This is a genomic window from Actinoallomurus iriomotensis (genome assembly GCF_030269445.1).
GTDB classification, from domain to species: domain Bacteria; phylum Actinomycetota; class Actinomycetes; order Streptosporangiales; family Streptosporangiaceae; genus Actinoallomurus; species Actinoallomurus iriomotensis.
Genome location: NZ_BSTJ01000012.1, coordinates 113707 through 227323 on the forward strand (window position 1 = coordinate 113707; position 113617 = coordinate 227323).

Here is a 113617-nt window from a genome sequence, read left to right on the forward strand (position 1 = left end):
CCTGCGGCTCGACTGGATGATGTGGTTCGCCGCCCTCTCCATCGGTTACGCCGAGCCGTGGTTCCCCCGGTTCGTCGTGAACCTGCTGGCGAACGACCGGGCGACACTGCGGCTGCTCCGGCACAACCCGTTCCCCGACGCCCCGCCCGCCTGCGTACGCGCCCGCCTGTTCCGGTACCGCTTCACGACCCGTGGTGAACGCCGCCGGACCGGAGCCTGGTGGCACCGGGAACCGGTCGCGGAGTACTGCCCGCCGATCCGGCGGAGCGGAGTGAACCGCCGGTGAGTCCTCGCGGCGTCGTAGTCTTACAGCAACGGAGACCGTCACCACCGTGAGTGTCACGAAGACGGGGGTACGGCGTTCGCGGCGCGGGTGGCCGCTTACTGGGTCATCCGCGGCTGACGGGAGGACGGATCGGTGACCGGGCAGCGTCGGAGGCGGTTGTGGGAGTCCATCGCCGACCGGGTCGTGACACCCGATCACTCCGGCTGGGCCCAGGCGATCTGCGCGGTGTCCGTGGCGACGCTGGCCACCGTGGAGGCCTCGGCGCTCACGCTGCGCGCGAAGCCACGGGTGCAGGAGGTGCTGGCCTCGAGCGACGGGTGGTCCGCGAAGCTCGAGGAGACGCAGTACACCCTGGGGGAGGGGCCCGGAATCCAGGCGTTCGTCGACGGCGGCCCGGTGCTGGTCGATGACCTGGCGGCCGAGCACGCGCGGTGGCCGGTGTTCGCCGAGGCGGCCCTGAGACTGGACGCCATGGCGGTGTTCGCCTTTCCGCTCCAGGTGGGCGCCATCCGGATCGGCACCCTGAACCTCTATCGGCGCCGGCCCGGACGGCTGTCGGCCGACGATCTCGCCGACTCCGCGGTGCTGGTCGACCTGGCCACCACCGCGCTGCTGGAACACTTCGACGCGACCGAGCACGCCGCACTGGACTGGACGCGCCCGATCGGTTCCTACCAGGACATCAACGTCGCCACCGGCATGATCGCCGGTCGGCTGCGCATCAGCCTCGACGACGCGTTCGCCCGGCTGCGCGGCCATGCCTTCGCCGACGACCGTTCGGTCCTCAAGGTGGCTCGCGACGTGGTCGAACGCCGGATCGGTCTTGATCGTTTCGCGGAGCCGTGAGCGCCCGGTCCCGGGCGCACCTCGATCGGACGCGTATGCTCGGGTATGTGCCTGAGCAGCATGACTTCTTCACCGACGCGCTCGCCGAGATCACCGGCCTCCTGGTCTCCGGGGAGCGCGGCGAGGCCGTGCTGCAGCTGATCGACGAGGCCTCCATGCGGGTCCTGGGTGTGGCGGCGGTCGGGATGTTGGTGATCGATCCGCGCGGTGGCATCGAAGTGGTGGCGGCGTCGGACGAGCAGGCTCGATTCGTGGAACTGCTGCAGTCACAGGTCGACGAAGGTCCCTGCCGGGACTGCATTCATGCCAACGAAGTGATCAACGTTCCGGATCTGGCGAGCGCGCGGAACCGCTGGCCGACGTTCGCACCGGCCGCGCTCGCGGCCGGCTTCCGGGCCGTTCACGCCCTGCCGCTCCGGCTGGGCGGCCGGTCGGTCGGCGGGCTGAACCTCCTGCACACCGGCGAACTCTGGCTCACCGAGCTCCAACAGCGACTCGCCCAGACCTTCGCGGATCTGGCGGTGCTGGGTCTGTCCCAGGAGCGCGACGCCGCACGGCGGATGGAACGCCTGGCTGAGGAGACGCTGGGCGCACTCAACGACCGCGCGATGATGGGCCAGGCCGTCGGCCTCGTGGCCGGCACCCTGGACATCCGCCCGGAACAGGCCAGGATGATGATCGGTCTCTATGCCCGCCGTAACGCGCGGTCCGCGCGCGACCTGGCCCAGGCCGTGATCGACGGCCGCCTGGATCTCGCGGACCTGACGGTGGCGGCGTCGGAGACGAGCTGACGGCCGATCAGATCTGGTCGGCGATGTGGGGTGCCTCGGTCAGCACCGCGGCCAGGCGCGCCAGCTTGATGTTGTGGTCCTGTGAGGTACGGCTGAGCACCTCGAAGGCCTCGTCCGCCGTGAGCCCGCGGCGTGCCATCAGGATGCCGGTGGCCTGACCGATGACGGTGCGGCTCTCCACCGCTTGGCGCAGGTGGAGGGCGGTGGTCTCGGCGTCGGCGAGGGTCCGGCGGGTGTGGACCAGCGCGAGGGCCAGCGAGGCATGAGTGGCCAGCAGGAACGCGAGGTCGCGGGCGCCGTCGTCGAACGCGTTCGTCCGCGCGGAATAGGCGTTGAGGGCGCCGGTCGACCAGTCGGTCTCGGGAACCGGCAGCAGCGCCGTGGACAGCACGGACCGGTAGCCGTGAGCGGTCGCGTCGGCGGCGAAGACGGGCCACGCGGTCTCCCCGCGCAGATCGTTGTTGAGGGAGTACGCGGGACCGGCCGGGTCGGCGGCGTCGACGCACGGGCCGGTTCCGCTCCGGTACTGCGACTGGTCGAGCTCGATGGCCTCATGGCCCGTGCCGACCGGTGTCGCCGCGGTGCCGTCCTCGTCGCGGATCGTGATGCTGACCAGATCCGTACCGGGGATCACGTGCCGGGCGGCGATGACGACGCGCCTGAGCACGTCCTTGACCGTTCCTGCGGCCAGTAGCAATCGCGTGAGCTCGTCGAGGGCGGGGAGCGGCTGCGGCGAATCGACCGATCGGGTCATGCCGTGTTCCTTCCCTGACTGGCATCGGTGGGTCACCGTTCCGCGGGAGCCGAACTACACGGAGAGCGCAGACGATCGAATCGTCCGACCAGCCAGTCCCGAATGCTACGCGCCTGACACGACACCGCGGCGCGACCTAGGAAATGACCAGCTGGCCGACCTTGTTGGCGGTGAGCTCGGCGAACCAGATCGACCCGGCCTGTTCGTTGTTGATGTCGCAGGGGCTCGACAGCGACGACGGGGTCGGGTAGGTCGCGATCCGGTGCGTCGCCGGGTCGAAGCTCGCCATGCGGTTCCCCAGCCCGACGCTGCCCGCGAAGTTCAGGGGGAAGTACAGCTTCCCGTCGCTGCCGGTGACGATCGGGCCGGGAATCGGGAGAGGGTTGCCGATGCTGACGCCGTTCAGCAGCCCGCTGAGCAGCCCGTCCACCCCGAGAAGCGGATATTCGGTGATCTTGCCCGTGGCGGGGTCGATGCGGGCCAGCTTCATCGCCAGTTCCTCGGTGACCCAGATGGCGCCGTCGGGACCGGTTGTGACGCCGAGGGGGAACGACAGGGGCGTCGGCATCGTGTAGGAGGTGACCTCCTTGGTGTCGACGTCGATGGAGTAGACCTTGTTCTCCAGCGGCATGTCGGTGACCATGGTGCGGCCCGGACCGGGCTTGATGATCCCGAACAGCGCCTGCTCCGCGCCGAGGGCCGTGGGCAGCTGGTACCGGGTCATCTCGTGGGTCGTCATGTCGATGCGGCCCACCGAGTTCAGCCCGCCGAGCGTGAACCACATCGCGTTGTCCGGGCCCTTGCTGATGTCGTTCGCCAGGCCCAGGCCGACATGAAGGGGAAGGTCCAGCGCCTTCACACTGAGCGCGTTCGCCCAGGGGAGGGGGAGCTCGCGCATGGCACCGGAGTCGGGGTCGACGCGGAGCAGGCTGTTGCCCGTGACCTCGGTGGACCAGATCGCCCCGTCCTGGCCGACCTCCTCCCCGCCCGGCACGGACAGCGGCATCGGCGTGTTGAACTCGGTGAACCGGCCGGTCTCGGGGTCCATGCGGGCGAACTGGCCGGCGAGGTACTGCTCGACCCACAGCCGGCCCTTGAGGTCGAACTCCACCTCGCAGGCGCCCGAGAGCGGTCCCGTCGGCAGTGGGCCGTACTCGACCACGTGAGGTTCGGCGGCTCGTGCCCCGGCCGTGGGCGAGAGGATCGCGGCACCGGCGATGACGGCACAGCCGAGCACGTTACGCAGCCGGCGTGTGGTCCTCCGCAGGGATGCGCGCGGACGCGTGACGAGGTGTGGCATGACTGCTTCCGTTCTTGTCTAGCGCCCGGCGACGTGGGCGGGGGTGAAGGAGACGGGGAGAGCCATCAGGCCGCGCATCTGCATGGACGGCCGCCAGACGAGGTCCTCGGGTCGACCCTCGAGGATCACGTCCGGGAGCCGGTCCATGAGAACCTCGACGGCCGCCTGCGCCATGACCTCGGCGAGTTCCGGCGCCGGATGCGGGCACCTGTGCTCACCGTGGGCGAACGCCATGTGGGCGTGGTTGCCGCCGGGGCCGGCGTGCGGGTCCGGCCGGATCGCCGGATCGGAGTTCGCCCCCGCGAGGCCGAGGACGAGCCCGTCGCCCGCACGGATGTACCGCCCGCCGAGTTCGGTGTCGCGTGTCGCCCATCGACCGAGGCTGTTCTGCCCGGGGGTGTCCTCCCACAACACCTCGTTCAGCGCCTGCCCGACACTGCGGCGTCCGCCCGCCAGCGTCAGCGCGAACCGGTCGTCGGTGAGCATCAGCCGCAGGGTGTTGCCGATCCAGTTGGCCATGGCGTCCTGGCCCGCGGTCAGGGTGATGATGAGGTCGTGGGTGAGCTCCTCATCGGTCAGGTTCGACGGGTGGGCCAGCATGCGTGAAGGGATGTCGGGACCGGGGCTCTCGCGCTTGGTCTGCAACAGCCGCATCATCGTGGCGGCGAACCGCCCGTACGCCTCGACGGAGCCGTTCATCGCCTCGACCACGTCGCGGGCCAGGTCCGGCGCCTCGTCCTCCGGCAGGCCGAACATCCAGGCCGCGACGAGCACCGGCAGCGGGCGAGCGAACTGCGTCATCAGGTCGGCCTCGCCGCTGCCGACGAAGGCGTCGATCAGGCCGTCGGCGATCCGCTCACACTGGAACCGCAGCTCGAACTGGTCGATCTCGGAAAGAGCGCTCCTGATCGCCGAGGCGTGCCGTTCGTGTTCGGCTCCGTCGGTGAACAGCACCGACGGCTGGTAGGCGATGAACGCCATCAGGGGCCAGTCGGGCGGGACCCGATCCCAGACGTTCCAGCGGCGGCAGTCACGGCTGAAGAGCTTCGGGTCGCTCAGGACCTGGTGGAGCTGCCGATAACCGATCACCAGCCAGGCGGGGATGTCGCCCTCGAGCATGACCGGCACGACCGGGCCGTGCTCCAGCCGCATCTCCCGGTACAGCTCGACCGGGCTGGTCTGGTAGCGCGGGCCGTACAGGGGGACGGCGTCGTGGTGGTCCGGGTAACCCGGCGGTGGGGAGCCGGCCGTCCGCTGCGTATCGGTCATGAGGTCTCTCTCTGGTTCATCGCGCGTTCTCCGTGGCGGCGGACAGCGCGAAAAGGTGGTCGACCAGTGCGATCAGCACGGCCTTGCTGGAGTCACGCCGGCGCGCGTCACATTCGATCAACGGGATGCGGTCGGACAGATCGAGGGCGGCCCGTACCTGATCGAGTGTGTACGCCGGTCCGCCGAAGTCGTTGCGCGCGACGATGAAGGGCGTCCCCTGATGTTCGAGACGGTCGACGGCGTACCAGGAGTCCTCCAGGCGGCGGGTGTCCACGAGGACGACCGCGCCCAGAGCACCCGAGAACAGGCGGTCCCAGAGAAACCAGAACCGCTCCTGCCCGGGCGCGCCGAAGAGGTAGAGGACCATCTGGTCGTTCAGGCTGATCCGGCCGAAGTCGAACGCGACCGTGGTCGTCGTCTTGTCGCGCACGTCGGACGTGTCGTCGACTCCGACGCCGGCTCGCGTCATCATCTCCTCGGTGCTCAGCGGGCGGATCTCGCTGACCGACCGGACCATGGTCGTCTTGCCCACGCCGAAACCGCCGACGATCACGATCTTCAACCCGTTGCTGGCCGTCTTGGCCAGCGGCGTGACGACGGCCTGATCAGAGCTTTTGTAGGCCAATGAGCACCTGCTTCAGGATTTCCAGATCGGGTAGCTGCGACCGGCGGAGGGCCGGCAGTGGACTGCGAGCGGTGACGTGGCCGGTGTCGAGCAGATCGATCAGGAGGATCTTCACGATGGTGACGGGCAGCCCGAGCTCCGCGGAGATCTCCACGACCGAGAGCGGGCCGGCGCAGATCTCCAGGATCCTGGCGTGTTCGGACTGCATCCCCGGCTCGGGACCGGACTCGGTCACGATCAGCGTGACGATGTCGAGCGGGCTCTCGTCCACGCGGCTGCGCCCGCCGGTCACGGTGTACAGCCGGTCCGGCTCCTCGCCGTTCAGGCGTGGGCTCATCGCGGTCTGCCGCCCGGCCGGCGGGGTGCGGCGACCAGATGCTCACCGAGCTGCTCGACCAGCTCGTCCATGTTGTGACCGATGATGCCGACGTCGGCTTCGTCGCTCGCGATGACGGCGAGATGGGCTCCTTCTCCGGCCTCCACGATGAACAGCAGGCCGCCGTGGAATTCGGTCATGGACTGCCGCACGCCGCCGCTGCCGTCACCGAACTCGGCCGACGCCCCATGGGCGAGGCTCTGGATCCCCGACGCGATGGCGGCCAGTTGGTCGGCCTGATCCAGGGTCAGTCCGGACGTGTGGCACAGCTTCAACCCGTCGCTCGACAGCACCAGGGCGTGGCGCGCCTCGGGTGTCCGCGTGAGCAGGTTCTCCAGCAGCCAGTCGAGCTCGCGGTCTGCGGTTCTCATAGGACTGTGGGCGATGATCCGGTGACTTCCGACCGGGCGTCGCCCTGCCTCCAATCAGTTGTGTGGCCGGCCCGGGCCGTCAGTGGGAACCGCGGTCGTCGGTGCGGTCCGGGGAGTCCGTGGAGTCCGGCGAAGACGCCGCCGCCTTACCGCGGGTCGCCTGCCGGAAGGCACTGAAGCGCGTTCCGGCGTCGGCGACCTGCCGCGTGGTGCCGGGCTTCGGCGCGGTCCGCTTCGCGGAGGTGGACTGCGAGAGGGTCTGGCCACGCCGGCGTCGAGGCAGTGAAGGCGTGCCGTCCGTTCTGGACTCGGTGTCCTGCCCCGAGACCTCCGCCTTGACGGGCGCGGCCTTGACGGGCGCGGCCTCCTGTACGGGCCGGGAGACGGTGGTGCGGTGCCGCCCGGTGCCGCGCGCCGTGACGGCCGGGCGTGTGCCGGTGGTGACCTCGCGTGACACCCGCGTGGTGAGCTGCTGCGGAATCAGGACCACGGCTCCGGTTCCACCGCGTGACGAGGGCCGGAAGGAGACGGTCAGGCCGTGCTTTCGGGCCAGGCAGCCCACCACCGCCAGCCCCAGCCGGGTGCCCGAGAGCGTCGTCAGGTCGAGAGGCTCGAAGGAGACCGCTCGCTTCGCTCGTTCGAGTGCGGCGGGGGTCATCGCGAGGCCGGCGTCCTCGATCGTGACGATGACGCCCGCGTGCACTTCCTCCACGTACACGTGCACCTGGTCGGACGGGGGCGAGAAGCTGGTGGCGTTGTCCATGAGCTCGGCGAGCGCGTGCATGACGCCTTCGGCGGCGTACCCGGCGACCGCGACGGTGCTGGTCGAGTGCACGCGCACCCGCTGGTACGCGCTGATGCGACCGACCGCGCCCCGCAGAATGCTCTCCATGACGATCGGCTTGGTCCAGCGCCGGCCCGAGCGGGCGCCGGTGAGCACGGCGATGCTGTCGGCGAGCCGGCCCGCCTGGGCGGTGCTGTGGTCCAGTTTCAACAGGTCGCCGAGGACGTCCTCGCCGTAGCGGTCCTCCATCTCACGCAGGTCGGCGAGCATGCTGGTCGCCAGCGCCTGAACCCGGCCCGCGGCGTTCGCGCAGGCCGCCATCGCGGCGTCCCGCATCCGCTCTCCCCGGCCGATCTCCTGGGCGGCGGTACGGAGCAGGCGTCGTGGCGCGCCGTCCGCCGGGTGGGCGATCTCCGCCAGAGCGGTGTCGGCCGACGCGCCCTCACGCAGCCGCTGCACCATCGCGGGCAGGGTCTCGTCGGCCAGGCGGGTGACGTCGGCCCCCATCATCTGGATGCGCCCACGCAACGCGCGTGCGTGGTAGAGGAAATAGGCCGCGACCGCGACGGCGACGCAGACCGCGATCGCCGCCGGCCCGGTGAACGTGACCACGGCGGTCCGGTACGCGGGCTGGGCGGCGGCGGTCGCCGCGAAACACCCGCCACCGGTCGCGATCAACGCGACGAGCAGGACGAGCACCGCCCGATCCATCGGCTGGAGTTCCGCTCGATGGCGGACTGGAAGGGGGGCTGACATCGATCAAATCCTCATCGGCTGGAAAAGACGGAGGAGCCATGGAGCCCCGAGACCGGACTCACGACACGGCGGACCGCCGCCGCACACGAGGATGCCGTGGCGCGAGCCTCACCCCATGCCGGCTCTGGGCGGTAAGTCCACGTGTCGATCACGGGGAGGAACACTAATGGTTCAGTGGCCGCCGCGTAACAAGAAGTGACATGTCCAGAAATGACGCAAACGCGGCGTGGCATTCCCGCCGCCGAACGCGCTGGCGGGGAGCCGCACCCGAGCACGCCGGACGGTGAGTCAGGAGCCTCCGGAGGCGGCGGCTCGCATTCCGCGGATGACCGCGCGAAGGGCGGGGAAGACCGGGCCCAGCGGTTCCGCGAGCCGGTCGATCCGCTGCCTGCGGGCGCGCCTGCCGGTCGTGGCGGCCGCTGGGAGGCCCGCGGCGTCGGCCAGGGCGAGGAGCGCCGCGTCCGCCGGGTCCGGGTGTTCCTCACGCAGCGCGCGGCGTACGTCGTTGGTGATCTGCAGGACCGGCTGGAGGTCGGGCACGGTGATCCTCGCCCGGCGGAGGCCGAGGCGATGCCGGACGGTGATCAGGCCGTCCGCGCTCAGCTGGTCGCTGACGGCCCGTTCGACGGATCGGTGCCCGGCGCGCACCCAGTGCTTCCAGCTCCGCCCTGGCGCGGCCTCGATCTCGGCCAGCGCCGCACGCAGTACGGGGTCGTCGCAGCCGCCGGTGCGTTCGGCCAGTACCGTGCCGTCGCGGTCGGCGATGTGGCCGCGGAGCAGGAGTTCGATGAGGATGGCGGCGCGCAGGGCGTACCGGAGTTCGAAGCGGTGGGTGATCCGCTGCCGACGGGTGTCGTAGGCGAGCAGGTACAGCCGCCGCGGGAGCGTGGCCGAGCCGTTCACGATCGTGCGGCTCTTGCGCGGACGGGTTCGGCCGGCGGTACGCCGTCGAGGCGACGGCCGAGCAGGACGAGCAGGACGATCATGGCGACGCCGATCACCGTCAGGCCGGCGGTGTCCGGCACGGTATGGGTGTTCGCCACGACGCCGAACACGGTGTGCGCGATGAGCGCACCGGAGATCGCGGCCAGCCGGTGCCGGCTCGTCCAGTCCGCGGCGGCCGTCCAGCGCCACAGCGCGAGACCTGCGCCCACCGCCAGGGCGGCCGCGGCGAGCATCGGAACCAGCACCCAGGCGCCGTGCGTGAACGCCGGATGCCGCGCCCCCGCGAACGGATACAGCAGGCCGATGAACCCGAGCGCGGCGACCGCGCTCACCACGCCGGCGACGGCGGGCCGCGGCACCGCGACGGCGGCCCGTACGCGGGCGGCGCGCCGGGGGAGGACGCGCAGGGCGACGACGCTCAGCACGACCACCAGCACGACGATCACGATCAGCGCGGCACCCGGCAGGACGTAACCGGGGTCCTCGGACGGCGGTACCGACACGCGCAGCAGCGCGACGCCGAGCACGGCGACGATCCCGGTGATGACGAGACCGCCCCGGCGCAGGTACGGCGTGGACCCGAGCGTGGGGAACACCAGCTCGACCAGTGCGATCGGGATGAGGACGCTGAACACCACGTGGTACGGCAGATTGAGTTCGGTGTAGGCCGTGTTGACCCCCAGGAGTCGCGGCGCCCAGCCCGCCGCGCCGTACAGGTGGGGGCTGGTCAGGCTCTGCAGTGCCAGCCCCTCCTCGATGAGCCCGTACACCAGGCCCATCAGCAGGATGCTGCCCCGGCCACCGCCGGTCCGGCGGACCAGCTCGCGGATCAGCAGCACGCCGGCGCCGTAGATCGGCAGGTACAGCAGGACCAGCCAGAGCATCTTCACCTTGACGGTGCCGAGCGTGAGTTCGGCGGCGACCGGGGCGATGAGCACCAGGGTGAACGCGGCCCGGCGCGCGCCGCGCGGGCGGGGCCGTTTCGGGCCGCGCGGGAAGCCGGTACGCATCCGCCTGCGGTTCACGGCGACGACCAGCGCGACGAGGAGCAGGAGCTGCGCGCCCTGGATCACGCGCAGCCACGGAGGGTACGCCCCCGTGAGGATCAGGTACGCGACGGCGACCAGGCCGACCAGCGACACCACGCGGACCCGCAGGTACGCGGCGCGGACGCCCTGGCGCAGCCGGCGGCCCACCCAGAGGTAGACCACCGCGACCAGGAGGATCGGGATGGGCCGCGTCCACAGGGTCAGCGCCAGCTTGTCCCTGGTCTTCGCCGGGTCCGGGCCGGGGTGCCGGGCGAGCTGGTAGTCCAGGATGCCGTGCCGGAACAGCAGGGTGAGCCCCGCGAACACGATGCTGAGCGCGAGGTTGGCGAACAGCAGGATGAGTACGAGGCGTACCGCTCGTGCGTGCGGCCGCCCGGTCGGCGGATTGCCCGATGGCGTCATGCCGTCGACGGTAGGAAAAGAGCCGGTTCCTCCGCCTCGGTCCGCCGTCTGGTCTTGCGGGTACGACGTCAGACGGAGGGGCGGGGGCGTACCAGTCCGAGGTCGTAGGCGGCCACCACCGCGTGCACGCGGTCGGGGACGTTCAGCTTACGCAGGATCGCCGACACGTGGGTCTTGACGGTCGCCTCGGTCACCACCAGCCGCCGGGCGATCTCGGCGTTCGACGCGGCCCGCGCCACCAGGGTGAGGACCTCCAGCTCACGGTCGGTGAGTTCGGCCAGCTCGGCGGGGCGCACCACCTGGTCGTCGGCGAGGGTCGGCACGAAGCGGTCGAGGAGGCGACGGGTGACGGTGGGGGCGAGCAGCGCCTCGCCGCTCGCGACCACGCGGATCGCGTCGGCCAGTTCGTTCGGGCGTACGTCCTTGAGCAAAAATCCGCTGGCGCCCGCGCGCAGCGCCGCGTACATCGGCTCGTCGAGGTCGAACGTGGTCAGGATGATGACCTTCGGCGGGTGCTCGGCCGCCGTCAGCCGCCGCGTCGCCTCGATCCCGTTGGTGCCCGGCATCCGGACGTCCATCAGCACCACGTCGGGCCGCAGCCGTTCGGCGAGCCGTACGGCCTCCTCGCCGTCCCCGGCCTCGCCGACCACTTCCAGGTCGTCGCGGGTGTCGATGATCATGCAGAACCCGGCGCGTACGAGATCCTGATCGTCGGCGACCAGCACGCGGATCGTCATGCGGGCTCCTCCAGCGGAAGGCGGGCGCAGACCCGGAACCCGCCGGCCGGCGCCGGTCCGGCCTCGACCGACCCGCCGAGCAGTGCCGCGCGCTCGCGCATGCCGGCGATGCCGTGCCCGCCGCCGAGGTCGGCGAACCTGCCGCCGCCCTTCCCGTCGTCGTGGATCTCCACCGTCAACTCTCCGTCCGCGACCCCGATGTTCACCCGCGCGGTACGAGCACGGGCGTGCCGTACGACGTTGGTGAGGGATTCCTGCACGATCCGGTACGCCGACCGTTCGACGCCCGGCGCGAGGGTCACGTCGTCCAGGCCCTCCTGCCGGATCACCACCTCCAGGCCGGCGGCGGCCAGGGGCCGGGCCAGCGCGGGCAGGTCGGCCAGCACGGGCTGCGGCTCACCCGCCGCCTCCGCGTCGAACGGTCCCGCCTCATCCAGAGTACGGACCGTACGCAGGAAGCGGCGCAGCTCGGCCAGGGCCTGCCGGCCCGAGCCCTCCAGGTCGCGTATCGCCTGCCGGGCGCGGTCCGGGCTGACGTCGAACACGTCGTCCGCCGCCGAGGCCTGGACCACCATCACCGACACCGTGTGGGCCAGGACGTCATGCAGCTCGCGGGCGATGCGGGCCCGCTCTTCGAGGATCGCGCGCGCCGCCTCGGCCTGACGGCGGGCCGACCGCGCCCGGCCCAGCGCACCCCAGGTCCACGCGAGCAGCGTCGCGGCCAGCCACAGCAACGCGTCGCTCCAGCGGCCGGTGACCAGGGCGATGGCGCCGGACAGCGCGATGACGACGGCCAGTATCCACACCGAGGCGCGCGCCGGGCGCAGCCACGCGAACGTGGACACCACCACCAGCGCGACCCCCGGGCCGATCGCCGGATACATCAGCTGGATCCCGGCCCCCGCGCACAGCACCGCCGCGGTCACCACGGCCGGGCGGGAGCCCATCCACCAGATCCCGCCCGCCTGCACGACCGCCAGCCCCGCGAGCACCAGCCGCCCGGCGTCGGGGGACAGACCACGCGGCGTGAGGAAGAACAGCGGACACAGCACCGCCAGCGCGCACACCACCAGCAGCCCGCGCCGCCGGGGCGGCAACCACGCCTCGAACCGGTCCGGCACAACCACAGACCGTATCAGTGCGGCGACCCGCCGCACTCTCCGCCCGAAGCCGCAGCCGCAGACTGGTTGTTTTCGGGCAGACGCGCCGGTGGCCTCATGGCGATGCTCATGCGGGGGCAACGGGTACGGCCGGGCGTACACCTCGTGAGCGCGTACACCTGCAACCAGCTGTTCACCATCCACGGCACGGTGATGCTGCCCCTAGGCACCTTCACAGGGCGGGTGCCAGGCGCCGCTTGGCCGCGGAGCCGACGTGGTGGCGGGTCACCGTGGCGATCTCATGCCAGAACGGTCGGGCGGTCAGGTACGTGCCGAGCACGGACAGAACGCCCAGGCTGACGTCCACGCTGAGCCGCCCCTGCTTCGCCCAGTAGACGTCCCGCAGGTCCAGCAGCAGGGCGAACTCATCGGTGATCAACGCGGTGCCCGCGCCGTACGCGGCGGCGACCGCGGGGTGTCCCACGGCCCGTTCGTCACCGCGAACCGCGATCAGGCCGACGCCCGCGAGCGTGGCGATGCCGAGGTTGTAGTGGTGCAGATGCTGGCCGCCCGTCGAGATGTTCCCCCAGGGCAGCCACCCGCCCCGGATGCCGTGGGTGATCAACCGTACGGCGCCCCAGGTGGTGCCGAAGGAGATCCACATCGCCAGGAGAGACCGCTTCGTGGGGGTGAGGTGCTGATCCGCCGACTCGCGCCAGCGCTCGACGAGGGGTGGCCGGCGCCGGCCCGGTTCCGCGCCTGGGTCCGGGGCGCGCTGCGATGACTGGGTCTTTGTTCCCATGGTCACCTCCCACCTGCCGGTCCGCAGGCCTGCCGCGCCTGCTCACCGCTCCTACTACTCCGATGGTAGACACGCGGTGGCGACGAGGGCGCTGCCGGGCGGTGGGACGTCCGGCCGCATCGAAGCCGACCTCGACGAACGCCGCGCTCGCCTACATCCACTCCTTCACCGCCTGATGTGACGCGGTGGTGCGCCGGATGACTCAGCCGGTCGGCGCTTTCTGGGCGTTGCCCTTCGCCTTGCCCTTCGGTGTGTTGCCGGGGTGCGGTTTGTTCTTCTGAGCCTGTGTCGGCTGCGAATGGGCATGCGCGGGCCGTGGGGTCGATCGCTTCGCGGTCCGGCGTACGAACCTCTTCGGGCCTTCGTGGGTCAGGAACGTCTTGGACGTGTCCGGCGTCCTGGCGTGGTGGGACCGTTTGTCTTCCGGCGAGCGGGCGAGGTGGTGCGCGGTGGCGGCCATGGCGACGCCGCCGGTGAGGAGGAGTAGGAGTCCGATCAGGGCCGCTTTGACGCTGATCAGGGCGGGGACCCGTCGTCTGCGCCGTCCCCGGCGGTCGGCGCGGGCCGCGCGATACGCGGCGAGGGCCGCCTGTTCGCCCTCGGCCCGTACCGTTTCCGGAAGGGCTGAGGCGGCGGCGAGCAGCCGGGCGAGGCGGGGTGGGCCGGTGGGTTCTCCGCGGATCATTCGTTCGGCGGTGTCGAGATCGAGGCCGGGATCGTTCATCGCGGGAGCTCCAGGTCATGGATGAGCTGCTCGAGGCGGCGCAGTCCGCGGTGGGCGGCGGTGCGTACGGCGCCGGGGCGTTTGCCGAGGATCTTGGCGACGGCCTTGGCGTCCAGGCCGACGACGACGCGCAGGATGATGATCTCCGCCTGGTCGTGGGGCAGGCGCGCGATGAACGCGAGGGCGGCCTCGGTGGACAGTGAGTCCAGGGCCGTCGTCTCGGTGTCCTCGGGTGCGGTCTGTTCGGGGAGCTCGTCGACGGGGGTCTGCGACACGGGGCGGCGCTTGCGGTGGCGGAGGTGGTCGAGCGCGCGGTGGCGCGCGATGGTCGCGGTCCAGCCACGGAAGCCGTTGATGTCACCGTCGAAGGTGGCGAGGTCACGTGCGATGTGGAGCCATGCCTCGGAGGTGACGTCTTCGGCGTCGTCGCCGACCAGCGTCCGTACGTAGCGCAGCAGCCGGGGGTGGATCTGCCGGTACAGGACGCGGAACGCGTCTTCGTCCCCGTCGAGGGCGGCCCGCAGGACGGTGTCGGCCCCCTGCGCGCCGGTTGCATGGGAAGGCATGTGTGCGCCGGATGTGCGTCTGGGCGGGACGTGGGGCCTCATCCGGTGATCGAGCACTGGATGAGGCTCCACGTCGGGGTTGTCAGGGCTCAGCCGACGTAGGCGAGGCCGTCGAGGGCGATCGTGGGCCGTCCTGAGGTGCCGGCGACCTTGATCTTGATGGTGTGGCGGGTGCTGGTGCTCCAGGTCCTGGTCCACTGGATCTGCCGGTAGAGGCTGGAGGACGCCCGGGTGTCGACGGTGGCCGCGTAGGCGCCGTCGACGTAGACGTAGAGCTTCCCGGAGCTCGTCGTGCGCTTGTCGATGAGGCCGACCGAGCGGGCGGTGACGGTCCAGGAGGCGGTCGCTCCCTTGGCGCTGGAGTACAGGCCGCTGCCGCCGAGGTAATGGCTGTTGGCGGTCGTCTTCCACGTTCCCGTACGGCTGGAGGAGCCGTCGGACCGGAGCGCGGCCGTACGCTTCACCGCGCTGGTGGCGGTGTTGCCGGCCGCGTCGGCGGCGGTCAGCGACCAGGTGGTGGAGGCCGACGGCTTGGCGTAGGCGGACCAGCTCGTGGTCGTCGTGCCGAACGTCGCGGCCGACGGGGACGTGGCCTTGACCGACTGAAGCAGCCGGTCGTCGGTGACCTTCCACTTGAGGCTGACGGGGAGCTTGGTCGTGCTGACGGTGCCGGTCCGTACGGACAGCGCGGCCGGGCTGCCGAAGGTGGGCTTGGCCGTGTCGGCGACGACCGGGAAGGCCGGGGATTTCGTGGTCGTGCCGTCCATGTTGTCGGCGACCAGCTGCAGCTGGTGGGTTCCGGCGCGCAGCGTGGTGGTGACGGAGAGGGCGGTGGCGGCGGGTTCGGCGATCGTGGTGCCGTTGTCGAGCAGGTGGTAGCCGGATACGGCGCCGGGACGCCAGCCGAGGGTGACCGTGCCCTTGGTGTAGTAGGTGGTGTTCACCTTCGTCGCGCCGGTGAGCGAGGCGGCGGACAGGTCGGCGGGTGTCGTCCACTGGGCCGCGGCGGTCCGGATGGCGCCGAGCCTGGCGTACAGCAGTGATCCGGGGCATGCGGTGCTGTTGGCGTCGCGGTGCCCGGAGATCGTCTTGAAGGTGACCGCGGACTCGTACGGGAAGTTGCCGTCCTTGACGCCTTCGGTGAGCGTCGTGGCGCCGGTCGGGTCGCCGCCGCTGAGGCCGAGTTTCCACGCGGCGACCTTGGCCACGGTGTCGAGGGCGGCCTGCGGCGGGGCCACGTCGGTGAAGGTGCCCAGGACGGCCACACCGGCCGAGTCGGTGTTGAACCCGTAGGCGTGCGCGCCGATCACCGGCCGGTCGACTCCGCCCGAACGGCCCTCGAACAGGGTGCCGCACCTGTCGACGAGGAAGTTGTAACCGATGTCGTTCCAGCCGTTGGTCTTCACGTGGTAAAGGAAGATCGAGCGGACCACTGCGGCCGAGTCGGCGCAGGAGTAGTCGTTGCCGGTGTCCGTGTGATGGACGAAGACGGCCTTCACTTTCTGCCCGTAGGCGTTCGGTGTCGGGACCAGCGACTCGTCGGCGCCCCAGGCCGCGCGGGCGACGATGTCGGGGCGGGGTGCGGTGCTCGTCGTCGGGGCCGGCGAGGCGGAGTCCGAGGGCGTGGGCGAGCCGGTGGGGCTCGCCGATGACGGCGTCGCGGTGGGAGAGTCCGCCGGCGACGTGGTCGGGCTGTCCGTGGGGGTCGCGACGGGGGAGTCAGCCGGCGCGGACGGGTCGGGACTCGTCACGTCGGCGGCCAGGGCGACCCGTGCGGCCTGATGGCCGGCGGCGTGGACGGGCCGGCGTCGTCTGCTGCCGGGATCGATCAGCACGGCACGCAGCCCCGGCGGCAGGGCGCGGTGCCCGGTCACGCGTACGTCGACGCCGTTGGAGGGGCCGGTCCACAGCGGTGCCGTGGCGCCCTGCCGCGAGTGCTCACCGCGGGTGCCGTCGGGTAGGTCGTCGCCCTGGACGGCGACCGGTCGCCAGGCGGACCACGCACCGGTCGCGACACTGCGCGTGCGCACCTTGACGGTGCCGCTCACCCGAGCGTCCGGCCTGTTCCAGGCCACACCGACCATGCTGAACACCGGCGTCGACTGCGCCGGAGCGCCGGCCGAGGTGCCGGTGGTACGGAGCTTGATGGTGTGCACCCGCCCATCGATCGCACCGACCGCCGCCGCGGCGGGCCGTCGCGACGCCGTACCGTTCCACACGACGGCCGCACCGGCGCCCGCCGCACCGAGAACGACCGTGACGATGATCGCTGTGCGTCTTCGCACGCGAACCTTCATTGAGCCTCCAGGACGAGATCGCAGCAAGAACTACAAGCGCCGCGGAGGCGGACCGCGTTACCGGCGGGCGAGGAGACGGCCGGCACCGTGGCGAGACGAGCCCGATCACGCTGGTGTCGTGTGCCGCCGTGCGCGTCGCCAGGCCGAGGAGGTGAGGAGCCGTAGGCCGTTGAGGCCGACGATGACGGTCGATCCCTCGTGGCCCGCCACGCCGAGCGGGAGCGGCAGGTGCCCGGCCAGATCCCAGATGACCAGGCCCGTGATGAAGGCCGCGGCGATGATCAGGTTCTGGGTCACCAGCCGCCGGGCGCGGCGCGACAGGGCGACGACCGCTGGGATCGTCGTCAGTTCGTCGCGAACGACGACGGCGTCCGCGGTCTCCAGGGCCAGGTCCGAACCGGCTCGGCCCATGGCGACGCCGACATGGGCGGCGGCGAGTGCGGGGGCGTCGTTGACGCCGTCGCCGACGACCAGCACCTTGCGGCCCGCTCGCTCCAGGTCCTTCACCACGCCGACCTTGTCCGCCGGCAGCAGGCCGGCGCGTACCTCGGTGATGCCGGCGTCGGCGGCGAGCCGGTCGGCCGCGCGTGGATTGTCCCCGGTGACCAGCTTCGGGGCCGTCCCGGTCAGCGCCGTCAGGGCGTTGACCGTGCGTGCGGCCTCGGCGCGCAGCCGATCCGCGAAGCCGATCACTCCGACCGGGCGTTCATCCAGAAGGACCACCACGGCGGTACGGCCGTCGGCCTCCAATCGCGTCGCCACGGCCGCGACCGGGTGCGCGGCGTCGTCGCCGAGCAGACGGGCCGGGCTGCCGACCGCGACCGTACGGCCGTCCAGGTGGGCGGTGACTCCCGCGCCGGGAGTGGAGGCGAAGTGCTCGGCCGCCGGGACGGGGAGCCCGCGGTCGCGGGCCGCCTCGACGACGGCGCGGGCCAGCGGGTGTTCACTGGGGCGCTCGGCCGCGGCCGCCATCGCCAGCAACTCGTCCTCGCTCAGCCCGCCGGCGGGCATGGGGCGGATGTCGCTGACCCGCGGGGTGCCCTCGGTCAGGGTGCCGGTCTTGTCCAGGGCGACGACGTCCACCTGTCCGAGCCGTTCCATGACCACGGCGGACTTGACCAGCACACCATGGCGGCCGGCGTTGGCGATGGCCGACAGGAGGGGCGGCATGGTCGCCAGCACCACGGCACAGGGGGACGCCACGATCATGAAGGTCATCGCGCGGAGCAGGGTCGGTTGAAGGGCCGTGCCGAAGACCAGCGGTAGCGCGAAGAGCAGTACGGTGGCGGCGACCATGCCGACGGAGTAGCGCTGTTCCACCTTCTCGATGAACAGCTGCGTCGGCGCCTTGGTCTCGGACGCTTCGGCGACCATCGCCACGATCCGCGCGATCACCGTGTCCGACGGATCCCGCTCGACCTTCACGACCAGCGCACCCGTGCCGTTCAGGGTGCCGGCGAACACCTCGTCCCCGCACTGCTTCGCCACCGGCAGCGGTTCGCCGGTGATGGTCGCCTGGTCGACCTCGCTCATGCCCTCCAGCACCCGGCCGTCGGCGCCGACGCGTTCGCCAGGGCGTATCAGGATGGTGTCGCCGACGGCGAGCCGATCGGTGGGCACCGTCTCTTCGCTGCCGTCATCGCCCCGCCGCGTCGCGGTGGTGGGCGCCAGATCGAGCAGCCCGCGCACCGAATCGGCGGTCCGCGCGGTGGCGATCGCCTCCAAGGCGCCCGACGTGGCGAAGATGACGATCAGCAGCGCGCCGTCCAGCACCTGACCGATCACCGCCGCTCCCAGCGCGGCGATCACCATCAGCAGATCCACGTCGAGCGTCCTGTCGCGCAGTGCCCGCGACCCCGCCAGCCCCGGCTCCCAGCCGCCGGCCGCGTAGCACAGCGCGAACAGCGGCCCCCACGTCCAGGCGGACAGCCCCCACAGGTAGAACGGCAACGCGAGCAGGAACAACGCCAAAGCCGCCGCCGCCCAACGCGCCTCGCTCAGGGCGAAGATCCTCGTACGGCGTGTCGGCGCCGCCGCATCACCGGTGGTGCCCGCAGGGGCATCAAGGGTCAGGGAGGGAGGCATCGGCAGTCCTTCGTCAGCGCCACCGGACGTCGTTCGTCTCCTCCACCGTACAGGAACACATGAACAACTCTTCATGTGCTCATGGCCGCCCGGCGTAGGATGAGGCAATGGGTCACGGAGCCGCGCCGGCCGCCAACGATGTTCCGCGTACGCGTCTGGATCAGGCCAGTGCCGTCAAGGTGGCCACCACGCTCCAGGCGCTGGCCACTCCTTCGCGGCTGCTGATACTCGCCCGGCTCCGCGACGGCTCACTCGCGGCCACGGAACTGGCCGCCGAGGTGGGCATGGAGCAATCCGCCTGCTCCCACCAACTCCGCCTGCTGCGCAACCTTGGTCTCGTCGTCGGTGAGCGCCGCGGCCGTTCCGTGGTTTATTCGCTGTACGACGACCATGTCGCCGAACTGCTGGACCAGGCGCTGTACCACGTGGAGCACCTGCGAATCGGTCTCCCCGACGCTTCTGTGAGGCCGGGCGGCGAAGCGGCGGCCCGCTAGCGCCGTGCGTCGGGGCGGTGTACGGGTCCGTGCGACTCGTCGCAGTGTTCTGCCGCCATCTCGCCCGCGTTCGTGATCGACGGCAGAGAGTCGGGTACGTGGTCGACCTGAAGCGTCGTGTGAGTGATCTTGTATTCCGCGGCCAGCACGCTTTCGAGGTCGGCGCGTACGGCGTGGCAGTCCTCGCCCGGGGCGACCAGGACGTGCGCCGAGGCGGCGGCCATGCCCGAGGTGATCTGCCATATGTGCAGGTCGTGTATCTGGGACACGTTGGGGCGGTCGGCCAGGACCTGTCCGACCGCCTCGGGTGACAGCCCGGCGGGGGCGGCCTCCAGGAAGATGCGTCCGGATTCGTGTACCAGCCCGACCCCGGCCTTGAGCATCAGGGCCACGACGATGAGTGAGGCGATGGCGTCCGCACGGGCGAAGCCGGTGAGCACCATGATCAGGCCGGCCACCGCGGTGGCGATGAAGGCGTACAGATCGGTGAGTATGTGCTGGAAGGCGCCTTCGACGTTGAGGCTGGACCGGTTGGCCTTGCTGATCAACCAGGTGGCGGCGACGTTGATGACGATGCCGACCAGCGCGGTGCCCAGCACCAACCCGCCGGTGACCTCGGGCGGCGAGACGAGCCGGCGGATCGCCTCATATCCGAGCCACACCGACAGCACCAGCAACGACAGCCCGTTCGCCTGGGCCGAGAGGATCTCCGCGCGCTGGAGGCCATAGGTGTAGCCGCCCCGGGGTGGTTTGGCGGCGAGCCGCATGGCCACCAGCGCCAGCACGATCGAGGCCGCGTCGGTCAGCATGTGGGCGGCATCGGAGATCAATGCCAGCGAACTCGCCAGGATGCCGACGACGACCTCGCCGGCCATGAACGCGACGATCAGCGAGAGCGCGCCGGTGAGATGGCGCTTGTCGGCATCCGCGCTCACGCCGTGGGAATGGCCCGCATGGCCACCGCCTTCTCCGTGGCCGTCTTCGTCCTTGTGATCGTGGGCGCTACTCATGAGCATTCTCCGGGGGAGGGGAGGCATGTTCGGGATGAGCGGCGGCGGGCGCATGCCCGATGTGGGTGAGCGCCACATCCAGCAGCATCCGCACGTGCGCGTCGGCGAGCCGGTAGTAGGCCATCCGCCCCGCCCGGCGTACGTAGACGACCCGGTGCGCGCGTAGCAGCCGCAGATGATGAGAGACCGCCGACTCGCTCGCGCCGGAAACCGCGGCGAGGTCGCACACGCACATTTCGCCCTCGAGCAGGGCGACCAGCAAGCGGAGCCGCGCAGGATCGGCGAGGAGACCGAAGATGTCGGCCAGTTCTGCGACGTCGTTCTCGGCGGGCATCGCCGCGGCGACGATGGCCACCCGGTCGCGGTCGACGATGCGCACGCTGCAGTCGCCCAGGCCCAGCACACTGTTCGATGCGACATCTGCACCATCGTTCATATGTTGCACCGTACCGCCTGCATCCCGAGTCGGCGGGGTAACCGGACGGAGTCGGGAACCAGGACGGCGCCTCGCCGGTTCCTCGCAGGTCATCCGCGCTGGCAGACTGCCGGTCATGAACGCGCCGTCGTCGGCCGCCGCTGACCGGGCCCGTCTCGTGCGCCGTGGGTTCGCACTGGAGTTCCTCACGCTCGGCTGGAACGTGGCCGGCGTGGCGGTCCTGGCCGTCACGGCCATCGCCGCCCGCTCGGTGGCCCTGGCCGGTTTCGGGCTGGATTCCCTGATCGAGATCGGTGCCTCGACGGTGGTGGTGTGGGAACTGTCGGGCACCGGCGAGCTCCGGCGGCGCCGGGCCCTGCGCGCGATGGCGGTCGCGTTCATCGCACTGGCGATCTACCTGCTGATCCAGTCCAGCTGGGCCCTGGTGTCCGGGCACCGAGCCGCGCACAGCCCGGGCGGGATCGCCTGGACCGCCATCACCGCCGCCGTCATGGCCGCCCTCGCCGCCGGCAAGGCCCGCACCGGCGCCGCCCTCGGCAACCCGGTCCTGTCCGCCGAGGGTCGCGTCACGTTCGTCGATGCCGTCCTGGCCGCCGCGGTCTTGACCGGCCTGGCTCTCAACGCCGCGGTCGGCTGGTGGTGGGCCGACCCCCTCGCCGGTTACGTCCTGGTGTTCTACGCGGCCCGGGAAGCCCGCACCATCCTCACCGACCCGCACTGAGGGACAACACGATGATCTGGCACATGCTCCTCGCGGTCGCCGCCGGGCTCGCCGTGCTGTGGCTCGCCGTCATCGCGGCCTTGTGGGCCGCCAACGGGCGCCTGGGGCCGACCCTGCCGCGTGAGGCGCTGCGGATGCTGCCCGATCTGGTCCGCCTGCTCAAACGCCTGGCCGGCGACCCGGCCCTGCCCCGTGGCGTACGCGTCCGGCTGTGGCTGCTGCTGGCCTACCTGCTGAACCCGATCGACCTGGTGCCCGATTTCATCCCGATCATCGGGTACGCCGACGACGTCATCGTCGTCGCGCTGGCGTTGCGCTCGGTCATCCGCCACGTCGGCCCGCAGGTGATCCAGGCCCATTGGCCCGGCACCGAGGACGGGCTCGCCGCTGTTCTCCGCATCGCCGGCGTCACCCGCCCGTACGCGACCGAACCTCCTGGAGCCAAGAGCCCGCGCCGAAGAAGCCGGTGAGCGCGAAAGTCTCGGCGATCAAGGATCGCTGGGCGAATGGGTCGTGGGCGGGGACAGCTCATGGGGGACAGGTCTCCTACGCGTTATAGGAGATGTAGAACCGATCCGCTCAGCAGAAGAGCGGGATCGCGTCGGCCCAGGCGGCACAGACCACCACCGGGATGATGATCGAGAGTGCGATCGCCGTTCCGCTCAGGAGGTGGGCGTACGTTCCATGAGGTGGATTGCCGCCTTCGAGGCGGGCCAGACGCTGCGCGAGTACGGACCGGTCGGCCGGGCCGGCGGCGAGCCCGCCGGCGGGACACGGGGCGATGGCGAGTTTCCGCAGGGCGGCGGCGACGACGTCCGGCCCGGTGTTCCGGGCCGCCTCATCGTCGGCGGCCATCTCGGCCAGGGGAGGCAGCCGGTCTCGTGCCGCACGGAAGCTGGGCAGCCAGGCGAGCGCCGCGCCGGCCGCGTCGATGAGCGTAAGGATCAGGTGATGGCGCTTGTCGAGGTGGGCGCGTTCGTGGCTGAGGACGGCCTGCAGTTCGGCCGCGTCGAGACGGTGGAGCGCGCCACTGCTCATGACGATCTGCCGGTCACGTTCGGGTAGGCAGTACACGACGGGCATCGGATGGTCGATGAGGCGGACGTCGGGGAAATCGCGTGACGGGTGGGTCACGAAGCCGAGCGCCTCGCGGTGGTGCCGACGTTGCGCGATGGTGCGGCGGTAGCGTCTGGCCGCGACCAGGGTGAGGCCGAGCGCCGCGGCCAGAGGGAGGACGCTGATCAGGTAGGTCGTGTCACTGCTGGGATGTTTGTGGTGCTTCAAGTAGTTCAGCAGCCACTCGATCACGTGATGGCCCAGACCGGCTCTGCCGAACAGCGCGGTGGCGACGAGCCCGGTCAGCGCGGCGAGCGTTCCGGCCAGTACGCCGAGCCATGCCGCGATCGCCGTGCCCGGCAGCCGGAGCGGCCAGCGGCCGCGCGCCAGCACCGGACCGGCGGCGCCTCCGAGCAGGAGGGCGATCGCCGCCAGTGCGGCGATGGAGATCATGGTTCGTCGTCTCCTGCCGATGACGGGCCCGGACGCGAGCGTTGGGCCAGTTCGAGCAGCAGCCGGTGGGCGTCCTGCGGGTCGATCGTCTCGGCGAACCGCGCCAGCGCCGGCCCTCGATCGCTCACTCCGGCCAGCGCCTCGACCATCACCTCGGCGACGTGTTCCCCACGGCTCCGCGTCGGTGCGTAACGGTAGGCGTTACGGTCCAGGGTCCGGACGAGGAATCCCTTGTGGACCAGCCGATCGGCGACGGTCTGCACCGTGGTGTACGCCGAGGGCCTGGTCGCCTCGGCGTTGATCCGTTCCATCAGGACGCGGACGACCAAGGGCTCGCCGGCGTCCCAGAGCGCCTCCATGATCGCGCGTTCGAGCGGGCCCGCGATCGCCATCGGCAACCCCCTGTCCCGGTACACGAAACGCCAGCAAGCTTGGCATCTTTTCCCAGCTGAGGCGGGGTCGGCTCGGGTGACATCGCAGTCACCGGCCGCCCCAGGAGAGCTATCCGTACGGTCATGGTTACTACATGAAGTAGGAGGGCAACTCTCCGTGTGCAAACACAGGTTCAGCCGACGGCAATGAGCCGACCGGCGGCGACCTGACGAAGGGCCGGTGAGACGGACATGCCCGAGAACCACGCGGGACACGCCCACGATGGGCACGATCATCCCCACCCGCACGGCGGTACGGCGCCGGTTCTGCGCCTGCCCGCGGGCGGCAGGCCGCTGACGCCCGCTGAGGTGCGCAACAAGGTCTTCGCCACCGTACGGGTCCGCGAAGGCTACGACATGGCTCAGGTGGACGAGTTCCTCGACCTGGTCGAGGCCACCCTCGACCAGGTGCTGCGCGAGAACGCGGAACTCCGGACCCGTCCGGCGCCGTCACCTGCGAGTGACGGCGCACCGCGGCTCACCCGGCACGCCGCCGAACGTACGGTCACCATGGCCAGGCAACAGGCCGAGGAGATCATCGCCGACGCGCGCGAGCGTGCCGAGGCGGCCCAGCGCGAAGCCCTCACCTACGGCGGTCGCATCAGAGAAGGACTACAGGACCAGATCCGCCAGCTGCGCGCACTGCTCATCGAGCTCGAGAAGAAGACCACCCTCATCACCGACCTCGGACCGCCCTCCGGCCGTCCGGCGCCGAACACGCGCCTCGGCGACGTCTCGTAACACGCACCCTTCCCGAGCTGTCCCGCCGTCCCGTCCATCGCGCCGTGCCTGGTCCCCCCGCGGCCGGCTTCATGAGGAGGTGTCACCGGTGTACCTGCCGCAGGGAATCGAGGCGATCAACGTCGTCGAGCACGGCCGAGGTCCCGGGTTCGGGGCCTGGATCGCGGTCGGGCTCGTATCGGTGTCCAGCCTCGCGGGGGCGTGGCTGGCCCGGCGCAACTCCACACGCGTGGTCGTGTGGCTGGCGATCGCCTCGGCGACGATGCTGGTGATCGCGATGACCGACCTTCTGCCGGATGCGTGGAGGGAGGCGTCGGAGACGGGTGTGCCGTGGTGGGCGATCGGCATCGCCGCCGCGGTCGGCTTCGCCGTGATCACCTACTTCACGCGCAAAGGATGCGGCTGTGAGGCGGACTCGGACAAGGCGGCGGGCCGGCACGCGCCGGGCCGTCACCGCCGCCTGAAACAGGCGGTCGACACGGCGTTGTTCAGCGGGATGGGTACGGCGGCGGCGCTGACCACGCACCGGGCGATCGAGGGCGCGACTCTGGCGCTCACCGCCTCCGTCGTGGTCGTCATCGCGCTCATGGTGCACTCGGCGAGCGAGGGCCTGGCACTCGCGGCGCTACTGGACATGGCCAAGCAGCGCCTCGCGCCCTGGCTGGTGGTGGCGTGCGCGGCGCCCGCCGTCGGGGTGATCGCCGCGACGATCCATCCGCTGCCGGGCAAGGTCGTGCCGCTTCTGCTCAGCATGATCTCGGGAGTGCTGACCCGCACGGCGATCGTGGGGCTGAAGCTCGCCGCGAGCAGACAGGCCAGCGGGCGCCTGTCGAGAAGGCAGGTGACGATCGCCGGTCTCGGCGCGCTCACCATCGGTGCGCTCATCGTGGCGGCTCACACGAGCGAGGACGCGCATCCGGCGCGAACGCGCACGCGGCCGGTGCGCCTGGCTCCATCGCCGGCGCAGAGCCCGTCGCGGACCCCGCCGCCTGGTGCTCCAAAGCGGGGCCGGCCGGAGGACCTGCCGCGACCGCGGTCGCTCATACCAGGGCAGACCTGGTATCCGGCGGAGCCGGCACGCCGAGGGCCCCGCAATGGGACACGACCGGCTGACCGGACGGCCACGGAGCCGGCCCGCGAAAGGGGTACATCGGCTCATGGCGCCACCACGACCTGACGGATCGCACCACGTGTCCGCGATCGAGTCACCAGGTGCGGATGACCGCTGTTCGCACGCTGCTGCCGAGCGCCCGGCGCCCGACCCGAACTGGCTGCGGGCCGCCCGGCAGGCCAGAACGCTCTCCTGGATCAGCCTGGCCTGGATGACGATCGAAGGTGCGGTAGGGCTCTTCGCGGGCATCGTCTGCGGGCTCGGCCGGAACTTCCGGCGCCGGCGAGACCACACTCCTGCGCTGCCTGAACTTCCTCGAGAAGCCCGACACCGGAACCATCACCATCCACGACCGGACCGTGGACTCCTCCGTGAGCGGCGGACGCCGCCACGATCGGCTCATCCGCGACATACGGCCGCGCACCGCCATGATCTTCCAGCACTATTCGCGCAAACGCACAAATGAGCATGATCGGTAGAGTTGCGCGCATGACGATCGGGATCCGGTACGCAACACGGTCAGATGTCGGGATGCTTCGCGACGGAAACGAGGATTCGGCGTACGCGGGCCCCCACGTCCTGGCCGTCGCCGACGGCATGGGAGGCCACAACGCCGGCGAGGTCGCCAGCGCCGCCGTGATCGAGGAACTACGCGCCCTGGACACCGACGTACCCCAGGACCGGCTCCTCTCGATGCTGGAGCAGGCGGTCCGCCGGGCCAACCAGAAGGTGCATGACCTGGTCGAGGCCGACTCGTCGCTGCAGGGGATGGGGACGACGCTGACCGCGATGCTGTGGTCGGGATCCCGGCTCGCCCTTGTCCAGATCGGCGACTCGCGGGCCTATCTCGTACGCGATGACGTCCTCTACCAGATCACCCACGACCAGACGCTCGTGCAGACGCTGCTGGACGACGGGAAGATCAGTCAGGACCAGGTGGCCACGCACCCCTACCGGTCGATGCTGCTTCAGGCCCTGGACGGCCGAGCCGAGCTCACCCCTGATCTTCAGCTTCACAGCGCGCTGGTCGGTGACCGGTACCTGCTGTGCTCCGACGGCCTGTGGGACGTCGTCGGCCCGGAAGCCATCCACAAGATCCTCACCTCCGTGACCGACCCCGAACATGCCGTCGGCAACCTCACCGACGCCGCCAACGCCGGCGGTGGCCCCGACAACATCACCTGCGTCATCGCCGACGTCATCGATCTCGACGAGCACGAGAGCCACTGATCGCGCTGACTTTCGGAACTTTTTGGTCTGACGGCGTATCTACACCACCAGTAAGGCCCTGCCCCCCGAAGAGGAGCCGTTCCGGATGGTGCGCCGCGTTCGTGTGCTGTTGGTGTCTGCGTTGTTGCTGGTGACGGGCTCGGTGATGGTGGCCGGGCCGGCGTCGGCCGTCATCGGCGGCTCAAAGAGCACGTACGGCCCATGGGCGGTGCGCATGCTCGTCGACGGCGAACCGGTGTGCACCGGGACGGCGGTCACGAAGCAGTGGGTCATCAGCGCTTCGCACTGCTTCTTCGAGCAGGGGCAGGCGGTCGCCGACAAGCGGATCTCGTTCCGGGTCGGCGACCTCGACATGCGCAAGGGCACCACCGTCCGCCCGGTGGGCAAGCGGGCGGGGAACGCGCGCGCCGACATGATGCTCATCAAGGTCTCGCCCATGAAGGTCCGCCCGGTGCGCCTGGCCAAGGCCCATGTCCACCCCGGTGAGATCGTGCGGCAGTACGGGTGGGGCGCCACCTGCACCGAGGATGAGAACACCTGCCAGTCGCCCGTGCTCAAGCAGTCGACGCTGCGGGTCGTACGGTCGGACGCCCGCCGCTGCGAGGGCTACGCAGAACCGGGCGGCACGGACTTCTGCATGGAGAAGGTGTCCGGGATCCCCGCCGGCGGCGACTCTGGAGCCCCGGTGATGAGCATCGGCGCCCACGGCAAGGAGACCCTGCTCGGCGTCTTCTACGGCTCCGACCGAGAGAAGATGGCCGGGGCCGGGGAGATCGCCCAGCAACTCGCCTGGATCCACAAGGTCACGAAGCGATAGGGGCGGCTGCTGCGTAAGCAGGACTTCGTCAGCGGCAGGGCCGGCCGGCGTCGTGAGGGTGTCGTGCGCCTCGAGGCACCGGTGCCGGCCCGCCCACCCTGAGCCCCCGTGATCAGTCGCAGTGCGACCAATAGTCGTACCACGCGGACGCCGTCGCCCCGCTCGGCAGGGCGGTCGAGCCGCCCCAGATGATGCACATTCCCGGGGCGTCGATTTTCACCGGACCGGCGTAGTAGGAGTACTTCTTGTCGTCGACCACGGCCTTGAAGTCGCTTTCTCTCTCAACGAAGGCCTGCACCTCGGTGGGGGTCCCCACATAAGCGGTCTTCCAGGTGACCACGCAGTCGGTGCTGCCGTTGTACATCAGGTAAACGGTGCCATAGCTGCTCAGGGCATGCTGGTCGATGACGTGGTAGCTGCCGCCGCCGCACGCGGCGATCGGTGATGACGCGGCGTTCGCCGGGCTGCTCGCGAACACCGAACCGGCGAGCATCGCCGCCGTGGTAAGTGTGAGCGCTGCCTTCTGTTTGAACTTGCGCACTGGCTTCCTCGATTTCTCTCATGCTCCTCCCGCCGGCCAGCGGAAGGAGCACGTATTTCCTGCGGGGGTCAGATATAAACGAGGGTCGAGTACTTCTTCCCGCCCTTGATGCCGACTTCCGCGTACAGGGTCACGTATCCACTCCTGGCCACGGTGACCGGGCCGGCGTAATACCGGTAGTTCCCGCGGTCCCGGTCGCTGCCGCTGTCGCTCTCCAGGAAGACATCAAGCCAGTTCGTCTTGCCGGCGTACGTGCTCGTCGGCCGGGTGACGGCGCACATTCGCGTGGGCGAGTGCGCATAGGACTTCTGATACCAGTACGTGTAACCGACGGTGACCCTCGCGCCGCCTCCGTAGGGAACGTTGACCGCGGCCTTCGAACGGTACGTGTATCCCGAGCAGGGAGCGCTGGCCGCGTTGGCGCCTGACGCCACGGATATGAGGGCGCCTGTGGCGATGCCGGCGGCGGCCAGCATCGCGGCCGCCTTAGTGCGGAACTTCACGATCTCGATTCTCCCGTCACTTTCGGACGAACGACCGTCTCTTCGGACAAAGCCGAATAGTACTCAGATCAACGGGAGCAGCTTTAAATTCTGAGTTTCAAGTCAGGGTGACCTATGTCACGGGAACACCTGATGTCCCGTCAACGGGACAGAGGGAAAGTTCGGCGCGCTATTTCCCGGTTATGGTTCGGCGGTGAGGGCGCGGAGAATCGCTGCAATCAATTAGTCAGGAATAGTAAGTTCGGCGGTCATCGGTCGGGTGCGAAGTTCGGCGTGTCGTCTTCGCGTCGGCCTTCGTGGGGCGTGAGCGTGCGGCCCCAGAGCACGCCGGTCCAACGAGCAGCGGCATCGACCAGCAAGCGGGCGCCTTCGCCAAGACGTTCGCCGGCTGAGGACCGCCAGCACGTTACGAATGGTGTCGGTTCGCGGCGTCGGTGAGGTATCCGCGCACGCGTTCCCGGGCCCGATCGGACACGTGGGGGCCGTGAGTGAAGGCGGCTACCTGGTAGTTGAGTTCGCCCAGCACGTGCGCGGTCTGTTGGTTGAGGGCGATGTCCTGGCAGAACGCCTTGATGCCCCAGCTCATCTTGCGGACGTTCCAGATCGAGTCGCCGGTGATGAGCACGCCTGTCGTCTCGTGCAACAGCGCGACATGACCCATGGTGTGGCCGGGAGTGTGCACCACCCGAAGGCCGCCGGCGATCGGCAAGACGTGATCGTCAGAGAACTCCTCGCCGACGACGATGGCCGGGAATCCGTTGCCGCCTTTTCCCAGACGGTTCATGAACCGGCCACCGGCCGTGGCCGAGTCGCGTGGTGGCGCCTGACCGGCCCGGGCCCACTGCGCGTCGGACTCATGAATGGCCACCGAAGCGCCGGTGACCATGGCCATCTTCGCGGCACCGCCCGCATGGTCGCCGTGGGCGTGGGTCAGCACGATTCGCGTCACGTCCTCGGCGGCCTTCCCCATCGCCGCCAGCCCGGCGAGCGTGCGCTTGGTAGCTCCCTTGGTGCCGGTGTCGACCAGGCTGACCTGACCGTCGTCGTCGACGAGTGCGTAGATGTTGACGAAGTCGAACGGTGCGGCTGGGATACGCCATACGTTCGGCGCGATTTCGTGAGCGGCCGGCTTGGCCATGTCTTCTCCTTGGGTTTGAGTGGTGCTTGCGTCTGCCTCCGCATCAAGGCGGGTGGCCCTGGGCAGGCGCGTGGATCAGGAGCGGCGGAAGTCGGCGTCGAGGGCGTTGACCAGCCGGTCGAAGGTGACGTCCAGGGATTCGGGAAGTCCGAAGGCGCCTTCGGCCTCCAGGGAGGAGATGCCGTGGCAGGCGATCCGCAGCATCCGGATCGCGTGGATCAGGTCCGCCCTTTCCAGGTCGTACCCCTGGAGTGCGGCCTGGATGATGCCGATCGCCTGGTCGCTGACCTCGGTGTGCTCGACGTCGCCGGGGGCAGGGGCCCGGACACTGGCTATGTATCGGCCTGGATAGGCCGTGGCGTAGTCGCGGTACGCGGCGGCGAGCGCCCGCAGCGCGTGCCGCCCGGACAGACCCGCTACCGCTGCGGCCATTGCCCGGGTCATCTCCCGTACCGCCAGCACGGCGATGTCCCGCTTGACCGAATTGAGTCCCTCGATGTGCTTGTAGAGACCGGGTAGGGAGACTCCGCACCGTTTGGCGACCGCTGCGAGGGTGAGTTGCTCCAGGCCGACCTCGTCGGCGACGGTCGCCGCCTCACGGACGATCTTCTCTTGGGTGAGCCCGACACGCGGCACGGGTCACCGCTCCCTACGGCCGAGCACGATGCCGGTGCCGGTGACGAACAAGAGCAGGAGAGGTCCGGATACGTACGCCAGCGTTGCCACGCTCGGGATCAGCAGCAGGTAGCCGACGCCGGAGGCCACGATGGCGGCGGCGAGGGCGACCCCGGTGAAGCGCAGCCAGCGGGGCAGCAGGCCCGTGGAGACGGCGGCCACGGCCATCGCGGCAAGCGTGCACATCTTGATGCCGTCGAGCCGGTTCACCCCGTCGAACAGCAGGTGAGCTGTGCCTGGCGACGAGGTGCCGGCCAACGTGACGCCCAACACGAACTGGATGAACGAGATCAGTGCCGCCACGACGCCGGCGATTGCCACCCCGGCCGACCCGCCCCGACCGGCCTGCCGGCCCGCGGCCCTGGCCCTGGCCAGCGCCAGCGACACGACGGCCAGGCCCGCGGCGGGAAGGCCTTCGGTGAACAGGAACTGCGCGGACACCGCCGCGCTGTGCCCGGCGAACGCCGAGACGACCGCGGTGCCGCCGGAGTCGACCTCCGGACTGGGCGCACCGACCGACAACCCGGCGATCCACGACAGGGTGTAGGCGATTCCCGTGATGGCGGGAGTGGTGATGAGGCCGCTGCGACGCGGCGCGATGGTGGTGGTGGACACAGCCCGGCCTCCGTTGGTTAATCCGACTAACCTGAAGTTAATGGGACTAACAAGATTTTGCAAGAGGCGGACGTGCGGTCGAGTGGCCGGCAGCCGCTCGCCGATCGGTCACGCGAGACCGATCGCCCTCTTACGCTTTGTCGGGGGGGAGGTCCCCTCGCTCACCCTCCGCGTTGAGAAGACGGGTCAGGTAGTCGAGGTCCTGCTGAAGTAGAGCGACCGCGCCGAGCGGAGTCGGTGCGTCCGGGGCGCGCCCGGCCTCTCGAGCCACCATTGCCACCGCGTTCTCCGCGATCTGTTCGGCCACCGGTTCGGCCGGGTGAGCCGGAGACGGATGGAACCACCACGCCACCCAGTTGCACATGCCGATGATCGACAGGGCGGTGATGCGTGCGTCGACGGGACGGAAGCGGCCGGCCGTGATCCCCTCCTCGATGACACTCGTGATCTCCCTGAGGACCGCCCGACGGCCCTGGAGGTGCTTCTTCGCGATTTCCGGAGGGAGCGCCTGGTCGCTGCGATCGAGCGTACGGAACTGCGCCGGCTGCTCGGCGCGGCGCAGGACCAGGGCGCGGACGAGCATGCGCAGCTTCTCCGTCGAGTCCAGATCGGTGCGTCGTCGGACTTCCCGCAGGGAGTTCGCCGCGCTCTCCGTCGTCGCCTCGACCATTGCCACGAGCAACTCTTCCTTGCTCTTGACATAGTTGTAGAGGTTGGGGCGGCTCAGCCCGACCGCGTCCGCGACATCCTGCAGGGTGGTCCCGTCGTAGCCGCGTTCAGCGAAGATGCGCATGGCCTGGTCGACGATCTCGCTCATGAGAAGCTTGCGTCGGGGCGCTGCGGCTCGACGGGACTCCGGGCGGCCACCGGACCGTCCCTGCGCCTTGGAGTCCTCCGCGGTCACTACCCACTCCTCGGCTGTAAGCCTGGCGCGCCAGTCGTCAGGTGCACCGTTCCTGCCCGGTCAGCCGGTCATCATATTCGTCGGCGGCGGTTGCCCGCGCTGCGCACTCCCACGCGAAGGCCAGCTGCCGGAGGTGGAGGGCGCGGGAGAGCCGATGGTGGTCGAGGTTGTGACCGGCGCCCGCCTGAAGGCCGGCCTCTACCCACGGGGCGGACGTGAAGTACCCGGCGAACGTCGCCACGCGACTCGAGTCGACGACCCACAGGCCGTCGTATTCGGCGAGCGTGTACTGCACGGGAACGACGACCTTGGAGGCGAGCTCTGCCAGGTTCGCAGGCCAGTCCCCGACGATTTCGAGCATCTCCTCAAGAGGGATGGGCTCCACCGAAGCCTTCGCCGCTTCCACGACCTCGACGTCGACGGTCCCCGCCGGGCCGTAGAGGAGCGCGCGTCGTTGTTCGGGCGGCAGCTCCACCGGTCCGTTCGTCGGGATGGCGCGCCAGGCGCTGATGATGTGCGCGGGAGACCGATCACCCACACCGTGTAGTGAGATGCCCAGCAGCGGCCAGTGCGGCCGACGTGCGGCGACATGCACTGCTATGGCCGAGCCGATGGAGTGGGAGAGCAGGACCACTCCCGGGCGCCCCTCGCCGTGGTCGGTCCACAGCGCGCCGATCGCGGCGTCCAGGACCTCGGCGCTGTCGGCGAAGGTCGCCCTCCCGCGGGGAAGCGAGTCGCTCCCGCCATAGCCGGGACGGTCGAGCGCGAACACGGGAAATCCCGTCGCCTCGCCGAGGTCGAGCAGGGAGTGACCGGGTACGTCGAAGTACCCGGAGCCGTACCCCCCGCCATGAAGGGCCACGATCAGCGGAGACCCCGCGGCGTCGCCGCCGGCCGCGAGGCCGGCAATTTTCCGGCCGTCAACGGAGAGATCGATCAGCGTCGTGGTCATGTGCCGCCGCCCTTTCGCGGTCGAACGCGCCCTGTCGCCCGTCCGAGCGAAACCCGCATCCGGCCCGCAGAGACCAAGCCGGTACCGTCTGACAGTTTCGTCACGATACTGACGCACTGGTCCTGTCGCGTCAACCAGGCCCGCTCCAGGCTGGGCCTCCGCGCTCTATCGATACTTCACCGTCAGAATATTGACGGTAGAGACAGTCTCGCTCTACGCTCGCCGTCACCGAGTTCGTCGCGAGAGGAGTACGCAGATGCCATCCCCGGGACAAGACCTGCTTGCGCATACGGTGCGGGGTGTCGACCACGCGGCGTTTCCTACCTTCGATCCGCAGGCCACCATCACCTTCTACCGGGACGTCCTTGGCTTCCCGGTCGTCCACGCGACATGCGCACTCGGGTGGGGCCCCGGGGACCACCCGGACTTCATCCACTTCTTCTTCGACATCGGCGGCGGCGACCGGCTGGCGTTCTTCTACTACTTCGGAGTCGAGCCCTACCGCGACACCGGGATCCCCGACCTGCTCCACCGCGCCCGGCACCTCGCGATCCACGTCGACACCGAGGAGGATCTGCTGGAGTACCGGCGCCGGCTGGACGCGAGCGACTGGCCGTGCGAGTTGCAGGTCCGGCACGAGGCGGTCGAGTCGATCTACGTCACCGATCCCAACGGATACCTGATGGAGATCGCCCGTCCGCTGCGGGCGATCACCGCCGAGGACGACATCGACGCCAACCTGAGCGTCGACGCGCTCATGGAGGTGACAGCGGAGCCCGATCCCTCCCTGGAGAAGTTCTTCGCGCGGAAGGCGAAGCTGATCTCGGAGCGCTACGCGGGTGAGCCGGAGTCGGTGACGTTCGTATGACCACGCTGTTCGTCCTCAGCGTCGACGACTTCCGTCCGCTGGCCGAGGTCGCCGGTAAGGACCCGGACGTGACCGTCCGGCGGCGCGGCCCCTACCTCGAGGTCGTCGCACCCGGTTCGATCCGCATCGACCGCGATGCCGCGGGGTGTCGCAACGCCGTCTGGTACAGCGCGGTCGCCGCGGTCAAGGACGGCCGGGTGAGCCGCTGGGACAAGTCGGAACTGGTGGTCGAGCCCACAGGAGCCGAGGGATGAGCCCGCCGGCGGTGGACCGGCTCGGGGCGGGCCGGGACGTCCGAAGGGCGGAGGCGCCGCCCGGCGTCACGGTGAGCACGCACCGGCTCACGACCTTCGACGGCACCGAGATCGAGGGAGTGCTGTACTCCCTCGACGGCGCGGCGACGGCGGTCGCCGTCATGCACCCGCGCCAATCGGTGACCCACCATCCGATGATCCCGCTGCTCCTGCGAAGCGGCGTCTCGGTCTGGACCCAGGGCTCCCGCTCGCCCAACAACGACCTCGCCCTGGTCCACGAGCAGGCGTTGCTGGACGCGGCCGCAGGCCATGTGTTCCTCCGGGACACCGGGTTCGACACGGTGCTGACCTTCGGCCACTCCGGCGGCGGAACGCTGTCGGCCTTCTACATCGAGCAGGCGTCCCTGGAACCGGGGCTGCGGCTGGACGTGACACCGGCCGGCCGGCCGATCCCGCTGGCGGGCGCGCAGATGCCCGTGCCGGACGGTGCGATCTTCCTAGCGCCGCATCCGGGCCAGGGACAGGTGCTGCTGCACTGCATCGACCCGTCCGTCATGGACGAGTCGGACCCGATGTCGGTGGATTCCGCGCTGGACATGTACTCGCCGGGGAACGGGTTCGCCGAGCCGCCGCAGCCGAGCCGCTACAGCGTCGACTTCCTCCGCGCGTACCGTAGGGCCCAGCGGGATCGGATCGCCCGGATCGACGCCCGCGCCGTCGAACTCGCCGCCGAGACCTCGAAGGCCCGGGCCCGGTTCGCCCGCACCGGGGATCCCGCCGACCGGCGGACCGGCCTCGCCCCGAGAGTCATCACCACCTACCGCACCGACGCCGACCCCTGCTACGTCGACCTGTCGATCGATCCGAACGACCGGCACTACGGCTCGTTGTTCGGCCGCCGCCCGGATCTGACCAACTACGGCCTGGTGGGTTTCGGCCGGCTGACCACTCCCGATGCGTGGTTGTCGACCTGGTCGGCGAACCACACCAACGCGGACTTCGTGCGGTGCGCGGCCGGAGTGCGGCTGCCGACCCTCTACCTGGAGTTCAGCGGCGACCAAGCCGCGCTCCCCACCGCCAGTGCCCGGATGTTCGAGGCGCTGGCCGGCGAAGACAAGATTCGCGGCGTCGTCCGGGGCCAGCACTTCGGCCAGCCCATCGCGGAGGGCGAACCCACCGGATACGCCGCCGCCGCCGTCCACATCGACCGCTGGCTGGACGGCCGATTCGCCACCGCACCACCACGGAGGACCAGGTGACGGAAACGCGCTCCATCGGAGTCGTCTACGACAGCGGATACGGCCATACCGCCGCGCAGGCCAGAGCGGTGGGGGAAGGCGCCGGTTCGGTCCCGGACATCGACGTCGCGCTGTACTTCGCCGAGGAGGTCGCCACCGATCCCCATCAGCTCGACCACTGCGATGCGCTGATCTTCGGCACCCCGACCTACATGGGCAGCGGTTCGGCGGTGTTCAAGGCGTTCATGGAGGCCAGTTCGAAGATCTGGCTGGCCCAGGGGTGGAAGGGCAAGCTCGCCGCGGGGTTCACCAACTCCAGCGGTCACTCCGGGGACAAGCTCAGCACCCTCACCCAGCTCTGGCTCTTCGCCATGCAGCACGGGATGGTCTGGGTCGGGCTCGGCCTGCTGGACGGCAACGGACGCAGTACGGGGTCCGACTCCGCGCTGAACCGGCTCGGCGCCTACGCCGGGGCCATGGCGCAGTCGAACTCGGACCAGGGTCTGGAAGGCATGCGGGACAGCGACCTGCGAACGGCGGCCGCACTGGGCGAGCGCGTCGCCCACCACGTCGTGTCGTGGCAGGGAGGTGGACAGTGACATCCGGAAAGCCCATGAGAATTCTGGTGGTCGGCGCCGGGCCTGCAGGACTCTTCTTCTCGATCATCGCCAAACGAGCGATCCCCACGGCCACGATCCACATCAGGGAGCGAAACCCGCACGGTGTGACGTACGGCTGGGGCGTGGCGTTCAGCGAGAGCGCGGCCGACGCGCTCCGGCCCGCCGCACCGGATGTGATCGACGCGCTCACCGCCGAGACCCGCCACGATCGGATGGTCGTCAGCCTGGACGGTGTCGGCGTGCCGGTCAAGGTCGGCCGCAGCCACCTCAACGCCCGCTGGTCGCTCCTGGCCATACTGGAGGAGTTCGCCCTCAAGGCCGGGGTGAGGATCGAGCACGACCGCGACGCGGCAGTGACCGAAAACGACATGGCGGCCTGGGATCTCGTGATCGGCGCCGACGGCGTCAACAGCCAGACCCGCGAGCGCTTCGCCGAGCACTTCCTGCCCAGCGTCGAGCTGGGCAGCAACTGGCTGGCCTGGTACGGCACTCCGAAACCGTACCCGCCGTCGATCATCCTCCAGAACAGCGAGTACGGAGTCCTCATGGTCCATGCCTCCCGGTTCTCGGCCGAGATGAGCAACTTCACCGTCGAAGTCGGCCAGGAGACGTTCGACCGGCTCGGGTTCGCCGGCATGACCGAGGACGAGTCGCGCGAGCTGTGCGAGCGGCTCTTCTCCGACTCGCTGGACGGCGCGCCGCTGCGGAGCGACCACTCGCCGTGGTTCCAGACCAAGTTCATCAGTTGCGCGCGATGGACCCACCGCAACCTCGTGCTGATCGGGGACGCCCTGCACACCGTCCACCCGTCGATCGGATCCGGCACCCGGTTCGCGATGCGTGACGCCGTCTACCTGACGCATGCGCTGGACAGCGCGAACTGGGACGTCGAGGTGGGACTCAAGGAGTTCCAGCGGGTGCGCAAGCCCGTCGCCGACGCCTTCCAGACCGCCGCCAAGCGCAGCATCGCCTGGTACGAGGGGCTCCCGTCGCGCACCATCACCCATCCGACGAAGTTCGCGCTCGAGTACCTGATGCGCACAGGACGCGTCTCCTACCGGGACTTCCGGCGGGAGAACCGCGAGGTCATCCTCGGCTACGAGCGTGACCTGCGTTGACCACGCCCGGCAGCACAGGGGAGAGAGACGCGATGACGCTCGCACACGACACCACCGGCAAACTCGTCCTCTACCAGGCCGACGAGGAGGCCCGCTACGTCCGCGAAGGACTGTGGGAATCACCCACCATCGCCCAGCACCTGCACATCGCGGCCCAGACACACGGCGACCGGGATGCCCTGATCTGCGGTGACGTCCGGCTGACCTTCGCGGAGCTGGACCGCATCAGCGACCGACGCGCCGCAGGCCTTCATCGGCTCGGGCTGGAGCCCGGCGGCGCGGTTCTGCTGCAGGTGCACAACACCGCCAACACCGTGATCGCCTGGTACGCGCTGCTCAAAGCGGGCCTCGTGCCCGTATGCACGCTGCCGCTGCACCGCGGGCACGAGATCGGGGAGATCGCGCGCCAGACCCGTCCGGTCGCGCACCTCGTCGCCGCCCGCGACCCTCGCTTCGACCTCGTCGGATTCGCCTTCCAACAGGCCGAGGCGGCCGGTGTGGAGCGCACCGTCCTGGTCTCCGACGGCCCGGCCGACGACCCCCGAGCCGTCGAGCTGGACGGACTCGGCGACGACATCGACGACGCCGAGGCCCGCGGGATCGTCGAGGCCGTCCAGGCCGGACTCGGCATGCAGTCGCTCGCGGTGTTCCAGCTCTCCGGTGGCACCACTGGTGTGCCGAAGGTGATCCCCTGCCTCCAGGCTCCCTACTGGCACTACGGTGCGAGCCTCGCCCGCGCGATGGGATGGGGGCCTGGCGACCGCGTCGCGTTCATGATGCCGATCGTGCACAACGCGGGCATCATCATCGGCCTGCAGGGCCCGCACAGCGTGGGGGCGACTCTCGTGCTCGGAGTTCCCGACGCGTCAGCCGCGCTCGACCTCGTCGTCCGGAACGGAGCGACGGACGTCCTCCTGGGGCCGTTCGCCTTCGAGCTGGCCCTGGACCCGGGCTTGGCCGCCGCCACCACGCTGCGGCGGGTGCTGTTCAGCGGCAAGAAGGTGCCCAGCCGGTACATGGCGATGCTGGACGCGCGCGGGATCTGGGGCGGGCAGATCTTCGGGATGAGCGAGGGACTGTGCCTCACCACCCCGCTCGACTTCCCGCTCGACGCCCGCACGGCGAGCGTCGGGATACCGATCTCGCCCGCGGACGAGATCCGGCTGTACGAGCCCGGGACCGAAAAGGAGGTGGCGCCCGGCGAGGTGGGCGAACTCTGTGTCCGGGGCCCGTACACCTTGCACGGCTACTACGACGCGACCGAACACAACCGGCGAGCCTTCACCGCGGACGGCTTCTACCGCAGCGGTGACCTCATGGCGGAGCGGACGATCGCCGGCGTCCGCTGCTACACCGTCGAGGGCCGTATCAAAAATATGATCAGCCGCGGTGGCGAGAAGATCAACACCGAGGAGGTCGAGCTCCTCCTCGGCTCCCACGACGCGATCGCCGAGGCCGCCCTGGTGGCGATGCCCGACGCCCGGCTGGGCGAACGGGCCTGCGCCTTCGTCGTGACCCGGGACGGATCGGCGATCGATCTCGCCGAGGTCCGCGCCCACTTCGACCGCCTCCAGGTCGCGAAGTACAAGTGGCCGGAGCGGCTGGTCGTGCTCCCGGAGATGCCGCGGGTCAGCCAGGTCGGAAAGATCGACCGCCGCCGCCTGCGGGAGATCGCCGAGACGCTCCGAGCCGAGCCGAGATAGCACCCACCGGGCGCCGCATCCGACGACGCGCACGCCCGCCGTCGACCACCCGTACGCCTCGCCCACGACGGACGGGCCCCGCGCGCAGCGGACAGCCCGTCGAGCCGACCGCCGCCACACTCGCCGCCGTCAGTGCAGAGGAAGGAGCCGTCATGACAACCGATCCCGCCTTCGATCACCTCGACGGAACCCTGCCCGCCCATGAGGTCCACCGTGCCCGCACCGAAATGCGGGAAGCGTGCCCGGTCGTGCACAGCGACCGGCATGGCGGATTCGACTACCTGACCCGCTACGACAACGTCCGCACGGCGCTGACGGACACCGGGTCGTTCTCCTCGGCCGACGGTGTGCACATCCCGCCCAGTGAGTTGCTGCCACCGATCCCCGCTCTGGAGTTCGATGAGCCCGAACACTCCGAGTGGCGCGCGGTCCTGAACGGCCCACTGGCACCGCGCGCCGTACGGGCGTTCGAACCGGTCATCACCGAGGTCGTCGACCTTCTGATCGACGACTTCGCGACCGCCGGCAAGGCCGACCTGGTGGACCGCCTCACGGAGCCACTGCCCGCGATCGTCATCGGGCGAATGATCGGCCTCGACCAGACCGAGGCGGTACGCGCCCGCGGCGTCGCGGCGGCGCTGTTCGCCGCCACGGGTTCCGGGGAGTTCCCGGCACGGTTCGCGGAGTTCTCGGACCACACCCGGCGCTGGTTGGCCGATCGCCGTGAGAACCCTCGCGACGACATGCTCACCGAGATGGCGAGCGGCGTCGTCAACGGCAAGGAGATCGGTGAAGCGGGCGCCACCGGGCTGCTGCTCGCCTACATCCTCGGTGGCCACCACTCGACGGGCTCGGCCCTCGGCGGTCTCATCCGGCACGTGCTGACCGTGCCCGGCCTGCGAGACGACCTCATCGCCGACCGGCGCGGGCTGCCACGGGTGATCGAGGAGAGCCTGCGGCTGACCACACCACTGCAGCTGTTCGCACGCACGCTCCGGTGCCCGATCCAGGTCGACGGCCACGAACTCTCCGAGGGCGGCCGAGTACTCCTCGACCTCGCGGCCGCCAACCGGGATCCGCGGGAATTCACGGACCCGGAGGAATTCGATCCACGCCGGACCCGAAACCGGCACGTCAGCTTCGGAGCCGGACCCCACGTCTGCCAAGGTCAGCACCTCGCCCGAGCCGAACTCCGGATCACCCTCACCCGCCTTCTCGACCGGTTGCCCGACCTGCGCCTCGACGGGGAGCCGGTCGAAAGCGGACTGGTCGGCGGATCCCTGATGACCCACTTCGCTCTCCCCGTGGCCTTCACCCCGGAGAACGCCGCATGAACGGTCCCCGCGAGTTCCGGCTCGCCGTCGGCAGGCGAACGACCGTCGCGCTCGGCGTGGTCGAGTTCGAGCTGCGCCCGGTCGACGGCGACGAACTGCCGTCCTGGCGTCCGGGCGCTCACATCGACGTCGTGACCGGAGCCGGAATCGTCCGCCAGTACTCGCTGTGCGGTGACCCTGCCGATCGCACCGGCTACCGGATCGCCGTTCTGCGGCAGGCCGACAGCCGGGGCGGATCGGCATGGCTGCACGAGCGACTCCGCGAGGGCGACGAGGTCCTCGTCAGCGGCCCGCGCAACCACTTCCCGCTGGAAACGGGCCCCGGCTACGTGTTCCTGGCGGGCGGGATCGGGCTCACGCCACTGCTGCCCATGATCCGCCGGGTGGCCGCGGACGGGGCGGACTGGACGCTGCACTACGGTGGCCGAACTCGAGCGTCCATGGCCTACGTCGACGACCTTCAGGCCATCGACGCGAGCCGAGTGCTCCTGTTCCCCTCCGACGAGTGCGGCCTGATCGATCTCGACTCCGCGCTCGACAACGTGGACCGGGAGGCGTACGTCTACTGTTGCGGTCCCGAGCCGCTGATCCGCGCGGCCGAGACCGTGTGCGCACGTCGCGGCATGCGCCTGCGAACGGAACGTTTCTCGCCGAAGGACATCGACTCCTCGTCCACGGATTCACCGTTCACGGTGCGGATCGCCTCCACCGGCGCCGATCTGGCGGTGCCGGCGGACCGTTCCATCGTCGACGTGCTGATCGAGGCAGGCATCGACATCCTCACCTCGTGTGAGGAAGGCACCTGCGGCACCTGCGAGACGGCCGTCCTCGACGGTCGCCCGGACCACCGTGACTCAGTACTGACCGAGGAGGAGCAGGCGGCGGGGGACCGGATCCTGCCCTGCGTCTCGCGGTCCCGCACACCCCAGCTCGTACTCGACCTTTGACCGGCTCATCCGCCTTCCCCGATCCGCGGGTTCGGGGTCCAAGCCCCGGGCGGAGCCGCTGCGATTTCGGATTAGAGATTCCGGTACGGCCTGCTGAAGAATCCGACCGAGAAGGCCGCCGACACGCCCAGCCCGGCGACGATTATCACGACCTCCGGGTCGGCCGTGCCCAGGACGGTCCCGGCGAGTAGCGCGGAGGCAGGGTAGGCGAGACCGGCACAGGTGACCAGCAGGCTCATGACTCTGCCCAGCGCTCGGGCAGGCACTGCCTGCTGGAGCATCGTCATGTAGAAGACGTTCACCATGGCTTGCAAGGACGCGGCGGTGAACAGCGCCGCGGTCGCCACCACCAGCGAGGAGCCCACCGGGATAACCATCAGAGCGAGTCCCTCGGCGATGCCGAGGCAGAGCGCGATCAGCCCGCGACGGCGCAGGCGAAGGAGTGCCGGGCCCAGCAGTGCTCCGATGACCGAGCCGCCACCGAAGCCGGTCATCATGATCCCGAACCCGAGGGCTCCGCGGCCCAGCGGCTCCTGGGCGAAGCTCGGCAGCGCGACCTCGATCAAGCCGACAGCGGCGAGGTTGAACACGAGCGTGGTCAGCAGGTTCATCCTTACCAGGGGAGAGCTGGACGCATACCGCAGCACCGATCGCCAAGTCCGCAGCCGGTCGCTGTCTTGGACGCCGTCGTCGGCGTGCTGCGCCGCCGTTTCATCGGCTGTTTCGACCGCCGGCCTGGACGGGCGGATCGCCATTAGGGTCAGGCTGGATACGAGGAAGGTAATCGCGTCGATCAGCAGACCCACACCGCTCTTGAGCGACCCGACGAGCGTTCCACCTAGCCCGGGCCCGGTGATCCTCGACGTGCTCCGCATGATCTGGATCAGGGAGTTGCCCGGAGCGAGCGACTCGGGACGTACGATCTGCGGCAATACGGAGAACGAGGCCGGCATGAAAATCCCGCCGAGGATGCCGAACGGGACCGCAACCGTGATCAGGGCCCAAAGAGGGATGCGACCATCGGCGGCGAGCACGACGAAACCGAGCACGACGAGGGCACGGAGCGCGTCCGCGGCGAGCATCACCGGCCGGGCGCCCAGGCGGTCGGCAAGCGCTCCGCCGACCGGGAAGAAGGCCAGCCTGGCCGCTCCGTAGCAGGCCAGCACCACGCCGAGGTTCGCGGGGCCGCCACCCTGGTTGAGTATGACGAACGGCAGTGTGACGAGATAGATGCCGTCGCCGACCTGGGAGAGCAGCTGGCCGATGAGGTACAGCGCGAAGCGTCGTTCCCGCAGCGGAGCCAGCAAGCGGACGGCAGGCTCTCCGGAGGTCACGGCCGTGTCCGCGACACGGCGTAGGCCCGTCATCACGCGCGCCTAGCCTTGGAGGCGGACGTCCAGGAGGTATCTGCGTCTTCGCCTGCGTCGGCGCGCGAGCGGCAGCGGCGCGAAATGTCCGGACAGTGGCGGCACCTTCTCACCAGGTGACGGGCAATGTGTGGATGCCGTAGAGGAGCGCGCCATCCTTGAAGGACAGTTCCTCGACGGGGGCGGCGAGCCGGAGGCCGGGAACCCGGGCGAACAGAGTGTTGAACACGATCTCGAGTTCGACACGGGCCAGGTTCTGGGCGATGCACCGGTGGATGCCGTGGCCGAAGGCCAGCTGATGCCGCGCGTCGCGGTCGAAGTCGAGTTTCTCTGGCTGGGGGAAGACACTGTCATCCCAGTTGGCCGCCGCGGTGGACACCACAACACCGTCGCCCTTCTTGATCACCATGTCGCCGACCTCGATGTCGGCCAGCGCCACTCGCTGCCCACTCGGGTCGGTGATGCTGGTGTGGCGCAGGATCTCCTCCACCGCGCCCGGGGTGCGGGTCGGGTCGGCCCGGATCTTGGCAAGCTGCTCGGGGTTCTCGAGCAACAGCACGGTGCCGAGTGAGATCACGTTGGCCGTGGTCTCGTGCCCGGCGCTCAGGAGCGACAGGCACAACGCGGCGATGTCCTCCTGTTGGAGGACGCGCTTCTCCTGGTTCTTGGCGATGAGCCGGCCGACCAGGTGGTCACCCGGCGCGGCACCCGGCTCCTCGGCCTCCTTCGCCTTCGTCGCCACGAAATCGCTGAGGTAGCCCCGAAGCTTGGCGCCCCACTCCCAGCGTTCGTTCGAGCTGCTGTGCCGGCTGGCCATCACCTTGCTGACCGAATGGAAGAGCTCGCGATCGTCGTAGGGGACGCCGAGGAATTCACAGATGACCTGCGAGGTGACCGGGCGGCAGAAAGCTTCCACCAGGTCGGCCGGCCTGTCGCCGTTCAGCATGATCGTGATGTGATCGTCCACGATTTTCTGCACGCGGGGCCGCAGTTCCTGCGTGCGTTTGTGGGTGAACTCGGGGATCACCATCCGGCTCAGCACGGTGTGCTCCGGCGGGTCCAGGCTCGAGAGGGACGCGTTGACGTCTTCCCTCAATTTTCGGGATAGCGGGAGGTAGAAAGGAAAATTAGGGTGTAGCCGGTTCGATGTGACATTCCGGTTGGCGAGGAATTGGCGGACGTGCTCATAGCGCGTGATCAACCAGGCGGTCCGCCCGCTAGGCAGAGTGATCTTTGTGAGCGGTGCCCCGGCGCGCAGTTCAGCGTACTGGTCCGGCGGACGCATCGGGCAGGACCGTGGCATGGGCAATGATCGCGGACGGGCGTCGTCCGTGGGCGGGTCGACCATTTCGGAACTCTCCCCTGCTACCGGGCGCACATGTTGCCGACCGATGCGTCGGCTACGTCGACATCAGATTCAATCTCAATGAACGTGCTAAATATGCAGGGTGTCACTGTCTCGCTCCCCGGAGGCTTCGGGAATCGTGCAGGACGGGTCCGAGAGCCCCTTCAGCTGGCGGTACCCCATGCCGCAACAGTCGCCCGTGATGTCCTCGTCGAGCGCGTCGACTGGATGAGGAAGGTCGGTGGGCTCGACATGTGACAGATCAATGGGGTCGACGTCATCGTCTATCCACATCAGACCACCGTAAGTGATCAGATCCAGATGTGCATAGGCCTTGTAGGGAACGCGGGACAAGCTTTGGTTGTGTTGTCCGAAACCTAGATGGAGACCGCAACGGCGCTCGTTGATATGAGAGTTCGCGGTGATGTACTCATCGATACCATGATTGGTGCCGAGCCCGAACTCGCCGACATTACGACCATTCGGGCTGTCCAAACAGAGCTGGAACATCTCTTGGAGCTTCGCGTTGTCACAGGTGAGATCACGAGCCTTTCCGGCCTCGATCTCGACTCGAACCGGGTTGTCGGCCAGCTTCGCGTTCAGGTCGCTGATGATATTGGCGTTGTACGCGCCGTCGGCGACCAGGACTCCTTCGACACTGACCGGGTAAGTGGCGATCTCCCCCGCGGGGAGGATGGTGAAGCCACCAGGGCGCCACACACCTCGGTTGCTGAGCCACTGGTACTTCTCGCTGTCGAGTTCAACGGTGATGTCGGTTCCGCTCGAGGTCGTCACACGTACCCGCCTGGCGCCGTTGACCCGGTGGAGCAACGTGGCATTGAGCCTCGACAACTCCATAGGACTGACATTGAGCGCCTTGGTGAAGAAATCAGTGGACGCGCTGATAATTCGCATAATCATGGTCTTGTCCAGCCCGTAGTGGCGCATCAAGGGCTGGAACACGTCGAAGTGCGACATCGTGTCCCGCTCCAGGGTGATGATGACCAACCGGCCCTGTAGCGCGGACTGGTCTGGCAGCACCTCGGCGAGCCGTCCGGCGAAGGTCTCATCCTTCAACGGAAGCATGGGAACGATGGCAGGGTTGTAACCGCGATGCTTGAGACCGAGCGCGACCCAGGCGGCGGGCTCGCGGCTGTCAGGCGTGTAAGTGATCACGAGTGTGTCCTCGCCCGTGATCGCTACGAAGTCATCCAACAACGCGTCAACGCCCTCGAAGACACGCTCATCGACCATCTGCCCAGTCATTATCGCTCCCGAAATAGCGGATCCAAAGTGCCGATCTTCCGCCCAAGGAATAGTGATTCCTCCGGCGTCACGCCGGAGGAATCACCACTACTCGCGAGCAATCCGACCGGCGCCTTACCTTTCCCTTAGTGCTCCCGCGACACGCCCGAGTGCGCGGCAGTTGACATTGCGTGAGCACTTACCTTGCGGGCGTCAGCGATGACTCGATGCTCACCGCTGGTCGAGGTACCACGCAATCATTCCGTTTTCGGTCAGCTGCTCGGGCGAGGGCTCGGACTCGGCCATGGCGGTGAGCAGGTCTTGCAGCTCCCCGGGATGAGGCAAAACGTTAGCTTCCAACTGAGCCTCCTTTCACACGACATCGATGATGTTTCGGACAAGACGCTCGTACCGTACCAAGGCGGCCGTCAATATCCAAGGCCCTCTGCGCCGCTTTCGAATGGTGCGGCGGGCCCTTCATCAGAGATGCTTCGAAAATATATTAATTGTCTTGACAGTCGATTACCTGCAAGGATTGGTTTCGGTTGACCGGCACTTTATGATCAAGGCTTTTCCGGCGAATGGCGTTTGTCGAGGTCGAGTACGGGTAAAGATGCAGCGCCACGAAAGCCGGTCAAGGCCGGAGCCGCTCGCCGATCCCACCGCGGTGCGCGTCCTCCCGGACCTCCAGCGCGTACGGCGTCGGGATCATCGAGTGGCCGGTGCGCACCAGGCTGTCGTCGCCGGTCACGGTGCGCAGCCGACCGCGCGTACGGCTGATCGCGGGCGAGGACGGCCGCAGCCGCTCTGCGGCGCCCATCACGCTGCCCTCCTCAAGCAGGGCGTCGAGCACCGTTTTACCTGGAATGGCCGGTCCGCTACTACGCCTGGGTGTTGGTCGCCCAGATCGCGTTGTGGCCGTCGTAGATCACCATGTTGGAGTCGGCCTGGAGGACCAGCGTGGCATTGGGGTGGCCGTAGGTCCCCGCGGCCCAGACCGCCGTTCGCTTACCGGCGTAGATGACCAGGTTGCCGTCGGTCTGGAGCTCGCAGTAGACCCCGGCCCGGTGTGTCCCGGAGGACCAGATGATCCTGCCCCTCTTGTTGCGCAGCACGAGGTTCCCGCCGCGCTGCATGGTGAGGGCGATGACATTCGTCCGCCACGTGTCGCCCGGGTGGAGGTCCAGCGCGGAGTGGACCTCAAGGGCATAGGGCGCTCCGCCCGACTTCGGCAGCTCGCTCGACGGCACGCTGTTGGCGCTCACCCGACTGGCGGACGAGCCTTTCTTGGCCGAACGCTTGGGCTCGGCGAGCGTCTTGCCCTTGCTCTTGCCCTTGGGCTTGGCGCTGGACTTGGCCTTCGCGGATGCCGACGGTGACGCGGAAGAGGAGGTGGAAGGGGATGCGGTGGCCGACGGCGAGGCGGGGACGAACGCGCCCGGCGGCTGCTGACCGCCGTCCGGCGCGAGCATGTTGCCCGCGGCGTCGGTCCGTTGTTTCTCGTGATCGTGCGAGCCCCGCCCGACCAGCAGGATCGGGATCGCCAGCAGAATGGCCCCGCCGATCCCGGCGGCGGCCAGCATGGGCTTCTTAGGCCGGCCGGGAGGCATCCCGCCGTCTCCCGTATCGGGATCCACAGCCGTCGGCGAAACGGGCTCGGGCTCCTTCGCCTCCGCCGCGGCCGTGGATTGCGCCCCGGCGTCGCCGGTCTTCTCCTTCAGGCCGCCGGCCGTCTCGCCGGCGGAGGCGGAAGCAGCGGGAGCACCGCTCTTCGCCGCTGACGCGGAATCCGCCGTGACGAGTTCCGCGGCGGCGTGGATGTCCACATCCGGCAACTCGACCGGCCGGCGGACGCCGAGCTGATTCGTGCGTTCGCCCGATCCAGATTCCGAAGACGCGTCCGTGTTCTTCACGGTGCCCGTGTCAGTTTCTGAACTGCGGTGATGCTTCGGCTGACGCGGCATCGTGGTGGCTGCCTTTCTGTCCGTGGAAGGCGGCTGATCTCCGCCGGTACGCCCGGGACCGCACGACGTTGCGCGGCAACACTCAGACCGTACCGAGGCGGCTCGGCAGAACGTCACCCTTATTCGTTCATACGAGCGCGACGGCATTCGAGTTCACTGCCGGTTTCATCGGCGGGTTCGAGCCCCGGCGAACATGGGAACAGGCACATAACCAATTCCACTTCGTACCGTTAACCGAGGTATGAAGCTCTCAGTCGGTGCGTCAGCAGCGGCGCTCATTGTCGGCCTCGCCGTGCCGGTGGCCGTTGGACCCGCACAGGCCGCCACGACCAGCGCCGCCTCCAGTACTCCGACTCGTGCGGGTGCCGCAGCCGCGATCACCGTGCGCGGCACGACACACGACGGCCCGCGGGTGATCAAGTACACGGTCTCGACGCCGTCGCTGGCCATGTCGACCAAGACCCCCGTGAGCGTCGACGTCGTCCTACCCGCGGGCTACAGCGAGCACCCCCACCGTCGCTATCCGGTGCTCTACGAGCTCCCAGGCACCAGCAACACCGCGAATGAAATAGTGAACAACACCCGCGTCGTGACGTTGACCCAGAAGCTGGGGCTCATCGTGGTGATCCCTGACGGCGGCTACAACGGCGACGGTGGCGGCTTCTACACCGACTGGGTCGACAAGTCGACGCGTCTGGGTGTGGAGAACTGGGAGACCTTCCACACCAGGGAGCTGGTGCCCTGGATCGACACCCACTTCCGTACCAAGCGCTCCCGCGCGGGTCGCGCCATCACCGGCGTCTCTCAAGGAGGCTTCGGGTCGATGTCGTACGCCGCACGCCACCCCGACCTGTACGGCGCCGCCGCCGCGTTCTCCGGAGCGGTCGACATCCACCACGGACCAGTGTGCGTGGTCGGGGCAGATGTTCTCATCTCGGCCATCATGACCGGCCTGAATCAGGTCGAACCCTTCGCTCCCTTCGGCAACCCCCTGACCGATGCGGCGAACTGGAAGGCACACGATCCGGGAAGCATCATCGGCAAGCTCGACGGTACGCGCATCGACCTCTACACCAGCACCGGTGTGCCCGCGGCCGGCGACCTGAGCAGCGTCTCCGTACTCGGCACCGCGGCCATGGAGGCGCTTCTCCACCAGTCCAACCTGTGCTTCAAGCGAGCTGCCGACAATGCGGGAGTCGCCTACCACTGGCACGGCTACCTGATCGGCACCCACGACTGGCGGTACGCCGTCCGCTCCCTCGCCGACTACCTGCCCCGCGTCATGAGCTTCTTCCGAACCGGTCGCTGACGAGATCGTCCATGCGGCGGCCCGGCCACGAGCCAGGGTCTGACGTACATGCCCCACGAACGCGTCGTCCGCGCCGAGACAAGTCTCAACGCGGACAGCGTGGGCGAACTGTGGTGTCCGAGGGGGGACTTGAACCCCCATGCCCCGTGAAGGGCACTAGCACCTCAAGCTAGCGCGTCTGCCTATTCCGCCACCCGGACGTGGTGAGCCTGCGGTCTCCCGCAGCGGCTGCCACACGATAGCAAATCCCCGGTGATGCCGCGAAGTCGCAGGCGGCCGTGCGGGGCGGCACGGCCCCTGGGGGAGGATGGGCCGAAGCCTGCAACAAGCCGCGGAAGTCGGCAGACGCTGCGGAAGTCGACAGAAGGAGGATCACCGTGAGTCACCCTTCGGCGGAGGACGAGGTCGTCGAGCTGTGCAGCGAGCTCATACGCATCGACACCAGCAACCCCGGGGATCACAGTGGTCCCGGGGAGCGTCAGGCCGCGGAGTACGTCGCGGAGAAGCTCGCCGACGTCGGGCTCGAGCCGAAGATCTACGAGTCGCACGAGAAGCGGTCGAGTGTGGTCGTGCGGGTCGAGGGGGCCGACCCGGAGAGAGACGCCCTCCTCATCCACGGGCATCTCGACGTCGTGCCGGCCCAGAAGGACGACTGGACCCGTGACCCCTTCGGCGGTGAGGTCGCCGACGGCTGTGTCTGGGGCCGTGGCGCGGTCGACATGAAGGACATGGACGCGATGGTCCTGGCCGTCATGCGCGAGCGGCTGAGGCAGGGCAGGCGGCCCGAGAGGGACGTCGTCCTGGCCTTCCTCGCCGACGAGGAGGCCGGCGGCACCTGGGGCGCGCACTGGCTGGTCGACAATCACCCGGAGCTGTTCGAGGGCTGCACCGAGGCGATCGGCGAGGTCGGCGGGTTCAGCCTGACCCTCCCGAACGACCAGCGTCTGTATCTCATCGAGACGGCCGAGAAGGGCCTGGCGTGGATGCGGCTGACCGCCACGGGCACCGCGGGCCACGGCTCGATGGTGCACCACGACAACGCCGTCACCGCGCTGGCGGCGGCGGTCGGGCGGCTGGGGGAGCACGAGTTCCCGATCCAGCTGACGAAGACGGTGCGGGCCTTCCTGGAGGAGCTCTGCGAGGCGAACGGGACGGAGTTCGACCCGGACGACGTGGAGAAGACGGTCGAGGGCCTGGGTCCGCTGAAGAGGATGATCGGCGCGACACTCAGGAACACCCTGAATCCGACCGTCCTGGGTGGCGGCTACAAGGCGAACGTCATCCCGCAGACCGCGATCGCTCAGGTGGACGGCAGGTTCCTGCCCGGGCACGAGGAGGAGTTCTTCGACACGGTCGACGAGCTGCTGGGCGAGCACGTGAGCCGGGAGTTCGTGCACCACGACATCGCCGTGGAGACCGAGTGGGAGGGGCCGCTGGTCGAGGCGATGGCGGCGGCGCTGCGCGCGCACGATCCGCAGGCGCGCCCGGTTCCGTACTGCCTTTCGGGCGGTACGGACGCCAAGTCGTTCTCGACGCTGGGGATGAAGTGCTACGGCTTCGCGCCGCTGAAACTTCCGAAAGATCTCGACTTCTCCGGCATGTTCCACGGCATCGACGAACGAGTTCCGGTCGACGGGCTCCGTTTCGGCGTCCGCGTCCTCGACCATTTTCTCGACCACATCTGAATCAGCCACAATGATCGCTCTCCGTGGTGCTACGGTAACCCACCGTACGGAGCGCACTCGCGCTCCGTGACGGTGGTCAACGCCAAGGAGGGCGCGTGGTTTCTGGACGGTCGCGAGTGTGGAGGTTCGCCTCCGCGGTCGCACGCTGTCCGGGCACCCTGACGCCCAGGCCGGTGATCCGGCGCCTGCTCACCATGGCGGGCATCGCGGTCGCCGGCTGGCTGCTGGGCGTCGCCGGTCACGCACACGCCGACCAGGCGCACGCCGACACCGTTCCGGGAGCACGCCTTCCCAGCGTCGCCGCGCCCGTCGATCACGTGACCGCACTCGCGGCCGACGTGCTGGACACGCGCGGTGTCGTCCCGGCCGTGCAGAGAAAGACCGAAGAGTCCGGAACGGTTCTCACGCCCGCCCGTCCGCCGGCGATCCTCGCCCTGCCACCCGCGGTGAAGGAAAAGCCGCGGCCCCGCACGCCGGTGGGCTCGGCTGGCCCTTCTCGGACACAACGACACGGCGGCGCCGGTTCCCGAGCCGGAGTCTCCGGCGGACCGATGATCCACATCGGGCCGCACGTCGTAACGGGGGCGTCCGAGAAGGTCTCCACCGATCGCGTGGCGCACCAGCGCGTGCCGCACCAGCGGGTGCACGCGCCGTCCGCCCCGAGGCGGCCGCTGCCGCAGCGAGGGCAAGTGCCGCCCTCGTCCGCCGGCGGCGACGGCTTCGGCGGCTTCCATCCGGCCGGGGTCCGCCGCAGGACCGAGCCGGTCACGGCACTCAGCCGTCCCGCCATCCCCATCCTGCGCACCGGCGTGCTTCCCCCGGTCGTCCGCACCGCGGCGGACGAGCCCTCCTTCTCCCCTGACTAGGACCCCACCACCGGTCCGTACGCATGACACGGACCGGTTTTCGGCACGCCCGCGGTCCAGGCGGTCGTGCCGTACCCACCCCGAGAAGTTGTTCGGTCAATCCTGTCCAAATGAGGAGCATCACATGCGTATGTGGGCGAAAGGCGCCGCAGGTGCCACCCTGCTCACCGCGAGCTTCGTCGCGCTCGGGGCCGTTCCGGCCCTTGCCGACGGGACCGACGGCGACGGCAGCGTCCTGGGCGGTAACCAGGTCAATGCCCCGATCTCCGTTCCGGTTAACGTCAGCGGCAACTCCGTCGCGGCCATCGGCCACGCGGTCGCCGGATCCCGGGGCGGCGCGGCGGTCAACGGCTACCGCTTCGGCGGCGGCAACGGCCACACGTCCGGCCGGCACAGCATCGGCGGCGGCAACCAGATCAACGCGCCGATCACCGCTCCGATCAACGCCTGCGGCAACGCGGTCGCGGTCATCGGCGGCTCGCTGGCCGGCTGCCGGGGCGGCGCGGCGGTAACGGGCTACCGCCTCAGCGGCGGTCACGGCCACACCTCCGGTCGCCACAGCGTCCTGGGCGGCAACCAGGTGAACGCGCCGATCACCGCGCCCGTCAACATCTGCGGCAACACCGCAGCGGTGATCGGTGACGCGCTCGCCGGCTGCCGGGGCGGCGCCGGCGTCGCGCCGAGCGGCTACCGCACCAGCGGCGGCGGCCGTACGTCCGGCCGGCACAGCATCCTGGGCGGCAACCAGGTCCACGCGCCGGTCAACGCGCCCATCAACGTCTGCGGCAACGCCATCGGCAACGCGCTCGCCGGCTGCCAGGGCGGGGCGAGCGTCGGCGGACCGGGCGGGTACTACGGGCACCACGGCTTCCACGGCCGTACCTCGGGCGTCGGCAGCATCGGCGGCGGCAACCAGGTCCACGCGCCGATCACCGCGCCGGTCGACGTCTGCGGCAACGCCGCGGCCGTCCTCGGCCGCGCGGTCGCGGGCTGCCAGGGGGCCCTGCCGGGCGCCTACCCGTCGTCCGGCGGCTTCCACGGCCGTACGTCCGGCGTCGGCAGCATCGGCGGCGGCAACCAGGTCCACGCGCCGATCACCGCGCCCGTGGACGCGTGCGGCAACGCCGTCGCGGTCGTCGGGCACGCGCTCGGCAGCTGCGGCGCCACCTCCGGCGGGTACGGCGACGACTGCGTCACCCCGTACAGCGCGCGGATGAGCGGCCTGCCGCAGCTTCCGGTCGACCCCGCGTCGCTGCGCACCGGCGCCCTGCCGGTCGCGATGGGCGCCACGCCCGCCCTGCCGAAGCTTCCGCAGGGGATGAACTTGCAGTCCGCCGGGGTGGCGAACCCGCTCGGCGGCGGTCTGAACGTTCCGGTCGTGGGCGGCCCGCCGAAGCAGCTCCCGCCGGTCGGCCTCGCCGCGGCCGAGTCCTCGACGAGCGCGCGGAACGGCGCGCTGATGGCGCTGGCGCTGGGCGGCATGTTCGCCGCCTCGGCCGGCACGATCTCGGTGGCCCGCCGTCTGGGCCGCCGGTCCGGCCGCTGACCGACAACGTCGCGGGGGTCGGCCCCGCGAGGTGAGCAGGACCGCTTTGCCTGTCCCGGAGCCATGGCCCGGGGCAGGCAAAGCCCTATTAAAGGGGGGAGGCGCCTCGGCGGCCCCGGGTCACGTCTTCGGAACATTGATGTAGCGTCGAAGGAGACAAGGGGTGGCCGCCGGTCAGAGGGTACGCTTCGCGCGGATGACCTTTCGGCGCAGCTGGATTCGGCGTCTGCCGTCCGGGTAGACACGGACGCGGACAAGCTCCCACCCACCGTGCTCGGCATGCTCGACCAGGATCTGCCTGGCGGCGTCACGTGTCGTGCCGCGCGGCAGACGCAGTACTAGGTAGGAGTACTCAAGCATTGCCCTTATTCTGCTCCGTCTAGGGTCCTAACGGGGGGCGAGGACCCTCTTCCGCGGAACCGGTCTACTGTTTCTCACCGTTGACCGCGGAACGGCACCCGAGCGACTCCCGCCCGAGTCGAGACTTGCGAGGTTCAGGCATCGTGCCCGACAGGAACGGCACAAAGCAGCCAGGCGGCACCCGGCTGGTGATCGTCGAGTCACCCGCGAAGGCCAAGACCATCGCGGGTTATCTCGGCAGCGGGTACGTCGTGGAGTCCAGTATCGGCCATATCCGCGATCTCCCCGAGAGAGCAGCGGATATCCCGTCGAAACTCAAGGGCGAGGCGTGGGCGCGACTCGGGGTCAACGTCGATCATGACTTCGAGCCGCTTTATGTTGTCAACGCCGACAAGAAGCAGCAGGTCGCCAAGCTCAAGAAACTCCTCCAAGAGGCCGACGAACTCCTCCTCGCCACCGATGAGGACCGCGAGGGTGAAGCCATCGCGTGGCACCTGCAGGAGGTGCTCAAGCCCAAGGTGCCGGTGCACCGAATGGTGTTCCACGAGATCACTCCCGACGCCATCCGCGACGCCGCCCGCACCCCCCGCGAGCTGAACATCAAGCTCGTCGACGCCCAGGAGACCCGCCGGATCCTCGACCGGCTGTACGGCTACGAGATCAGCCCGGTGCTGTGGAAGAAGGTCATGCCGAAGCTTTCGGCGGGCCGTGTGCAGAGCGTCGCCACCCGGCTGGTCGTCGAGCGCGAACGCGAGCGGATCGCGTTCGTCCCGGCGAGCTACTGGGACCTGGCCGCGACCTTCGAGACCGGCAAGCCGGAGGAGCCGTCCAGCTTCGACGCCACGCTCGTGGCGCTCGACGGCAAGCGCGTCGCCCAGGGCCGCGACTTCACCGCCCGGGGCCGGATCAAGTCCGACGAGATCCTCCACCTCGACGAGGAGAGCGCCCAGGGCCTCGCCGCACGCCTGCGCGACCGGCCGTACGCGGTCAAGTCCGTCGAGCGCAAGCCGTACAAGCGCAGCCCGTACGCCCCGTTCCGTACGACGACGCTCCAGCAGGAGGCCAGCCGCAAGCTGGGCTTCTCGGCCAAGTACACGATGCAGGTCGCCCAGAAGCTGTACGAGAACGGCTTCATCACCTATATGCGTACCGACAGCATCCAGCTGTCCGAGACCGCGATCAAGGCCGCCCGCGCGCAGGCGCAGACGCTGTACGGCGCCGACTACATCCCGGACAAGCCGCGCGTCTACCGCAGCAAGGTCAAGAACGCCCAGGAGGCGCACGAGGCGATCCGCCCGTCCGGCGACACGTTCCGTACGCCGGGCGAGACCGGCCTGTCCGGCGACCAGTTCCGGCTGTACGAGCTGATCTGGAAGCGTACGGTCGCCAGCCAGATGAAGGACGCGGCCGGCCAGTCGGTGTCGGTGCGCGTCACGGGTGAGTCCACCGCGGGGGAGACCGCCGAGTTCGGCGCCTCCGGAAAGATCATCACCTTCTACGGCTTCCTCAAGGCCTACGTCGAGGGCGCCGACGACCCGGCGTCGGACCTGGACGACCAGGAGCGCCGGCTGCCGGCCCTGGAGGAGGCCGACCCGCTCACCGCGAGCGAGCTCTCCGCCGAGGGCCACTCCACCCGGCCGCCCGCCCGCTACACCGAGGCGAGCCTGGTCAAGGAGCTGGAGGACCGGGAGATCGGGCGGCCGTCGACGTACGCCAGCATCATCGGCACCATCCTCGACCGCGGCTACGTGTTCAAGAAGGGCACCGCCCTGGTGCCCTCCTTCCTGGCGTTCGCCGTGGTGAACCTCCTGGAGAAGCACTTCGGCCACCTGGTCGACTACGACTTCACCGCGCAGATGGAGGACGTCCTCGACAAGATCGCCCAGGGCGAGGCCGAGCGGGTCCGCTGGCTGCAGACCTTCTACCACGGCAACGGCGGCGAGGGACTCAAGCAGCTGGTCTCCGACCTGGGGGAGATCGACGCCAAGGAGATCAGCTCCTTCCCGATCTCCGACACCGACATCATGATCCGGGTCGGCCGCTACGGCCCGTACCTCGACCGCGACGGCCAGCGGGTGAACATCCCCGAGGACATCGCGCCGGACGAGCTGACCGCCGAGAAGGCCGAGGAGCTGTTCGCGCAGCCCAGCGGCGACCGCGAACTCGGCGTCGACCCCGGCACCGGGCACGTCGTCATCGCCAAGACCGGCCGGTTCGGGCCATACGTCACCGAGGTGCTGCCCGACGACGCGCCGAAGTCGGCGAAGCCGCGCACGGCCTCGCTGCTGGGGTCGATGTCGCTCGACACTGTCACGCTCGACGACGCGCTGAAGCTGCTGTCGCTGCCCCGTCTGCTGGGCGACCTCGACGGTGAGCCCGTCACGGCGCAGAACGGCCGGTTCGGCCCGTACCTGAAGAAGGGCACCGACAGCCGTTCGCTGCAGTCGGAGGAGCAGCTCTTCACGGTCACCCTGGAGGAGGCCAAGGAGATCTTCGCGCAGCCGAAGCAGCGCGGGCGCGGGCGGGCCGCCTCCGCACCGCCGCTGCGTGAACTGGGCGAGGACACCGGCACCGGTCGGCAGATCGTGGTCAAGGAGGGGCGTTTCGGTCCTTATGTGACCGACGGGGAGACGAACGCCAGCCTTCGTAAAGGCGACGAAGTGGAGTCGATAACCGTACAGCGCGCACTGGAGTTGCTCGCCGAGCGTCGCGAGAAGGTCGCCGCAGGTGGCGGTAAGAAGACGACGAGGAAACGACCCGCCAAGTCCCGCTCCTGACAGGGCCCGGTGTCGATACTCTGACACAATGACCAGAACGGGCAGCTCGGCCGGTGTGCTTTCGATCAAGCCGTTCCGGCGGCTGTGGATCGCCCTGTCATTGTCGAGTTTCGGCGACTGGCTGAGCATTCTCGCGCTCACGGCGCTGGCCGGCTCGCTGACCAAGGGCGCGGCGGAGAATTACGCCATCGGCGGCGTGCTCGTCGTCAAGCTGCTGCCCGCCCTGGTCTTCGGCCCGCTCGCGGGCGCGGTCGCGGACCGGTTCGACCGCCGCATCACGATGGTGGTCGCGGACATCCTGCGGTTCGCGCTGTTCCTGTCGATCCCGATCGTGGGGCGTCTCGACTGGCTCTACATCGCGACGTTCCTGATCGAGGTCGTGACGCTGTTCTGGATCCCGGCCAAGGAGGCCTCGATCCCGAACATCGTCCCCAAGGAGCAACTCGAGCGCGCCAACCAGATCAGCCTCGTCTCGACGTACGGCTCGGCGCCGGTCGCGGCGGCGATGTTCTCGGTGCTGGCGCTGATCTCCAAGGTGCTCTTCGAACACCCGCAGCAGCAGGCCAACCTGGCGCTGTACATCAACGCCGTCACGTTCCTGGTGTCCGCGGCGACGATCTTCTCGCTCCGGGAGATTCCCAAGCGGCGCGGCCAGGTGTCGGTGCCCTCGATCCTCAAGCAGATCGTGGCGGGCTGGAAGTTCGTCGGCTCCACCGCGCTGGTCCGCGGCCTGACCATCGGCATCCTCGGCGCCTTCGCGGCCGGCGGCGCCGTGATCGGCATCGCCAAGGTCTACGTCAAGGCGCTCGGCGGCGGCGACGCGGCGTACGGCGTGGTCTTCGGGATGGTCTTCGTCGGGATGGCCGTGGGCATGTTCCTGGCACCCCGCATCCTGCAGGAGTTCAGCCGCCGGCGGCTCTTCGGCCTGGCGATCATCGGCGCGGGCATCGCTCTGGCGCTGATCGCCCTCATCCCGAACCTCGTGATCGTGGCGCTGCTGACCGCGGTGTGCGGCGCGGGCGCGGGCATCGCCTGGGTGGTCGGCTACACGCTGATCGGCCTGGAGGTGGAGGACAGCGTCCGTGGCCGCACGTGGGCGTTCCTGCAGTCGCTCGTACGGGTCGTGCTGCTCCTCGTGGTCGCCGCGGTGCCCTTCATCGCCGGCGCGGTCGGCGACCACCGGTTCACCCTGCCCGGCAAGAACGTCTACCGCTTCGACGGCCCCAACGTCGTACTGGTGATCGCCGCCCTGGTCGCGGTCATCGTCGGTCTGATCGCGTACCGGCACATGGACGACCGCCGGGGCATCCCGCTGGTCCGCGACTTCGTGGCGGCGCTGCGCGGCGAGCGCTACACGCCGGAGGAGCCCGGCCGCGAACACGGCATGTTCATCGCCTTCGAGGGCGGCGAGGGCGCCGGCAAGACCACGCAGGCGCGGCTGCTGTCGATCTGGCTGCGCGACCAGGGCTTCGACGTCGTCATGACGCGTGAGCCCGGCTCGACGAAGATGGGCATGCGGCTGCGCGCCCTGCTGCTCGACAAGCAGAGCTCGGGGCTGTCGTCGCGGGCCGAGACCCTCCTGTACGCCGCGGACCGCGCCCAGCACGTCGCCGAGGTCATCCAGCCGGCGCTGCGGCGGGGCGCGATCGTGGTCACCGACCGCTACGTCGACTCCTCCCTCGCCTACCAGGGCGCCGGCCGCGAGCTGAAGGTCACCGAGATCGCCGAGATCAACCGCTGGGCGACGAGCGGCCTCGTGCCCGACCTGACGATCGTGCTGGACGTCCCGTCCGACGTCGGCCTGACCCGGTTCGCCTCGCCGGCCGACCGGATCGAGTCCGAGCCGCGCGAGTTCCACGAGCGCGTACGCCGCGGGTTCCGCGCGCTCGCCGACGCCGAACCGCACCGCTACCTGGTGATCGACGGCACGCGGGCGCAGCCGGAGATCTCCCGGCAGATCCACGACCGGGTCCGCGCCATCCTGCCCGACCCGGTCCCGGCCAGCGCCGAGGACGAGACCAGCACGATGCCCGCCATCAAGGACTGACCGGCGCACTACCATCGACGCGTGACCGTCTACGACGACCTGGTGGGCCAGGGGCCCGTCATCGAGCAGCTGGAGGCCGCCGCGCGCGCGGGCGCCGACGCGCTGGCCGGTGCGGGCGGCGGGGGGATGACCCACGCGTGGCTGTTCACCGGGCCGCCGGGTTCGGGGCGGTCGGTCGCGGCGCGGGCGTTCGCCGCCGCGCTGCTGTGTCCCGACCTGGGCTGCGGCCACTGCGCCTCCTGCCACCAGGTGCTGTCGGGCACCCACGCCGACGTCGAGGTCGTCCGCCCCGCCGGGCTGTCGTACGGCGTGCGCGAGACCCGCGAACTGGTGCTGCGCGCGGCGTCGTCGCCGACCGGCGGCCGGTGGCGCGTCGTGCTGTTCGAGGACGCCGACCGGTCCACCGAACAGGCCGCCAACGCCCTGCTCAAGGCGATCGAGGAGCCGCCCGCCCGTACGGTGTGGCTGCTGTGCGCGCCGTCGCCGGACGACCTGGTGGTCACCATCCGGTCCCGCTGCCGTCTCGTGACGCTCCGCACGCCGCCCGCCGACGCGGTCGCCGACGTGCTCGTGCTCCGGGACGGCATCGACCCCGACGTCGCGGAGCAGGCGGCGCGCGCCGCGCAGGGGCACATCGGGCGGGCCCGGCGGCTCGCCACCGATGAGGAGGCCCGGCGGCGCCGGGCGGAGGTTCTCGCCGTACCATCGCGGCTGACCGGCCTCGGGCCCGCGGTCGCGGCGGCCGAGGCGCTGGTCAAGGCGGCGGAGGCGGAGGCCAAGGCGGCCGGCGCCGAGCTGGACGCCACCGAGACGGCCGCGCTGCGCCAGGCGCTGGGGGAGAGCGCCAAGGGCCGGATGCCCCGGGGCACGGCCGGCGCGCTCAAGGAGCTGGAGGACCGGCAGAAGTCGCGGGCCACGCGGATGAAGCGCGACGCGCTCGACCGTGCGCTGCTCGACCTCGCCTCGTACTACCGCGACCTGCTGGCCGTCCAGCTCGGCGCGGACGTCACTCTGGTCAACGCCGAGCGGGCGCGCGAGCTGCGGGCCTACCGCGGCACCCCGGAGGCGACCCTGCAGCGGCTCGAGGCGATCATGACCTGCCGCGAGCGGCTGGAGGCCAACGTGAATCCGCAGCTCGCGGTGGAGGCCATGACGATGGCCCTGCGTACCGGCTGACCTGCACCTTTCTCATAAGTGACCAAAAGCGGCCATGGCTCACATAAGACGCAGCACTGGACTTTAGCCGCGCTGACCGTATCTGATGCCTCCAGGTCTTTACTGTTTCTTGGTAAATCCAATGGAGGTGTGCGGTGCGGCGCGCCATAGTCCTCGCAGCCTGCGCCGCCGTCACGGCGGCGCTCGCGGTACCCGCGCAGGCGGGTCCCAGCAGTAACACGACACACGGCCGGACGAGCGAGTACGTCGTCCTCTACAAGGACGGGGTGTCCCTGGCGAAGGCGCACTCGGCCGTCGCGGCGGCCGGTGGCACCATCGTCAAGGAGAACACCGCGATCGGCGTGGCCACCGTACGGTCGGCCAACACGGCGTTCCTCACCGACGCGCGCAAGCAGGCGGCGGTGGACGGCGTCGCGCGCAACCGAGCGGTCGGAGAGGCGCCCAAGCTCCAGCACGCCGCCGCGGCCAAGGCGCAGGCGGTGGAGAAGGAGGGCCGCAGCGGCACCCGTACGGCCGGCGCCTCCCACAAACGATCGGCGGAACCGCTCGCCGACCGCCAGTGGGACATGAAGCTGATCCACGCGACGACCGGCGGCTCGTACAAGAAGGAGCCGGGCGACCGCCGCGTACTCGTCGGCGTGATCGACACCGGCATCGACGGCACCCACCCGGACATCGCGCCGAACTTCGACCGCGCGCTGAGCCGGAACTTCACCACCGACATCCCGGTCGACGCCGACGGCACCGAGGTCGACGGGCCGTGCGAGCACCCCTCCTGCGTCGACCCGGTCGACGAGGACGACAACGAGCACGGCACGCACGTCGCCTCGACGATCGCCTCGCCGCTGAACGGCCTCGGCATGGCGGGCGTCGCGCCGAACGTGACGCTGGTGAACGTCCGGGCCGGGCAGGACTCCGGATACTTCTTCCTGCAGCCGGTGGTCGACGCCCTGACCTACTCGGCGGACCACGGGATCGACGTGGTCAACATGAGCTTCTACACCGATCCGTGGCTGTTCAACTGCGTGGACAACCCGGCCGACTCGCCGGAGTACCAGGCCGAGCAGCGTACGGTCATCGAGGCCTCGGAGCGGGCGCTGGCGTACGCGCACCGGCACGGCGTCTCGCTGGTCTCGGCGGCCGGCAACGGCGCCACCGACTACACCAAGACCATCGTCGACGCCTCCAGTCCGGACTACGTGGCCACGCCCGGCGAGGCCCCGTACGAGCGGACCATCCCGCCGTCCTGCGTCTCGGAGCCGAGTGAGGGCAAGAACGTCATCGCGGTCTCGGCCCTGGGCATCAGCACCCGCAAGTCGTACTACTCCGACTACGGCAACGGCTACGTCGCGGTGTCGGCCCCGGGCGGCGACTCCTACGACACGCCGGACGGCAAGGCGGACGTGACCAAGGCGATCCTGGCGGCGTACCCGAAGTCATTGGCCGAGCAGCGCGGCGAGCTCAACCCGGACGGCACCCCGAACGTGCCGTACGTGGTCCGCTCATGCAAGGGCTCGACGTGCGGCTATTACCAGTATCTGCAGGGCACGTCGATGGCCTCCCCGCACGCGACGGGCGTGGTGGCACTGATCGTGAGCCGGTACGGCCAGCGCGACCGCGTCCACGGCGGCCTCACCCTGTCCCCGGACCGCGCGGAGTCGATCCTGGAGGGCACCGCCACCGAACACGCCTGCCCGACCCCGGCCGCGTACACCTACACGCGGTACGTCCTGCAGTCGGACGGCACGTACAAGAAGGTGACGACCACGCACACGTGTGAGGGCGGCAAGAAGCGGAACGGCTTCTACGGCCACGGCATCATCGACGCCCTGGGCGCCGTCTCGCACTGATCTCCCGTTTCGAAAGGGGCGTCCCGTCCGGGGCGCCCCTTTCACGTACGGCCCCACGCGGCCGGAGGATCACGCCCGCCGCCGGTAGTCCTCCATCCTCGCGACTGGGCCACCGGGCCATTCAGGGAGCCCCTGAGACGCGCCGATCACCCGAACCCACGCCGAACGCACCAGGTTTGAGGTGCGCGGCAGCAGTAGCCGACTGAACGCCTTGGGGTCAATGCCGTCATAACCGTGGCGTACGACGGAGCGGTGGACGTCGTCGGAGACCACGAGCACCATCGGAGCGTCGGTGTTGCGCAGGATCCGCTTCACCTGGCCGGCGTCCAAGAGCCGGAACGCGACGTCGAGGGCCTCGCCGAAGCAACCTCGGTCATCGAAAGTCACTTCTCCGGCGTGGACGACCATGCGCAGCCGGAACCGCTGCGCCGGGTGACGCCGATTGTGCTCGGTGAGCAGCATGCCCAGGGTAGGGACGACGGTGTCCAGCAGCGCGGTCTTCGGGACGAAGTCCACCGGATGGGCCAGCGCCAGAACACTGTCTCCGCGATCCACAAGAGGGTCTCTACGGGAGGCGGTGATGCCGCCGGCGTTCAAAGACCGTTCGAACAGGTCGTACATGGACTGGCGCAACTGCGCTTTGGACGGGTCGGTACGCCGGGTCGAATCTTCGATGTCAACGGCGACGATGCCGCGGTGTCGGGGGCGCCGTTGGATCGACTGCTCGGCGAGAAGCTCATGAATCATTCTGAATCACCTGTCTAGCTCTAGGCTCGGCAGCTGGAGGTGGACGCCGCGCACGCTACACCCTCAAATCGGCGCTTAGGCGGGTTTGACGAGATCACGCCGGAGTGGTTCACTCTCCGGTGTACATGGCGGGTGTCTGTCGGCGATTACTTGTCATGCATCACTGAATCGCGATAGAGGCTGAGGTGATGTCGATGGCGGTTGACGGGCGTGACGCGGCGTATGAGAAGCGACGACGTCTGGCCAACGAACTGCGTGTCCTGCGAGACCTGAGTGGGATCAGCGGTCGTGCCCTTGCCCAGCGGATCGGCATCAGCCAGTCGAAGGTGTCGCGGATCGAAGCCGGCTCGGCCCAGCCGTCGGTGACCGAGGTCGTCGCCTGGGCACGCGCCGTCGGCGCCTCCGACGAGGTGGAACGGATGCTGGCGGACCTCGTCGAGGCGACTCGCGGTGGCGTGGAGACCTGGCAAGCGGCTCTCGAAGGTCGCCCACATGTGCAGGACGAGGTCGGCCGACGAGAAGAGGAGGCGCTTCGGACGCGGATCTTTCAGTCTGCGGTCGTCCCCGGCCTGTTGCAGACTCCCGCGTACGCCAAGCGCGTTTTCAGCATGTTCAAGATCTACACTCCACAGACGAGCGTCCCTGCCGCCGTCGCCGCCAGGCTCGACCGTCAGCTCGTCCTGCATGAGGATGGACGTCAGTTCGAGTTCCTCATCGGGGAAGGCGCCCTTCGCTGGCGACCAGGTTCGCCGTCGGAGGCGATCGCTCAGCTGGACCGGGTCGCGGTACTGAGCACGCTCGACAACGTCTCGATCGGGCTGGTCCCTTTCTCTAAAGCCGACACGCCGTTCTCTCATGGCTTCTCGATCTACGACGATGGCGGCGACGATGAGAACGCTCTCGTCCTGGTGGAGAACGATCACGGCTGGCAGACGCTCAGGTCGGCCAACGACGTCACGGTGTATGAGATCCGCTGGTCCACCTTGAGAAAAGCCGCCATCTTCGGTGATGAGGCGCGGGCTTTTCTTGGTGCGCTGTGCGCTGAGTTCCGGTCGAACGGAGACTGACCGCGTGTTCGCCTTCGTTCGGGACCGGGCACGGGCGCCGGTGTCGGCCAGCGCCCGCACGTCGTTCTCCACTGGTTCAGTCGATGGCGAACTGGTCGGTCTTGACCGCGGCCACGAAGTCCTTCCACTCGGCGCGGGTGAACCAAAGGACGGGTCCGTCCGGTCCGGCCTTCGAGTCGCGGACAGCCACGACCTCCGTTATCGCGACCTCGACGCACCCGCCGACGCTGCACGCGCTGTGGAACTCCGCCGCCTCCAGCATCATCCGCTCCATGGCTTCACTCATGGGGCCCCCTTTCTCGTCGAGGCGGTCTCTCGCCGCCTCCTGAACCGACCATGGGCTACGCCGCTGGCGGAAAACCGGGTGGAAATCTGGCCGGAGACCGGGCATGTCACGGCCGAGTCGCGCCGAGAAAGATCCATTTGCCCAGGTCGAACAGTTATTCGACGGTTTCGCATTGAGAAAGGAGGAAATAGTAAATATCACGTGGGGAGCATCGTACGGAGGGGTCCGGTGGAATTCCGGGTACTCGGACCAATCGAATTCTGGCTGACCGGAAATCGAATGGATCTCGGGACCGCCAAAGAGCGGCTGCTCCTCGCCGTTCTCCTGCTCGCCGAGGGGCGCCCGGTCTCCGTGGACACCCTGATCGACCGCGTGTGGGGTGAGAATCCGCCGGCCGAGGTACGGCAGAGCCTGCAGACCGATCTGTCACGGTTGCGGAGACGGTTCAAGAAGTACGGCGTCGCCGACACCGTCCGGCTGGTCGCGGCGCCCGGCGCGTACGCGCTGGAGGTCCCTCGTGAGTGTGTCGATCTCTGCCGGTCTCGTGCGCTCCGCGCGCAGGCCATTTCCCGCAGGCGAGACGGCAACACCAGAGAGGCGATCGAGCTGCTGCGCGAGGGCGTGAGCCTGTGGCGAGCAGAGCCGCTGACCGGTATTTCCGGTGAATGGGTCGATCAGGTGGGAGTGAGGCTCGACGACGACTACCGGGTGATGGCCCGGGAACTGGTCGAGATCGAACTCGCCACCGGAAACCACGCGGAGATCGTCGGTTTCCTGGTCGACCTGATCGCTCGATATCCGCTGGACGAATTCTTCGTCGGACAGTTGATGATCGCCTATTACCGGTGCGGCCGGCAGGCCGACGCGATCGGGCTCTACCGCACTACGAGGCGCCTGCTTCGAGAGGACACCGGCACGGCGCCCTCTCCCCGGCTCCAGACCCTTTTCGACAACATCCGGCGGCACGACCCGTCCGTCGCCGGGCCCCAACGGGCCTCGGCGGAGTCGATACCCGGGCTCGACCGGCTGCCGCCCCCGGTACCGGAGTTCACCGGGCGGGCGGCGGAACTCGCCGCGCTGGTCGATCTCGGCAGGGCGGGCGGCGTCGTGGTGATCGAGGGCATGCCCAGCGTCGGCAAGACCGCCCTCGCCGTCAAGGCCGCCCACGCGCTCGCCGAACACTTCCCCGACGGATGCTTCTTCCTGCCCCTGCGTGGCCATGACGCGCAACACCTGCCGGAGGGCACGGCGGCCGCGCTGTCCAAGCTCCTCCAACTGGCCGGCATCGCGCCGAACGGCATCCCGCAGGGCACGGCCGACCGCACCCGGATGTGGCGTGAGGTCATGGAAGGCCGCAGGGTCCTGCTCATCCTCGATGACGCCGCCGGTGAGAACCAGGTCCGCCCGCTCCTTCCCGGAACCTCCGACTGCCATGTGATCATCACCAGCCGCCGTCACCTGGCGGGAATCGAAGGCGGCCACCATCGTCTCGACATCCTGCCGACGGACGACGCCGTCGCCCTGTTCACCCGCATCGCGGAACCGGCGGTCGCCGTGGCCGACTCGGTCGCCGACGCCGTACGGCTCTGCGGCGGGCTGCCGCTCGCGGTCCGGCTGGCCGCGACCCGGCTGCGCGACCGGCAGGTCCCTTCGATCGAAACCCTCGTCGAGCAACTGCGCCATCCCCACGAGGACATCGCCGACCTGCAGGCTCCCGCTCTTGCTGCGACGTTCGCGCTCTCGTATCGCGACCTGCCGGTGACCCAGCGCCGCGTCTTCCGGCGGCTGGGGTTGAGCCCGGTACCGGAGCTGACCGCTCCCGCCGTCGCGGCCCTCGCCGGAATTTCGGCCGCCGACGCCGAACGGAGCCTCACCGACTTCGTCGACCACTATCTGATCGAGGAGATCTCACCGGGCCGGTTCCGGTTTCACGACCTGGTCCGGAGATACGCCATGGCCCTTCCGCCGCGGGAGGACCCGGACTTCGACGCGCGCCGTGCGGTGGGGCGGACGCTCGACTACTACCTGCTGAAGGCCGACCTGGCCGACCGTGCGCTGTTTCCGCACCACACCCGCGACGAGGTCGCCGCGGCCGACGGGTCGGTGTCGGTGGAGCCGTTCGAGGACGAGGACGCGGCGGCGAGGTGGCTCTCCGCCGAGTCGAAGAACGTCGCCGCCCTGGTTCAGTACGCGGCCGACCACGCGTGGAACGGTCATGCCATCGACTACGCCAGGACGGTGGCACGTTACTTCGACTCCGTCTCCCAGTGGGAGGAGGCGGAGACGATCCACCGGCGCGCCCTGAACGTCGCGCTCGAACTGGAGCGTCCGAGGGCGGTCGCCCAACTGCGCTTCAACCTCGCCGTGGTGCAGTGGCGGCTGGGACGGATGGACGAGGCGCTCGCCAACGCGACCGAAGCCGAGCAGATCGCGCACCGTGTACGCGACCCGGCGCTCAAGGCCGCCGCCCTCGATCAGATCGGGCTGCTGGCGTGGTCTTCGTCGAGATACCGGGAGGCGCTCGCGTACTGCGGCGAGTCGCTCGACCTCTACCGCGAGATCGGTGACACTCGCGCAAAGGGGGAGTGCCTCAACCACCTGGGCATGATGCTCGCCCAGATCGGGCGGCACCAAGAGGCGCTGCGCAGTTTCCACGACGCCCTCGACAGTTTCCACGCCATCGGCGACATCCGCGGCGAGGCCACGACACTGAGCAATCTCGCCCATACCCATCTGCTGCTCGGCTACCACCGCGACGCGTACGAGTTGTACCAGAAGTCCCGCGACATCTACCGGACGCTGACCGGGCGGCGAAACAAGGCAATTCTCAACAATAATCTCGGCGACGTGGCGCGTTATCGCGGCCGGCACGACACCGCGCTGAAGTATTATGGCGAGGCCCTCGCCGAGTTCTCCGCCATGGGCGACCGGATCAACGAGTCGAACGTGCTGAACAATATGGGCTTGGCGCTCACCGGTATGGAACAGTACAACGAGGCGCTGATTCGTCACCGTTCCGCGATGGCCGTGGCCAAGACGATTAACAATACGAGTGAGAAGATACGCGGGATGCTCGGCATCGCGGACGTCCGCGTCGGCATGGGGCAATATCCGGCCGCCGCCGAGAACTACCGGGCCGCCCGCAGGGACGCCAGACAGATCAGCGACCCCTACCTCGAGGCCCAGGCGCTGAGCGGGATCGGCCACGTCACCAACCTGACCAAGGGACACGACGCCGCACGCATCTACTGGCGCCAGGCATACGACCTGTTCTTACAGTTGAACATCGTCCCGGAGATCGAAGCGGTCAAAGTGCGTCTCGACCTCATCGACTTAGCCGACTCCTGAGCCAGATTCGGGCACGGACGTTTTTTCGGTTTTGGTGCGCTGGAGCTCCGTGAGCCTCTATGCTCGTTGGAGCAGTTGTCCATAGCAAGAAGAAAGAAGGCCAATGAAGGCCAAGTTGTTCATGGCTGGGTTCGCGGCGCTCGCGCTGCTTCAGTGGATGCCGAATGGCGTTCCGCATGTAAGCGCCTGATTCATATATTGCGGAAAGAAGGGGCGGCGACGATCGTGTCGCCGCCCTTTACTTCTGCCGTCAAAGGTCCGAGCCGCCGGTGATCCGGCGGACGTCGCCGGCCAGGCCATGCTCGCCTGGCCGGACGAAGCCTAAGCTGGCACCCATGTCGTACCGCGTCACCTTCGTCTGCACGGGCAACATCTGCCGGTCCCCGATGGCCGAGCACATCTTCCGCCACCACGCCGAGCAGGAAGGGGTCGACGTCGAGGTGGACAGCTCCGGCACCGGGCACTGGCACGTCGGCGACTCCGCGGATGAGCGGACGGTGGCCGTCCTGCGCCGGGCCGGTTACCGCTCCTCCCACCGGGCCCGCCAGTTCGAGGTGGCCTGGTTCGACCGCTATGACCTGATCCTCGCCCTCGACGAGGGGCACCGTACGGACCTGCTCCGCCTGGCGCCCGACGAGGAGGCGCGGCGCAAGATCCGGTTGCTGCGCGAGTTCGACCCGGACGCGAGGGAGCTTGACGTGGCCGACCCGTACTACAGCCGCGACTCCGCCTTCGAAGAGGTCCGTGAGCAGATCGAGGCCGCCGTCCCGGGCCTGCTCGACCACGTACGCCGGGCCGCCAAGGAACGATGAACCTCACCGACGTCACCGAGCTCGGCACCAGCCACGAATGGCGCCTGCGGCGGGGCACCCTCCCGGACGGCCGCCGCGTGTTCGTCAAGCAGGCCCGGCAGGCGATCGACGGGCTGTTCGCGGCCGAGGCGAACGGCCTGCGCTGGCTCGCCGCGAGCGGCGACGACGCTCCGGTGCCCGAGGTGATCAGCGCCGACGACACCACGCTCGTCCTGCCGTGGATCGAGACCGGCCGGCCCACGCCGGAGGCGGCCGAGCGGTTCGGCCGTGAGCTCGCCGCCGTCCACGGCGCGGGCGCGGACTCCTACGGCGCGCCCTGGCCCGGGTACATCGCCGAACTCCCGCTCGACAACACCGCCGGAACCGACTGGCCGGAGTGGTACGCCGAGCGCCGCGTCCTTCCGTACGTGCGCCTGGCGGTGGACCGGGGCGCCCTGACCGCCCGCGACGCCGCCGAGTTCGAACGCGCCGCCGCCCGCGCGGCCGACGCCGCGGGCCCGCCCGAGCCGCCGGCGCGCATCCACGGCGACCTGTGGTCCGGCAACGTCCTGTGGAGTGACGGCCGCGCCTGGCTGGTCGACCCCGCGGCGCACGGCGGCCACCGCGAGACCGACCTGGCCATGCTCGCCCTGTTCGGCGCGCCCCACCTGGAGACGATCATCGCCGCGTACGACGAGGCGTCACCGCTGGCCGGCGGCTGGCGCGACCGCGTGCCGCTGCACCAGCTCCACCCGCTGCTCGTCCACGTCGTCCTGTTCGGCGGCTCCTACCGCGACCAGGCCCTGAGCGCGGCCCGCCGCGTGTAGCACCGCGGCGCCTCAGCCGCGCAGGGTGCCTTCGAGGTGCCCTGATGCCAGGACGTGGCCTGCCAGTCGCGGCAGGAGGTCGTCGAGGCTGTTCCCGGCGGGTTCCGTGTCGAGCGCGTACAGGTGGAAGGTGTAGTGGTGCACGCCGTGGCCGGGCAGGGGCCGCGGACCCTGGTAGCCGGTGCGACCTCGGTGGACCGGCAGGTACGTGAAGCGCGGGTTGTCCGCGGTGAGGTCGCCTTCGCCGATGTGAGCCGGTTCGGGGCCGAAGAAGGCGACCATGTGCCGTGCGGGCCTGGCGATGGGGACGTCGGTGTCCTCCAGGACCAGGAGCATGCGGGTGGTGCCGGCGGGCGGATCGCTCCAGGCCAGGGCGGGAGAGATGTTCGGCCCCAGGTCCATGGTGGCGTGGCGCAGCGGGATGGTGCCCCCGGGGGCGAAGGAGGGGGAGGTGAGCTCCAGCGAGGTGGAGGTCGCCAGCTCCGGGGCGTTGCGGATGCTGTGGGCGCCGCCGGCGCGCTTGCGGCGCAGCAGGAGGCCAAGGGGCGTGAGGAGCAGTGCGAGTAGTTTCATGGGACGACATTTCTTAATACGAAACATTTTATTTCGTTATACTAAGGAACCGTGAGCGCGAAGGCAACAGCCGGCACGTCCGGAGGATCCGGCGAGGACGACCTCGCCGAGGTGCGGGTTCTCGGTGGCGAGCTGCGCACCGCCGTGGCGCGGATCTACAGCCGCTTCCGGTCCGAACGCGGCGAAGGCGAGATGGGTGAGGCGGCCGTCATCGTGCTCACCACGCTCCACAAACACGGGCCGCAGAGCCTCACCGACCTCAGCCGGCGCGCGCACGTCTCTCCCAGCTCGATGAGCCAGACCGTGAACCGGCTCGTCGCCGGCGGCCACGCCGTACGGGAGAAGGACCCCGCCGACGGTCGGCGGGTCCTGTTCCACCTGACGCCGGACGGTGCGGAGCACGCGCGAGCGGCCCTGGCCGTACGCCGGAACTGGCTCGACGGCCGCCTGGCCGAGCTCTCCGCCGCGGAGCGGCAGGCGCTGCTGGAGGCAGCGCGGATCATGCGCCGTCTCGCCGACACCTAGGCCGCCTCGCCCGGCGGTCTAACCCCGGCCGATGAACGGCATCTTCGTCGCGGCCAGGGTCATGAACTGCACGTTGGCCTCCAGCGGCAGGCTCGCCATGTACAGCACGGCCCGCGCGACCTGCTCGGCGTCGAACGTCGGCTCCGGCGCCAGCCGCCCGTCCGCCTGCCGGGCCCCCTCGGCGATGCCCGCGGTCATCTCGGTCGCCGCGTTGCCGATGTCGATCTGCCCGCAGGCGATGTCGTACGCCCGTCCGTCCAGCGACAGCGACTTGGTCAGGCCGGTGATGGCGTGTTTCGTGGCGGTGTAGGCGACGCTCCCGGGGCGTGGGGAGTGCGCGGAGATCGAACCGTTGTTGATGATCCGTCCACCGCGGGGCCGCTGCTCCTTCATCAGCCGCACCGCCTCCCGCGCGCACAGGAACGCGCCGGTCAGGTTCGTCTCGACCGTACGCCGCCAGTCCTCGACGGAGATCTCGTCGGCCGCGCCCGCGGGCCCGAACGTCCCCGCGTTGTTGAACAGCAGGTCCACCCGCCCCCACACGCGGCGTACCTCGGCGAACAGACCCGCCACCGCCTCGGCCGATCCGACGTCGGCGGGGACGGTCAGGGCCGCATCGGAACCGCCGGCCGTCTCGTGGAGCGGCTCGGCCCGCCGCCCGACCAGTGCCACCCGGTACCCGGCGTCGAGCAGGGCCCGCGCGACCTGCCGCCCGATGCCGGACCCGGCCCCGGTGACGACCGCGACGCTCATGCTCGACCGGAGTCGCGGGCCACGGACAGACCCCACAGCACCAGCGGCACCTGCAGGGGCAGCCGCCCGTACGCGACCGCGCGGTACGGCAGCGCGCGGTGCCGCCAGTCGTAGGCCATCTTCACGTTCGCCGGGAAGACGCCCGCGAACAGGCCCGCGGCCGCCAGCGCGCCCGCCCGGCGCGTGCGCGGAGCGGCGACCGCGGCCGCGCAGGCCAGTTCGGCCAGGCCGCTCACGTACGTCCAGGCGCGCGGAGGGCCCGGCAGGCGGGACGGGATGATCGCGTCGTACGGACGCGGCCGGAGGAAGTGGGTCACGCCGGCGCCGGCGAGCAGCGCCGCGAGCCCGAGCGCGGAGCGGGATGTCATGGTCGCTCACGTTATCCCGGTGGGCCGTCCAGGACGCCGCTGCGGTCCTGGACGGCCCCGGCGGGGGATCAGTTGGGCAGCGTCCACTGCTGGGCGGCGGTCCCGTTGCAGGTGTAGATCTGCAGCTGGGTGCCGTCCGTGGTGCTGCTGTTCGGATCGTCCAGGCACTTGCCGGACTCGGGGTTGGTCAGCGACCTGGCCGTCGCGTTGTAGGTCCACTGCTGCGCGCCGGTGTTGTTGCACTGGTACAGCTGGACCTTCGTGCCGTCCGCCGTGCCGCTGGTGGTCACGTCGAGACACTTGCCGAACGCGGTCAGCGTCCCGTCACCGGGCACCGTCCACTGCTGGGCGTTGGTCCCGTTGCACGTGTAGATCTGCACCGGCGTGCTGTTGGCGGCCGAGCTGTTCTTCACGTCGACGCACTTGCCGGCGATCCCGGAGGTGATCGGCCCGGTGTGCGTGGTGGACCCGCCCGACCCGGCGTACGACGGCGGCGCCGACGAGGCGGCGGTCGCCCACGAGGTGTTCGCGGCGGTGCCGAGCGTGAAGCTCAGCGTGCCGCCGCTGGTCACCGCCGACGGAGGCAGGTAGGCGTTGTTCCAGTTCCCGCCGTTCCACGTGGCGCTCTGCACGTACGGGGCGTCGGTCGCGGCCTGCGGGGCGTTGATGGTCAGCTTGTTCCCGGTGCTGAGCGTGATCACGACCTGGGTGAACAGCGGGCTGCCCAGCGCCAGGTCGGCCGTGCCGGGCGTCTCGGGGAAGATCCCCATCGCCGACCAGACGTACCAGGCGCTCATCGTGCCCAGGTCGTCGTTGCCGACGCCCCAGCCGGTCGGGGAGTCCGGCCACAGCTGGTTCTGCACGTTGCGGATGACCGACTGGGTCTTCCACGGCTGGCCGACGTAGTCGTACTCCCACGGCAGCTCGACGCTCGGCTCGTTGCCGAGGTCGGCGTGGTCGCCGCCGCTGCCGTTGTACGCGCCGAGGACGTGGTCGAGGTAGGAGACCATGCCGGCGTTGCCGCCCTTGGCGTCGGCCAGGCCGCGCACGTTGAACGGCACCATGCCGGTGTACTGCCACGACGTGCCCTCGACCATGTTGTCGCCGCTCGTCGGGGAGAAACCGCCGGTCCACGCGCCACTGGCGATCTTCGGCTGCATGAAGCCGCTGGAGGCGTTGAGCAGGTTCTTCCAGTCCTGCGCCCGGTTGACGAACTTCTGCTGGTTCGCGGTGTCGCCGAGCGCGCCCGCGAAGGCGCCCAGGGCGAAGTCGGCCGTGTTGTACTCCAGGGTCGTCGAGACCGACCCGTAGAAGTTGCAGCAGTCGTAGGAGCCGTCGCTCGGCAGGTAGCCGAGGCTGTCGAGGTAGTTCAGGCCGGGCCGGTCGTTGTTCGCGACCGTCGCCTCGTGGATCATCGCGCTCTTGGCCGCCGCGGTGTCGAAGCTCCGGCCGCCGAAGGCGTAGATGTCGGCGATGATCGCGTCGGCCGGGTCGCCGACCATGACGTAGGACTCGCCGTTGGCCTGCGCCCACTTGGGCAGCCGTGTGCTCTGGGCGTAGTCGTTGACCGCCGACTGGGCCACGTCACCGGCCTGCGACGGCGCGATCATGCCGATGAGCTGTGCCTGACTGCGGTAGATGTCCCAGCCCGAGTAGTTCGCGTACTGGGCGTGGCCCGAGGCGACCGTGTGCACGGCGTTGTCGAAGCCCATGTACTGCCCGTTGGTGTCGCTGAACACGTTCGGGTGCAGCAGCGCGTGGTACAGCGAGGTGTAGAAGACGTGCTGCTGCGCGGTGGTGCCGCCGGAGGTCTGGATCTTCCCGAGCGCGTCGTTCCAGGCGCCCCGGGCGGCGGTGCGCTTGCCGTCGAAGTCGAAGTTCGGCACCTCGGCGTCCCGGTTGGCCTTGGCGTTCGCGTCCGAGGTGAAGGAGACGCCGATCCGGGCGTTCACCACGTGGTTCGTCGTGGTGTTGAAGGTCAGGTACGCCCCGTTCGGGTCGGCGAGCGGCGCGGGCTGCGCCTGTTCGGCGCCGTGCAGGGTGGGCCTGCCGGGCTGCTCGGCGGCGTTCTTGGCGGCCCGCCTGGGCGTGGTGGTCGTGGTCGACTTCGCCGAGGTCGTACGGGCGCCGGCCTTGACCGTGGAGGCCAGCCACGTACCGGTGCTGAACGGCTGGTCGAACACGACCGAGAAGTGCAGCGTGTAGGTGTTGCCGGCGCCGCAGAAGTGGCCGCTCGTCACCGAGCCGGCGACCTCCGTGTCGCTGACCGCGGTCCAGGAGTTCGCGTAGTCGCCGTTCTGGCTGCCGGTGAGCTTGAACAGCAGGTTCGCCTGGGTGGTGGCGGGGAAGGTGAACCGCCCGATCCCGCCGCGGGTGGTGGTGGTCAGCTCGGTCTTGACCCCGTTGCCGAGGGTCACGCCGTAGTAGCCGGGCGAGGCGGACTCGTTCGCGTGCGAGTAGGACGAACTGGTCGAGCCCGGGTTACTGATCGCGCCGGTGGTCGGCATGATCGGGACGTCGCCGTACGCCCCGCAGCCCGGACCGGACATGTGGGTGAGGCTGAACCCGGTGATCGTGGAGCTGCTGTACGTGTAGCCGCCGCCCTGCGCGCGGGAGGAGGTGTCGGGGCTCCACTGGAGCATGCCGAACGGCACGTCGGCGCCGGGGAAGTCGTTCGCCGCGTTGGCCGTGCCGATGAGGGGGTTGACGAGGGAGGCGGGGTCGGAGACGGCGGCGGAAGCCGCCTGGGCGGGGAGGATTAACGCGGCGAGCAGCGTGCCGGCGGACACGAGCGGGCCGAGGAGACGGGGAGGGCCATGCGTGAGCGCCCTTTCGCGGAGGGGGACCAGGGCTCATGACAACGTTGTCAGACCACTCGTACGCCGCTGTGGAAGGCCAGTCAAGACATCTGTCACCACTCGGCCATTGGACCGTTTCGTACCGTTTCGGGGGCGCGTAGGCTGGCGGGAGGCGACGGGACGGAGCGAAGCATGGGCATGATGATGGCCGTCAGCTTCACGCGCTACGGGCGTCTGTACTACCTCGACCCTGGCCCGTACAGTCCGAAGGTCGGCGACAAGGTGCTCGTGCCGACCGACTCCGGCCCCGAGGTGGCCGAGTGCATCTGGGCCCCGCAGTACGTCTCCGAGGACGTCGAGGGCCTGCCGGTCTGCGAGGGCATCGCCGACGACGAGCACCTGGCCCGCGACGAGGCGAACCGCCGCCGGCGCGCCGAGTCGCGCTCGATCGCCAAGAAGCTGATCCGCAAGCACGAGCTGCCGATGAAGGTCATCGGCGTCGACTACCTCGACCAGGACAACGTCTACCGGGTCTACTTCTCCGCGCCGCACCGCGTCGACTTCCGCGCCCTCGTACGCGACCTGGCGCGGTCGATGAAGGCCCGGGTCGAGCTCCGCCAGGTCGGCCCGCGCGACGAGGCACGGCTGCAGGGCGGCATCGGCCCGTGTGGGCGCGACCTGTGCTGCGCGACGTTCCTCAAGGACTTCGAGCCGGTGTCGGTCCGCATGGCCAAGGAACAGGACCTGCCGGTGAACCCGCTGCGCATCGCGGGCGCCTGCGGACGCCTCATGTGCTGCCTGAAGTACGAGCACCCGCTGTACGTCGAGGCCCACGAGCGCATGCCCAGGCTCGGCGAGCGCGTGGGCACCCCCGCCGGCAACGGTCAGGTCGTCGGCCGCAACGTCCCCTCCGACACCGTCAACGTACGCCTCGACGGCGGCCGCAAGTGCGCCTGCCCGGTGGCGTCGGTCTGTTCGCCTCGCCGCCAGCACGACGATCACTACGGCGACAATCAGGATGACTCGCCGAACGCTGGGTAACGATGTTGTGGCAGTCCGCAAGCGTAGGCTGCCAGGGAGAACACTTCGGCGACAAGAACGGTGACGGCGTGAATAAGTTCCGTACGGTGACCGGCCTGGCCGTGGCGGCCTTCGTCGCGGCGGCCTGCACCGGCTTTCCGAATTCCAAAGCGGCACCCTCGCCGTCGCCGAAGGGCATCGCACGCTACTACGCCCAGCACGTCTCCTGGCACGACTGCGGCGGCGGCTTCCAGTGCGGAACGCTCCACATGCCGCTCGACTACGCCCACCCGGACGCCCAGCGCATCACGATGTCGGTCATCCGCCTGCCCGCCGAGGGCCAGCGCAAGGGCTCACTCCTGATCAACCCGGGCGGCCCCGGCGGCTCCGGCGTCGAGTTCGTCCGCGAGGGCGCCCGCCAGTTCGGCGCCGACCTGCGCAAGAACTTCGACCTCGTCGGCTTCGACCCGCGCGGCGTCAACCAGACCAAGCCGGCGGTCCGCTGCCTCACGAGCAAAGAACTCGACCGCTTCTTCGCCACCGACACCTCCCCGGACACCCCCGCCGAGGTCAACGACCTGGTCAAGGTCAGCAAGGGCTGGGCCGACGACTGCAAGACCCGCATCCCGTCCCTGCTCCCGTACGTCGGCACGATCAACGCCGCCAAGGACATGGACGTCCTCCGCGCCGCCCTCGGCGACCAGGGGATGACCTACTACGGCGCCTCGTACGGCACGTACCTCGGCGCGTACTACGCCGACCTGTTCCCCAAGCACGTACGCGCGATGGTCCTCGACGGCGCGATCGACCCGAAGCTGTCCGGCGACGCGGTCAACATCGAACAGGCCAAAGGCTTCGACACGGCCGTCCACGCGTTCGCCGCCGACTGCGTGAAGGCCAACGACTGCCCGCTGGGCAACGGCTCGGTCCACCAGGCACTCACCCGGCTCCAGCGGTTCTTCGCCCAGACGGACAAGAAGCCACTCAAAAACGGCCTGGGCGACGGCCGCGTGGTGGACGAGTCCCTGGTAGAGCTGGGCGTCGCCTCCGCGCTGTACAACAAGCAGACCTGGCCCATCCTGCGCCTCGCCCTGAAGAGCGGCATCGAACAGGGCGACGGCACGACACTGCTGCGCCTCGGCGACCTGCTGGTCGAACGCAACAAGGACGGCTCATACTCGAACCAGAGCGAAGCCAACATGGCCGTGAACTGCGTGGACAAGCCGTACTCACGTTCGCTGGGGGCGTGGAAGGACCAGGCCGCCAAGGCCAAGAAGGCCGCCCCGCTGTTCGGCCAGTTCGTGGTGTGGGGCACGCTGCCGTGCGGCTACTGGCCGGTCCAGAGCCACGAACAGCCCCGCCCGCTACACGCCCAGGGTTCCAAGCCGATCGTGGTCGTCGGCACCACCCGCGACCCGGCCACCCCGTACAGGTGGGCCCAGGCCCTGGCGTCCCAGCTGAACTCGGGCGTGCTGCTGAGCCTGGACGGCGACGGCCACACCGCCTACCTCCAGGGCAACCCGTGCATCAGCAGCGCCGTGGACCGCTACCTGATCTCCACAGCCACCCCGAAGAAGAACACGATGTGCCACTAGCCACGGGTGCACGAGGAGTGCCTGAGACCCGGTAGACTCAACGGGCGTCGCGCTGCGGTGCGGCAAGCCGCCTTAGCTCAGTCGGCAGAGCGATTCACTCGTAATGAATAGGTCATCGGTTCGATTCCGATAGGCGGCTCCCACGTCAAAGGCCCCTTCCGATCATGGAAGGGGCCTTTTTGCTAACGCCTTTGCTAACAGGCGCTCCTATGCCGCCTTGATGGCCTTGGCGAAGACGTCCGCGGCTGCCGTCTCGGCGGATCGGATCACGTGGGCGTAGACCCTCAGCGTGATCGCCGGGTCGCCGTGACCGAGCCTCGCGGCGACGACGTGGACGGGGACGCCCGCCAGGAGCAGCGTCGTGGCGTGGATGTGGCGCAGGTCGTGCAGTCGCGCGTAGGGGAGCGGGTCGGCCGGTGGCTTTCCTTCCTTCGGGTGGTTGTGGGCCTTAATGAGCTTGCGGGGGAGCGCCGTCACCGTGTCCGGGTAGATCGGGTCGCCCCAGGCCGTGGCGAAGACGTGGCCGTTCTTCTCGCCGCGCCATGAGTCGCCGGCCGCGAGCTTGTCGGCTGCCTGTGCGCGGTGGTGTTCTCTCAGGACTTTGACGGTCTCGTCGTCGATGCTGACGACGCGCTTCCTCCCGCTCTTGGTCGTGCCTTCGAGCCGCTCGCCTTCGACCACACCGGCCGAGCCGGTAATGACGATCTGCTTGCCGTCCAGGTCGACGTCGGACCAGCGGAGGTTGAGCAATTCCCCGCGTCGTGCGCCCGTGTAGGCGGCGACGTGGAAGAACGCGAACAGGCGGTGACCACGCGCGGTGTCGAGGAAGCTCCGGAGCTGGGCAGGGGTCCAGACGGTGCCCGGCTCCGCCAGGTGGACGCGTGGCCGCTTGGCGCGTTCGACGGGCGAGCTATCGATGAGCTGGTCGACCACGACCGCGTCACGGAAGGCACGCCGCAGAATCGCGTGAGTGTGGACCACGGTCGACACCGCGAGCGGCTTACCGTTGCGACCGCCGCCCTTCAGCAGGTCACGGTAGAGCTTGGTGATGGCGGACGGGCGGACGGCCTGGACCTGGAGGCCGCCGATGTACGGGTTGACGTACAGGCGGATGCCCTTGCGGTAGTCCTCCAGCGTCCCCGGCTTGATCTCCATGGCGTGGCTGTCCAGCCACTGGTCGAGGTAGTCGGCGACGGTGATCTCGTTGCGGTCGATGTACGTGCCGCGACGGGCCTTGACTCGTGCGTCGTCGCGAGCGGCCTTGGCCTCGTCTTCGGTGGCGAATCCACCGACCCACCGCGGTTTGCTCACGCCGGTCTCGGGATCTTTGACGCGGACGACGTAGGACCAGGTGCTACCGCGCTTCATGACGCCGTCACGAAGCTTGGGCTTGCCTTTCTTGGCGCGCTTGCGGTTGTTCGGCTCGTTCGGAGTCGTGGTCATCAGGCGGCCTCTTCCATGAGCTGGTCGATGTAGGAGGTGAGTGCGCGGTGCGGGATGCGCCGGGAGCCGTCGATGCGGAGTGAGGCGATGGCGCCGGCCTTGATGAGCTCGTAGAGCTTGCTGCGGGAGATGCCGAGCGCTGTGGCGGCTTCGGGGACGGTGAGCAGGAGCTTTGTCACGCGGCGAGCCCTTCCGGTGGTGCGGTCACGGGTAGTCGGGTGGCGGTGATGGCAGCGACGAGGAGTGCTTCACCGGTGGTCAGGCCCTGGCCGACGTACGCCCAGTGAGAGGTGACCAGGACGGTGTCGTCGTCGAAGGGGAGGCGTCCGGTGGTGACGGGGTGTTCGGTGCGTTGGTACTCGGCGCGAGCCGCGCGGAGGGTGGCGAGCGTGGTGGAGTAGGCGCGGCTTTTGGTGGAGAAGTGACCCCGGAAGCCGAGCATGTGAGCCCAGGCGGTCAGCCGCAGATCCTCCAACTCGGGTAGTGAGCCGAGTCGCAGACACTCAGCGATCAGTCGCCGAGCTGGGGCCGGATGTCGAGCTGATCGAGATCATCGGTGGGCCTGACACGGCGGTCGAGGGTGCCGACGCATTCGGCGGCTTTGGTGGCGTACTTGGCGACGTAGCCGGCCACTGCTTGCTCGGTGAGGTCGCCGTTTGCGGTGATGGGCCGGATGTCGAGTTCGCGACCCCAGGCGAGCGTGAGCGATGGCAACTCGGCCGCCTCGGGCGTGGCCACGGTGACGTGACGCGCCGCCTCGGTGATGGCCTCGGCGAGTCCATCGAGGGTCGCCCAGCCGGGCGGGAGCGTTGCGGGTCCGTCCGGCCCGTCGAGGCGGACGATGGCGTGGAAGTGGACGACGCCGCGTCGCTGGTATTCGGCGACCTTGGCGAAGGAGACCTTCAGCACCTGGCCGAGTTCCTTGACGCTCAGGCCGCAGTTGCGAGCCAAGACGCGGCGCAGCCGGATGGTGAACCGCCGCCACAACTCCGGCGCGAGAGCGTTGAACAGCACTGAGCCGGTGTGGTCGTAGCAGTCGGGGCAGATCGGCTCACCAAGCCGCGGATCATCGGCACTGTGCCGCTCGTTGCAGGCCACCGGGCGACCGTGCGGGCATGTGCCGCCCTTACGGCGTGGGCGGCAGCGCAGAACCTGGCCGTTCTTCATGCACAGGCTGTGGACAGCCCCGAACGATGGCGCGGTCAGGGTGAGGAAGACGGCTGGGTGTTCGGCGACTTCCGCGGGAACGCCTTTGCCGCCGACCAGGCCCGCGCGGATGAGCTGGTAGGTGTCGGCCCGGTAGGTCTCCGCACATGACGGGCAGCGCGACGCGCGCCGAGTCTTGCAGGCGACGCGCAGGACGCCGCCGGGTTCGTTTGCGGTGGTGTAGCGGTGGAGGAGGGCGCCGTTGAGCGGGTCGCGGTATTCGACCTTTCCGCGCAGGTGGACGGGCTGTGTGCATCCTCCGGTGTGGCGGATCTGGGCGGCCCAGCGGTCATAGTGCGGGTCGTTGTAGCGGGCGACCATCCCGTTGATGGCGTGTCGGGTCAGCGGGTTCGGCAAGATGGGCGAGTCCTCTCGCAGTGGTGATGTGTACGGATGGCCCCCGACGTGGCGGACGGCTTGGCGGTTGTACGACCACGCCGGGGGCGCTTCAGCGGGTCAGCAGAACCCGAGGCCCTCGCAGTGGCCGCAGGTGTCGCCGTAGCTGTCGAGACCGGTGCCGCCGCAGGTGCAGCACTGGTAGTGCTCGGGTTCCATCAGGCCGCTTCGGTGTCCGGGACGACCGATTCGGCGTAGGACTGGCCGGCCCGGTGTACGGCCATGACAGCCACGGGGATCGCGATGCAGCGGTACTCGACCGGGCCGAAGGTGCGGATGGCTTTGTAGTGGCCGCCCCGGGCGGTGTCGTCCGAGACCGGGACGCCAAGCAGCGCGGCGACCCGCTCGACCTCGGCGAAGGCTGCCGCGTCGGTGCCGTGGGCGTGTACCAGGACGTCAGTGCGGAACTCCGGGACTGGCACGGCGGGGTTGGTGTCGAGGTAGTCGGCGAGGGCGTGAAGGCCGTTGATGAACTCGGTGCGGTGGGTCATGGACGGTTCCCTTTCAGGCAGTGCGGATCTGGCGAAGAAGGTCCGAGGCGAGCTGGTTGGACACGCCCAGCCGGGCACGCAGCGCATCCCGTGTGATGGGGCGGCCATGCCGGGTCTCGTGTTCGTCGGCGACCCGGCGGGCGTAGGCGACCAGCGAGTCAGCAGGAGCTACGGAGGACGCCGGCTCGTCGGGCACGGGGACGAGTTCGCCCGGACGCGGCGTTTCCGGCTCGGACTCGTCCTGTCGCTCGTCCTGCGGCTTGCCGAAGGACGGCGGGATCGGGGACGACAGGACGACCGGGGACGATGCGGGACGGCGGCCGGTCGAGCGGCGTTCGAGCATCGAGACCGCGACCAGGAACGCCCCGGCCGGTGTCGCCGCTGTCAGCCAGCCCCATACGGTCGGTTCGGCCTGGGCGAGGTTGGCCGCCAGCGACAGCAGCACCCCGCCCGTCAGGACGAGCGCAGGCCAGGACACCCGCCGGGTCGTGCGGCCGGTTCGCTTGTCGCGTTGGCGTTCGCGGGCGGCCATGACGCAGGTCAGGTCGATGCAGACGGCGATGGCCCAGGCCATGGGTCCGTGTTGGCCGTGTTCGTTGGCGGTGTCGCGGATATGGGTGAACGAGCCTGCTCCGGCGATGCCGGCCAGGACGGCGACCGGCCCGGAGTCGACCGCCACCGCGGCGGCCTTCCGGCGGGTGCTCACGCGGCCACCTGGTCCAGGACGACCGCGAGGAGCGCGGCCAATTCGGGGTCGCAGTGGTGCGTCTCGGCCCAGGTGTCGGCGTCGGCCAGGTGGTGCAGGGTCGCGGACTCGCAGCAGCGCGCGCAGGCCGTGACGTACAGGCCGCGTCCTTCGTCCCACTCGACGGAGACGGGGACGAGGCCAGGACGGGCGGCAGGACGGCGAGGACGGCGGACGGGACGGAGCGGAATCACGTTGGTCATGGCGATCACCTCGGTTTCAGACATGGCTCGGCTAAGGACTTGGCGCAGGGCGCCGGTTGAGTGAGTTGGGGTTATGCGGCCTTGAGCGGCGGCACGGTGTCGACGGCGACCAGATCCGCCCACGCGGGGGTGAGGTTCGCGTACTGGCGGGCGGCGGCTTCGGCGTCCTCTTCGCTCACGTACACCGAGCGGGCACGGTGCCAGGTGCCGTCTTGTCCGGCGATGATGGCGACGCCGGGTGTCTCGGCGGCGATGGCGCGTGCCGCGTCGAGGGCATCGGGGTCCATATCGCCCAGCGTCATGTTGGCGGTCTCGGGGTCATTGACGCGGTGGCAGATCCGTCCGGACAACTGTGAACGCAGGGCGGTGACGCCGGGGCCGAGGTCGGAGCCGATGCGCTGACCGCAGACGATCAGGTAGACGGCGAAGGCCCTGCCGAGTTGCGCCACGCGCAGCAGAGCGGTCGCGGTCTTGGCGATCTCGTCTTTCTCGCTCTTGTCGGCCATCAGGAACAGTTCGGCGACCTCGTCCACCAGGACCACGATCGGCACCGGCCGTACCTGTTCCGGAAGCTTCCAGACGTTGCGTGCGCCCGCCTCGCGGCAGATTCGCATCCGGTCGGTCAGCACGCCCACCAGGTCATCGAGCAGCCGTACGCACTCAGTGCGGGTGGTGGCCAGCGCGGACAGGCGCGGGGCGTACGGGGTGAACTCCACTCCCCCTTTGAGGTCGAAGCCGACGAGGGCGACGGGTTGGGGCGCCAGACCCTTGATGATGGCGTTGGCCAGGTTGGACTTGCCGGACTGTGTCGCGCCCGCGTTCAGCCAGTGCGGCACCGTACGGAAGTCGATGACCCAGTCCCGGCCGTTCTCCAGCCGGCCCGGCCGCACCGTCAGCAACTCACCGGTCTCGGGTGAGACGTCGACGCCGATCAGCGGATCGCTCATGGTCGCCAGCAGCGTGACGGAGCCGGGCGCGGAGTCGACCACCCGGACCGCGTACACGCGCCAGGCATGCGCGAGTCGATCGCAGACCTTCACGTAGTCGTCCGGGATCTGCCCATCGTGCAGACGAACTCGGACGCGCCAGCCCAGGACGGTCGGCCGCAGCAGCCCGAGCCGGGGTGCGCGTTCGATGTCGACCCGCCGGACACGTCGCCGTTCGTGGATGACGGCGGAGGCCGTACGCAGGCCGGGGACGGCTTCCAGCGACAGCCGCCAGGCGCGGCGCTTGCGGGTGAGCGTGCAGCCGTAGGCCACGTGCCGCCAGGTCAGGTAGACCCGTACGGCCTTGAGTGGGAAGCCGACCGCGTACCAGAAGGAGCGCGGGAGCCAGTGGCGCCAGGCCCAGACCCCGGCCGCCGAAGCGACCGAGAGCCCGAGCATGGCGTACATCGCGTTGGTCACCGTCTGCCCTACCTCAGGCGGCGGCCGGGACGGCGACGGAGGCGAAGGAGACGGCCCGGTAGGAGATGCCCCACCGGGTCTCGCCACCGCGGGTCTGCTGCCAGGCGAAGCCGACCAGCCCGGACGGTTCGACGACCTGGCCCACGGCCAGGCCGGGGTCGCCGGAGACGTTGACGTTGATCAGCTCGACCCGCCCGGAGTCGTTCTCGGAGACGGACAGGCCGACCTGGAAGACGGTCTGGCCCTGCTTGTCCACCTTGACTTCGCCGGTGTCCTTGTCGAGTAGTCGGGGACGGGGTGCGGAGACGCAGACGAAGGTGAGCTTGGTGGTGTCGATCGGGATCGGGATGTTGAGCATGGACTGTTCCTCCAGTGGATTAGCTGTTCTAGTTACCTAGGATAGCTAGATAGGTGAGACAGTCAAGCAATTGGCCGAATCTTTCCTATGCACCTAGAGACCTAGATGGACGGCGTACACTGGCTGACATGGGAAATCCCCGGCCCGTAGACCGCCGCAAGCAGTACGTCCGCATCGCCGACGACATCCGTCGCGACATCGCATCCGGGCGATACGCGGTGGGAGACCCGCTGCCTTCCGTCGCGGAGTTGGCGACGCGGTTCGGCGTGGCGAAGATGACGATCAGCAACGCCATCGCCGCGCTGCGGGACGAAGGGCTCATACAGACTCGGCAGGGGAGCCCAAGCATCGTCCTGGCGGCCCCGGACGAGGCCGGCGACGAGGCTGAGGAACACAGTGAGGAGTTCGAGATCATCTCCGCGCAGCTCCAACAGCTGAAAGCAGTCGTCAAGAGGATCGGTGCGCGTCTGGACGAGCTAGACGAGAGGACTAAGGACCTCGGCCGATAGGTGTGTCCCGGTAGCGGTGCGCGGCGTGGCATTGTGACTCGCTTGGCGGTGGGCCGGGCCTCACGCCTTGACCGAGCTGCTGCCGTATCGAGATCCTGAGGCACGTGCCTCAAGCGAACGCCTTTGACTCCGACTCGCTTCAGCAGATCGTGGAGGCGGCGTCACGGGCGGCAGCGCTCTCCGCGGACGGCGCGCGGTTGCTCCGGATCGGGGAGAACGCCATCTACCGCTTGGCGCATGACCCGGTGGTCGTGCGAATAGCGCGGTCAGCGGCCCGTATGGATACGGCGCGGCGTGAGCTGTGCGTGGCTCGGTGGCTGGAGCGGAGGGCCGTTCCCACCATCAAGGTTCACGAGGTAGCAGACCAACCGTTGCTGATAGAGGGGCACCCGGTCACCTTCTGGCGCGCCGTCAGCGGTCCTCGGGGTGGGGATAGGGGCCCGGATCGCACTGATCTGGCACGCCTGCTTCTCGCCTTCCACGGCGCGAAGGATTGCCCGTGTGAGTTGCCGGCCATGGATCCCTCGTCGTGGGCGAAGGTGGAGGAACGGATTTCAGCGGCGACCGGCATCGATGCCGATGCCCGGGAGTTCCTCAGCGCTCGTAACGCCGAACTGGCCGAGAAGGTTAAGAATCTCGACTACGCGCTACCGCGTGGCCCGATCCACGCCGACGCCTACACCGGGAATCTCCTCATCGACGACGGCGTGGTCGTCCTGTCGGACTACGAAGGTGTCTCGATCGGTCCCCGCGAGTGGGATCTCCTCCCCACGGCTGTTGCCGTGGACCGATACGGCCTGCCCGAGGAGGAGTATCGGGAGTTCGTGGACATCTATGGCTTTGACGTCCGGGAATGGTCTGGCTACCGCACTCTCCGGCAGGTTCGAGAGCTGGGTATGACGACCTGGCTTATGCAGAATGTGAATACAGATCCGGCGATCGCTGAAGAATTCAACGTTCGTCTGTCGTCACTTCGGGAGTCTGAATTTGAGCGACGGTGGCGTCTCTTCTAAGCCAACCCCCCTCGTCCACCCGTCTTCTGCGGCCGGCGCCGACCCGCCGGTCAAGCGCACCACCGTACGCATCACGAACGTCTACGCGACGTCCTGGCGGGTTGATCCGACACTCTCGGCGGGTGCGTTGGGGGATCACCTCCGGCTGTGGCGCTTGGAGCGCAATTATCGACTTGCCGAAGAGCAGCTCCCACGTGTGCTCCTCCACGAAGACCTCGACCCGCAGGCGATCCGTGTCAAACGGTGGCCGCACATCTCCACCCTGACGGGTGCCACAGCCTGGCTTTTCAACCTTCCGTCCGGCAGGGTCGTCGCGGCCTTGAGCCTCGACGTGGACTGCGAGATCGGCGACGTCACCGACCTGCTTGAGGACTGCTACTTCTGCGACGTTCATGTCGAGGACGTGCTGATCAACCAGCGGATTCAACGCATGATGGCCTCGCTTGACGGCGACGCGGTGTATGAGGAAGACCTTCTTCCTGAACGGCATCAGCTGGTCTTCGGTGATCCGCCGGCCCCTGACGAGTGCGAGGAAGTCATGCAGCACTTGGTCTACCGCGCCGACTTGCCGTACAACAAGGAGCACAGCGTCATCTGCTACCCGGACGAGCTGAATCGTCGGCCCGGTTGGCTTGCCGCGGTAGGCCCTTACGTCAGCGTCGTGTGCGGCCACGCCGATTTCATCCAGAACACCATTTTCCTCTCCGCTGTCCAGGGAGTTGCGGCAGCCGCTGAGCTACGAGAGATCCGGCACGCGGCCTATCAGGACGTCAGCCTTTTCAGGTCGCCCATCCGGGACGGTAGGTCGGTGCAGAGCCGCCGTAAGGCGCTCGAACGCATTGCGGATAACCTCAAGGGCCTTGAGATCGAACTGTCTTATAGTGTCGAGGCGCCCGCTGACCTCGGGCTCCTTGTACCGTCCTTGCGAGTCGAAAACTTCCACAAGGCGCTCTTCGACTCGATGGAATTACTGGCGAAGGCGGAAACCGTGAGTCGTATGCTGGAACGCCTGGGAAGGGCCATCAGCGCTGAGCTCACCTCCATTGAGAGCGCCGAGCGCCGTGCTGACGAGGAACGACGCCTCAGATGGGGCGTGGCTATCGGCTTCCTTTCGGCTGTCGCAGTCCCAGCCGGTATTATTCTCGCCTACTTCGGGATCAATGCGAACGAGGTGAACCCGAACCGCTCGATATTCGACCATCACTATCTGCCGGTCTACCTAACGGTTATCGCGGTGATGGCGATCGGTGCGGTGCTCGCATTTTCTCTTTACTTGCAACAGGTGATACGAAACCGAAAGCAGCAGCGAGGATGACGCGAGGTCTGGCCACTAGATTCTGTCTTCGGGATAGATGTCGGTGAAGGTTCCGCCGCGGTTGCGCAAGGTCACCTGCTTGCGCAGCAGGCGGCGCATGGCGCCGTAGCTGCGATCGAACTTCTCTGCCACCTGACGGATGCTCCAGCCCTGCTCGTACAGTCGAGCCGCGTCCTCGGCGATCTGCCGCTCGACCTCGTGCGGGTCCGCCTGCTCAGCCAGTAACTGCCGGACAGCGGCCCGGCTGTAGCGCCGATGCCCGCCGGGCGTGCGCAGGGGCGAGAGTTTCCCCTCGCGTGCCCAGCGGGCGATCGTGGTCGTGCGGACACCGAACAACTCGGCGACCTCGCGGGGCTTGAGCAGGTCGTCAAGTTCGGGGGAGACGTCAGGCATGGGAGACCTTGATCTTCGAGACAGGTTCTGCGGGGTGGACCCGACCCTGAGCCGGGCGCCTGGTCGCCGGGCATCGGGGGACGCCGATGGCGGCCACCGTGCTCAGGACCGAGAGTTCATGAGGGGTCGGCCGCTGGCACGTTCGCAGGGGGCAGGGGGTTCATCGGGGAGGCGGAGGACTCGACGTCACCGAGGAGCGCCCACACTGTCTTGCCGCCGGTCGTCTCCAGCCGCCAACCCCAGTCCTTCGAACACGCCTCCACCAGCAGGAGGCCGCGGCCGTCGACGCGGTCGAAGGAGTGCCGCTGGCGCTCGGGTGCGGCTTCGCTGCTGTCGGAGACCTCGATCAGGACGGCACCGCTCTGGCGGGTCAGGGTGAGGTGGAAGACCTCGCCGACCTTCACGGCGTTCGCCACGAGTTCCACCGCGATGAGTAAGGCATCGTCGATCACGGCATCCATGCCGAAGTCCGCCAAGGCGAGGCGCGCCACGATGCGCGCCTGTTCGGCGGCGATGGGGTGCGGAGGAAGCGGGAACCGATACCGGAGCCGCTCCGCGGCACCCGCCGACCCGGCCGCCGCGTCTCTGCTGCTCATGCCGGACGCACCAGACGAACAGACGAGCGAGGGGCGACCCGATCGATGATCTGGCTCGTCCGCTTGTGCAGCGCTTCGAGCTGTGTGGCGATCTCGGTGAGTTCGTCGGCGAGTTCGCTCAGTTCGGCGAGCAGAATCTGACGCTCGCGCTCGGTAAGTGCCATCGGCTTCTTTCTCATCGGGGAACCGCTGGTCAGGTCGTCGTGGGCGTTCACAGGCATGCCTCCGCACGCAGGTACGCCTTGATCTGCTCGGCCGCTCCGGGTGCGTCGCTGACCGGGTGGTGGTGGGGTTCGCTGTCCCACACGTAGCGCTCCCCGTCGGGGCTGATGAGGACGTAGATGTATGCACCGGGGGTGGAGGTCCGCACCGCCAGGCCGGGGAAGGCGTCGCGCATCTCCGAGCCGACCCCGACCGCGTTCAGTTCCTTGCAGAGGACGGCCAGGGCGCGTAGCTCCGGCCCGATGTCCCACGCCATGTCCGCCTCCCGGTGGTGGAGGCAGGACCGGTGACACGAAACCCTCGCCGGCTCCCCCCGGGGGGAAGTCGGGGAGCCTCAGCGGTGACGCCCTTGCCCCGTGCCATCGGCCCTGCCGGTTCTTACGGGAACGACACTGCCGACGTGTGGTGTCACGTCTCGATACCGCCGGAGTCCCCACCGAGGCTTCTTGTGCTCGCCTTGTCTCGTCTAGTGCTCGTCTGTGTTACCGTCGCGAAATGCCACAGGGTCAGGCCAGCGAAAACACCGCCACGGAGCCCGTACGCCTCAAAGCCGTACTCCGCCAGAAACACCTACAGACCCACAGCACCTTCTGCCGCGAGTACGACCGAGTCGCCCGCAAGATCGATCCCGAGCTGGTCGGCACCTGGCCCAGCCGCGCCCAGTTCCACCGCTGGCTGTCCGGCGAACTCAAAGGCCTGCCCTACCCCCACCACTGCCGCGTACTGGAGAAGATGTGCCCCGGCTGGACCGCCGACCAGCTCTTCGAGCCCGGCACCGCGGAGACCGACCCGCCCGCCGGCGAGGCCGGCCCGATCGTGCCCGCCGGAATGGCCCTGCCAGAGACGGCGATCGCGTCGTCGCCGATCAGCATCCGTCCGTACGTTGAGAAGGCCTTCGATCGCGAACACGTCGTGATCGACTTCTTCGGCTTCTCCGGCGAGACCCTCCACGGCGTCATACAAGAACCGCTGGACAAGATCCGCGCCGGCCAGCTCAAGCCCCGCAGCTTGACGGTGAGGATGCTGGTCCCCGACACCTCCGCCCCGATGGCGGTCCCATGCAGCAGTGAGGACCTGTCCGATGACCCGGAGTTCCGCCAGCGCGCCGGCCGGATCATGCTCCGCCACGGCCAAGCCATCCTGGACTCAGTCGAGGAGCTGTCCGACCTGGGCATGGTCGAGAACGCCCGCGCGGAGATCCGGGTTCACGGTGTCCCGCCGTTGTTCAAGCTGTACGTCCTCAACAACGAGGAAGCCTTCTTCGGCTTCTACCCGATCCGGCACCATGAGGTGAAGATCAAGGGCACGGCCCATCCCGTGTACGACCTGATGGGGAAGGAAGCCAGCTTGTTCCGCTACACCGTCCACGACGGTTCACCGGTCGGTGCCCAGTACGTCACCCAGGCCCGCCAGTGGTTCACCACCGTGTGGGAGACCATCAGCCGGGAGTTCACCGGATGACCCACGGCACCACCCTGGCCGACGTCATGAACCGCAGCCGCTACCTGCTGTTCGACTTCGACGGCCCCATCTGCAGCATCTTCGCCGGCCTCCCTGCCCCAACAGTCGCCGCTCACCTACGCGAGCTGGTGATCGAATGCGGCATCGAACTGTCCGCTGGAGCCGCAGCCTCACGCGACCCGTTCGACGTCTTGCGCTTCGCCGCCACTCTCAGCCCCGAACTCACTCGCGAGGTCAATGACGAACTGCGCACGATGGAGGTTCGGGCCGCCGAGTCGGCCACCGCCACGCCGCACGTCCGCCAGGTGATCCAGACGGCGCACGAGGACGGCCGTAGCATCGCCGCCGTCAGCAACAACTCTTGCCAGGCCGTGACCCACTACCTCACCGCCAACGGCCTCGCTCCGTACTTCACCGCCATCGTCGGGCGCACTGACCCCGACCCGCGGCTACTCAAGCCCCACCCGGAGCTGATCAACCGTGCCGTCAGGGGACTGGCCGCCAACCCCGCCGAATGCGTACTGATCGGCGATTCCCTCAGCGACATCGAGGGAGCCCGCAACGCCGGGACGCTCAGCATCGGCTACGCCAACAAGCCCGGCAAGCACGAGCGCTTCACCACGGCAGGTGCCGACGCCATCATCACCGACATGGCCGAACTCCTCCCGCACCTCAGCGAGCACCAGGCGGCGGATTCGAACGCCGCTGGCAGACGACGGCGCAGGTAGTCCTGCCGCGCCACCGCACAGGCGCACCGGACGACAGATGAACATACGCTTGCGAATACCGGCCGATGTGGTCCGCGCTGTGGCCGACCGTTGGCCGGACGGCGCGGCGGAATGGGGCACCAGCGCCGAACGCGAACTGTCCACCATCTGCACCCGCTACCGCGCAACACCCCGGACTGTCATGCCCGCCAGGTACGGGTTCGTCGTCGCGTCAGACACCCCAACCGGACCCCTGATCATGCGCGCGAGCCCTGACCCTGCCGGCCCACAGCAGGCGATGGTCTCTCGCACGCTCGCATCACTCGGGATAGCACCCAAGGTCCACGAAGTCGTCTCCACGACCACAGGGACGTGGGTCATCATGGACCGCGTTCGCCCTGGTGATCACCTCACTGATTGCCGCCCCGGCCCGGACGCCTCCGCCGCTCTGGCGGCCATGCTCCGGCCGATGGTCGGTCAACCGGCCCCGTGCCCGATGCCCTCACTAGCCGACTGGCTACAAGGCCGGCTTGAAGACGACGACCTGGCCGACCTGGCACCAAACAGGAGCGTCGCACCGCTCCACCAGCGCCGGAACGCTCTGGCCATCCTCAAAGACCTGCGTGCTGGTGGGAAAGATGGTCTCTGCCACGGCGATGCCTCGTCAGGCAACATCCTTATCGGTGGCAATGGACTGATGCTCATCGATCCTCGCGGCATGAGCGGGGAAGTCGAATACGATGCCGCTGTCGCCGCATTGAAGATCGCCGGGCAAGCCCGGCCGGGGGACATCGCTGAGCGTCTCTCCCGCCAGATCGGCATCGACGCTGAGCGAACCAGGGCATGGGTAGCAGTAGCCGACGTCGCGCGAGTCTAGGAGCTGACCACCCCCGAGACGAGGACCCGACACAGGAAGGCGCCGCCCCTCCTAGTCCCACCCGAGCTTGACGTTTCCGTCCCAGGTGATGTTTGACAGGCGAGCTAGGGGACTGAAGCGTGGGGGGCGGCTACTCGTAGCCGCTGGCCATGAACAGCGCTTCGGCGAGCAGCTTCCATGTCGGCTGTGCGGGGAACTGTTCACCACGGTGGGCGTAGACCCCGGGCAGAACTTCGAGAGAGGCAGCCAGAGCGTCGAGGAAGCGCTCCAGCGTGGGGTTCTCCCAATCTGTTGGATGCGTGCGAAGGTCGTTGAGCATCTGGCTGACGATGCCGGCAGCATCGATGCGGGAGGAGACCTGGTCGAGGCCGTCGACCTCGGCGAACCGGCCAGTGTCGTAGGGACTACTCACGTGATCACTCCACCTTTCGAGGCAAATCGATCAGGCCCTCTGCGGAGCTGTCAAGCCTCAACCGAGACCGGACCGGGACACGACAAGGGAAGGCACCACCGACCCCGATCGCCGATCGGTGAGTAGTTTCCTTACGTCTTCAAGGGCGACCCGCTACGCGGGCCGCCGGCGGCCGACCGGTCCTCGGGCCGGGCGTGCGGCCTCTTCGGGCCGACCCGTCCCGAACCGGCCGACCGCCTCGCGTTGGCGAAACAGAATGCAGCCAGCGGAAGCGCCCATCACTGGATATGTCGATCTTTACGCTGCGCCAGTGCTTCCGGCAGAAGATTCACAAGGCCGCGATTCCCCTATCCGTCCCACAGTGGGCTTCGCGCCTGGCCAAATCAGTCACGGCAGACCGAGAGCCTTTTTTGCCATCAATGTGAGGACGTGACTGCCAGTCCCCAGGGGTAGTGCGACTGCCTCATGCGCCAACGCAACCGGGATAACGGCGTTGGGATACATTCTCGTCTGTACCCTGTCGAGCGCTTCGAGTGTTGCCCTAAGCGTCGGATATTGTTTAGGGTTAGCGTGCCAGTCCGGCGGCTTCCCCGGTTTTTTGCTGTCGTTATATGGCGTGCCTTCCGGTACTCGAGGAACCGTCACCACGAGCATTCGCCCGGTAAAGGTCTTGTAGAAGAAGCGGCGTCCGTAGAACTCGTCTTGGCCGTACCATTTTTCGGGGTTTTTGGCCCGAATGCGAGTCTGGATATAGTGATTGTCCAAACCCATTAAATGGCCATTAGGGATGTGGTCGGCGATCGCGTTAGCGTGCTCGACGAAGGTGCCGCTCTTCTCGACGCCGACTACAAGTGGAGGAAGGTGTCCGCGCCGAGTTAGCTCAGTATTCAACGCGCACCAATAATTGAGCCACCGGCGCAGCAGAGGGGCTGTGGTTCCGTAGAAGGCTAGTGGTCCATCTTGGATGAATAGGGTGGTCGCAAGTGCTGCAGGGGCATGGGTGTAGAGCCAATCGATATATCCGATCGAGAGAAACCGCTCGGCTGCGTTCATGACGCGAGTGAAGGGGACGATGTTGGACCCGGACTCGGCGAACTCATCGTGGGTTCTCAATACGTCAGTGATATAGAGCGCCGAGGAGCAATCCGAACATTTCGCGTCCTCGGCGGCCACTGTGACATTGGGAACTCCGCACGCCGGGCATTTGCCGATTTCAATGGATTGAGCAGGTGAGCCGGGCGTGCCATGCATCGTCAGCAGAGCGTCATGCAGAGAGTAGGTCTGCCCCGATTCGTTGAAGCCGTTGGAGCGGAACATTTGGTCCAATTCCAGCCGCCAGGTCTCGATGCCGGTCATACCGGGCCTGACAATCATACTGCCAGGCAGGACTGCCTGAATGGACCGTGCGTCCATAGCTTTTCGCAGCTTGCGTGGATCGACCAATCCGTGATCGTCCGAATTGAAAAACTTGTCGAGGTCGACGAGAGCTCCTCCGACCTTGAGAAATCCTACCGTGACGGACGGATATTGTTCACGGGCTGGAATTTCCACGTCCGAGCCGTCGAACGCGAAAGCGAATTTAGGGGCTGGGCGAGACTCTTCAACAGTCAGACTCGTGAGCGGGAGGATGCGCTTCTCTATCTCGTTCTCATCTGCTGTAACGGCTGGTATGGTCCACCGCGTCATTGCCTGCTGGATGGCAGCACTAGAGGCAGCTGGCACATGTCCCAGCCGAGGCGCAAACTCGCGATCGTAGGGCATTAGGGCGCCACAACCTGTCCTTGGCCATCGACCTCGGGCAGCCCGGCGGCTACACGTGCACGGTTGATCATCGCGTGATCGAACTTAGCGACCTGCGTGGGCACGATGTACTTTCCGGAGAAAGTCTTCATCCTTACGTAGCCTCGATCTTCCGCAGAGCGGATATCGGACGCGAAGATGCTGTAGTCGTAGTAATGGCTTAGCTCGCGAGTCTCTACATCTGAGTTCAGGTGCGCAACGATCCAGTTAGAGGTGTTGGACAGGATGCGCTGGTCGACACTACTGACCTCTTGGGTAGCGTAAATCAAGCCGATGTCATATTTCGCTGCTTCCTTGGCCAGTCGCACCCATGGGTCGTCGCTGACGCTCGACTTTCCGAGTTTGGCGCGGTCAAACAGATTATGTGCTTCCTCTACCATAATTTGAATTGGAACGTTGTCCTGGTTACGCCGGAACCTTTCGCTGGCCTTGTCCAGCAAGCGAAAAACGAGTCGCTCGCTGAGCATCTTCGATACTTCCTGACTTCCCACGGACAGATCTATGATCACCAGCCGTCCGGCGACGAGGTCGTCCCAGACAAGGTCGGATACCTCACCGGTCGCGGCGGGATCATGGAAGTCGGACAGTCGACGGATCTTGTTAATTACTACAGTTCCGCGGGATTCGTCAAAAACTTCTCGGATAGCATTGAATGGCGTACAGTTGCGCCAGGAGTTAAAATCAATACCTCCGTAGCGAGAATCCAGCGTTCCGGCTGTTTCCTCTGTCAGGCGGTCAGATATCCAACGCACAATTTGCTTGGCCTGTCCGGGGCTGTCGACTTTGCATGCACCCGTCTTAGTATTGACGTCACTAAACACATCAGGACAGTCTTGCAATAGTTTCTCGCGCATGGCTTTTGCCATTTTGAAGCGCACAGAGAATCTGTGAGACGCTCCGGAAATAAAACCAGCCTTTGACAAAGTGGCGTAGAACGCCAGGCATCCCTTATGGGCATCGTCCACCGCGCCCCAGTATTCACGGTCGCCAGTGGTGCCAGCGGTGAAGTCGCCTCGCTCGGGCTCGAAGATCTTAGCCGATTTGAATGCATTGGCGTAGGATGTGTTTTCCTCAGATAGGGCGTCAAGGATCAACTCCCACACCAGCGGCAGTTGCTTAGTGTTATAAAAATTAATGGCAAGGGGGTATTCTTGATCATTATCAGAGTCGGGGCGCATCGTATAGATCTTTACGAGTTCCGTTCCCAAGCCGAGCAGACGCAGCCCGGTATTATCCTGCTTGTTCACGCTCGCATATTCGCCTTGAGGGTCAAAGATTAGTTGTCCGATTGGCCTCTTGGTCTTCGCGGCATGCTCGAATACTGCTGTGGCAATCGTCTTATTAGTGTTAGATTTGCCAACTCGAGTCATACCGAATACCGCGGTCTTGCGGGAGATAAAGTCTGTAACACGAACTTTCACAGGGCATTTGTCATAGCCTCGTTCAATGGCACGCCTGCGGGTGGCCGAATAGCGGACGACACCGATTGGGATCAGGTCGGGAGTTTTGTTGTTGGCTACCTCGTCTTCGTTGCGCTGAGGATATGACGCGATGTAAGACAAGGCTTCAGGGCTAGGCGAGTAAACGAAGTACCGGCTGGCGGAGTAGACCGTGTCGATGTCTGCGCCCCACTGAACGAAGTTGTGTCCCGCTAGGGTGTCGGGATAGAAGGTGCCGAGTACGTCGCACCGGAACGCCGAGTACTGCATGTTCTTCTGTGTGAGCCGATCAGAAATCGCTTCAGACGCCGGAGGTTCGCCCTTCTCATAGGCATCCCTCATAGCCTCCATCCGGATGGCCACAAGATCGAGCTGGTTAGGTAGGTCTGCAACGGAACGAACCCGGAGGAGAATCACCTCATCCTCATCCAAAGGCATCGCGATCGGCTCCATTGGCCTCTGAGGGCCGGCAGCCAGTAGGAAGCCGTTCTTGGGTATGCCTCCGGCTCGTCGTTTGTCGATGTCGTTTGTGACGACGACGGCGCTTTCGTAATCCAAATTATAGATGCCACCAACGAGCACCGCGTTCGTCAACAACGGCGTCAGTGGACTGCTGCCCGCCGCAATTTGGGAACCCAGTCCGATTTGTCCTGTCAAGGTCATCGGGTACTCTCTTCGTGATCGCGCATAATTGTTCGCTAATGTCCCGTCTTAGGGGACCCGAGGTCGTTGGGCACATCTGGATAGTTGGATACCAGAAGTTCAGACTTGGACTTGCGAACCGCGGACCCCGCTGCGGTATACCGGTATTCGACGGTGCGGAGCCTATAACCTGCGCGGTCCGCGTACAGGTTACGTATAACCGGACTGTCGTCGTACGACAGCAGCCACTGGAATCCGTCGGCGTCCGCAAGTGCAGTGGCGAGGGCTTCGTGTTGATTGCTCTCAAAAGACCACTCGTACAGCTCTGGAGCTTTCTCTACATAAGGTGGATCAAGATAGACGACGATTTCGTCTGGTGTGAGTCCGCCAAACTGTCGAGCCCTGCAGAGGCTATCGCGCCAATCGCAGTTCCACACGTCCAAAAGACGACCGGTATCCGCCAGGTCCCCCACTGCGCGGATGCGGCGTTCCAAACCAGCGATACCGTATCGACAATCAATCTTATAAGTTGATGTCTGGGCCCGTCCGCCGATTGGTCCGGCCCTGCCGTGCAGAATGCCGGAGAAGGTCGTGCGGTTCAGGAATAGACACTTCAATGCTCGATCGCGGCGTGTCGTCGGCCGTGCCAGGCGCCACCAATCCCAGCGTTGGATTGTTACTTCCTCCTCCTTCATAGCTGTAACGAGCCAGTTCGTATCAAACGCGGCCACATGCCAGAAGGCTGCTACAAGCGGATCTGCGTCGGCAAGAATGACATGTTCAACGACCCCTGTTCCAGCAAGCCGAAGCGCGGACGTCGCACCTCCACAGAACGGCTCAATGAGGAGGCGGGGTGGAGGGACATTGGCGCTGATGATAGTCCGAAGCGCGTGGAATAGTTGTCGCTTTGCGCCTGGATATCGGAGAGGGCTAACCACCGACTGGGCGAACAAGGCAGTATCGCTCAGCTCATACCTCGGCTTGTCGCGTACGGTGTCCGCTGGCCATGGCCTGCGCCGAACGGTCTTGCGTTCACCGGCCAGTGGACTCATCCCCTTTTTCTCATCCGAATTATTATCGTTTGGTCGCATCGATTAGTTACAGACTGTACCGGTAGATAGACGTCCCACAAGGATCGATCTAGACGATTTGCATCACCATGCGTCTGAGCAGGCAAGGCCGCGCTGAGACGCGCGCTCCCGCTGGACAGCATCGACAGCGGAGGTAGGTCCTGCCTGTGCTGTGACGGAACGCGTGTTGGGCGTAGCGCATGCCCCAGCCCGCTCCGATAGAGGCGGGCGGCCAATGGCTTCGCCGGCCGCTCGAAGAGCAGGACCAGCTTAGATCCGTCAACTGAAGCTTCAGCTGACCTCTCTGCCGTCGTAGCAATTAAATGCATATGCCATACCGTGCGAAGGAGTACGCGCTGTTTTGCTGGGCGCCTGCTTATCTTAGTGACGGTCTGGACGGTCGTCACGGCCGAGTTGATATTGCAGGAAGCTACTATCTACGTTTGGGTTGCTGAGACGCCAAGCGCCACGCTCGAAAGCCAAGTCGCCGGTGACGGTTAGAGGAACCTTCTCTTGATATGCCGTAATTGCCCATCGGTGATCTTGTCCAGAGAGGGGAACCGACACCTTTCGAATACGGCCCTTGACTTCGGCTTCAAGAACGACGGTGCCAGCCTCTTCGTCCTCGCTATCAGCGTCTTCTCGTGAAAGTCGACGGACCGCTCCTACAAGAGTCTCACGTCGGGTTGGCTCTTCTTGACGCACCAAATGCTCTCGTACGCGAGCTAGTTGCTCTGAAGTGCTGTGCTCTAGGGTGATTGGGTTGCTGCCAACCTCGGGAGGCGGCTCGGCGGCTGCCCACTCGAAAGAGAGATCTAGAGCCCTCAGCCCTTCTGGTTGAGTCATCAGCTCTAGTGACTCCACTAGGCCAGCGCTCAATCCCCACCGTGCCGGATCTTGCAGCGCATCCGTGGCTTCGCCGCGCGTCAGACTCTCTGTGGTCTCCAGTCCGCGCGCAAGGGTCTCCATTACCCGGCGAGCGAATGATGTAGCGGGATCTGTCGGCTGAAGGCTGCTGGAAGCGTCCGGCTCGCTCAGTGTTGGAGCGCCCAGTCGGGCGGCGATAGTAAAGACGAAGCTGCCGCGTTTGGTATGACCGAGGCGTACGTCGTCGTCCAGGAACTCAGTTACGGTTGCCGGCCGCCTACCGCGGTGAGAGTGTCTAGGGTCTGCGGCTGTCGTCGCTGCCGACATCATAAGCTTGTAAATCGCCTTTATGGTGTTTTCCGCTTGGCGGAACGGGATCGTCCCATCGGTCATCACCTGATCCAGCCTGACGAAGAACAGGTCGGCACGAGCGGCGGTGATGCGCTCTTGAAGCTGGTCGGCATCCCAGTCGTTGATCCGGCCCAAGGCGTGCAGGGCGTCGTAGAAGCGCTGGGAGAAGTCCTCGAAGTCCAACGCGAGCGGCAACATGATGCGGCCTCGGGATGTCCCGCCTTCTGATCCAGGTAGCCGCCAGACTTCCCGGATCCTGTCCTGCCGAGACTCCAGCTCCCAATCCTCGGTAGCTAGGTACTGAGAGACGGCAGTCGGCGTCAGAGTGGACGCGATCTCTCGGTAGGGATCGAGTGTGAACGAGTTCACGAGCTGCCTCCCTCGCCGATGGCCTTCATGATGCCAAGGAGCTGAGCTACATCAAATAGGTTACCGCGAGGTAGGTGGACGTCCTTGGTGACTCCGCCCTCGGGTATGCTGCCGAGCTTTGCGGCTTCCTGCCAGAACATCCGGCTCCGCGTGATCAGGTATCCCTCGTCCTGCTCGATCCATGCCTGAGGGTCGCTAGGCACAAGTAGTACGCCGAGGTAGGCCGGGTTGTATCGCTTTGGGTTGATCAGGTGCTTGAAGGGCTTCGCCTTCATCGTCCAGACCAGATGATCTTTGCGAAGTAGCTCTTGCTGAGTTGTGCATTTCAGCTGGATGTCGAACTCGGCGCCCGTGTAGACCTCGTACTCCGCAGACGAGCGTATCGTGAGGTCAACCCCGTCGTAGTCAGTGTCATGCCGCTTCAGTGAGCAACCTGCGGCGGAGGCGATCATATGGACGAACGCAACGCTGAACTGTTCCTGCATAGCTGTCGTTGGCAGCCCACCGGCAGGTGGCTGGTCGACCTCGTCGACGCTCATCGTGCCCTCACCCGCACACGGACCTCCCGTCAACTGCCGGTGCCTGCCGCCGCCCGTTCGTGAGCAGGTGCCCCATTAAAGACCTTTGGCACACCTCGGTCCACATGCCTCGCGGTGGCTGATAGCGGCCATCTGGCGGCTCAGAGTAGGTGGTCCTCTACGCCTTGGAGGTGGGGTGCCAGGTGCAGGGCGACTTGTCTCCGGGCCGCGACCTCCTCGCGGAAGGACGGGGCCTCCTTGCACAACGCCGAAGTCCGGCACACCGCGGTACGGCCAAGGATGACTAGCGCTGTCCGAACACATCTAGCCGAGTGGGCCGACGAAGGCTGACGGCTGCTGTAGTTCGTGTCGAGAGGACGCGTTGGTGACGCCCGTGTAGAAGACGATCGCCGTGGATGGCTGAGGTTCGTCTCGGTGGGGGCGATCGCTGCCGCGCGGCTTCCGGTGCTCGGGCCGTGGCCGGCCCTGCGCTCCGGGTCCGCTTGCCCCCGAATATCGGGGACTTCTTGCCAGGCGGCTGATTCTAACGGTTTTGGCTAACAACCACCCTGGAATGATTTGGACTGATCTGGACGACACAGCGGTTCGGCAGCAGGTCAAGAAACGAGCCTGGACGACCGCGGACTCTCTCGATCTTGCTACGGATCAGCTGGCCAGATAGGTCGTCTTCTCAGGGGAGTTATCCCTGAACAAACTCTTCCACGCATGAAGGGCAGATCCCTGCGGTGCATCCGCTTGCAAGGTGGCCGCAGCGACAACAGCGGCTCAATACTATGTGACGCCACGTATCTGTACACGTAAAGCAGAACCAAGGTCCACCCGGATGGCTTTTCATTTCAACATTCGCAACGAGACTGATTGACCGGCAGGTCGGACACCTATCCGCCGGGATGTTGTGTCCCCGAACTTCGAGAGCATATTCTTCTGCCAATTCTTGCGTATTGCTCCATTGTCCTAGACAAACGCTGCACCTACCGCCAGTTGACAGCACTTCAAGGGCCATCATCTGACACCTAGTGCATCGGATTACGGGATTCGGCGACGAGCCAAGCTCGGGCTCTACCTGGCGATATCTCTGCTCTATGAGATCGCTCAGGTGAGGTAGGCGATCTCGGATTTCACTTAGAGCAGCGTCTATCAGTTCGCGTTCGTATTGATAAGAGCCCGGGCTTAGGTGTTCTTCAATAAACTGAATCAGATAATTGTATGCAGGAATACTGACTGCCCGGATCGCGATCGGGGACTCATTCAAGCCAAAGTGTTGTTGGCGGTTTCGCATCTCCTCTGCTCTTTTTAGCGGGGAGTTGCGGTATCCGGGCAACCCTAGCTTGCATATATCGTTAAGTCGCCTCACCGCCTCCTCGGCTCCCACACTCTTGAAATCGCCAGCATGATACTTCGCAAGGCTGGCATTGCGGGAATCGGCTATAACCAAAGTCCAATGTTCTTGGATAAGTCGAACTTTTAGAAGGACTTCGATTGCCGCATAGAGGTGCAGTATTGCGAACTTTTCATCCGCGTTCTCATTTTCTCTGTCCAAGTATCTTATTGCGCTTACTGCATACTCTAATCCCGTTTTTAGTGGTACGTGAACATTGCTTGGATCTTCATCAGCAAAAATGCGGTGGTTGAACTTTGACATTCATCCTCCTGTCGCCCCTTCTAGGGGATTTGGTGCCATCCAACTATAGTGATCGAAAACCGTTCAGGGTAGCGAATAAGGGTGACTCGGAGCCTGGGGGGCGCGCTCGTCAGGTCCGAGACAGTGGGTGGCCGCTTGTTGAAGCCAGATCTCTAGGGGCGCCGCAGCGAGATCGTGATCTTCTGCATATTTGTTGGCGCTGGCCGGGCCGAATCCGGCGTCATGAGCCAGCGAACGACCCCAGCGTCGCCCCCAGCAACTCCGCTGGGCCACCTATCAGGCCTCTTGAGAGCTCGTGTGTCTGCCCGCAGCGTCGCGGCAACCGCAGCAACCACCTGCTGCAAACGCGTACCGACCAGTAGCAACGGGTGCTACACGCCTCGTCGAGTGGGATGCCGATCCCTTTGAGGCCAAGTTGAACGAGCCGGTCTGTGAGCGTCAGACGTTGATGATCGACGGGCGAAACGTTCGCGAACCGCCCAGTACGAGCCTCACGTACGACGCCTCAGCCAACGACGGATATACCCAAACTGCTAACGCCGGTGCTAACAACACTTCCGGATGGCTCTGGATGACTGTGGACGACTAGGCCATGAAAGACCAGGTTAACGGGCCGATCTGGACGGCCCTGGACGCCTCTAGCCTCACTCGTAATGAATAGGTCGTCGGTTCGATTCCGACAGGCGGCTCCCACGTCAAAGGCCCCTTCCGATCATGGAAGGGGCCTTCTTGCTAACGCCCCTACCGACAGGCCGGGTTACGCAGCAGCCTTGGTGAGGACATCGGCGGTCGTCGTCCGCTCGCCTCCGCCGCCCCTGTTCTGGCCGGTAAAGGTGATCTGTATGGAGCGAGTGCCCCGGGGCCTGCTGCCAGAGCGGGCCACACGGCGCAGTTGTCGATACTGACCCTCGTGGGGCCTGAAAGGCCGGGCACCGCGCAAGCAGCCCTACGCTTCTGGCGTGGCCGAAATCGGTTCGAGGGCGCGGAAGCTGTCGGCGCCCCCGTCAGCAGTCTGGGAATCGCTTGTGGAGCCTCGTCGGCCCGGAGCTCGGCCGTGGCTGAACCTGCTGTCCGATGAGGTGTAGCCGAGGGTTCTGGAGGCGGACAGGCCCAACCGGGTCGTGTGGTCGTCTCTGTGGCCCAGCAGGCCCAACGACCAGGTCCACTTCGAGCTGACGGCCGTAGGCGGTGAGACCTCGCTGAGGTTCGCCTTGCTCACGCCCGACGCACTTCCTGGCCAGAGCAAGACAGGACACCTTCGACTGCGGCTCAACCACCTTCTCTTCGCCGACCTTCGGTTCTCCTACGGTCAGTGATCACACGCCTGGCCTCTCAGGCGCAGCTCGCCAGGTTCGCGGATCGGCGCGATCCCTCAACGGTGAGCCAGATCGGCCGACCAGGACGGCGACCACCGGGGTGCGACGGCGGTTCTCGGTCTCGCCGCAGAAGGTCGCCGGCGTGGCGCGGATGAATGCCGGGATCGGCGACACTTCGAATTTTTATCAAGTATTTGGAGGGGGTGCGAGGCCGATCTATGGTGACCTTATGACGAACAACAGCAGGGCACTCAAAGGCACCCGAGTAACGTGACCCGGTAGGCGCCCGGGCCTGCAACACTTTGGCCCGGGCGCCCACCATGTACGGTGCTCATCTCCACGCCCTGACACGCCATCGGCCCGTCGGTCCTGTCGGTCGGCGTGCTTCGCACCGTGGCGCGCGCACCGGCCTGCCGATCTCCCCGTCCACCCACGACGGGGTGTGCTTTGCGGAAGTCCTCCTTGATCGCAGCGGTGGCACATTGACTCCATATGAATACGCGGCTGATGCCGAAAGTGGATTCACGCACTGCCCCGGCGAATGGGCCATTTTCGGCACATCGAATGACCCGGCTTCTGATCTCGCGAATATGAAGGATCAGGCGGCTCGGAATGCCACTTTCGCGGGTGACGTCGGCCGCCGGGTGAGCATCGCGACGGGCGCTCCGGTTCGGACGCCGAGCGCTCCGCACCGCGGACGCGTGTCCCTGGGTCCTGACGTGCGGAGTGTGCGAGGAGGGACACTGGGCATCGCGGCGGACGGTGTCAGCGGGCCGGTGGCCGGGGATCGTGAGGCGTCGCAGCGGCTCCTACCGACCGTGCCCGTCAGTCTCGTCGCCGGCTTGGCGCTCAGGCGTGTCACCGGGGCGGCCCTCAGGCCCGGCACCGGGTACCACGCTCAGTCGTGCCGGCTCTCGCCGGCACCCGGCGGCTGAGACCGTGCGGTCGAACGGCACCCGAGTCATCGCCTCCGCCGCACTGGCGTATCTGGGCGACGGGATCCGCCACGTCGCGCTCCCGCTGTTCGCCGCGTCCATCACTCGCGAGCCGGTCGCGCTCAGCGTGCTCACCGCGGTGTCGTACCTGCCGTGGATCCTCCTGGGCCTGCCGATCGGCGTGTACGTCGACCGGAACCGCCCCGAGCGGGTCGCGGTGGCGGCGAACGCCGGCCGCGCGCTGCTGATGGGCCTCCTGTGCGTCACGATCCTGGCCGGCGACCGCTCACTGATCTTGTTGTACGTCGTGGTGTTCCTGCTCGGGGTGGGCGAGGCGGCCTACGACAATGCAGCACAGTCGCTGCTTCCCCGCGTGGTCGATGACGCGGCCCTGGAGCGCGCGAACGGCACGCTCGCCGCCGCCGAACGCACCGGCCTGGACCTCGCCGGCCCTGCGTTGGGCGGCCTGATGTTCGCGACCTCGGCGGCTCTGCCGTTCGGCCTGAACACCGCGGTTCTGCTGCTCGGCGCCGTGCTGATCGCCCCGCTCCGCACCCCGCCGCCCGCGGCGACCGGTCAGTTGGTCCGCGAGCTCTTCGCCGAGGTGTCGGCGGGCATGCGCTGGCTGTGGCGGAGCGGCACGGTCCGTACCGTCATCTTGACCGGCGCGGGGCTGACGTTCTTCACCCAGTCATGGGAGCCGCTCCTGGTGCTGCTCGCCGTAGGTCCGATGGGCCTGTCGAACACCGCGTTCGGCGTTCTGCTCGCCGTGGGAGCCGTCGGCGGGATCTCCGGCGCCGCGGTCACACCGCTGCTGATCCGCCGCTTCGACGACCGAATCCTGCAGATCCTCGCCTTGGCGGCCACGTCCGCGTCGGTCCTGGCCCTGGCGGCGTTCCCCGTCCCGGCGGTCACGGCGCTGGCGTGGGGCGGCACGGGCTTCACGTTCTCCCTGTGGAACGTCCTGTCGGTGACGATGCGACAGCGCCTGGTTCCGGCCGAGCTCCTGGGCCGGGTGAACAGCGCGAGCCGTACCCTGTCGAGCACGGCCGTGCCCCTCGGTGCCCTGGCCGGCGGTGCCGTCGCCCACGCGTGGGGACTCCGCGCCCCGTTCTGGCTCAGTGGCGCCGCGGTCGCGATCCTCGCGGTGGCCTTCGCCGTACGAACCGTGCGCCGTCCGGTGGCGGTCTGAGGCCGGTCAGTGCCGAGCGAGCCAACGGTCGGCGGGACCCGTACGAATAGAGCCGTGCACGCACCTGCGAGTTCCCCGTGTCAGGGCTGAGGCGACGGTCTTTTCATTGGTGGGATGGTTGGTCCTGGTCGAAGAGGTGGGTTCGGTGGGCCCAGGCGACGGCCTCCAGGCGGGTCGTCGCGCCATGCCGTGATCGCCGGGAACCACGCGTCGACGGCCGGGCTCATCTCGGCGTCGAACGTCACCCGGACTTTTGTGTCGGCCTACGGCAATGAAGAGAGGCCTGCCGCGGTTTGCGGTCAGGCCCTGTTTCTGCGCTTGGCTGTCTTTCGGGTAGATGTGGGCGTAGGTGCCGCCGCAGTGTCCCAACCTCATGTGTGAGACACGTCGCGTCCTCGGCGATCTGGCGCTCCGGCTTGGAGGGTGTCGTCTCTTTGGCCAGTAATCGTGGGATGGCCCGGACACCTCGGCGCCGATGGCGGTACTTCCGCCGTCGTGCTGGGCGGATCATGTTCCATCACGGCCAACCCAGTTCACCGGTCGGCACGCGGCACGTCACCCAAGCCCGTCGGTGGTTCACCACGGTCTGGACCAGCGCTCTCGCCGTCCACCTACGCGAACTGGCCATCGACCGGGGCAGTACGACCTAGGCCACGCGCCCGGACAGATCCATCGTCGCTGAGGGTCCGCATGAATCTGAGTCAGTCGCCTTTGAGGGGCGGCGGGGGTATGGGTAGGGGCATGCAACTCATCGACTTCACATCAGGCGTTCCCGTGTCCGGATCGCTCGATGTGCAGTGGATTCACGGGTCGCCGTCGGCCAAGCACAACACGGATCCCGACATTCAGGTGCACTTCTACAATGAGCACACTGTCATCCTGCGGCAGAACAAGGCGGTTCACTATGAGGCGCCGTTCATGTTCCTGCTGTTCGGCAACACCCGAGCCGTGCTCATCGACACCGGCGCGACGGAGTCCGCCGAATGGTTTCCGCTGCGCCGAACCGTCGACGATCTGATCGAACGCCGGCTCGCCGGGCATCCAAGGGACGACTACGGGCTACTCGTGCTGCACACTCATGCGCACGATGACCATGTCCAAGGGGACGCCCAGTTCACCGACCGGCCTGGGACGACCGTCGTCGATGCGGGACTCGGCGCTGTCCGGGATCACTTCGGATTCGCCGACGAACCCGAAAAGGTCGCGCACGTCGACCTCGGGGGTCGGGTGCTCGAATGCCTGCTCACCCCGGGGCACCACAGGGCGGCCGTCACGTTCTACGATCCGTACACCGGCCTCCTGCTGACCGGCGACACGATCTACCGTGGCCGGCTGTACGTCGAGGACTGGGCCGCATTCCACCGCACCGTCGGCCGCCTGGTCGAGTTCGCCGGCACGCGGCCGGTCACACACGTCCTCGGTTGCCATATCGAGATGACGAGTGAACCGGGTGTCGACTACCGCATCGGCACCACGTATCAGCCGGACGAGCCGCCGCTGCAGATGACGGTGGATCAGCTACGGGACGTGCAGGCGGCCGTCGAGGAGATCGGCGCCCGTCCCGGCCGGTACGCCTTCCCCGACTTCATGATCTGGCGCTAGGGCGGACTCGGCCGGCCGCACCACGTTGTTCGCGTTCCGCTCAACATCGACCGTTGAGGCGTGCATCGGATAAATCGGCCGTAGCGGAGAACGTCATCTCGCCAGGATTTGGCTTTCGACTTCAGGGGAAAAAGTTTCTCGCTTTCGTTCTCGCTAAGAAACGTAGCCAATAAGGGGAAAGATGATGCGGCTTATGCGGATTCGGCTGCCATTGCTGGCGCTGATGTCGTTGGCGCTGATAGTGCTCCCGTCCGTCGCCGCAGCGCAGCGCGGGCTGCCGTACCGGCGTGTCTGTGAGCCGTCGCCCGGCGCTGGTAGGGCCTTCTGTCTGGCGCTGTTCCGCTCCGATCTGCCCCGCATCACGACGGTCTCGCCCGGTTTCCTGCCGCCCGGATATGGGCCTGCGGAGATTCGCGACGCGTATCGCCTCCCCACTGCCGGTTTCGGGCGAACCGTGGCGATCGTCGTCGCCTTCGACGACCCAAGTGCCGAACAGGATCTGGCGGTTTACCGTAACCAATACGGCCTACCGCCGTGCACCACCGCGAACGGCTGCTTCCGCAAAATAGACCAGAATGGCGGGACACGTTATCCCCCATCCGACGCGGGCTGGGCCGGTGAAGCCTCGTTGGACATGGACGCCGTCAGCGCGGCATGCCCGTACTGCCGGATCCTGCTCGTCGAGGCGAACGACAATTTCTTCAGTAATCTGTTCACCGCGGAGGACCAGGCCGTCGCTCAGGGCGCGAGGTTCGTCAGCAACAGCTGGGGCGCGAACGAGTTCTCTGGCGAGGAGCTTTTCGACCGCCGTCTCGCCGCTCACTCCGGCGTGGCCTTCACCTTCGCCTCGGGTGACCAGGGCTACGGCCACCAGCTCTATCCGGCCGCCTCGCCGTACGTCACGGCGGTCGGCGGCACATCGCTCGTGCGGGCGCGGAACCCCCGCGGCTGGGTGGAAGGAGCATGGTCCGGCGCTGGTTCCGGCTGCTCCCCGTACGCGCCGAAGCCGTCCTTTCAACGTGACCTCAGCTGTCCTCGCCGTACCGCGGCCGATGTGTCCGCCGACGCCGACCCGATGACCGGTCTCGCCGTGTACGACAGTTTCGAGTTCTCCGGCTGGCGGGTGTTCGGCGGCACCAGTGCGTCCGCCCCGTTGCTCGCCGCCATGTACGCCCTGGCCGGGGTCCCGGGTACGGCCGATCAACCCAGCTCCTTTCCCTACGCGCGCCCATGGGCGTTCAACGACATCGTCACCGGCGCCAACGGCTCCTGCGGAGGCTCCTACCTGTGCACCGCGGTCGTCGGGTACGACGGGCCGACCGGCATCGGCACGCCCAACGGCGTCGCCGGGCTGACGAACGGGCCGATCGCCGCGAGCCGATGAGGGTCGGCCGGTCTCGCGGTGTCGCGCACCTGCGGCGTCATCGATTCCTAGCCGAAGGCGGCCTCATTAACGTATCGCGCCTGGCAGGAGCCATGGTCGATGGCGATCCGCACCTTACACAGATTCCGCACCGGAAGGCCCACAGTGATTTGGGTCCAGAGCAGGGTGCCGATAGCCGGCAGTCTGGTTTGTCGCCCACTGAGAACAACGTCCTATATCGGTCACCGGATTGATCTGCGCCTCCGGCCCGTGTCACCGTTCCCTCGGCGTCGCTCGTCAGTCATCGCGGCGTTCACGCTCCCTCGCGTCGGAGGCCGAATGCTGGTCAAGCGTCTGTCTGTCCTGCCCGCGACAATTGTCGTCTCATTACTTCTTTCGACCCCGGCGTTCGGGGCGATAAAGGTCTCGGACGCAAACGGAGATAAGACAGTAGCCTCATTACGTGACTGCCAGAAGTATCCGGTTGAGGAGACTTACTCCATCGACTCCGCAGGTCGGCGGAGTGTCGCCGCCGACGATACGGGAAAGGTTCGAGTTTTCGGCAAGGGCGGCAACACCATGAAGGTCGCCGTGCCGCCTGCCGACTTCGATCCGCATACCGCGACCGATGCTCAACTGCGGATGTACGGGTTCCCACCGCGCCCGAAGAGCGGTCCGGCCCGTACGCGCTGGGACGCTCTTTACCCGCACCACCAAATCGACTTCGTCCTTCCCGAGATGTGCAGCGACCCCCACGTGACGCATCGACCGCCTCAGCGAACCAAGTCGGCGCTCGCGCCCGATCCTTTGACCAGTGACAACTGGTCCGGAGGCATCGCTGTGAACCCGCCCGACGAGCCGCCGTTCACTTCGGCGTTCGTGCGATGGCAGGAACCGAGCTTCAACGCGGTATGTCCGACCGCCTCGGGCTACAGCATCTGGTCGGGAATCGGCGGGTGGGATACAGGCGATCGCCCCGTGTGGGGGCTGCTTCAGGCCGGCGTCGACAACATCGGAGGGTCGGGCCCGAACGATGCCTACGCTTTCTGGGAAGCACTGAACCAGAACAAGGACCAGACGCTTCCCGAGCAGCACATCGTCAATATGAAGGTCTCCGCGCTGGACCAGGTCCAATCGATGACCTACTACAACCCCATAGACAAAACAGTGAGTTTCCAGATCTACAACCTGACGACGAACAAGCTGGCCACGCTGGGCCCGTGGTCGACGATCGTCGACCCCATCGGCAGTGTGAAGGGTTTCGCCAGCGACTACTACGACGGCTGGACCGGCGAACTCATCGCCGAGCGCCCATCAGTGGACGACGCTTACATCAACCTGCGCCAGCCGCAGACCGGCTACAGCCAGTTCCTGGACGCCGAACTCGGCTACGACTCGGACGGCGACCCTTTCCCCGGCTATGAGTATGTCGGCTGGCAGCCGATCAAGATGACGAGCGACAAGGACCTGTCGGTGCCGACGGGCTTCCCCACCAGCGGAGCGACCATGTGGCAGAACACCTGGAAGGCGTGCTCATAAGGCCGCGAGAGGGTCACCCGACGTCAACTCGCAGGATCTGACAGAGCGCAAGGGGCTGTGCCGAGGGGCTCGCCGATGGCGTAGCCGTTCCGACAGAATCCCGCGCCGGGCACAGTTCGGTAGGCACCACGAGGCCGGCTGTGCCCGGCGCGATGGCGCGGAATCTCACGCTCCGCCCATCCGCCGAGCGTGAGGAAGAACCGACAACTCGGGGGTCGGTGCTATACGGCAAGGTCACCTCGGTCGTCTTGCGCGTATGATAAATGCTTACCTTGATCACCGCGCCGACCTTTATCTTTGCTGCCCCCAAAGAGGAATAACGACCGGAGCACCCACCAACCTTCCCCGATACGGCGCCGGCGTCCACCTCAAGAAAAGGTGGCCCACAACTCGACACCTGGTGAGCGCCGCAAGCTAATCCCGGAAAGAGCAGCACCACTCCAGCCACAAGGGCGAGCCCAGCTGCTTTTGCGTTCATCATCCACCCATATTCGCCCGTCCGCTGGACCACCTCGACCGATGGCCCACATCGGGTCTTAGGTGTTCTGCCCGTGAGGTTAGGCCGCTTCAGCCTGATGGTGCAACGAACCGCGGCGCTCGCGGATGCCTAATAGGTCGTCGCCCTCGGTCATTTCTGGTCGAAGAGGTGGGTTCGGTGGGTCCGGGCGACGGCCTCCAGGCGGGTTGTCGCCATGGGCTTGGCCAGGATGTTCGACACGTGGACGCCGGCGGTCTTGGCGGAGATGAACAGGTGTTCGCCGATCTGGCGGTTGCCCAGGCCGGCCTGCCGTCGCATGGGCGTCGGCTGGGTTCGGCGGTCACCCAGTGGCGGATAGCGTTGGCGTTCTATGACCGCAACCCTTGTCGCGAAGGACCTCGCCGCCGGCCACGGTGACCGTGCCTTGTTCTCCGGGCTGGACCTGGTCGTCTCCGCTGGAGAAGTCATCGGGCTGGTCGGAGTCAACGGCGCGGGGAAGTCCACCCTGCTGCGGACTCTCGGGGGCCTGCTCCGTCCCGAGGGCGGCTCCGTGACGCTCAGCCCGTCGTCCGCGGCGGTCGGCTACCTGCCGCAGGAACCCGAGCGGCGTCACGGTGAGACGGTGATCGAGTTCCTCGCCCGTCGTACGGGGGTGGCGCAGGCTCAGCGGGAGTTGGACACCGCGACCGAGGGTCTGGTCGGCGGGCGTGCGGGCGCCGATGACGAATACTCCTCCGCCCTGGAGCGATGGCTGGACCTGGGCGGCGCCGATCTCGAGGACCGGGCCGGGGAGGTGGCCGCGGAGCTGGGGCTGGCAGTGGGCCTCGATCAGCCGATGACCTCGTTGTCCGGCGGGCAGGCGGCCCGCGCCGGGATGGCGTCGCTGCTGCTCAGCCGGTATGACATCTTCCTGCTCGACGAGCCCACCAACGATCTGGACCTCGACGGGCTGGAGCGGCTGGAGCGGTTCGTCACGGGCCTGCGGGCCGGCACGGTGCTGGTGAGCCATGACCGCGAGTTCCTGGACCGTACGGTCACCCGGGTGGTGGAGCTGGACCTGGCCCAGCAGCAGGTGAACGTCTACGGCGGCGGTTACGCCGCGTACCTGGCCGAGCGTGAGGTCGCCCGGCGGCATGCCCGGGCCGACTACGAGGAGTACGCCGGGAAGGCCGCCGCCCTGGTGGAACGCGGCCGTACGCAACGGGAGTGGGCCGCCAAGGGCGTCAGGAACGCGAGGAAGAAGGCGCGGGGCGCCAACGGGGGAGACAACGACAAGGTCGGCCGGAACTTCCGGGCCGACGCGAGCGAGAAGCAGGCCTCCAAGGTCCGCCAGACCGAGCGCGCGCTCGAACGCCTCGACGTGGTCGAGGAGCCCCGCAAAGAGTGGGAACTGCGGATGGAGATCGCCGCCGCGCCGCGCGCCGGGGCGGTGGTGGCGACTCTGCGTTCCGCGGTGGTGCGGCGCGCGGACTTCACCCTGGGCCCCGTCGACCTGGAGATCGGCTGGGCCGATCGGGTGGCGATCACCGGGGCCAACGGGGCGGGCAAGTCGACGCTGCTGGCGGCGTTGCTGGGCCGGGCCGTTCTCGCCGAAGGTCACGCCGCGCTCGGCGCGGGCGTGGTCATCGGCGAGGTCGACCAGGCGCGGGCCCTGTTCCTGGGCGAGGGCGCGCTGCTGGACGCCTTCGGCGCGGAGGTTCCCGAGTCGTCGCCGGCCGAGATCCGTACCCTGCTGGCGAAGTTCGGCCTGGGCGCCGCGCATGTGACCCGACCCGCGGCGACGCTGTCCCCCGGTGAGCGCACCCGGGCGGCCCTCGCGTTGCTGCAGGCGCGGGGCGTGAACCTGCTCGTTCTGGACGAGCCGACCAACCATCTCGACCTGCCCGCCATCGAACAGCTCGAGTCCGCACTCGACTCCTACCCCGGAACCCTGCTCCTGGTGACCCACGACCGCCGGATGATCAACGCGGTGCACACCACACGCCGCCTACACGTCACCAACGGCCGGGTCGCCGAGAAGGACTCGGGCTGAACCACGGAGAAACGCCTTAGCGTTCCTGGTCGAAGAGGTGGGTTCGGTGAGCCCAGGCGACGGCCTCGAGGCGGGTTGTCACTCCGAGCTTGGTCAGGATGTTCGACACGTGGACGCCGGCGGTCTTGGCGGAGATGAACAGGCGCTCGCCGATCTGGCGGTTGCTCAGGCCGGCGGTCAGGAGTTCCAGCACCTCGAGTTCGCGCTTGGTGAGACCGGTCTCCGACCGGGCGGGTGAGGCGGTCGTGTCGACGGGGATCCGGGACCGCTGGGTCAGGCTCTCGATCTCCGTACGCAGCGGTCCGGCTCCCAGCTCGGTCGCGATCGACAGAGCTTCCGTCAGCAGGGCGATCGCCCGATCCCTGTCACGGGCGGACAGGGCCGCTCGGCCGGCGCGGAGCAAGGTCTCGGCCAAGGCGTAGGGCTGTTCGAGGTCGCGCCATGCGGTGATCGCCGGGAGCCACGCGTCGACGTCCGAGCTCATCTCGGCGTCGAACGTCACCCGGTGCGCCTGCTGCAGGCGGCCGGTGACCGTGAGCTTCTTGCTCCAGGTGACCAACTGTTGGATCAGGCCCGAGGCCTGCCGGTGGCCGTTGAGGCTTCGGGCGGCGGTGAGCAGTAGCGGCCACCCGTACCGGGGGCTGACCAGCAGATCGTGATCGTCGAGGACGTGCCCGATGACCGCCGCCATGGCGCCGACATCCTGCTTGACCTGGGCGAGCCGGCAGTCCAGCAGGTCGGGCTCCAGGCACGACTCCTCGCCCCGGTTGTTGCCGCGCATGACGGTCCTGGACTGCTCGGCCGCGGCGGCCGCCTGGTCCGTGGCTCCCCGTCTGAGGTCGACGGTCGCCTGGATGATCTGCAGGTACGCCCGGTACAACGGCGGCGGTGTCAGGCTGAGCGCGTCCCGGTTGACCTGGCTCGCCTCGGGCCAGCGGCCGAGTGAGAGCAGCGACTCCGACAGGTTCGGCGCCAGCAGCGTGCCGCGGGTGCGCGTCAACCCCAGGCGGTCGGCGAGGGTCATGCCCTGCCGGGCGACCTCCGCCGCTCGGGCGTGTTCGCCGAGGGTCTCCAGGGCGTCCGACTCGGTGATCGCCACGAGCAACCGGGTGTCGTGGGCGTCGGAGGCGGCCTCGGCGGCCTGGGCGAACAGGTCGTTCGCCGTCGGAAGGTCCGCGTTCGCGGCGGCCAGGGCGGCGAGGGTGACGAGTGCCTTCGCCTGGACGACGCCGTCGTGGGTTCGGCGGCCGATCTCCAGCGCCTCCTCGGCCGACGCGCGGGCGGGCGCCAGCAGGCGTTGGTTGCGCTGGGCGACGGCCAGTTCGGCCAGCACCCGTCCTCGTACCGCCGGCGATCCGGCGGCCTCCAGCAGATCGGGCAGCGGGTCCTGGCCGTTGCGGTCACGCATCGCCGCGCGCATCTCGAGCAGTACGGCGGCACGCTCGGGGTCCGGCGACTCGTCCAGCGCGGCGGTCGCCACGGCGATTCCGGCGGCCAGTTCACCCGCGTTCAGGCAGGCTTCGGCGGTCATCTCCATGACCGTGAGCCGGTCGACACCGATCCGGTCCGGCAGCCGGTCCCACAGCCGGAGGACGCGGTCGAGCATGCGGTGTCGTTCGGCGTACGCGTACGTCCGGCCGGCCGACTCGGCGGCCTGCCAGGCGGCCTCGGCGGCGTGGGCGTCCTCGCCGGCCGCGTACCAGTGGGCGGCGATCTCGACGGGGCCGCGATCGGCGGGGACCAGCCGCGGGTCGGCGCTGATCGCCTCGGCGCAGCGCCGGTGCAGGCGGACCCGTTCACCAGGGAGCAGCCCCTCGTAGACGGCCTCGCGGATCAGGTCGCGGCGGAAGGCGTACCCGCCCTCGACGACGTCGAGGAACCTCCGGCGTACGAGCGGGCGGAGCGCGTCCTCGAACTCCAGGTCGGCCATCCCGGTGAGCACGGCCAGCAGGCCGTGGTGGACCGGGCTGGCGGCGACCGCGGCCGCGTGCACGATCCGCCGGCTCGGCTCGGGCAGGCGCTCGACATCCGTCCGCAGCAGTTCGCGCAACGACTCGGCGGGGGCGTCGCCGGCGTCCACCAGCGCCTCGACGAAGAGCGGGTTTCCCTCGCTCCGGCGGAAGATCCGGTCCACCTGCGGCTCGCCGGGTGGATGGCCGAGCAGCGCGGCGACCTGCTGTGTCACCGCGTCGCGGTCCAGCCCGGTCAGCATGATCTGCCGTACGTTCTCGTCCCGGGTGACCAACGGTCGTAGCGGATGCGTCGCGGTTATCTCGTCGGGCCGGTACGTTCCGACGAGCAGGAGACCCGGCGCGCTGAGGTTTTGTGCCAGGAAGGTCAGGAGTTCGCCGGTGGACCGGTCGGCCCAGTGCAGGTCCTCCAGCGTCACGACCAGCGGCCGGTCGGTCGCGCCGCCCTCCAGCAGCAGGAGGATCTCCTCGAAGAGCCGGGCCCGGCCCAGGTCGCGGTCCGGATCGCCCTCGTCCTCACCGAGTTCCGGGAGCAGCCGGGCCAGCCCGCGCCGGCCGCGGCCGGGAAGCAGGTCGGCGCCCACGGCCCGCACCAACCGGCGCAGGGCCGTGACGAAGGGGCCGAACGGCGGCCCGTCGGCGCCCAGATCGGTGCACCCGCCCGCCACCGTCCGCGCGGACGCGCCGAGTCCGGACGTGAACTCCCGTACGAGCCGGGTCTTGCCCATGCCGGCCTCGCCGGCGACGAGCACCACGGTCGCCTCTCGCCCCGCGTCGCCGTACGCGGTGAGCAGCGCCGTACGCTCCCGCTCCCGGCCCACCAGAACCGGGCTCACCAGCCGGTTCGCCATGGCCACAGAGTAGCCGCGCCCGGAATCTAAAGAGGGCGGAGCGATCCGCCTAAGGCATCAGCCCAATGTGCCCGGCCGCGATGCCGGACATCCTGGACAGGCACTCGAACGAAAGAGACATCTCATGCGTATCCGCACCCACATGGCCGTCAGCGTCGACGGGTACATCGCGTCGCCGGACGGGCTGCCCACCATCCTGACCGCACCGGACTTCGAGTCCGGCCTCTCGCACGGCCTCCCGGAGTTCATCGCCGGCTGCGGCGCGGTGGTCATGGGCCGCAACACCTTCGCGCCGGCCGTCGGGTCCTCGCACTGGCCGTGGCCGAACCTGCGGGTGTTCGTGCTGACCAGCCGGCCGCTCCCGGAAGGGACGCCCGCGGACGTCGTGTCCGCCGCGGACCCGGCCGAGCTGCTCCGCCTCATGCGCGAGGCGGACTTCACCGGCGACGTGCACCTGGTCGGCGGCCAGCAGACCATCCAGGCCTTCCGCGACATCGACGCGCTGGACGAACTCGGCGTGGTCGTCATGCCGATCCTGCTCGGCGACGGTCTGCGGCTCACGCCCGACAAGAGCGCGACCACGCCGCTTCAGCTCACCGGCACCCGCACCTTCCCGGACGGGTCCGTCGAGCACGTCTACACACCGGTCCGCGACCAGAACTGACCCTAGGAGAACCCATGCGCAAGGTCGTGCTCTACCACATCATGTCCCTCGACGGGATCGCCCACCAGCACCAGGAGGGCGACTGGCTCGCCGACGACGGGCCCCAGCTGCTCCCCTACCTCGGCAGGGTCATCGAGACCCAGGACGACGTCCTGCTCGGCCGCGGGACCTTTGACGACTGGTCCGGGTACTGGCCGAAGTCGGACTTCGAGCCCTTCGCGAGCTTCATCAACGGCACCCGCAAGCACGTCGTCACGTCCTCTGCCCTCACTCAGGACTGGGCGAACAGCACTCCGGTCACCACCTCGGTGACCGACTACGTGACCGAGTTGAAGCAGGGACCCGGCCGCGACATCGGCGTCCACGGGAGCATCAGCCTGGCCCGTACGTTGCTGCGGGCCCGGCTCGTCGACGAACTACGACTGGTCGTCGCCCCCGCGGTGGTCGGACGCGGAAGCCGGGTGTTCGACGGCGACATGCTCCAGCAATGGAGGCTGGACGACCTGGAGCGAGGAAAGAACGGCACCCTTCTCCTCAACTACGGTCGCGCCACCTGAGGCCACCGCGTGGGCCTCGCGGAGGATGCCGGCCAGCTGCCCGACGATCTCTCGCGGGTCGGACCTGGTGACGGCGAACACCGTGCGGGTGACCGCGTCCTCGCCGGCGAGGGGGCGTACGGTCACGCCACGGTGGGAGACGCCGAGTGCCAGGTCCGGCAGCAGGGCCACTCCCACGCCCGCGGCGACCATGCCCTGGACCGCGGTGTAGTCGTCGGTGGGAAAGGACAGTGCCACCCGCGGGTCGAAGCCGCGGCGCCGGCACGCCGCGAGGATCAGAGCCGCGTCCGGGCACTCGGGGCCGCCGCCGATGACCCAGGGCCGGTCGGCGAGATCGCTGAGACGCACGGCGGTCGCGGCGGCGAGCGGATCGTGACGTGGCAGCACGACACGCAGCGGATCGTCGAAGAGCACGTCGGTGCACAGGTCCGCGGCGGGCTCCTGGCCGACCGTGAGCGCCAGGTCGGCGTGCCAGGAGCGGACGGCGCCGATCGCCTCGGCCGGGAGCTCGGCGAGCGACAACACCGGCTCGACGCCCGGATGACGGGTCCGCAGCAGGCTGATGACGGCGGGTACGAGCGTGTAGGCGGCGCTGGCGAACGTCGCGATCCGTACCCGGCCGGCCCGCCCGTCGGCGACCGCTCGCACCTCGGCCTCTGCCAGGTCGAGCTCGTCGATGATCGTCTCGGCGCGGCGTACGAGCGCCCGGCCGGCCTCGGTGAACCGGACGCGGCGCCGATCGCGCTCGACGAGCCGGACGCCGAGCTCCTGCTCGAGCGCCGCGACATGCTGGGACACGGCCGGCTGGCTGTAGGAGAGGGCTCGAGCCGCAGCGGAGAACGACCCCTGGGCCGCCACGGCCAGGAGCACGCGTAGGCGTCGCACATCCAACATAAGAGTTGCTTATCAAAAGCGCCCGGATCTGTCATGAATCCATATACAGGTCGCGGGTACCCCCGCAAGAACCGGTGACCGATCGGTACGACGAGGGGGCCTCTCACCATGGACGGCACGGTCCGGAAACGCCTCGGTGTCACGCGTACGCGGGAACGAGACGGGCGATTCGCCGAAGTGCCGGCGCGCCGTCCCGCCGTGGGAATGGCCCTCGGCGCCCTCAGCGTGTCCGTCTCCCCGGTCGTGATCGACCTGTCCGGCACCTCGCCCGGAACCGCGTCGTTCTACCGCTGCCTGCCCGCCCTCCCCGTACTGGCCGTGCTGGCGCGCCGGGAGCGCCGTCGTACGGGGGCGCGCGTCCGAGGCCGGTGGCTGCCGGCGTTGGCCGGCGTTCTCTTCGCCGGCGACATGCTGCTCTGGACCCAGGCGATCGCCGACGTCGGCGCCGGCCTGTCGACCGTGCTCGTCAACGTCCAGGTCGTGCTGGTCCCGCTGCTCGCGTGGATCATCGATCGCGAGCGGGTGACCGCGGCCTTCGCGCTGGCACTGCCGATCCTGATCGCCGGGGTGGTGCTCACCGCCGGCCTGGCCGACGGCGCCTCCACCGGCCGCGCGCCGGGTACGGGTGCGGCGCTCGCGGTGCTCGCGGCGCTCTGTTACGCGGGCTTCCTCTTCCTGCTGCGGCGCGGCGACGGCAGGCTGCCCATCGGGGCCTATCGCGACGTCACGGCGGCCGCGGCTC

107 protein-coding genes, 2 tRNA genes and 3 pseudogenes (2 of these 112 running past the window's edge) are annotated in these 113617 nt (G+C 68.1%); 49 read left to right on the forward strand and 63 right to left on the reverse strand.

Going from position 1 to position 113617, the window contains the following annotated elements; translation table 11 throughout:
* The 3 genes from QSK37_RS39340 to QSK37_RS39350 all read left to right on the forward strand — a co-directional run.
* A protein-coding gene (locus QSK37_RS39340; RefSeq protein ID WP_285631419.1) for a lipase maturation factor family protein crosses the window boundary here: on the forward strand, positions 1–286 show its final stretch. 1154 nt of this gene lie to the left of the window's left edge; 286 of the gene's 1440 nt are visible here — the last part of the coding sequence; its start codon lies off the left edge, out of view; the stop codon is at positions 284–286.
* 132 nt (positions 287–418) lie between these two features.
* Positions 419–1132, forward strand: coding sequence for a GAF and ANTAR domain-containing protein (locus QSK37_RS39345; protein WP_285631423.1), 714 nt, complete (start codon positions 419–421; stop codon positions 1130–1132).
* A complete protein-coding gene (locus QSK37_RS39350) occupies positions 1129–1923 on the forward strand; it encodes a GAF domain-containing protein (RefSeq protein ID WP_285631426.1) in 795 nt (264 codons plus the stop codon). The genes QSK37_RS39345 and QSK37_RS39350 overlap by 4 nt, the downstream gene beginning before the upstream one ends.
* A 7-nt stretch (positions 1924–1930) precedes the next feature.
* Here QSK37_RS39350 and QSK37_RS39355 read toward each other — a convergent pair whose 3' ends face one another.
* From QSK37_RS39355 to QSK37_RS39430, 16 genes are all read right to left on the reverse strand, one after another.
* Complete coding sequence (locus QSK37_RS39355; RefSeq protein WP_285631429.1) at positions 1931–2677, reverse strand: GAF and ANTAR domain-containing protein; 747 nt, start codon at positions 2675–2677, stop codon at positions 1931–1933.
* 136 nt (positions 2678–2813) lie between these two features.
* The gene (locus QSK37_RS39360) at positions 2814–3977 is read right to left on the reverse strand and encodes a Vgb family protein (RefSeq protein WP_285578095.1); all 1164 of its coding nucleotides are present in this window, start codon (positions 3975–3977) and stop codon (positions 2814–2816) included.
* Positions 3978–3995: 18 nt separating this feature from the next.
* The gene (locus tag QSK37_RS39365) at positions 3996–5246 is read right to left on the reverse strand and encodes a cytochrome P450 (protein ID WP_285631435.1); all 1251 of its coding nucleotides are present in this window, start codon (positions 5244–5246) and stop codon (positions 3996–3998) included.
* 16 nt (positions 5247–5262) lie between these two features.
* Complete coding sequence (locus QSK37_RS39370) at positions 5263–5871, reverse strand: GTP-binding protein (RefSeq protein ID WP_285631437.1); 609 nt, start codon at positions 5869–5871, stop codon at positions 5263–5265.
* Entirely contained in the window at positions 5852–6208 is a 357-nt protein-coding gene (locus QSK37_RS39375; RefSeq protein WP_285631440.1) for a DUF742 domain-containing protein, read from the reverse strand. Before QSK37_RS39375 ends, QSK37_RS39370 begins: the two co-directional genes overlap by 20 nt.
* The gene (locus tag QSK37_RS39380; protein ID WP_285578103.1) at positions 6205–6618 is read right to left on the reverse strand and encodes a roadblock/LC7 domain-containing protein; all 414 of its coding nucleotides are present in this window, start codon (positions 6616–6618) and stop codon (positions 6205–6207) included. The genes QSK37_RS39375 and QSK37_RS39380 overlap by 4 nt, the downstream gene beginning before the upstream one ends.
* A gap of 79 nt (positions 6619–6697) precedes the next feature.
* Positions 6698–8113 carry a sensor histidine kinase gene (locus QSK37_RS39385; RefSeq protein ID WP_285631443.1) on the reverse strand — a complete coding sequence of 472 codons (1416 nt, stop codon included), beginning with the start codon at positions 8111–8113 and terminating at the stop codon, positions 6698–6700.
* Between the two features lie 333 nt (positions 8114–8446).
* Positions 8447–9061, reverse strand: coding sequence for a GOLPH3/VPS74 family protein (locus QSK37_RS39390; RefSeq protein ID WP_285631446.1), 615 nt, complete (start codon positions 9059–9061; stop codon positions 8447–8449).
* Positions 9058–10554, reverse strand: coding sequence for a hypothetical protein (locus tag QSK37_RS39395; RefSeq protein WP_285631449.1), 1497 nt, complete (start codon positions 10552–10554; stop codon positions 9058–9060). The genes QSK37_RS39390 and QSK37_RS39395 overlap by 4 nt, the downstream gene beginning before the upstream one ends.
* Positions 10555–10622: 68 nt before the next feature.
* A complete protein-coding gene (locus tag QSK37_RS39400; protein ID WP_285578111.1) occupies positions 10623–11291 on the reverse strand; it encodes a response regulator in 669 nt (222 codons plus the stop codon).
* Positions 11288–12412: a sensor histidine kinase gene (locus tag QSK37_RS39405; protein ID WP_285631452.1), complete on the reverse strand. Its 1125-nt coding sequence runs from the start codon at positions 12410–12412 to the stop codon at positions 11288–11290. The genes QSK37_RS39400 and QSK37_RS39405 overlap by 4 nt, the downstream gene beginning before the upstream one ends.
* Positions 12413–12623: 211 nt before the next feature.
* The gene (locus QSK37_RS39410; RefSeq protein WP_285631455.1) at positions 12624–13193 is read right to left on the reverse strand and encodes a hypothetical protein; all 570 of its coding nucleotides are present in this window, start codon (positions 13191–13193) and stop codon (positions 12624–12626) included.
* A 202-nt stretch (positions 13194–13395) separates the two neighbouring features.
* Complete coding sequence (locus QSK37_RS39415; protein ID WP_285631458.1) at positions 13396–13917, reverse strand: hypothetical protein; 522 nt, start codon at positions 13915–13917, stop codon at positions 13396–13398.
* The gene (locus QSK37_RS39420) at positions 13914–14483 is read right to left on the reverse strand and encodes an RNA polymerase sigma factor (RefSeq protein WP_285631461.1); all 570 of its coding nucleotides are present in this window, start codon (positions 14481–14483) and stop codon (positions 13914–13916) included. Before QSK37_RS39420 ends, QSK37_RS39415 begins: the two co-directional genes overlap by 4 nt.
* A gap of 89 nt (positions 14484–14572) precedes the next feature.
* The gene (locus QSK37_RS39425; protein WP_285631464.1) at positions 14573–16768 is read right to left on the reverse strand and encodes an N-acetylmuramoyl-L-alanine amidase; all 2196 of its coding nucleotides are present in this window, start codon (positions 16766–16768) and stop codon (positions 14573–14575) included.
* A 117-nt stretch (positions 16769–16885) separates the two neighbouring features.
* Complete coding sequence (locus QSK37_RS39430) at positions 16886–18865, reverse strand: heavy metal translocating P-type ATPase (RefSeq protein ID WP_285631467.1); 1980 nt, start codon at positions 18863–18865, stop codon at positions 16886–16888.
* Between the two features lie 107 nt (positions 18866–18972).
* Here QSK37_RS39430 and QSK37_RS39435 point away from each other — a divergent pair, with 107 nt between their 5' ends.
* Positions 18973–19359, forward strand: a complete 387-nt coding sequence (locus tag QSK37_RS39435) for an ArsR/SmtB family transcription factor (RefSeq protein WP_285631470.1) — start codon at positions 18973–18975, stop codon at positions 19357–19359.
* Here QSK37_RS39435 and QSK37_RS39440 read toward each other — a convergent pair.
* Positions 19356–20294 carry a cation diffusion facilitator family transporter gene (locus QSK37_RS39440; RefSeq protein WP_285631473.1) on the reverse strand — a complete coding sequence of 313 codons (939 nt, stop codon included), beginning with the start codon at positions 20292–20294 and terminating at the stop codon, positions 19356–19358. The genes QSK37_RS39435 and QSK37_RS39440 overlap by 4 nt on opposite strands.
* A gap of 67 nt (positions 20295–20361) precedes the next feature.
* Complete coding sequence (locus QSK37_RS39445; protein WP_285631476.1) at positions 20362–20805, reverse strand: ArsR/SmtB family transcription factor; 444 nt, start codon at positions 20803–20805, stop codon at positions 20362–20364.
* Positions 20806–20920: 115 nt separating this feature from the next.
* On the opposite strand from QSK37_RS39445, the gene QSK37_RS39450 reads away from it, so the two are divergent.
* Both QSK37_RS39450 and QSK37_RS39455 read left to right on the forward strand, forming a co-directional pair.
* Entirely contained in the window at positions 20921–21526 is a 606-nt protein-coding gene (locus QSK37_RS39450; RefSeq protein WP_285631479.1) for a cation efflux transmembrane domain-containing protein, read from the forward strand.
* A gap of 11 nt (positions 21527–21537) precedes the next feature.
* Positions 21538–21996, forward strand: coding sequence for a YkvA family protein (locus tag QSK37_RS39455; protein WP_285631482.1), 459 nt, complete (start codon positions 21538–21540; stop codon positions 21994–21996).
* A 109-nt stretch (positions 21997–22105) separates the two neighbouring features.
* On the opposite strand, the gene QSK37_RS39460 is transcribed toward QSK37_RS39455, so the two are convergent.
* Both QSK37_RS39460 and QSK37_RS39465 read right to left on the reverse strand, forming a co-directional pair.
* Positions 22106–23035, reverse strand: coding sequence for a M56 family metallopeptidase (locus QSK37_RS39460; protein ID WP_285631485.1), 930 nt, complete (start codon positions 23033–23035; stop codon positions 22106–22108).
* Positions 23032–23427 (reverse strand): BlaI/MecI/CopY family transcriptional regulator, encoded by a 396-nt coding sequence (locus QSK37_RS39465; protein WP_285631488.1) that lies wholly within the window; start codon positions 23425–23427, stop codon positions 23032–23034. Before QSK37_RS39465 ends, QSK37_RS39460 begins: the two co-directional genes overlap by 4 nt.
* Positions 23428–23658: 231 nt before the next feature.
* Between QSK37_RS39465 and QSK37_RS39470 the strand changes: the two genes are divergently transcribed.
* The 5 genes and pseudogenes from QSK37_RS39470 (at position 23659) to QSK37_RS39485 (ending at position 27365) form a co-directional block, all read left to right on the forward strand.
* Positions 23659–24207 carry a DivIVA domain-containing protein gene (locus QSK37_RS39470; RefSeq protein WP_285631491.1) on the forward strand — a complete coding sequence of 183 codons (549 nt, stop codon included), beginning with the start codon at positions 23659–23661 and terminating at the stop codon, positions 24205–24207.
* Positions 24208–24295: 88 nt separating this feature from the next.
* Entirely contained in the window at positions 24296–25384 is a 1089-nt protein-coding gene (locus tag QSK37_RS39475) for a hypothetical protein (protein WP_285631494.1), read from the forward strand.
* A 209-nt stretch (positions 25385–25593) separates the two neighbouring features.
* Positions 25594–25797: pseudogene (locus QSK37_RS51915) on the forward strand (ATP-binding cassette domain-containing protein); the annotation flags it as partial.
* 52 nt (positions 25798–25849) lie between these two features.
* Positions 25850–26548 (forward strand): PP2C family protein-serine/threonine phosphatase, encoded by a 699-nt coding sequence (locus QSK37_RS39480; RefSeq protein ID WP_349498025.1) that lies wholly within the window; start codon positions 25850–25852, stop codon positions 26546–26548.
* A gap of 103 nt (positions 26549–26651) precedes the next feature.
* Positions 26652–27365: a S1 family peptidase gene (locus tag QSK37_RS39485; protein ID WP_285631497.1), complete on the forward strand. Its 714-nt coding sequence runs from the start codon at positions 26652–26654 to the stop codon at positions 27363–27365.
* Positions 27366–27477: 112 nt separating this feature from the next.
* On the opposite strand, the gene QSK37_RS39490 is transcribed toward QSK37_RS39485, so the two are convergent.
* From QSK37_RS39490 to QSK37_RS39520, 7 genes are all read right to left on the reverse strand, one after another.
* The gene (locus tag QSK37_RS39490; protein ID WP_285631500.1) at positions 27478–27906 is read right to left on the reverse strand and encodes a hypothetical protein; all 429 of its coding nucleotides are present in this window, start codon (positions 27904–27906) and stop codon (positions 27478–27480) included.
* Between the two features lie 68 nt (positions 27907–27974).
* Positions 27975–28409 (reverse strand): hypothetical protein, encoded by a 435-nt coding sequence (locus QSK37_RS39495; protein ID WP_285631502.1) that lies wholly within the window; start codon positions 28407–28409, stop codon positions 27975–27977.
* A gap of 406 nt (positions 28410–28815) precedes the next feature.
* The gene (locus QSK37_RS39500; protein WP_285631505.1) at positions 28816–29547 is read right to left on the reverse strand and encodes an MBL fold metallo-hydrolase; all 732 of its coding nucleotides are present in this window, start codon (positions 29545–29547) and stop codon (positions 28816–28818) included.
* 75 nt (positions 29548–29622) lie between these two features.
* Positions 29623–30183 (reverse strand): TetR/AcrR family transcriptional regulator, encoded by a 561-nt coding sequence (locus QSK37_RS39505; RefSeq protein ID WP_285631508.1) that lies wholly within the window; start codon positions 30181–30183, stop codon positions 29623–29625.
* 3 nt (positions 30184–30186) lie between these two features.
* Complete coding sequence (locus QSK37_RS39510; protein ID WP_285631510.1) at positions 30187–30837, reverse strand: hypothetical protein; 651 nt, start codon at positions 30835–30837, stop codon at positions 30187–30189.
* Between the two features lie 130 nt (positions 30838–30967).
* Positions 30968–31654: a TetR/AcrR family transcriptional regulator gene (locus QSK37_RS39515; RefSeq protein ID WP_285578191.1), complete on the reverse strand. Its 687-nt coding sequence runs from the start codon at positions 31652–31654 to the stop codon at positions 30968–30970.
* A 124-nt stretch (positions 31655–31778) separates the two neighbouring features.
* Positions 31779–32693 (reverse strand): alpha/beta hydrolase, encoded by a 915-nt coding sequence (locus tag QSK37_RS39520; protein ID WP_285631513.1) that lies wholly within the window; start codon positions 32691–32693, stop codon positions 31779–31781.
* Between the two features lie 256 nt (positions 32694–32949).
* Here QSK37_RS39520 and QSK37_RS39525 point away from each other — a divergent pair, with 256 nt between their 5' ends.
* From QSK37_RS39525 to QSK37_RS39560, 8 genes are all read left to right on the forward strand, one after another.
* Positions 32950–33561 (forward strand): VOC family protein, encoded by a 612-nt coding sequence (locus QSK37_RS39525; protein ID WP_285631516.1) that lies wholly within the window; start codon positions 32950–32952, stop codon positions 33559–33561.
* The gene (locus QSK37_RS39530) at positions 33558–33815 is read left to right on the forward strand and encodes a hypothetical protein (RefSeq protein ID WP_285631519.1); all 258 of its coding nucleotides are present in this window, start codon (positions 33558–33560) and stop codon (positions 33813–33815) included. The genes QSK37_RS39525 and QSK37_RS39530 overlap by 4 nt, the downstream gene beginning before the upstream one ends.
* The gene (locus QSK37_RS39535; protein ID WP_285631522.1) at positions 33812–35074 is read left to right on the forward strand and encodes a hypothetical protein; all 1263 of its coding nucleotides are present in this window, start codon (positions 33812–33814) and stop codon (positions 35072–35074) included. The genes QSK37_RS39530 and QSK37_RS39535 overlap by 4 nt, the downstream gene beginning before the upstream one ends.
* On the forward strand, positions 35071–35652 hold the full coding sequence (locus tag QSK37_RS39540; RefSeq protein WP_285631525.1) for a flavodoxin family protein: 582 nt from the start codon (positions 35071–35073) through the stop codon (positions 35650–35652). Before QSK37_RS39535 ends, QSK37_RS39540 begins: the two co-directional genes overlap by 4 nt.
* 14 nt (positions 35653–35666) lie before the next feature.
* Entirely contained in the window at positions 35667–36791 is a 1125-nt protein-coding gene (locus QSK37_RS39545) for an FAD-dependent monooxygenase (RefSeq protein WP_285631528.1), read from the forward strand.
* A gap of 32 nt (positions 36792–36823) precedes the next feature.
* A complete protein-coding gene (locus QSK37_RS39550) occupies positions 36824–38494 on the forward strand; it encodes an AMP-binding protein (RefSeq protein WP_285631531.1) in 1671 nt (556 codons plus the stop codon).
* Positions 38495–38646: 152 nt separating this feature from the next.
* Positions 38647–39828, forward strand: a complete 1182-nt coding sequence (locus QSK37_RS39555) for a cytochrome P450 (protein ID WP_285631534.1) — start codon at positions 38647–38649, stop codon at positions 39826–39828.
* A complete protein-coding gene (locus QSK37_RS39560; RefSeq protein ID WP_285631537.1) occupies positions 39825–40775 on the forward strand; it encodes a PDR/VanB family oxidoreductase in 951 nt (316 codons plus the stop codon). Before QSK37_RS39555 ends, QSK37_RS39560 begins: the two co-directional genes overlap by 4 nt.
* Before the next feature lie 71 nt (positions 40776–40846).
* On the opposite strand, the gene QSK37_RS39565 is transcribed toward QSK37_RS39560, so the two are convergent.
* The 6 genes from QSK37_RS39565 to QSK37_RS39590 form a co-directional block, all read right to left on the reverse strand.
* The gene (locus QSK37_RS39565; protein WP_285631540.1) at positions 40847–42142 is read right to left on the reverse strand and encodes an MFS transporter; all 1296 of its coding nucleotides are present in this window, start codon (positions 42140–42142) and stop codon (positions 40847–40849) included.
* Between the two features lie 109 nt (positions 42143–42251).
* Entirely contained in the window at positions 42252–43427 is a 1176-nt protein-coding gene (locus QSK37_RS39570) for a cytochrome P450 (protein WP_285631543.1), read from the reverse strand.
* A 150-nt stretch (positions 43428–43577) separates the two neighbouring features.
* On the reverse strand, positions 43578–44741 hold the full coding sequence (locus tag QSK37_RS39575; RefSeq protein ID WP_285631546.1) for an aminopeptidase: 1164 nt from the start codon (positions 44739–44741) through the stop codon (positions 43578–43580).
* Positions 44742–44963: 222 nt separating this feature from the next.
* Positions 44964–45092 (reverse strand): hypothetical protein, encoded by a 129-nt coding sequence (locus QSK37_RS39580; protein ID WP_285631549.1) that lies wholly within the window; start codon positions 45090–45092, stop codon positions 44964–44966.
* Between the two features lie 274 nt (positions 45093–45366).
* Positions 45367–45585: a helix-turn-helix domain-containing protein gene (locus QSK37_RS39585; RefSeq protein WP_285631552.1), complete on the reverse strand. Its 219-nt coding sequence runs from the start codon at positions 45583–45585 to the stop codon at positions 45367–45369.
* A gap of 28 nt (positions 45586–45613) precedes the next feature.
* The gene (locus QSK37_RS39590; protein ID WP_285631555.1) at positions 45614–46645 is read right to left on the reverse strand and encodes a hypothetical protein; all 1032 of its coding nucleotides are present in this window, start codon (positions 46643–46645) and stop codon (positions 45614–45616) included.
* A 292-nt stretch (positions 46646–46937) separates the two neighbouring features.
* Between QSK37_RS39590 and QSK37_RS39595 the strand changes: the two genes are divergently transcribed.
* A complete protein-coding gene (locus QSK37_RS39595; RefSeq protein ID WP_285631558.1) occupies positions 46938–48005 on the forward strand; it encodes an alpha/beta hydrolase in 1068 nt (355 codons plus the stop codon).
* Between the two features lie 111 nt (positions 48006–48116).
* Here the strand turns inward: QSK37_RS39595 and QSK37_RS39600 are convergent.
* A tRNA-Leu gene (locus tag QSK37_RS39600) sits at positions 48117–48205 on the reverse strand.
* A 177-nt stretch (positions 48206–48382) separates the two neighbouring features.
* Here QSK37_RS39600 and QSK37_RS39605 point away from each other — a divergent pair.
* From QSK37_RS39605 to QSK37_RS39615, 3 genes are all read left to right on the forward strand, one after another.
* Positions 48383–49690 (forward strand): M20/M25/M40 family metallo-hydrolase, encoded by a 1308-nt coding sequence (locus QSK37_RS39605; RefSeq protein WP_285631561.1) that lies wholly within the window; start codon positions 48383–48385, stop codon positions 49688–49690.
* 95 nt (positions 49691–49785) lie between these two features.
* Positions 49786–50556 carry a hypothetical protein gene (locus QSK37_RS39610; RefSeq protein ID WP_285631564.1) on the forward strand — a complete coding sequence of 257 codons (771 nt, stop codon included), beginning with the start codon at positions 49786–49788 and terminating at the stop codon, positions 50554–50556.
* Positions 50557–50680: 124 nt separating this feature from the next.
* Positions 50681–52102: a chaplin family protein gene (locus QSK37_RS39615; RefSeq protein WP_285631566.1), complete on the forward strand. Its 1422-nt coding sequence runs from the start codon at positions 50681–50683 to the stop codon at positions 52100–52102.
* 174 nt (positions 52103–52276) lie between these two features.
* Here the strand turns inward: QSK37_RS39615 and QSK37_RS39620 are convergent, their stop codons facing one another.
* Entirely contained in the window at positions 52277–52462 is a 186-nt protein-coding gene (locus tag QSK37_RS39620; protein WP_285578209.1) for a DUF5703 family protein, read from the reverse strand.
* Between the two features lie 143 nt (positions 52463–52605).
* Between QSK37_RS39620 and topA the strand changes: the two genes are divergently transcribed.
* From topA to QSK37_RS39640, 4 genes are all read left to right on the forward strand, one after another.
* Positions 52606–55239: a type I DNA topoisomerase gene (gene topA, locus QSK37_RS39625; protein ID WP_285631569.1), complete on the forward strand. Its 2634-nt coding sequence runs from the start codon at positions 52606–52608 to the stop codon at positions 55237–55239.
* Positions 55240–55267: 28 nt separating this feature from the next.
* The gene (tmk, locus tag QSK37_RS39630; protein WP_285631572.1) at positions 55268–57286 is read left to right on the forward strand and encodes a dTMP kinase; all 2019 of its coding nucleotides are present in this window, start codon (positions 55268–55270) and stop codon (positions 57284–57286) included.
* Between the two features lie 21 nt (positions 57287–57307).
* Positions 57308–58462 carry a DNA polymerase III subunit delta' gene (locus QSK37_RS39635; protein ID WP_285631575.1) on the forward strand — a complete coding sequence of 385 codons (1155 nt, stop codon included), beginning with the start codon at positions 57308–57310 and terminating at the stop codon, positions 58460–58462.
* Positions 58463–58596: 134 nt separating this feature from the next.
* Positions 58597–60312, forward strand: coding sequence for a S8 family peptidase (locus tag QSK37_RS39640; RefSeq protein WP_285631578.1), 1716 nt, complete (start codon positions 58597–58599; stop codon positions 60310–60312).
* A 69-nt stretch (positions 60313–60381) separates the two neighbouring features.
* Here QSK37_RS39640 and QSK37_RS39645 read toward each other — a convergent pair whose 3' ends face one another.
* Complete coding sequence (locus tag QSK37_RS39645) at positions 60382–60933, reverse strand: hypothetical protein (RefSeq protein ID WP_285631580.1); 552 nt, start codon at positions 60931–60933, stop codon at positions 60382–60384.
* Between the two features lie 320 nt (positions 60934–61253).
* On the opposite strand from QSK37_RS39645, the gene QSK37_RS39650 reads away from it, so the two are divergent.
* A complete protein-coding gene (locus QSK37_RS39650; protein ID WP_285631584.1) occupies positions 61254–62126 on the forward strand; it encodes a helix-turn-helix domain-containing protein in 873 nt (290 codons plus the stop codon).
* A gap of 76 nt (positions 62127–62202) precedes the next feature.
* On the opposite strand, the gene QSK37_RS39655 is transcribed toward QSK37_RS39650, so the two are convergent.
* Complete coding sequence (locus QSK37_RS39655; RefSeq protein ID WP_285631587.1) at positions 62203–62412, reverse strand: DUF397 domain-containing protein; 210 nt, start codon at positions 62410–62412, stop codon at positions 62203–62205.
* Between the two features lie 78 nt (positions 62413–62490).
* On the opposite strand from QSK37_RS39655, the gene QSK37_RS39660 reads away from it, so the two are divergent.
* The 3 genes from QSK37_RS39660 to QSK37_RS39670 all read left to right on the forward strand — a co-directional run bounded on the left by QSK37_RS39660 (position 62491) and on the right by QSK37_RS39670 (position 67378).
* A complete protein-coding gene (locus tag QSK37_RS39660) occupies positions 62491–65760 on the forward strand; it encodes an AfsR/SARP family transcriptional regulator (protein WP_285631589.1) in 3270 nt (1089 codons plus the stop codon).
* A 335-nt stretch (positions 65761–66095) separates the two neighbouring features.
* On the forward strand, positions 66096–66572 hold the full coding sequence (locus QSK37_RS39665) for a low molecular weight protein-tyrosine-phosphatase (protein ID WP_285631592.1): 477 nt from the start codon (positions 66096–66098) through the stop codon (positions 66570–66572).
* The gene (locus tag QSK37_RS39670; protein WP_285631594.1) at positions 66569–67378 is read left to right on the forward strand and encodes a fructosamine kinase family protein; all 810 of its coding nucleotides are present in this window, start codon (positions 66569–66571) and stop codon (positions 67376–67378) included. Before QSK37_RS39665 ends, QSK37_RS39670 begins: the two co-directional genes overlap by 4 nt.
* A 12-nt stretch (positions 67379–67390) precedes the next feature.
* On the opposite strand, the gene QSK37_RS39675 is transcribed toward QSK37_RS39670, so the two are convergent.
* Complete coding sequence (locus QSK37_RS39675) at positions 67391–67951, reverse strand: YbhB/YbcL family Raf kinase inhibitor-like protein (RefSeq protein ID WP_285631597.1); 561 nt, start codon at positions 67949–67951, stop codon at positions 67391–67393.
* Between the two features lie 51 nt (positions 67952–68002).
* Here QSK37_RS39675 and QSK37_RS39680 point away from each other — a divergent pair, with 51 nt between their 5' ends.
* Positions 68003–68476 (forward strand): MarR family winged helix-turn-helix transcriptional regulator, encoded by a 474-nt coding sequence (locus QSK37_RS39680; protein ID WP_285631600.1) that lies wholly within the window; start codon positions 68003–68005, stop codon positions 68474–68476.
* 18 nt (positions 68477–68494) lie between these two features.
* On the opposite strand, the gene QSK37_RS39685 is transcribed toward QSK37_RS39680, so the two are convergent.
* The 3 genes from QSK37_RS39685 to QSK37_RS39695 form a co-directional block, all read right to left on the reverse strand.
* Positions 68495–69229 (reverse strand): SDR family oxidoreductase, encoded by a 735-nt coding sequence (locus tag QSK37_RS39685; RefSeq protein WP_285631603.1) that lies wholly within the window; start codon positions 69227–69229, stop codon positions 68495–68497.
* A complete protein-coding gene (locus QSK37_RS39690; RefSeq protein ID WP_285578223.1) occupies positions 69226–69597 on the reverse strand; it encodes a DoxX family protein in 372 nt (123 codons plus the stop codon). Before QSK37_RS39690 ends, QSK37_RS39685 begins: the two co-directional genes overlap by 4 nt.
* Positions 69598–69665: 68 nt before the next feature.
* Positions 69666–72386 (reverse strand): lectin, encoded by a 2721-nt coding sequence (locus QSK37_RS39695; protein ID WP_285631606.1) that lies wholly within the window; start codon positions 72384–72386, stop codon positions 69666–69668.
* Between the two features lie 201 nt (positions 72387–72587).
* On the opposite strand from QSK37_RS39695, the gene QSK37_RS39700 reads away from it, so the two are divergent.
* From QSK37_RS39700 to QSK37_RS39710, 3 genes are all read left to right on the forward strand, one after another.
* Entirely contained in the window at positions 72588–73436 is an 849-nt protein-coding gene (locus QSK37_RS39700; RefSeq protein ID WP_285578225.1) for a PSP1 domain-containing protein, read from the forward strand.
* A gap of 68 nt (positions 73437–73504) precedes the next feature.
* Positions 73505–75010: an alpha/beta hydrolase gene (locus QSK37_RS39705; protein WP_285631609.1), complete on the forward strand. Its 1506-nt coding sequence runs from the start codon at positions 73505–73507 to the stop codon at positions 75008–75010.
* Between the two features lie 66 nt (positions 75011–75076).
* Positions 75077–75149 (forward strand) — tRNA-Thr (locus QSK37_RS39710).
* 68 nt (positions 75150–75217) lie between these two features.
* Here QSK37_RS39710 and QSK37_RS39715 read toward each other — a convergent pair.
* The 8 genes and pseudogenes from QSK37_RS39715 to QSK37_RS39755 all read right to left on the reverse strand — a co-directional run bounded on the left by QSK37_RS39715 (position 75218) and on the right by QSK37_RS39755 (position 81258).
* On the reverse strand, positions 75218–76453 hold the full coding sequence (locus QSK37_RS39715; protein ID WP_285631612.1) for a site-specific integrase: 1236 nt from the start codon (positions 76451–76453) through the stop codon (positions 75218–75220).
* Positions 76453–76632: a helix-turn-helix domain-containing protein gene (locus QSK37_RS39720; protein ID WP_285631615.1), complete on the reverse strand. Its 180-nt coding sequence runs from the start codon at positions 76630–76632 to the stop codon at positions 76453–76455. The genes QSK37_RS39715 and QSK37_RS39720 overlap by 1 nt, the downstream gene beginning before the upstream one ends.
* Positions 76629–77980, reverse strand: a pseudogene (locus QSK37_RS39730) (replication initiator). The gene QSK37_RS39720 and the pseudogene QSK37_RS39730 overlap by 4 nt, the downstream one beginning before the upstream one ends.
* A 233-nt stretch (positions 77981–78213) precedes the next feature.
* Positions 78214–78546: a hypothetical protein gene (locus tag QSK37_RS39735; protein ID WP_285631623.1), complete on the reverse strand. Its 333-nt coding sequence runs from the start codon at positions 78544–78546 to the stop codon at positions 78214–78216.
* Positions 78547–78559: 13 nt separating this feature from the next.
* Entirely contained in the window at positions 78560–79252 is a 693-nt protein-coding gene (locus QSK37_RS39740; RefSeq protein WP_285631626.1) for a DUF2637 domain-containing protein, read from the reverse strand.
* Positions 79249–79494, reverse strand: coding sequence for a hypothetical protein (locus QSK37_RS39745; RefSeq protein ID WP_285631630.1), 246 nt, complete (start codon positions 79492–79494; stop codon positions 79249–79251). Before QSK37_RS39745 ends, QSK37_RS39740 begins: the two co-directional genes overlap by 4 nt.
* A gap of 71 nt (positions 79495–79565) precedes the next feature.
* A complete protein-coding gene (locus tag QSK37_RS39750) occupies positions 79566–80879 on the reverse strand; it encodes an FtsK/SpoIIIE domain-containing protein (protein WP_285632106.1) in 1314 nt (437 codons plus the stop codon).
* Between the two features lie 34 nt (positions 80880–80913).
* Positions 80914–81258, reverse strand: a complete 345-nt coding sequence (locus tag QSK37_RS39755) for an SCO3933 family regulatory protein (protein ID WP_285631633.1) — start codon at positions 81256–81258, stop codon at positions 80914–80916.
* A gap of 128 nt (positions 81259–81386) precedes the next feature.
* Here QSK37_RS39755 and QSK37_RS39760 point away from each other — a divergent pair, with 128 nt between their 5' ends.
* The 3 genes from QSK37_RS39760 (at position 81387) to QSK37_RS39770 (ending at position 84095) form a co-directional block, all read left to right on the forward strand.
* On the forward strand, positions 81387–81767 hold the full coding sequence (locus QSK37_RS39760) for a GntR family transcriptional regulator (RefSeq protein WP_285631636.1): 381 nt from the start codon (positions 81387–81389) through the stop codon (positions 81765–81767).
* A gap of 104 nt (positions 81768–81871) precedes the next feature.
* Positions 81872–82780, forward strand: coding sequence for a phosphotransferase enzyme family protein (locus tag QSK37_RS39765; RefSeq protein WP_285631639.1), 909 nt, complete (start codon positions 81872–81874; stop codon positions 82778–82780).
* Entirely contained in the window at positions 82755–84095 is a 1341-nt protein-coding gene (locus QSK37_RS39770; protein ID WP_285631642.1) for a hypothetical protein, read from the forward strand. Before QSK37_RS39765 ends, QSK37_RS39770 begins: the two co-directional genes overlap by 26 nt.
* Before the next feature lie 15 nt (positions 84096–84110).
* Here QSK37_RS39770 and QSK37_RS51920 read toward each other — a convergent pair whose 3' ends face one another.
* From QSK37_RS51920 to QSK37_RS39795, 4 genes are all read right to left on the reverse strand, one after another.
* Positions 84111–84488, reverse strand: a complete 378-nt coding sequence (locus tag QSK37_RS51920; protein WP_432705644.1) for a helix-turn-helix domain-containing protein — start codon at positions 84486–84488, stop codon at positions 84111–84113.
* A 116-nt stretch (positions 84489–84604) separates the two neighbouring features.
* A complete protein-coding gene (locus QSK37_RS39785; RefSeq protein ID WP_285631645.1) occupies positions 84605–85084 on the reverse strand; it encodes an ATP-binding protein in 480 nt (159 codons plus the stop codon).
* A complete protein-coding gene (locus QSK37_RS39790) occupies positions 85081–85299 on the reverse strand; it encodes a hypothetical protein (RefSeq protein ID WP_285631648.1) in 219 nt (72 codons plus the stop codon). The genes QSK37_RS39785 and QSK37_RS39790 overlap by 4 nt, the downstream gene beginning before the upstream one ends.
* The gene (locus QSK37_RS39795) at positions 85296–85562 is read right to left on the reverse strand and encodes a hypothetical protein (protein ID WP_285631651.1); all 267 of its coding nucleotides are present in this window, start codon (positions 85560–85562) and stop codon (positions 85296–85298) included. Before QSK37_RS39795 ends, QSK37_RS39790 begins: the two co-directional genes overlap by 4 nt.
* 239 nt (positions 85563–85801) lie before the next feature.
* On the opposite strand from QSK37_RS39795, the gene QSK37_RS39800 reads away from it, so the two are divergent.
* Genes QSK37_RS39800 through QSK37_RS39810 form a run of 3 tightly spaced genes read left to right on the forward strand, consistent with a single transcriptional unit; the run spans position 85802 to position 88351 of the window.
* On the forward strand, positions 85802–86767 hold the full coding sequence (locus QSK37_RS39800) for a hypothetical protein (protein WP_285631654.1): 966 nt from the start codon (positions 85802–85804) through the stop codon (positions 86765–86767).
* Complete coding sequence (locus tag QSK37_RS39805; RefSeq protein ID WP_285631657.1) at positions 86764–87495, forward strand: HAD family hydrolase; 732 nt, start codon at positions 86764–86766, stop codon at positions 87493–87495. The genes QSK37_RS39800 and QSK37_RS39805 overlap by 4 nt, the downstream gene beginning before the upstream one ends.
* A 37-nt stretch (positions 87496–87532) precedes the next feature.
* Positions 87533–88351: a phosphotransferase gene (locus tag QSK37_RS39810; protein ID WP_285631660.1), complete on the forward strand. Its 819-nt coding sequence runs from the start codon at positions 87533–87535 to the stop codon at positions 88349–88351.
* A 130-nt stretch (positions 88352–88481) separates the two neighbouring features.
* Here QSK37_RS39810 and QSK37_RS39815 read toward each other — a convergent pair whose 3' ends face one another.
* The 7 genes from QSK37_RS39815 to QSK37_RS39845 all read right to left on the reverse strand — a co-directional run bounded on the left by QSK37_RS39815 (position 88482) and on the right by QSK37_RS39845 (position 97482).
* Positions 88482–88763 (reverse strand): DUF7660 family protein, encoded by a 282-nt coding sequence (locus tag QSK37_RS39815; RefSeq protein WP_285631663.1) that lies wholly within the window; start codon positions 88761–88763, stop codon positions 88482–88484.
* 387 nt (positions 88764–89150) lie between these two features.
* Positions 89151–90449, reverse strand: coding sequence for a hypothetical protein (locus tag QSK37_RS39820; RefSeq protein WP_285631665.1), 1299 nt, complete (start codon positions 90447–90449; stop codon positions 89151–89153).
* A 74-nt stretch (positions 90450–90523) separates the two neighbouring features.
* Complete coding sequence (locus QSK37_RS39825; RefSeq protein WP_285631669.1) at positions 90524–92665, reverse strand: ATP-binding protein; 2142 nt, start codon at positions 92663–92665, stop codon at positions 90524–90526.
* Positions 92666–92700: 35 nt separating this feature from the next.
* On the reverse strand, positions 92701–93735 hold the full coding sequence (locus QSK37_RS39830) for a DNA adenine methylase (RefSeq protein ID WP_349498026.1): 1035 nt from the start codon (positions 93733–93735) through the stop codon (positions 92701–92703).
* Positions 93736–94095: 360 nt separating this feature from the next.
* The gene (locus QSK37_RS39835) at positions 94096–95301 is read right to left on the reverse strand and encodes a hypothetical protein (protein WP_285631675.1); all 1206 of its coding nucleotides are present in this window, start codon (positions 95299–95301) and stop codon (positions 94096–94098) included.
* Positions 95298–95840, reverse strand: coding sequence for a DUF4365 domain-containing protein (locus QSK37_RS39840; protein WP_285631678.1), 543 nt, complete (start codon positions 95838–95840; stop codon positions 95298–95300). Before QSK37_RS39840 ends, QSK37_RS39835 begins: the two co-directional genes overlap by 4 nt.
* A 679-nt stretch (positions 95841–96519) precedes the next feature.
* Positions 96520–97482 carry a hypothetical protein gene (locus QSK37_RS39845; RefSeq protein ID WP_285631681.1) on the reverse strand — a complete coding sequence of 321 codons (963 nt, stop codon included), beginning with the start codon at positions 97480–97482 and terminating at the stop codon, positions 96520–96522.
* A gap of 2255 nt (positions 97483–99737) precedes the next feature.
* On the opposite strand from QSK37_RS39845, the gene QSK37_RS39850 reads away from it, so the two are divergent.
* From QSK37_RS39850 to QSK37_RS39865, 4 genes are all read left to right on the forward strand, one after another.
* Positions 99738–100925, forward strand: a complete 1188-nt coding sequence (locus QSK37_RS39850) for an MFS transporter (RefSeq protein ID WP_285631684.1) — start codon at positions 99738–99740, stop codon at positions 100923–100925.
* Between the two features lie 741 nt (positions 100926–101666).
* The gene (locus QSK37_RS39855) at positions 101667–102527 is read left to right on the forward strand and encodes an MBL fold metallo-hydrolase (RefSeq protein WP_285631687.1); all 861 of its coding nucleotides are present in this window, start codon (positions 101667–101669) and stop codon (positions 102525–102527) included.
* A 634-nt stretch (positions 102528–103161) separates the two neighbouring features.
* A complete protein-coding gene (locus QSK37_RS39860; RefSeq protein WP_285631690.1) occupies positions 103162–103911 on the forward strand; it encodes a S53 family peptidase in 750 nt (249 codons plus the stop codon).
* A 318-nt stretch (positions 103912–104229) separates the two neighbouring features.
* A complete protein-coding gene (locus tag QSK37_RS39865; RefSeq protein WP_285631693.1) occupies positions 104230–105429 on the forward strand; it encodes a G1 family glutamic endopeptidase in 1200 nt (399 codons plus the stop codon).
* 628 nt (positions 105430–106057) lie between these two features.
* Here the strand turns inward: QSK37_RS39865 and QSK37_RS39870 are convergent.
* Entirely contained in the window at positions 106058–106225 is a 168-nt protein-coding gene (locus QSK37_RS39870) for a LuxR C-terminal-related transcriptional regulator (RefSeq protein ID WP_285631696.1), read from the reverse strand.
* Between the two features lie 52 nt (positions 106226–106277).
* Between QSK37_RS39870 and QSK37_RS39875 the strand changes: the two genes are divergently transcribed.
* Complete coding sequence (locus tag QSK37_RS39875) at positions 106278–107939, forward strand: ABC-F family ATP-binding cassette domain-containing protein (protein WP_285631699.1); 1662 nt, start codon at positions 106278–106280, stop codon at positions 107937–107939.
* A gap of 16 nt (positions 107940–107955) precedes the next feature.
* On the opposite strand, the gene QSK37_RS39880 is transcribed toward QSK37_RS39875, so the two are convergent.
* A complete protein-coding gene (locus QSK37_RS39880; protein WP_285631701.1) occupies positions 107956–110760 on the reverse strand; it encodes a helix-turn-helix transcriptional regulator in 2805 nt (934 codons plus the stop codon).
* A gap of 124 nt (positions 110761–110884) precedes the next feature.
* On the opposite strand from QSK37_RS39880, the gene QSK37_RS39885 reads away from it, so the two are divergent.
* Both QSK37_RS39885 and QSK37_RS39890 read left to right on the forward strand, forming a co-directional pair.
* The gene (locus QSK37_RS39885) at positions 110885–111424 is read left to right on the forward strand and encodes a dihydrofolate reductase family protein (RefSeq protein WP_285631704.1); all 540 of its coding nucleotides are present in this window, start codon (positions 110885–110887) and stop codon (positions 111422–111424) included.
* 14 nt (positions 111425–111438) lie between these two features.
* Positions 111439–111981 carry a dihydrofolate reductase family protein gene (locus tag QSK37_RS39890; RefSeq protein ID WP_285631707.1) on the forward strand — a complete coding sequence of 181 codons (543 nt, stop codon included), beginning with the start codon at positions 111439–111441 and terminating at the stop codon, positions 111979–111981.
* Between the two features lie 30 nt (positions 111982–112011).
* Here QSK37_RS39890 and QSK37_RS39895 read toward each other — a convergent pair.
* A pseudogene (locus tag QSK37_RS39895) lies at positions 112012–112875 on the reverse strand (LysR family transcriptional regulator); the annotation flags it as partial.
* 108 nt (positions 112876–112983) lie between these two features.
* On the opposite strand from QSK37_RS39895, the gene QSK37_RS39900 reads away from it, so the two are divergent.
* Positions 112984–113617: the 5' portion of a DMT family transporter gene (locus QSK37_RS39900; protein ID WP_285631710.1), read on the forward strand. It continues 299 nt past the right edge of the window; 634 of the gene's 933 nt are visible here — the first part of the coding sequence; the start codon lies at positions 112984–112986; the stop codon falls past the right edge of the window.

Bases quoted from the DNA above. Each gene is read 5' to 3' on its own strand.
- QSK37_RS39805 (WP_285631657.1), top strand. From the start codon at position 86,764: ATGACCCACGGCACCACCCTGGCCGACGTCATGAACCGCAGCCGCTAC.
- QSK37_RS39615 (WP_285631566.1), top strand. From the start codon at position 50,681: ATGCGTATGTGGGCGAAAGGCGCCGCAGGTGCCACCCTGCTCACCGCG.
- QSK37_RS39545 (WP_285631528.1), top strand. From the start codon at position 35,667: ATGAGAATTCTGGTGGTCGGCGCCGGGCCTGCAGGACTCTTCTTCTCG.
- QSK37_RS39840 (WP_285631678.1), bottom strand. From the start codon at position 95,840: ATGAGCGTCGACGAGGTCGACCAGCCACCTGCCGGTGGGCTGCCAACG.
- QSK37_RS39565 (WP_285631540.1), bottom strand. From the start codon at position 42,142: ATGACGGGCCTACGCCGTGTCGCGGACACGGCCGTGACCTCCGGAGAG.
- QSK37_RS39365 (WP_285631435.1), bottom strand. From the start codon at position 5,246: ATGACCGATACGCAGCGGACGGCCGGCTCCCCACCGCCGGGTTACCCG.
- QSK37_RS39595 (WP_285631558.1), top strand. From the start codon at position 46,938: ATGAAGCTCTCAGTCGGTGCGTCAGCAGCGGCGCTCATTGTCGGCCTC.
- QSK37_RS39435 (WP_285631470.1), top strand. From the start codon at position 18,973: ATGGGTCACGGAGCCGCGCCGGCCGCCAACGATGTTCCGCGTACGCGT.
- QSK37_RS39515 (WP_285578191.1), bottom strand. From the start codon at position 31,654: ATGAGCGAGATCGTCGACCAGGCCATGCGCATCTTCGCTGAACGCGGC.
- QSK37_RS39690 (WP_285578223.1), bottom strand. From the start codon at position 69,597: ATGACATCCCGCTCCGCGCTCGGGCTCGCGGCGCTGCTCGCCGGCGCC.
- QSK37_RS39570 (WP_285631543.1), bottom strand. From the start codon at position 43,427: ATGCGTCCGCCGGACCAGTACGCTGAACTGCGCGCCGGGGCACCGCTC.
- QSK37_RS39880 (WP_285631701.1), bottom strand. From the start codon at position 110,760: ATGGCGAACCGGCTGGTGAGCCCGGTTCTGGTGGGCCGGGAGCGGGAG.
- QSK37_RS39415 (WP_285631458.1), bottom strand. From the start codon at position 13,917: ATGAACGATCCCGGCCTCGATCTCGACACCGCCGAACGAATGATCCGC.
- QSK37_RS39825 (WP_285631669.1), bottom strand. From the start codon at position 92,665: ATGACCTTGACAGGACAAATCGGACTGGGTTCCCAAATTGCGGCGGGC.
- QSK37_RS39555 (WP_285631534.1), top strand. From the start codon at position 38,647: ATGACAACCGATCCCGCCTTCGATCACCTCGACGGAACCCTGCCCGCC.
- QSK37_RS39645 (WP_285631580.1), bottom strand. From the start codon at position 60,933: ATGTACGACCTGTTCGAACGGTCTTTGAACGCCGGCGGCATCACCGCC.
- QSK37_RS39860 (WP_285631690.1), top strand. From the start codon at position 103,162: ATGGACGCCGTCAGCGCGGCATGCCCGTACTGCCGGATCCTGCTCGTC.
- QSK37_RS39360 (WP_285578095.1), bottom strand. From the start codon at position 3,977: ATGCCACACCTCGTCACGCGTCCGCGCGCATCCCTGCGGAGGACCACA.
- QSK37_RS39755 (WP_285631633.1), bottom strand. From the start codon at position 81,258: ATGCTCAACATCCCGATCCCGATCGACACCACCAAGCTCACCTTCGTC.
- QSK37_RS39400 (WP_285578111.1), bottom strand. From the start codon at position 11,291: ATGACGATCCGCGTGCTGGTCGCCGACGATCAGGATCTCGTACGCGCC.
- QSK37_RS39500 (WP_285631505.1), bottom strand. From the start codon at position 29,547: ATGGCCAAGCCGGCCGCTCACGAAATCGCGCCGAACGTATGGCGTATC.
- QSK37_RS39750 (WP_285632106.1), bottom strand. From the start codon at position 80,879: ATGCTCGGGCTCTCGGTCGCTTCGGCGGCCGGGGTCTGGGCCTGGCGC.
- QSK37_RS39745 (WP_285631630.1), bottom strand. From the start codon at position 79,494: ATGACCAACGTGATTCCGCTCCGTCCCGTCCGCCGTCCTCGCCGTCCT.
- QSK37_RS39550 (WP_285631531.1), top strand. From the start codon at position 36,824: ATGACGCTCGCACACGACACCACCGGCAAACTCGTCCTCTACCAGGCC.
- QSK37_RS39420 (WP_285631461.1), bottom strand. From the start codon at position 14,483: ATGCCTTCCCATGCAACCGGCGCGCAGGGGGCCGACACCGTCCTGCGG.
- QSK37_RS39760 (WP_285631636.1), top strand. From the start codon at position 81,387: ATGGGAAATCCCCGGCCCGTAGACCGCCGCAAGCAGTACGTCCGCATC.
- QSK37_RS39520 (WP_285631513.1), bottom strand. From the start codon at position 32,693: ATGACCACGACGCTGATCGATCTCTCCGTTGACGGCCGGAAAATTGCC.
- QSK37_RS39845 (WP_285631681.1), bottom strand. From the start codon at position 97,482: ATGTCAAAGTTCAACCACCGCATTTTTGCTGATGAAGATCCAAGCAAT.
- QSK37_RS39855 (WP_285631687.1), top strand. From the start codon at position 101,667: ATGCAACTCATCGACTTCACATCAGGCGTTCCCGTGTCCGGATCGCTC.
- QSK37_RS39870 (WP_285631696.1), bottom strand. From the start codon at position 106,225: ATGCGACGGCAGGCCGGCCTGGGCAACCGCCAGATCGGCGAACACCTG.
- QSK37_RS39535 (WP_285631522.1), top strand. From the start codon at position 33,812: ATGAGCCCGCCGGCGGTGGACCGGCTCGGGGCGGGCCGGGACGTCCGA.
- QSK37_RS39875 (WP_285631699.1), top strand. From the start codon at position 106,278: ATGACCGCAACCCTTGTCGCGAAGGACCTCGCCGCCGGCCACGGTGAC.
- QSK37_RS39530 (WP_285631519.1), top strand. From the start codon at position 33,558: ATGACCACGCTGTTCGTCCTCAGCGTCGACGACTTCCGTCCGCTGGCC.
- QSK37_RS39450 (WP_285631479.1), top strand. From the start codon at position 20,921: ATGAACGCGCCGTCGTCGGCCGCCGCTGACCGGGCCCGTCTCGTGCGC.
- QSK37_RS39460 (WP_285631485.1), bottom strand. From the start codon at position 23,035: ATGATCTCCATCGCCGCACTGGCGGCGATCGCCCTCCTGCTCGGAGGC.
- QSK37_RS39810 (WP_285631660.1), top strand. From the start codon at position 87,533: ATGAACATACGCTTGCGAATACCGGCCGATGTGGTCCGCGCTGTGGCC.
- QSK37_RS39525 (WP_285631516.1), top strand. From the start codon at position 32,950: ATGCCATCCCCGGGACAAGACCTGCTTGCGCATACGGTGCGGGGTGTC.
- QSK37_RS39795 (WP_285631651.1), bottom strand. From the start codon at position 85,562: ATGGCGTGGGACATCGGGCCGGAGCTACGCGCCCTGGCCGTCCTCTGC.
- QSK37_RS39445 (WP_285631476.1), bottom strand. From the start codon at position 20,805: ATGAACGATGGTGCAGATGTCGCATCGAACAGTGTGCTGGGCCTGGGC.
- QSK37_RS39650 (WP_285631584.1), top strand. From the start codon at position 61,254: ATGGCGGTTGACGGGCGTGACGCGGCGTATGAGAAGCGACGACGTCTG.
- QSK37_RS39675 (WP_285631597.1), bottom strand. From the start codon at position 67,951: ATGAAACTACTCGCACTGCTCCTCACGCCCCTTGGCCTCCTGCTGCGC.
- QSK37_RS39735 (WP_285631623.1), bottom strand. From the start codon at position 78,546: ATGACCCACCGCACCGAGTTCATCAACGGCCTTCACGCCCTCGCCGAC.
- QSK37_RS39685 (WP_285631603.1), bottom strand. From the start codon at position 69,229: ATGAGCGTCGCGGTCGTCACCGGGGCCGGGTCCGGCATCGGGCGGCAG.
- QSK37_RS39885 (WP_285631704.1), top strand. From the start codon at position 110,885: ATGCGTATCCGCACCCACATGGCCGTCAGCGTCGACGGGTACATCGCG.
- tmk (WP_285631572.1), top strand. From the start codon at position 55,268: ATGACCAGAACGGGCAGCTCGGCCGGTGTGCTTTCGATCAAGCCGTTC.
- QSK37_RS39785 (WP_285631645.1), bottom strand. From the start codon at position 85,084: ATGAGCAGCAGAGACGCGGCGGCCGGGTCGGCGGGTGCCGCGGAGCGG.
- QSK37_RS39890 (WP_285631707.1), top strand. From the start codon at position 111,439: ATGCGCAAGGTCGTGCTCTACCACATCATGTCCCTCGACGGGATCGCC.
- QSK37_RS39470 (WP_285631491.1), top strand. From the start codon at position 23,659: ATGCCCGAGAACCACGCGGGACACGCCCACGATGGGCACGATCATCCC.
- QSK37_RS39455 (WP_285631482.1), top strand. From the start codon at position 21,538: ATGATCTGGCACATGCTCCTCGCGGTCGCCGCCGGGCTCGCCGTGCTG.
- QSK37_RS39395 (WP_285631449.1), bottom strand. From the start codon at position 10,554: ATGACGCCATCGGGCAATCCGCCGACCGGGCGGCCGCACGCACGAGCG.
- QSK37_RS39355 (WP_285631429.1), bottom strand. From the start codon at position 2,677: ATGACCCGATCGGTCGATTCGCCGCAGCCGCTCCCCGCCCTCGACGAG.
- QSK37_RS39670 (WP_285631594.1), top strand. From the start codon at position 66,569: ATGAACCTCACCGACGTCACCGAGCTCGGCACCAGCCACGAATGGCGC.
- QSK37_RS39480 (WP_349498025.1), top strand. From the start codon at position 25,850: ATGCTTCGCGACGGAAACGAGGATTCGGCGTACGCGGGCCCCCACGTC.
- QSK37_RS39715 (WP_285631612.1), bottom strand. From the start codon at position 76,453: ATGACCACGACTCCGAACGAGCCGAACAACCGCAAGCGCGCCAAGAAA.
- QSK37_RS39465 (WP_285631488.1), bottom strand. From the start codon at position 23,427: ATGGCGATCGCGGGCCCGCTCGAACGCGCGATCATGGAGGCGCTCTGG.
- QSK37_RS39375 (WP_285631440.1), bottom strand. From the start codon at position 6,208: ATGAGCCCACGCCTGAACGGCGAGGAGCCGGACCGGCTGTACACCGTG.
- QSK37_RS39430 (WP_285631467.1), bottom strand. From the start codon at position 18,865: ATGCCTCCCTCCCTGACCCTTGATGCCCCTGCGGGCACCACCGGTGAT.
- QSK37_RS39410 (WP_285631455.1), bottom strand. From the start codon at position 13,193: ATGGGAACAAAGACCCAGTCATCGCAGCGCGCCCCGGACCCAGGCGCG.
- QSK37_RS39560 (WP_285631537.1), top strand. From the start codon at position 39,825: ATGAACGGTCCCCGCGAGTTCCGGCTCGCCGTCGGCAGGCGAACGACC.
- QSK37_RS39665 (WP_285631592.1), top strand. From the start codon at position 66,096: ATGTCGTACCGCGTCACCTTCGTCTGCACGGGCAACATCTGCCGGTCC.
- QSK37_RS39830 (WP_349498026.1), bottom strand. From the start codon at position 93,735: ATGCGACCAAACGATAATAATTCGGATGAGAAAAAGGGGATGAGTCCA.
- QSK37_RS39385 (WP_285631443.1), bottom strand. From the start codon at position 8,113: ATGGATCGGGCGGTGCTCGTCCTGCTCGTCGCGTTGATCGCGACCGGT.
- QSK37_RS39820 (WP_285631665.1), bottom strand. From the start codon at position 90,449: ATGACGCGGTGGACCATACCAGCCGTTACAGCAGATGAGAACGAGATA.
- QSK37_RS39800 (WP_285631654.1), top strand. From the start codon at position 85,802: ATGCCACAGGGTCAGGCCAGCGAAAACACCGCCACGGAGCCCGTACGC.
- QSK37_RS39655 (WP_285631587.1), bottom strand. From the start codon at position 62,412: ATGAGTGAAGCCATGGAGCGGATGATGCTGGAGGCGGCGGAGTTCCAC.
- QSK37_RS39620 (WP_285578209.1), bottom strand. From the start codon at position 52,462: ATGCTTGAGTACTCCTACCTAGTACTGCGTCTGCCGCGCGGCACGACA.
- QSK37_RS39865 (WP_285631693.1), top strand. From the start codon at position 104,230: ATGCTGGTCAAGCGTCTGTCTGTCCTGCCCGCGACAATTGTCGTCTCA.
- QSK37_RS51920 (WP_432705644.1), bottom strand. From the start codon at position 84,488: ATGCCTGACGTCTCCCCCGAACTTGACGACCTGCTCAAGCCCCGCGAG.
- QSK37_RS39380 (WP_285578103.1), bottom strand. From the start codon at position 6,618: ATGAGAACCGCAGACCGCGAGCTCGACTGGCTGCTGGAGAACCTGCTC.
- QSK37_RS39700 (WP_285578225.1), top strand. From the start codon at position 72,588: ATGGGCATGATGATGGCCGTCAGCTTCACGCGCTACGGGCGTCTGTAC.
- QSK37_RS39575 (WP_285631546.1), bottom strand. From the start codon at position 44,741: ATGGTCGATGAGCGTGTCTTCGAGGGCGTTGACGCGTTGTTGGATGAC.